Origin of the sequence: Crateriforma spongiae, from assembly GCF_012290005.1 — a bacterium.
GTDB classification, from domain to species: domain Bacteria; phylum Planctomycetota; class Planctomycetia; order Pirellulales; family Pirellulaceae; genus Crateriforma; species Crateriforma spongiae.
Window position 1 is genome coordinate 115,343 of the sequence record NZ_JAAXMS010000010.1, and the last position, 114,015, is coordinate 229,357.

85 protein-coding genes, 2 tRNA genes, 1 other RNA gene and 1 pseudogene (1 of these 89 running past the window's edge) are annotated in these 114,015 nt (G+C 58.6%); 38 read left to right on the forward strand and 51 right to left on the reverse strand.

What is annotated here, in order from left to right:
* From HFP54_RS22515 to HFP54_RS22530, 4 genes are all read right to left on the reverse strand, one after another.
* Positions 1-267, reverse strand: partial view of a hypothetical protein gene (locus tag HFP54_RS22515; protein WP_168566880.1) — the start only. 1,791 nt of this gene lie to the left of the window's left edge; the window shows 267 of its 2,058 coding nt (coding positions 1-267); the start codon lies at positions 265-267; the stop codon falls past the left edge of the window.
* Positions 264-1,394, reverse strand: coding sequence for an HlyD family secretion protein (locus HFP54_RS22520; RefSeq protein WP_168566881.1), 1,131 nt, complete (start codon positions 1,392-1,394; stop codon positions 264-266). Before HFP54_RS22520 ends, HFP54_RS22515 begins: the two co-directional genes overlap by 4 nt.
* Positions 1,391-3,574: an efflux RND transporter periplasmic adaptor subunit gene (locus HFP54_RS26260; protein ID WP_168566882.1), complete on the reverse strand. Its 2,184-nt coding sequence runs from the start codon at positions 3,572-3,574 to the stop codon at positions 1,391-1,393. The genes HFP54_RS22520 and HFP54_RS26260 overlap by 4 nt, the downstream gene beginning before the upstream one ends.
* A 180-nt stretch (positions 3,575-3,754) precedes the next feature.
* Entirely contained in the window at positions 3,755-5,071 is a 1,317-nt protein-coding gene (locus tag HFP54_RS22530; RefSeq protein WP_168566883.1) for a hypothetical protein, read from the reverse strand.
* A 207-nt stretch (positions 5,072-5,278) separates the two neighbouring features.
* On the opposite strand from HFP54_RS22530, the gene HFP54_RS22535 reads away from it, so the two are divergent.
* From HFP54_RS22535 to HFP54_RS26265, 3 genes are all read left to right on the forward strand, one after another.
* A complete protein-coding gene (locus HFP54_RS22535) occupies positions 5,279-6,559 on the forward strand; it encodes a putative sugar nucleotidyl transferase (RefSeq protein ID WP_146412942.1) in 1,281 nt (426 codons plus the stop codon).
* 45 nt (positions 6,560-6,604) lie between these two features.
* On the forward strand, positions 6,605-7,615 hold the full coding sequence (gene argC / locus HFP54_RS22540; RefSeq protein WP_146412941.1) for an N-acetyl-gamma-glutamyl-phosphate reductase: 1,011 nt from the start codon (positions 6,605-6,607) through the stop codon (positions 7,613-7,615).
* A 292-nt stretch (positions 7,616-7,907) separates the two neighbouring features.
* A complete protein-coding gene (locus tag HFP54_RS26265) occupies positions 7,908-8,855 on the forward strand; it encodes a CPBP family glutamic-type intramembrane protease (RefSeq protein ID WP_168566884.1) in 948 nt (315 codons plus the stop codon).
* A 663-nt stretch (positions 8,856-9,518) separates the two neighbouring features.
* On the opposite strand, the gene HFP54_RS22550 is transcribed toward HFP54_RS26265, so the two are convergent.
* Positions 9,519-10,250 carry a PEP-CTERM sorting domain-containing protein gene (locus HFP54_RS22550; protein WP_168566885.1) on the reverse strand — a complete coding sequence of 244 codons (732 nt, stop codon included), beginning with the start codon at positions 10,248-10,250 and terminating at the stop codon, positions 9,519-9,521.
* A gap of 699 nt (positions 10,251-10,949) precedes the next feature.
* On the opposite strand from HFP54_RS22550, the gene HFP54_RS22555 reads away from it, so the two are divergent.
* Both HFP54_RS22555 and HFP54_RS22560 read left to right on the forward strand, forming a co-directional pair.
* Positions 10,950-14,075 carry a VWA domain-containing protein gene (locus HFP54_RS22555; protein ID WP_390658131.1) on the forward strand — a complete coding sequence of 1,042 codons (3,126 nt, stop codon included), beginning with the start codon at positions 10,950-10,952 and terminating at the stop codon, positions 14,073-14,075.
* Between the two features lie 120 nt (positions 14,076-14,195).
* Complete coding sequence (locus HFP54_RS22560; protein WP_145300038.1) at positions 14,196-14,792, forward strand: dual specificity protein phosphatase family protein; 597 nt, start codon at positions 14,196-14,198, stop codon at positions 14,790-14,792.
* Here the strand turns inward: HFP54_RS22560 and HFP54_RS22565 are convergent.
* Entirely contained in the window at positions 14,770-17,706 is a 2,937-nt protein-coding gene (locus HFP54_RS22565) for a TolC family protein (RefSeq protein ID WP_235952211.1), read from the reverse strand. The two genes, HFP54_RS22560 and HFP54_RS22565, sit on opposite strands and share 23 nt — an antisense overlap.
* A 529-nt stretch (positions 17,707-18,235) precedes the next feature.
* On the opposite strand from HFP54_RS22565, the gene HFP54_RS22570 reads away from it, so the two are divergent.
* Complete coding sequence (locus HFP54_RS22570) at positions 18,236-19,663, forward strand: hypothetical protein (protein WP_168566886.1); 1,428 nt, start codon at positions 18,236-18,238, stop codon at positions 19,661-19,663.
* A gap of 151 nt (positions 19,664-19,814) precedes the next feature.
* On the opposite strand, the gene HFP54_RS22575 is transcribed toward HFP54_RS22570, so the two are convergent.
* On the reverse strand, positions 19,815-20,288 hold the full coding sequence (locus tag HFP54_RS22575) for a CBS domain-containing protein (RefSeq protein ID WP_197136579.1): 474 nt from the start codon (positions 20,286-20,288) through the stop codon (positions 19,815-19,817).
* 451 nt (positions 20,289-20,739) lie between these two features.
* Between HFP54_RS22575 and HFP54_RS22580 the strand changes: the two genes are divergently transcribed.
* Complete coding sequence (locus tag HFP54_RS22580; protein WP_146412937.1) at positions 20,740-21,219, forward strand: hypothetical protein; 480 nt, start codon at positions 20,740-20,742, stop codon at positions 21,217-21,219.
* 36 nt (positions 21,220-21,255) lie between these two features.
* Here the strand turns inward: HFP54_RS22580 and HFP54_RS22585 are convergent, their stop codons facing one another.
* The gene (locus HFP54_RS22585) at positions 21,256-23,553 is read right to left on the reverse strand and encodes a serine/threonine-protein kinase (RefSeq protein WP_168566887.1); all 2,298 of its coding nucleotides are present in this window, start codon (positions 23,551-23,553) and stop codon (positions 21,256-21,258) included.
* A 171-nt stretch (positions 23,554-23,724) separates the two neighbouring features.
* On the opposite strand from HFP54_RS22585, the gene HFP54_RS22590 reads away from it, so the two are divergent.
* Complete coding sequence (locus HFP54_RS22590) at positions 23,725-24,363, forward strand: RNA polymerase sigma factor (protein ID WP_146412935.1); 639 nt, start codon at positions 23,725-23,727, stop codon at positions 24,361-24,363.
* Positions 24,364-24,578: 215 nt separating this feature from the next.
* Positions 24,579-25,148 carry a hypothetical protein gene (locus HFP54_RS22595; RefSeq protein ID WP_168566888.1) on the forward strand — a complete coding sequence of 190 codons (570 nt, stop codon included), beginning with the start codon at positions 24,579-24,581 and terminating at the stop codon, positions 25,146-25,148.
* Positions 25,149-25,318: 170 nt separating this feature from the next.
* Here HFP54_RS22595 and HFP54_RS22600 read toward each other — a convergent pair whose 3' ends face one another.
* Positions 25,319-25,735 (reverse strand): cytidine deaminase, encoded by a 417-nt coding sequence (locus tag HFP54_RS22600; protein WP_168566889.1) that lies wholly within the window; start codon positions 25,733-25,735, stop codon positions 25,319-25,321.
* Between the two features lie 30 nt (positions 25,736-25,765).
* Complete coding sequence (locus HFP54_RS22605) at positions 25,766-27,049, reverse strand: thymidine phosphorylase (RefSeq protein WP_168566890.1); 1,284 nt, start codon at positions 27,047-27,049, stop codon at positions 25,766-25,768.
* Positions 27,050-27,288: 239 nt separating this feature from the next.
* Between HFP54_RS22605 and HFP54_RS22610 the strand changes: the two genes are divergently transcribed.
* Complete coding sequence (locus tag HFP54_RS22610) at positions 27,289-28,743, forward strand: Gfo/Idh/MocA family protein (RefSeq protein ID WP_168566891.1); 1,455 nt, start codon at positions 27,289-27,291, stop codon at positions 28,741-28,743.
* A gap of 159 nt (positions 28,744-28,902) precedes the next feature.
* On the opposite strand, the gene HFP54_RS22615 is transcribed toward HFP54_RS22610, so the two are convergent.
* From HFP54_RS22615 to HFP54_RS22625, 3 genes are all read right to left on the reverse strand, one after another.
* Positions 28,903-29,235 carry a four-helix bundle copper-binding protein gene (locus HFP54_RS22615; RefSeq protein ID WP_168566892.1) on the reverse strand — a complete coding sequence of 111 codons (333 nt, stop codon included), beginning with the start codon at positions 29,233-29,235 and terminating at the stop codon, positions 28,903-28,905.
* A gap of 130 nt (positions 29,236-29,365) precedes the next feature.
* Positions 29,366-29,761: a VOC family protein gene (locus HFP54_RS22620; RefSeq protein ID WP_168566893.1), complete on the reverse strand. Its 396-nt coding sequence runs from the start codon at positions 29,759-29,761 to the stop codon at positions 29,366-29,368.
* 12 nt (positions 29,762-29,773) lie between these two features.
* On the reverse strand, positions 29,774-30,274 hold the full coding sequence (locus HFP54_RS22625; RefSeq protein WP_168566894.1) for a DUF1569 domain-containing protein: 501 nt from the start codon (positions 30,272-30,274) through the stop codon (positions 29,774-29,776).
* 217 nt (positions 30,275-30,491) lie between these two features.
* Here HFP54_RS22625 and HFP54_RS22630 point away from each other — a divergent pair, with 217 nt between their 5' ends.
* Positions 30,492-30,962 carry a DUF1569 domain-containing protein gene (locus tag HFP54_RS22630; RefSeq protein WP_146412927.1) on the forward strand — a complete coding sequence of 157 codons (471 nt, stop codon included), beginning with the start codon at positions 30,492-30,494 and terminating at the stop codon, positions 30,960-30,962.
* 7 nt (positions 30,963-30,969) lie between these two features.
* On the forward strand, positions 30,970-31,629 hold the full coding sequence (locus HFP54_RS22635) for an HD domain-containing protein (protein ID WP_168566895.1): 660 nt from the start codon (positions 30,970-30,972) through the stop codon (positions 31,627-31,629).
* Here HFP54_RS22635 and HFP54_RS22640 read toward each other — a convergent pair.
* Positions 31,626-33,197, reverse strand: a complete 1,572-nt coding sequence (locus HFP54_RS22640; RefSeq protein ID WP_168566896.1) for a vitamin K epoxide reductase family protein — start codon at positions 33,195-33,197, stop codon at positions 31,626-31,628. The genes HFP54_RS22635 and HFP54_RS22640 overlap by 4 nt on opposite strands.
* Before the next feature lie 175 nt (positions 33,198-33,372).
* Positions 33,373-35,067, reverse strand: coding sequence for a sigma-70 family RNA polymerase sigma factor (locus tag HFP54_RS22645; protein WP_146412925.1), 1,695 nt, complete (start codon positions 35,065-35,067; stop codon positions 33,373-33,375).
* Positions 35,068-35,769: 702 nt separating this feature from the next.
* Here HFP54_RS22645 and HFP54_RS22650 point away from each other — a divergent pair.
* The 8 genes from HFP54_RS22650 to HFP54_RS22685 all read left to right on the forward strand — a co-directional run bounded on the left by HFP54_RS22650 (position 35,770) and on the right by HFP54_RS22685 (position 46,190).
* Complete coding sequence (locus HFP54_RS22650; protein ID WP_168566897.1) at positions 35,770-37,386, forward strand: hypothetical protein; 1,617 nt, start codon at positions 35,770-35,772, stop codon at positions 37,384-37,386.
* A 187-nt stretch (positions 37,387-37,573) separates the two neighbouring features.
* A complete protein-coding gene (locus HFP54_RS22655) occupies positions 37,574-38,650 on the forward strand; it encodes a hypothetical protein (RefSeq protein ID WP_168566898.1) in 1,077 nt (358 codons plus the stop codon).
* Positions 38,651-38,934: 284 nt separating this feature from the next.
* Positions 38,935-39,186, forward strand: a complete 252-nt coding sequence (rpmA, locus tag HFP54_RS22660; protein WP_145300089.1) for a 50S ribosomal protein L27 — start codon at positions 38,935-38,937, stop codon at positions 39,184-39,186.
* Positions 39,187-39,366: 180 nt separating this feature from the next.
* Entirely contained in the window at positions 39,367-40,569 is a 1,203-nt protein-coding gene (gene obgE, locus HFP54_RS22665) for a GTPase ObgE (protein ID WP_146412922.1), read from the forward strand.
* Positions 40,566-41,465 carry a type III pantothenate kinase gene (locus HFP54_RS22670; protein ID WP_168566899.1) on the forward strand — a complete coding sequence of 300 codons (900 nt, stop codon included), beginning with the start codon at positions 40,566-40,568 and terminating at the stop codon, positions 41,463-41,465. Before obgE ends, HFP54_RS22670 begins: the two co-directional genes overlap by 4 nt.
* Before the next feature lie 46 nt (positions 41,466-41,511).
* Entirely contained in the window at positions 41,512-42,492 is a 981-nt protein-coding gene (gene ygfZ / locus HFP54_RS22675) for a CAF17-like 4Fe-4S cluster assembly/insertion protein YgfZ (protein WP_235952212.1), read from the forward strand.
* Positions 42,485-43,135 (forward strand): ECF-type sigma factor, encoded by a 651-nt coding sequence (locus HFP54_RS22680; protein ID WP_146412919.1) that lies wholly within the window; start codon positions 42,485-42,487, stop codon positions 43,133-43,135. Before ygfZ ends, HFP54_RS22680 begins: the two co-directional genes overlap by 8 nt.
* A gap of 79 nt (positions 43,136-43,214) precedes the next feature.
* Positions 43,215-46,190 (forward strand): serine/threonine-protein kinase, encoded by a 2,976-nt coding sequence (locus HFP54_RS22685; RefSeq protein ID WP_168566900.1) that lies wholly within the window; start codon positions 43,215-43,217, stop codon positions 46,188-46,190.
* Positions 46,191-46,195: 5 nt separating this feature from the next.
* On the opposite strand, the gene lepA is transcribed toward HFP54_RS22685, so the two are convergent.
* Complete coding sequence (gene lepA / locus HFP54_RS22690; RefSeq protein WP_168566901.1) at positions 46,196-47,995, reverse strand: translation elongation factor 4; 1,800 nt, start codon at positions 47,993-47,995, stop codon at positions 46,196-46,198.
* Positions 47,996-48,061: 66 nt separating this feature from the next.
* Complete coding sequence (locus HFP54_RS22695; RefSeq protein ID WP_168566902.1) at positions 48,062-49,099, reverse strand: ROK family protein; 1,038 nt, start codon at positions 49,097-49,099, stop codon at positions 48,062-48,064.
* Between the two features lie 264 nt (positions 49,100-49,363).
* Here HFP54_RS22695 and HFP54_RS22700 point away from each other — a divergent pair, with 264 nt between their 5' ends.
* Positions 49,364-50,734 (forward strand): glycosyltransferase family 4 protein, encoded by a 1,371-nt coding sequence (locus tag HFP54_RS22700; protein WP_168566903.1) that lies wholly within the window; start codon positions 49,364-49,366, stop codon positions 50,732-50,734.
* 28 nt (positions 50,735-50,762) lie between these two features.
* On the opposite strand, the gene HFP54_RS22705 is transcribed toward HFP54_RS22700, so the two are convergent.
* Positions 50,763-52,529 carry a B12-binding domain-containing radical SAM protein gene (locus HFP54_RS22705; protein WP_206036349.1) on the reverse strand — a complete coding sequence of 589 codons (1,767 nt, stop codon included), beginning with the start codon at positions 52,527-52,529 and terminating at the stop codon, positions 50,763-50,765.
* A 352-nt stretch (positions 52,530-52,881) separates the two neighbouring features.
* On the opposite strand from HFP54_RS22705, the gene HFP54_RS22710 reads away from it, so the two are divergent.
* From HFP54_RS22710 to HFP54_RS22730, 5 genes are all read left to right on the forward strand, one after another.
* A complete protein-coding gene (locus HFP54_RS22710; protein WP_168566904.1) occupies positions 52,882-61,896 on the forward strand; it encodes a type I polyketide synthase in 9,015 nt (3,004 codons plus the stop codon).
* A 17-nt stretch (positions 61,897-61,913) separates the two neighbouring features.
* Positions 61,914-63,104, forward strand: a complete 1,191-nt coding sequence (locus HFP54_RS22715; RefSeq protein WP_235952213.1) for an aromatic ring-hydroxylating oxygenase subunit alpha — start codon at positions 61,914-61,916, stop codon at positions 63,102-63,104.
* A 78-nt stretch (positions 63,105-63,182) separates the two neighbouring features.
* Positions 63,183-63,947 carry an SDR family oxidoreductase gene (locus tag HFP54_RS22720; RefSeq protein ID WP_168566905.1) on the forward strand — a complete coding sequence of 255 codons (765 nt, stop codon included), beginning with the start codon at positions 63,183-63,185 and terminating at the stop codon, positions 63,945-63,947.
* 208 nt (positions 63,948-64,155) lie between these two features.
* A complete protein-coding gene (locus HFP54_RS22725; protein ID WP_168566906.1) occupies positions 64,156-65,292 on the forward strand; it encodes a hypothetical protein in 1,137 nt (378 codons plus the stop codon).
* A 52-nt stretch (positions 65,293-65,344) separates the two neighbouring features.
* On the forward strand, positions 65,345-66,493 hold the full coding sequence (locus HFP54_RS22730) for a hypothetical protein (RefSeq protein ID WP_168566907.1): 1,149 nt from the start codon (positions 65,345-65,347) through the stop codon (positions 66,491-66,493).
* A gap of 60 nt (positions 66,494-66,553) precedes the next feature.
* Here the strand turns inward: HFP54_RS22730 and HFP54_RS22735 are convergent, their stop codons facing one another.
* Positions 66,554-67,894, reverse strand: coding sequence for a MerR family transcriptional regulator (locus HFP54_RS22735; protein ID WP_168566908.1), 1,341 nt, complete (start codon positions 67,892-67,894; stop codon positions 66,554-66,556).
* A gap of 247 nt (positions 67,895-68,141) precedes the next feature.
* On the opposite strand from HFP54_RS22735, the gene rnpB reads away from it, so the two are divergent.
* Positions 68,142-68,552, forward strand: an RNA gene (rnpB, locus tag HFP54_RS22740) — RNase P RNA component class A.
* Between the two features lie 84 nt (positions 68,553-68,636).
* On the opposite strand, the gene HFP54_RS26270 is transcribed toward rnpB, so the two are convergent.
* From HFP54_RS26270 to HFP54_RS22760, 4 genes are read right to left on the reverse strand one after another with little or no spacing between them, the layout of a single operon-like run.
* Entirely contained in the window at positions 68,637-69,725 is a 1,089-nt protein-coding gene (locus HFP54_RS26270) for a type III polyketide synthase (protein ID WP_168566909.1), read from the reverse strand.
* Positions 69,726-69,784: 59 nt separating this feature from the next.
* Positions 69,785-70,513, reverse strand: a complete 729-nt coding sequence (locus tag HFP54_RS22750; RefSeq protein WP_168566910.1) for a class I SAM-dependent methyltransferase — start codon at positions 70,511-70,513, stop codon at positions 69,785-69,787.
* A 10-nt stretch (positions 70,514-70,523) separates the two neighbouring features.
* Positions 70,524-71,537 (reverse strand): 2-hydroxyacid dehydrogenase, encoded by a 1,014-nt coding sequence (locus HFP54_RS22755; protein ID WP_146412893.1) that lies wholly within the window; start codon positions 71,535-71,537, stop codon positions 70,524-70,526.
* The gene (locus tag HFP54_RS22760; RefSeq protein WP_168566911.1) at positions 71,534-72,844 is read right to left on the reverse strand and encodes a prolipoprotein diacylglyceryl transferase; all 1,311 of its coding nucleotides are present in this window, start codon (positions 72,842-72,844) and stop codon (positions 71,534-71,536) included. Before HFP54_RS22760 ends, HFP54_RS22755 begins: the two co-directional genes overlap by 4 nt.
* 190 nt (positions 72,845-73,034) lie before the next feature.
* Here HFP54_RS22760 and HFP54_RS22765 point away from each other — a divergent pair, with 190 nt between their 5' ends.
* Positions 73,035-73,934 carry a hypothetical protein gene (locus HFP54_RS22765; protein ID WP_168566912.1) on the forward strand — a complete coding sequence of 300 codons (900 nt, stop codon included), beginning with the start codon at positions 73,035-73,037 and terminating at the stop codon, positions 73,932-73,934.
* A 93-nt stretch (positions 73,935-74,027) separates the two neighbouring features.
* Positions 74,028-75,500: a porin gene (locus HFP54_RS22770; RefSeq protein WP_168566913.1), complete on the forward strand. Its 1,473-nt coding sequence runs from the start codon at positions 74,028-74,030 to the stop codon at positions 75,498-75,500.
* A gap of 42 nt (positions 75,501-75,542) precedes the next feature.
* On the opposite strand, the gene HFP54_RS22775 is transcribed toward HFP54_RS22770, so the two are convergent.
* Positions 75,543-76,904, reverse strand: a complete 1,362-nt coding sequence (locus tag HFP54_RS22775) for a TrpB-like pyridoxal phosphate-dependent enzyme (RefSeq protein WP_146412883.1) — start codon at positions 76,902-76,904, stop codon at positions 75,543-75,545.
* 138 nt (positions 76,905-77,042) lie between these two features.
* Positions 77,043-78,896 (reverse strand): chloride channel protein, encoded by a 1,854-nt coding sequence (locus HFP54_RS22780; protein ID WP_146412880.1) that lies wholly within the window; start codon positions 78,894-78,896, stop codon positions 77,043-77,045.
* A 497-nt stretch (positions 78,897-79,393) separates the two neighbouring features.
* Here HFP54_RS22780 and HFP54_RS22785 point away from each other — a divergent pair, with 497 nt between their 5' ends.
* Complete coding sequence (locus tag HFP54_RS22785; protein ID WP_206036350.1) at positions 79,394-79,672, forward strand: hypothetical protein; 279 nt, start codon at positions 79,394-79,396, stop codon at positions 79,670-79,672.
* Between the two features lie 49 nt (positions 79,673-79,721).
* Here the strand turns inward: HFP54_RS22785 and HFP54_RS22790 are convergent, their stop codons facing one another.
* From HFP54_RS22790 to HFP54_RS22850, 13 genes are all read right to left on the reverse strand, one after another.
* On the reverse strand, positions 79,722-80,201 hold the full coding sequence (locus HFP54_RS22790; protein ID WP_168566915.1) for a hypothetical protein: 480 nt from the start codon (positions 80,199-80,201) through the stop codon (positions 79,722-79,724).
* 150 nt (positions 80,202-80,351) lie between these two features.
* Entirely contained in the window at positions 80,352-80,672 is a 321-nt protein-coding gene (locus HFP54_RS22795) for a hypothetical protein (RefSeq protein WP_168566916.1), read from the reverse strand.
* Positions 80,673-80,684: 12 nt separating this feature from the next.
* Positions 80,685-81,392 (reverse strand): hypothetical protein, encoded by a 708-nt coding sequence (locus HFP54_RS22800; protein WP_168566917.1) that lies wholly within the window; start codon positions 81,390-81,392, stop codon positions 80,685-80,687.
* A gap of 244 nt (positions 81,393-81,636) precedes the next feature.
* A complete protein-coding gene (locus HFP54_RS22805; protein WP_168566918.1) occupies positions 81,637-81,897 on the reverse strand; it encodes a hypothetical protein in 261 nt (86 codons plus the stop codon).
* 446 nt (positions 81,898-82,343) lie between these two features.
* A complete protein-coding gene (locus tag HFP54_RS22810; RefSeq protein WP_168566919.1) occupies positions 82,344-82,676 on the reverse strand; it encodes a helix-turn-helix domain-containing protein in 333 nt (110 codons plus the stop codon).
* A complete protein-coding gene (locus HFP54_RS22815; protein ID WP_168566920.1) occupies positions 82,673-83,590 on the reverse strand; it encodes a DnaB-like helicase C-terminal domain-containing protein in 918 nt (305 codons plus the stop codon). The genes HFP54_RS22810 and HFP54_RS22815 overlap by 4 nt, the downstream gene beginning before the upstream one ends.
* On the reverse strand, positions 83,587-84,555 hold the full coding sequence (locus tag HFP54_RS22820) for a DNA primase (protein ID WP_168566921.1): 969 nt from the start codon (positions 84,553-84,555) through the stop codon (positions 83,587-83,589). Before HFP54_RS22820 ends, HFP54_RS22815 begins: the two co-directional genes overlap by 4 nt.
* A complete protein-coding gene (locus HFP54_RS22825; protein WP_235952215.1) occupies positions 84,555-85,046 on the reverse strand; it encodes a DUF669 domain-containing protein in 492 nt (163 codons plus the stop codon). The genes HFP54_RS22820 and HFP54_RS22825 overlap by 1 nt, the downstream gene beginning before the upstream one ends.
* Positions 85,047-85,158: 112 nt before the next feature.
* Positions 85,159-85,410 (reverse strand): helix-turn-helix domain-containing protein, encoded by a 252-nt coding sequence (locus tag HFP54_RS22830; RefSeq protein ID WP_168566922.1) that lies wholly within the window; start codon positions 85,408-85,410, stop codon positions 85,159-85,161.
* A gap of 98 nt (positions 85,411-85,508) precedes the next feature.
* On the reverse strand, positions 85,509-86,117 hold the full coding sequence (locus tag HFP54_RS22835; protein ID WP_168566923.1) for a hypothetical protein: 609 nt from the start codon (positions 86,115-86,117) through the stop codon (positions 85,509-85,511).
* The gene (locus tag HFP54_RS22840; protein ID WP_168566924.1) at positions 86,117-87,304 is read right to left on the reverse strand and encodes a tyrosine-type recombinase/integrase; all 1,188 of its coding nucleotides are present in this window, start codon (positions 87,302-87,304) and stop codon (positions 86,117-86,119) included. Before HFP54_RS22840 ends, HFP54_RS22835 begins: the two co-directional genes overlap by 1 nt.
* Positions 87,305-87,474: 170 nt before the next feature.
* Positions 87,475-87,547: transfer RNA gene (locus HFP54_RS22845), tRNA-Lys, on the reverse strand.
* Positions 87,548-87,891: 344 nt separating this feature from the next.
* Positions 87,892-91,155, reverse strand: a complete 3,264-nt coding sequence (locus HFP54_RS22850; RefSeq protein WP_168566925.1) for a BamB-related PQQ repeat family beta-propellar protein — start codon at positions 91,153-91,155, stop codon at positions 87,892-87,894.
* Between the two features lie 1,212 nt (positions 91,156-92,367).
* On the opposite strand from HFP54_RS22850, the gene HFP54_RS22855 reads away from it, so the two are divergent.
* From HFP54_RS22855 to HFP54_RS22870, 4 genes are all read left to right on the forward strand, one after another.
* Positions 92,368-92,850, forward strand: a complete 483-nt coding sequence (locus HFP54_RS22855) for a hypothetical protein (protein WP_235952217.1) — start codon at positions 92,368-92,370, stop codon at positions 92,848-92,850.
* A gap of 42 nt (positions 92,851-92,892) precedes the next feature.
* Complete coding sequence (locus HFP54_RS22860; RefSeq protein ID WP_168566926.1) at positions 92,893-94,005, forward strand: DUF1559 domain-containing protein; 1,113 nt, start codon at positions 92,893-92,895, stop codon at positions 94,003-94,005.
* A gap of 184 nt (positions 94,006-94,189) precedes the next feature.
* A complete protein-coding gene (locus HFP54_RS22865) occupies positions 94,190-96,055 on the forward strand; it encodes a hypothetical protein (RefSeq protein WP_168566927.1) in 1,866 nt (621 codons plus the stop codon).
* A 45-nt stretch (positions 96,056-96,100) separates the two neighbouring features.
* Entirely contained in the window at positions 96,101-96,709 is a 609-nt protein-coding gene (locus HFP54_RS22870; RefSeq protein WP_168566928.1) for a PEP-CTERM sorting domain-containing protein, read from the forward strand.
* Positions 96,710-96,919: 210 nt separating this feature from the next.
* Here the strand turns inward: HFP54_RS22870 and phnW are convergent, their stop codons facing one another.
* The 4 genes from phnW to HFP54_RS22890 are packed head-to-tail and all read right to left on the reverse strand — an operon-like array spanning position 96,920 to position 101,693.
* Positions 96,920-98,038: a 2-aminoethylphosphonate--pyruvate transaminase gene (phnW, locus tag HFP54_RS22875; protein WP_168566929.1), complete on the reverse strand. Its 1,119-nt coding sequence runs from the start codon at positions 98,036-98,038 to the stop codon at positions 96,920-96,922.
* 16 nt (positions 98,039-98,054) lie between these two features.
* Positions 98,055-98,900 (reverse strand): phosphonoacetaldehyde hydrolase, encoded by an 846-nt coding sequence (gene phnX, locus HFP54_RS22880; RefSeq protein WP_168566930.1) that lies wholly within the window; start codon positions 98,898-98,900, stop codon positions 98,055-98,057.
* Positions 98,900-100,288: a DUF5690 family protein gene (locus tag HFP54_RS22885; RefSeq protein WP_146412867.1), complete on the reverse strand. Its 1,389-nt coding sequence runs from the start codon at positions 100,286-100,288 to the stop codon at positions 98,900-98,902. The genes phnX and HFP54_RS22885 overlap by 1 nt, the downstream gene beginning before the upstream one ends.
* A 58-nt stretch (positions 100,289-100,346) precedes the next feature.
* On the reverse strand, positions 100,347-101,693 hold the full coding sequence (locus HFP54_RS22890; RefSeq protein WP_168566931.1) for an aspartate aminotransferase family protein: 1,347 nt from the start codon (positions 101,691-101,693) through the stop codon (positions 100,347-100,349).
* Positions 101,694-102,068: 375 nt separating this feature from the next.
* Here HFP54_RS22890 and pbfA point away from each other — a divergent pair, with 375 nt between their 5' ends.
* The 3 genes from pbfA to HFP54_RS22905 all read left to right on the forward strand — a co-directional run bounded on the left by pbfA (position 102,069) and on the right by HFP54_RS22905 (position 105,595).
* Complete coding sequence (gene pbfA / locus HFP54_RS22895) at positions 102,069-103,481, forward strand: (R)-1-hydroxy-2-aminoethylphosphonate ammonia-lyase (RefSeq protein ID WP_206036351.1); 1,413 nt, start codon at positions 102,069-102,071, stop codon at positions 103,479-103,481.
* A 147-nt stretch (positions 103,482-103,628) separates the two neighbouring features.
* Complete coding sequence (locus HFP54_RS22900) at positions 103,629-104,345, forward strand: HAD family hydrolase (RefSeq protein ID WP_168566933.1); 717 nt, start codon at positions 103,629-103,631, stop codon at positions 104,343-104,345.
* Between the two features lie 50 nt (positions 104,346-104,395).
* Positions 104,396-105,595, forward strand: a complete 1,200-nt coding sequence (locus tag HFP54_RS22905; protein ID WP_168566934.1) for a phosphonoacetaldehyde reductase — start codon at positions 104,396-104,398, stop codon at positions 105,593-105,595.
* A gap of 31 nt (positions 105,596-105,626) precedes the next feature.
* Here HFP54_RS22905 and HFP54_RS22910 read toward each other — a convergent pair whose 3' ends face one another.
* From HFP54_RS22910 to HFP54_RS22930, 5 genes are all read right to left on the reverse strand, one after another.
* Complete coding sequence (locus HFP54_RS22910; protein ID WP_146412856.1) at positions 105,627-106,229, reverse strand: helix-turn-helix domain-containing protein; 603 nt, start codon at positions 106,227-106,229, stop codon at positions 105,627-105,629.
* Positions 106,230-106,532: 303 nt separating this feature from the next.
* Positions 106,533-106,615, reverse strand: a tRNA-Ser gene (locus tag HFP54_RS22915).
* Between the two features lie 83 nt (positions 106,616-106,698).
* Positions 106,699-107,106, reverse strand: a complete 408-nt coding sequence (locus HFP54_RS22920) for a hypothetical protein (RefSeq protein ID WP_146412854.1) — start codon at positions 107,104-107,106, stop codon at positions 106,699-106,701.
* 8 nt (positions 107,107-107,114) lie between these two features.
* Complete coding sequence (locus tag HFP54_RS22925) at positions 107,115-107,426, reverse strand: amidohydrolase (RefSeq protein ID WP_168566935.1); 312 nt, start codon at positions 107,424-107,426, stop codon at positions 107,115-107,117.
* Between the two features lie 101 nt (positions 107,427-107,527).
* Positions 107,528-108,400, reverse strand: a complete 873-nt coding sequence (locus HFP54_RS22930) for a SprT family zinc-dependent metalloprotease (RefSeq protein ID WP_235952220.1) — start codon at positions 108,398-108,400, stop codon at positions 107,528-107,530.
* Positions 108,401-108,579: 179 nt separating this feature from the next.
* On the opposite strand from HFP54_RS22930, the gene HFP54_RS22935 reads away from it, so the two are divergent.
* Entirely contained in the window at positions 108,580-110,619 is a 2,040-nt protein-coding gene (locus HFP54_RS22935; protein ID WP_168566936.1) for a heparinase II/III domain-containing protein, read from the forward strand.
* A gap of 54 nt (positions 110,620-110,673) precedes the next feature.
* Here the strand turns inward: HFP54_RS22935 and HFP54_RS22940 are convergent, their stop codons facing one another.
* From HFP54_RS22940 to HFP54_RS26475, 4 genes and pseudogenes are all read right to left on the reverse strand, one after another.
* Positions 110,674-112,110 carry a phytoene desaturase family protein gene (locus HFP54_RS22940; RefSeq protein WP_168566937.1) on the reverse strand — a complete coding sequence of 479 codons (1,437 nt, stop codon included), beginning with the start codon at positions 112,108-112,110 and terminating at the stop codon, positions 110,674-110,676.
* A gap of 255 nt (positions 112,111-112,365) precedes the next feature.
* On the reverse strand, positions 112,366-112,866 hold the full coding sequence (locus HFP54_RS22945) for an AAA family ATPase (RefSeq protein WP_168566938.1): 501 nt from the start codon (positions 112,864-112,866) through the stop codon (positions 112,366-112,368).
* Between the two features lie 82 nt (positions 112,867-112,948).
* Positions 112,949-113,731: a calcium-binding protein gene (locus HFP54_RS26275; RefSeq protein ID WP_206036352.1), complete on the reverse strand. Its 783-nt coding sequence runs from the start codon at positions 113,729-113,731 to the stop codon at positions 112,949-112,951.
* 78 nt (positions 113,732-113,809) lie between these two features.
* Positions 113,810-113,947, reverse strand: a pseudogene (locus tag HFP54_RS26475) (hypothetical protein); the annotation flags it as partial.
* Positions 113,948-114,015 lie beyond the last annotated feature (68 nt).

Consider the following 114,015-nt stretch of genomic DNA (forward strand, 5'->3'; position numbering starts at 1 on the left):
GACCGCCAAGGGCGAAGGCAGACGGCGAGCAGTCCCGAGACGTTGCCGCGTCCACCCAACTCGCGCTGCTTGTTCCCAATGTTCCGGATCAGCGTTTCCCGATTGAAGCCGATCCCACAATCGTCGGGTCGTCTGGGCAAACGTCTTGCTAATGTCGCAATAGACGGTTCGGAACCGAGACTCGGTGCCCTTATGCAACACATGCAAGTCGGTTCGCAACCGCGGTGACGCCACCGAATCGCCGACCGAGCACGGAGACGAACTCATCGCAAAATCTCCGAGCGTCGCCGATTTCGGCTCAGGCGAATCTCCGCCTGCAAGCTGGCTCGCGAAGGCATCGTGCCGGGGCGAATCGCCGGTTGTCCCGTGAAGGGGATCGGTGCATTTGACATCGTTCGGTAGGGATCCCCCTTGGAACGATGGATCGTCGGTGACATGACCGCCACCGTCATGCGAATGTCTTGTCCCGGGTACAGTATCCAATCAGCGATGCCATCGTGCTCGTTGCCGACCAATTGATTGGCGACGTCGACGTGAATGCGGCGGTACCCACCGGGCAACCACTGGGGATCCACCGATTTAACGATGCCATCCAATCGCCGTGTCTGTGGATTCCCCTCGTCATTCGGTACGTCCCACCGAATCGATACAGGGCATCCCTGGCAATGTGCACGTCCGGCGACCTGCTGGGCAATCAGTGCATCGATGGTCAGATGTTCCGGACTGACAATCTTGGCAATCGCTTGGCCGCGTTCGACCCATTCGCCGCTGTCCCGATAGACATCGACCAAGATCCCGTCGATGGGCGATCTTAACTGCAAGGCCTGACAGTCCGTTTCGATCGCCGCCAATTCACTTTCGCGAACGCGACACCGTTGCTCCGCCTCGGCGTGTTCGGCCAAGGCCTGGTCGTACTGGCGCTGGGCCTGGGACACGGCTAGCGTCAACGCTCGGAAGGTGGGATTGCCAAGCGAATCCGGTTCGCCGAACCGACTTCGATAACGTCGCAGTTCCTCGTTCGCATCCGCCAACGCGGCTTCCGCATGATCGAGCGTCGTCGTGTCTTCGGCTTGCGTCCTAGCCAAACGTAATCGCTCGATCGCAGTCTGCCGCCGGCGGTTCAGTCGGTCATTGGTGAGATTAACGATGACTTGGTTCTTGACCACCACCTGATTGCGTCCGACTGCCCATTGAGTCACCACGCCGTCGGACAAAGCGGGTAGATCAACTTCGGCGCCGTAGCGGACAACACACTGGCTGGCTTGGACTTCGATACGATTGACGCGACCACCTTTCCCTTGGTCGGCGACAACGACTGAAGCAAACAGCATCCAGAAGCAAGCCGAAGTGATCGGAAGCGAAGCGGGACGAACATTCACTGCGAGGCGAATCATGTCGATGCCTCCGTCTTCGTGGGTTTGCCAAAGTGAAGCCCCCAGAACGATCGCACCGAATCAATGGCGTCACGGAACAACACGTATGCCAGCGGTGAAGTCCCACAGTGGAAACGAACTCGCACCGGCATCCCCTCGTGAGGAATCGTAGCGACGGGATTCTCGCTTGCCATCGCATTGCCAACCGCGTCCGTACGTGCCGGCGACGCAACCGAAGCCAAGGCCCCCTGCGAAGCCGCCGCGGTGGCGTCCTCCGTTATCGATAGGTGGTCGGGCAAAGCCAATTGCACCAAGGTCGCCGAACCGGATTCTGATTCGACGGCCGGTCCGATCGATTTCACGGTGGCATCCCAGCGGACATCGGGTTGAGCGACGGGGGAAACGGCCACGGACAACTCACCCGCGTCACCCGAGCACATCAGATCGCCCATGCGACGCTGATCGACTTCCGCTTCGGCATTCCAAGCAGTGTCCAACCGCACCACTTTCAACAACGGTTCGCCGAATCGCACTGGTCGATCAATTAAACGTTGCCGCAACCGCCAAGCATCAACGATTCCGGACTGTTTTGCGGTCACGTGAAGTGAAGCTTCAACGCTTCGCAGGTGCTCCAACTGGGCGTCGATCCCATCGATTCGCAACTCGGTGACACGACGACGCGAATTGGCTTGTGAACGCGCCGCAGACCGGTCGGCGGACGGGTGAATCAGATTCTCCGTCTCCACGGCCAATTCGGCCTCCAGCCGCAAACGTTCCGAACGCAGCTGTTTGATCTGCTGTTCCAACGTTTCATCTTTCAGCGTCAGCAATGGATCACCGACTTCGACGCGATCGTTGTGCCGCACATAGATTGCGTCCACCACCGCGTTTCGGGGCGAACAGACGCTTTGCCACTGCTGTGGTCGCAACACCGCCGGTGACGTCACGATATTTGGGACAGGCATCGCTGCCACAACGATTGCGGTCAATATCCCCATCCCGGTCATCCACTGGCGTCGGTAACGCTGATACCAGGAACCGTTCATTGCACCGGAGGGCGCAAGCCAACGCCCCAGCAACGAACGTTTTGTCGCCTTTGTTTTGATGTCGATGGCGATGCCCGCCATTCGGCAAAGCCGGATCAGATGGTCACGATGTTCTTCGGCACAACCGGAGTGGTTGTCTTTTCTCAGCCCGATCAGAGCCAGATCACTGGCCGTCCCCACACGAACCAGACAATCCAACACCAAGCTTTCATCTTCGCCGTCACCATCACCGACGTCGCGATCAAGATCGAAATAGCATCCGTTGTCGTCGACCGGTGTCTGAAGCGATTGCTGCAAAATCCAACGGACCGCTTCGCTGTGTCGATCGACTTGGTCGACGTGACTGACGGCGATCACTTCGCGTGGCCTTTCACGTCGCACCACGGCGACACGATCAAGATCGAAACCTTCGGCGACCGAATCGGCCAACGATTCGATGACGCTGCGTGGGTCCGACAATCGGCTCCATCGATCGAATTGTTGGTCGATCCAATCGGACAACTTAGCATCGTCGCGAAGTCGCCGGATCAGTTGGCGACGCATGAATTCACCGGCCAAGTCGGCCATCTGGGCTACGAACCGCAGATAGCCTCGTTGCGTGACGGTGCCCCCGCCGGATTCCAAATGGACTTCGATCAGGTAGGTGGGATCGGAGCCTGAAGATTCGCCCATGTCGGTGTCGATCGCGACCACGGCGACAGAGTGGGGCGACGGATTGGCGGGCTGTTCGGGGTCAGTCGCACCGGGCGTGGACGGCACCACCGCGGGACCGGCACCGGCAGCAATTTCGTGCAACATGCACTGATGCGATTGCCGGGACGCATTGGACCAGTCTTGAAAATCAACATTGCCCAACCGGTGACAAACATCAAACTCCGTCGCCGATGCTTTTCGCCAAACGGTGACTCCCTCGGCCGCCATCGCCCTCAGGATGCGGTCGGCCAGAAAAGCCCAATACCTTGATTCAGGCATCTGGGCGGTCGCCGCCGCAGCCACCTCGCGGACGATATCCGAGATCTCGCGTTGGGCATCGCGGACCAAGCCTTCCCCGGATTCAACCGACCGCCCTGATCGACGCGCAGCATCCGGCGAGGCCGTCGCTGTTGCGCCGGCGGCACGATAGACAAATGGCTGCTGGGGTGCGGCGTGTTTCACGCGATCGCGTCGATGTCCAGGGATGCGGCCGTACCGATGACATTTTGAGATGCCAAGCATCGGGGACTAGCAAAACCCGGCCTTCATCAGCAACGGCAATCCACCCGGCGCCCCAGCACCAGCATGCCTGCCACGCAGCCGAATGCCTCTTTCAGAAAACGCTTTCCCGCAGGCCGCTGGTCAACGACTCGGCTTCAACCGCCTTTCCGATCGCTGTCTCGCATGATGGCGATCAACCGGTGACGAAAACCCCAATGACTGGAGGTCCAATCCCCAAGTCGGATCCGCACGACAAAACTGAAAGCCGTGGTCACGTGGATCTTCGCCCTGGCGTCTGATCTCGAACGCCCAAGCCACATCACTGACTAGCGTCTGGCAAGGCTTCGATACGTCGGCAAATTGGTAGCCCTGGTGAACGGGACGATGATCGGAAGCCGCAATACCTTTGACCCAATCCCAAGACGATTGATCCTGATCCGAAGCCCTCGCAAGGATCGCAACCGCCGCCGCACGAGTGATCGGCGATGAAATCGGATCTTTCAGCCGGCAATGTGCGATCTGTCGAGTCCACGATGGATCACAGTAGGCCGCCATGGCGCGCAAATGCCGATCGTCGACTTCCGATGTCGGCAAGCTGCGCAACCAATGGTCGGCCACGGTGACAAAGATCGTATCCGAATCCTCGGCGACTTCGACACCATGATGCCAAGGCGATGTGGCACAGCGTGAAAGACGATCAATCATCGCCGATGTCGCGATGCGTCTTGCCGCGATGGGCTGAACCGCCGTTATTGATCCCGGCGTCTGGCTTTGGGCCACGCGGTTGTGGTTTTGCACATACAAATCGAGAACCAATACACTGAGTGTTCGGCATCGCTGGTGAACTGGATCCACATTCCCATCATTCGTCGTGAACGAGAGTTCGCGGAGCACGCTTGACCAAGGATCATCCATCTGCACCGGAGCACAAACGCCGCGATCGTCGAATGCGCGAAACAGCGAACGACAATGGCGGACCATTTTGGCGAATCGATCGCGTGTCTGGCACGTGTCACCCACCAGCCGGACATAGACCGGCCATCCAGGAAGACGAATCGGCACGGCTGAAGCGTGTGGCGACCGATCCAAAGCACCGATACGTTGTTGCCATTGTCGATCTTGGTACCGCATCAAAACTCGAGCGGCAGAAAATCGCAATTGCAGATCGCGACTGGTGGTGGCACGGCGGACCTGACGCAGTAGTTGCATCTGATGCGACGATCCATCCGGCAATTGCCGCAAAACGTCCAACAGATCCGTCGACGCCCGATTTCGACTCAGGTACGAATCCGATGCCAGCGCGATCAATCTTGGATCACTGGGAATCGATTCGGCGCGATTCAACTCCATCCGCTGATGCGAACCGGCATCGGCGAACAACGGCATCGAATTGGCCGACGCCAGAATTGCAAAGAACGAAAGAACTCGCCAATCCAAACGCACGCGGTCGCCCCACACGGTGTGTCAGCCAAAAAACCGACCCTTTCGTCTCGCCCGCACGGCGACAAAACGGCCAAAACCATCGGTCGCAGACTAATTACGGCCGTGGCCCCCCGTACCGGCAAACCGACCAACGCGACCGATCGACGAAAATGGTCCATGGTTTAAACTGCGCAGCCCCGATAATCCCACTATCAGCGACCTTTTCTTCCGCACGACTGATTCATGCAAATCATCTGTTTCGAAGACCGACACGTGGACCGCTTGGCCCCGATCACTCACGCTCGGCCCGCCTACGCGGTCACGTGTGCCAGCCACCGGTTGATCGATTGGCTGAAACGTTTGGTCGACGAGGGGCATGCCCAAAGTGTTCAGGCGATGGTGCGTGATTACTTGTTGACGTTGCAGCAATTGGATCACCAAATCGAAGCACCATCCCAAGTGGGCCAGGGCGGTCAAAGTGTGATGCTGGTCAACGCACGATTGGCTCCCACCGTTGCGGCGCTGGACGCACTGCGGAAATTGGCCAAACGGCAATCCGACGGCGTGATCGTGGACGAACGTGATCAAGCGGTGTTGGCGGCGGTGATCGGACCGAAGGAATTACAGGCGATCGAAAAGCGGGCTCCGACGACGCCATTGGTCGACGCGCTTCTGCAGACGGCTGGACAGTTACCCGCAATCACCGAGACCACGGTGACCGACGCCATCGCCGCGTTCTACTGGCCGCACGATGTGATCGAAACCCACATGGCGGAAATGCCGTCGGCGATGCAATTTCGCATCGACACGGGCGACTATGAACAACGTCAAGACGGTGTCTTCGTACGTCCCGGCGTAAAGATCGGCGATTATGAATCGATCCACGTCGACGACGGTCCCATTGTGTTGGAAGAGGGAGTCCAGATTGGCCCGTTCTGTTTTTTGGAAGGCCCAGTGTATGTGGGTGCCAACACTCGAATGCTGGAACACTCCGCCATCAAGGACGGTGTGTCTCTGGGGCACACGGTTAAAATCGGCGGCGAGGTCGAAGCATCGATCATCGAACCTTACACCAACAAACAGCATCATGGTTTCCTGGGACACAGTTACCTGGGCAGCTGGATCAACCTTGGCGCCGGCACTTGCAACAGCGACCTGAAAAATACTTACGGAAAGATCAACATCGAGTATGGCGATACCAAAGTCGCCACCGGAATGCAGTTCCTGGGATGCGTCATGGGTGACTATTCCAAAACGGCGATCAACACCGGCATCTTTACCGGCAAAGTTATCGGTGTGTGCAGCATGATGTACGGCTTCATCACCGCGAACGTCCCCAGCTATGTGAACTACGCTCGACTGTTCGGGCAGACGTCGCTCTTGCCGGCGGACGTGATGATCAGCACCCAACAACGAATGTTCGCCCGACGAAAAGTCCAGCAACGTGACTGTGACAAACAGTTGATCATTGATATGTATGAACGCACCGAGAGCGAACGAGAGTCCGAACAGATCGGGTTTTGATCTCCTCGGCTTTGCCGCAGCAACAATTTGACCGAAAGCAAATTCATGAACGTACGTGTCGGAATCGTCGGCGTGACCGGATACACCGCGGCGGAATTGGTCCGCTTGCTGGACCGTCATCCCAGCGCGAATTTGACCGCCGCAACCAGCCGTGGGGATGCGGGCAAGCCGATCCACGCGGTGCACCCATCGACCGCTGGTCGCAGCGACGTGATGATCGAAACGTTCGACCCGGACAAAATGAAGGCGTCCTGTGATGTCGTGATGTGCTGTCTGCCGCACGGTGCAAGTGCCGAAACGGTTCGCCAGTTGATCGATGTGGGATTGCGAGTCGTCGACTTCAGCGCCGACTTTCGGCTCTCCAGCGTCGAGGTCTATCAAAAATGGTACGACGTGCAGCACCCGTGGCCCGAGCGGATCGGCGTGACGGCATATGGCATGCCTGAGTTCTTTGCCGATGACATTCGGTCAGCCGATGTGGTCGCAAACCCTGGTTGCTATCCGACGTCGGCTATTTTGCCTTTGGTGCCGTTGATCAAGGCCGGCCTTGTGGATCCGTCAGATGTCATCGTCGATAGCAAGTCAGGGGTCAGCGGCGCCGGTCGGTCGCCCAAACTTGCGACGCTGTATTGCGAAACCAACGAATCGATTGCGGCATACGCGGTAGGTTCCCACCGGCATCAGCCTGAAATCAAGGATTTGGTTCATCGAATCAGCGGGAAAGACATCGAAGTCACATTCACGCCACACCTGACACCGATGGACCGTGGCATTTTGTCGACGATCTACTTGCGTCCCACCGGCGGATCCATCGACGACGGTATGCAGGCCTGGAAACAGCAATACGATTCGTCACCGTTCGTTCACGTGGTCGACCATTTGCCGGCCACCAAGCACGTCAGCGGAACAAATCATGTCCAAATGACGTTGCGACAAGCCGGCGACCGCTGGATTGCCGTTTGCGCCATCGACAACTTGACCAAAGGTGCCAGTGGTGCGGCGATCCAAAACATGAACGTGATGTTTGGGCTGAACGAAACCGACGGTCTGCTGTAGCAATCTGATTCGGCACCCGATTCCAACAGGCATCATGCCGGCTTTTTTTCGGTCGCTGGGCGTCACGAGGAATTGTGACGCCGGTTCGCCGGATGCCTACACTAAGCTGCAACCACGGGCGTTAAGCTGCAACCGCCGGATCACCATGATGGGTTCGCAATCTCGTGGTCGTTCAGATTTCTTGTCTACCTGACGGCATTTCTGCATGGACAGTCACCAGTCGCCATCTTCACCGACACCCTTCGCCCCGCCATCGCCGTCTCCATCGGACAACGTTTCCGGTACCGACGTGGTGAATCCTACGGCAAGTGAATCATCGTCGATCGCCCCACGTCCCCGACGAATCTGGCCCGTATTTTTGGTGATCGCCGCTTCGCTTGGCACTTACATGGTTGCCAGCGCGGCGGCGTTTCTGCTGGCGATTTTTTTGGTGACCGGCCAATTGTCGCTGGATCAATTACGAGATCCTGACACCGCCATCAGCGTTACGGAATCTCGGCTGGGATTTCCCATCGTCGTTGTGCTTCCACAATTTGCGCTGATCGCTCCCTGCATCATCGCGGCATGGTTATCGCCGGTCGGCTTTGCAAACAGACTGGGGCTGCGGCGTGGCAATTGGCCCTATTGGGCTTGGGTGTCGGCGATGCTGGCGACTCCGTTGGTGGGCATGACATCTGGATTGGTCGGCGGGCTATTTTTCGAAGAAAGCGATCATCTGAAAGAACTGACGCGCATCTTTCGCCAGCACGGTACCGATGGTTTCCTGATTCCGCTGGCGTTGATGATCGGTGCGACGCCGGCCATTTGCGAAGAACTTTTGTTTCGTGGCTACGTGCAAACGCGTTTGACAGATTCACTGGGACGCTGGTTTGGCCGACGCATTACCTTTCCCGTCGGCCGGGCGATCGGCGCTCTGCTGGGCCTGATCATTGCGTCGTTGGTGTTTGCCGCCTTTCACATGGATCCGGTGCACGTCGTCACGGTGTTTCCCATCGGCCTGTTTTTGGGTTGGGTGGCCTACCAAAGCGGGTCGATCTATCCGGCGATGCTGGGGCATTTCGCTAACAACACACTAAGCGTCGTGATCACCGTGCTGGCACCGGAAGAAATGCCCGACACGCTGGCGCTGCCATCGGTGATGTTCGCCTTTGCGATCTTTTCGGCGGGGATGCTGGGATTGGCCGGGTCCGTTTTGGCGTCGCTGTTGTTCAGCCAGCGACCGGATCACGAATTAATTTAGTTTGCAATTCGGCGCAGCCCATCAAGACGTCGTCAAAGGATCGCCGGAACGGGCACGATCGTTCGGGCTGAACCATACCGATGAAACGAGCGGTTGCGTCGGCAGCGTTTCCGATTGGCGCGATTGTGTGGCGTCTGCAGCTGGTAGCAGTGAACGCAGCCCATGCAGCGGCAAATTGCAATTCAAACGTCGCCCCCGGCCGGCAGCAACGAGCAACCTTGCGTCTATGAGATAGCGTTCGGGTGAGTGGACCAGCGTCGACGTGGGGCAAACCTGTCGACGACTCGGCGATCACTCATCGGCTTCCGGTCGATCAATCGTCTGCAGGGGCAAGCAGCCGAATCACGTTGTGGGGATGTGATTCCATTGGTCGACCGGAAGCCTGTTTTCTCTCCCAGTTCTGCGGCCCGAATTTCAGTACGTCGTCGGACACGGCTCACACGAGCCCCAATCCGCCGGATTCTCTTCCGGCCCGCACGATTCTTTATCGGATGCCACTGCAGGACTCAGTCTTACCTTCGTTCAGACGCAAACGGCCTGCCTGCGCCCCAGCGACACCACGAACAGCCCGATCGCCGGAATCCGTTCGTCGATCGGGAGATACCATCCCCTTTCGCTACGGGGTGCGGGCGATGGCCATATGAAATGGTGCAGTGCTTCGACCTAGGAAACTCGTCGCCTGCGACGAACCATGCCAGCTAAGCCACATAAGGTCAGAGCGGTCAAGCTGGCGGGTTCAGGAACCGCGACGACTCCGGTTATCTGTGGATCGGTGAATGTTCCAGAGTCGAAGTGGCTGATGATTCTCCATGTACTATCCTCGTCCATGTCTTCTTCTCCTGGTATCGATGGACTAGCCGGTGTGACTCCTCCAACGTTAAGGAATCGCAGACGAAAGTCTCCGGTGACGGTACCGATGGATGCCAGGCTGATGATGCTGTTGCTAAAGTTGCTGTCCTCATCGATTGTCGCAATGGCCGTTGTAAATCCGTCAGTTGACGCGAAAACCCCAATCTGGCTTGGACCGCTTGTCGACGACCTGGTTCCAATAATCAATTCATCTAGGGTCGCAGAATATCCCGGATCGAGCGCAAAGCCGATCTCAACGTAACCGTTGGGATTTAGCACCGTCGGGTCACCATCCAAATTGGTGGCCCAATTGTCAGAATTGAAAGCGTTATTCGTTGGTGTGTACTGAAGCCCCCCGCCACGAGTCATGTCGATGCCTGTGACTCCGGTAAGAGTGGTAGCACCAGCGACACTATCGCGGACACCGCTGTCAGCATCGCTGTAGGGAAATACCCCGTATGAAACAATGATGTCGGCGTAAACAGGAAGGCTGGTTGCAACCGAAAGCAGAGCAATGCCAAGGCTGAAGATGCTAAGTGATCTCATGTTGTTTTTTTGAGGTTTGCATTTGCGTTAGTTAGTTGCCCCGGGGCCTCAAAATAACGAAAAAGCCCCTGGTTTACCAAAGGGCACGACCCAGTTTCCCCAAATTAACGATAGAACCGTCGCCATCATCATCACCAAAATAAGATCGTTGGATGGAAATCCCTTGATTGCAAATGGCACCTCTTAGCCTGAAACCAAATCTATTGAGCAAGGACACAGTTAACTGGGATGCGGTCCATTTGAAATCGTTGAAGCACTCTGGGGAACCCTCGAACGCACTGTTTGACTACAAGGCAAGAATCAACGCCTCCAAATTGGCCATCGACGTGAGGCAGCCCCCCCCCCCTGCCTAGAGGCCACACACCACCATAATGGAGCGACCGATCGCCAATATGTTTCCTCTGCCCACATGGTTAGCAAGTTCTTTTTGACTGCTGGAAAATCTGGTGCCTTTGGAAATTTTGCTTTCTACCCTCGCACAAAACCACTCTTCCGGCCACCAAAACGACATCCACGTAAGGGGCCCTGGTGTAATGCAAGTGGTTGCGATCAGGCGTACCATAGGGTTGCCCGAAGTGGCTGGATCTAGATCCGAAGCACGAAGTGACGCCTCATTGATGCGGCCAACGCCGTCTGGGGCGAAATCGCGACCACCGGAGAAGAACGATAGAAACGCCGTTTGCCGTTCCGTTGCTGGCTTTGTTGCCAAGTCTGCGTTTGGGTTTTGACCACCCGGGCTACCTTTGGCTGTTGGCGGCTTTGCCCGTGCTGTGGTGGATCGGTTCGGGCCCATTACAAGTCTTGGGGCCTTGGCGACGTCGTTTCGCGTTGCTGTTTCGCACCATCGTTTGGGTCGGCGTGGTCCTGGCCATTGCGGGTGTCCAGTTGGTTTGGGTCAGCGACCGCGTCACCGTGATGTATGTGCTGGATCAATCCGAGAGCATCCCGCTGGCCAAACGCCAGGTGATGCTGGATTACGTGACCCGCAGCGTCGCGACCCACCGGAATCATACGCGTGAAGACCGAGTCGGCATCATCGTCTTCGGCCGTGACGCGATCATCGAAATGCCTCCGTTCGATGAAGACATCGCGGTCCGGCGTCTGGAATCCAATCTGGATCGAACCGACGCGACGGACATTGAATCGGCATTGAACCTTGCGCAAGCATCAATGCCCGAAGACACCGCTCGCCGCATCGTGATCGTCACCGATGGGAACGAAAACCTGGGCCGCGCGACGCAAATGGCATCACGACTGGGCGACGCCGGCATCGGTATCGATGTGGTGCCCGTCGAACTTGATTTTGCAAACGAAGTCTTGGTGGAAAAGGTCGACCTGCCGACCGAGATTCGTACCGGGCAACCGTTCGAAGCACGCATTGTCGTGACCAACTACAGCGATGACGGCGGTTCGGCAACCCAAAACGCGGGCGGCGATGCTTCCGACGGCGATGATTCCGACGGCGATGCGTCTGGTCCGGTCAAAGGTTTGTTGCGAGTCAAACAATCGGTGTCCGGTGAAGAATCACTGTTGCTGGAGCAGGAGATCGAACTGGATCCGGGCAAGAACGTCTTTCCACTGCAACACACGATTGATCAACCGGCGCCGTACACCTACGAAGCGGAATTCATCCCCCAGAACGATGACCAAGACGGGCTTCGCAAAAACAATCGCGCGACCGGGTTTACTTACGTCCGTGGCAAAGGACGCGTGCTGCTAATCGAAGACCGATCACGTCAGGGTGATTTCGATCTGTACGTTCAAACGCTGCGTGACGCGGACATCGAAGTCACCAAACAAAACACCGATCAGCTGTTCGGATCACTGGCAGAATTGCAAACGTTTGACGCCGTGATTCTGGCGGGTGTTCCCCGTGTCGGCGGCGGCGAAGGCAGTGGGCTGGTGTCGTTCACCGACGAACAAATCCAGATGTTGGTGCGGAACACACAACAATTGGGGGCCGGCCTGCTGATGATCGGCGGGCCCGAATCGTTGGGTGCCGGTGGCTGGACGGGGACCGAGCTTGAAAAGGCAATGCCGGTCGACTTTAAAATTCGCAATACCAAGATCCAAGCGGTCGGTGCGTTGGCGTTGATCATGCACGCCAGCGAAATGGCCGAAGGCAACCACTGGCAAAAGGTCATCGCGCGTGCGGCGGTCAAACAGTTGGGACCGGCCGACTATGCGGGGCTGTTGCACTGGACCATGGGCGGTGACGCTTGGCTGTGGGGCGGTCGTCAGGGACTGTTACCGGTCGGTCCAAACCGTCAAGCCATGATGGCCGCGATCGGACGCATGACCCCCGGGGACATGCCCCAGTTCGACCCCGCGATGCGGATGGCGGCTGCTGCGTTGACTCGCACTCCGGCGTCGATGAAACACTGTGTCATCATCAGTGATGGCGACCCGAGCGATCCGACGCCTGGAACAATCGCCGCATTCAAGAACAACAACATCACGATCAGCACGGTTGCGGTTGCCTCACACGGGCTGACCGAAAGTCAACGGCTGCGGCGGATCGCCCAGGCCACCGGCGGAAAATATCACCAAGTCAAAGACGGCCGGGCATTGCCGGAAATCTTTCAGCGGGAAGCCCGACGTGTTGCACGGCCGTTGGTCTTCGAACCGTCCGGCGGCACCGTCCCGGAAGTCATCTTTCCGCACCCGATGCTGGACGGTGTGGATCGTGTCATGCCACGGATCGGCGGATTCGTACTGACGCAAACCAAGAACAGCCCGCTGGCCCAGGTGCTGATCCAGTCCCCCAAACCCGATTCGCCGGAAAACGCGACCATCCTGGCGGCATGGACCTATGGGCTGGGCCGAACCGCCGTACTGACCACCGACGCGGGTGCACGCTGGGCGTCGTCGTGGACGCCGTGGAACGATTACGAAAAATTCCACAGCCAATTGGTCCGCTGGCTGATGCGACCGACCGGCGATACCGGAAAGTTCACACTGGCGACGCAAGTCCGCGACGGCGAAGTCGAAGTCATCGTCAATGCGTTGGACAAGGACGACGAATTTTTAAACTTCCTGGAAATGAACGCGACGGCGTTGGATCCCGAATTGAAACCGATCGCTTTAAGCATGCGGCAAGTCGCACCGGGGCGATATGTCGGTCGCTTTCCGGTGGATCAAGCCGGCAGTTACTTCGTCAACGTGATTCCCGACGAAGGCACCGCTCCGTTGACAACAGGCGTCAGCGTTCCGTTCAGCGAAGAATACCGAGTCCGCCGAACCAACCTAGCTTTGATCAATGCTTTGGCGGAAACCAAGGTCAACGGCGGCGAAGCGGGAATCGTGATGCCGGCGATCGATCAACGGGCCGCCGACGAATTGGTCCAAGTCGACACGTTCCGTGGGGGATTGCCGCCGGCGCGCAGCATCAAGGACGCTTGGCCGTGGTTTCTGTTGGCCGCATGTGTGCTGTTCTTGTTCGACGTGGCCGTCCGCCGCATCGCGATCAGTTTCGCATGGCTGGGGCGATGGGTCCGCAAACGTTTCGGCAAAGCCAAAGCGACCGACACGCCCACGACACGCCGCTTGGACGAATTGCGTCAAAGCAAAGACGCGGTTTCGCAATCCATTGATGCTCGACGACGCAGCGTTCGGTTTGATCCTCAGTCCGTGCCGACCGAATCGACGGGTCAAACAAGTGCACCGGAGTCATCGTTTGATTCGCCCGCGAGCTCCGGAAAGCCGCCGAAAGAATCGGCCAAAGACGGTAGCCGCCAAAGCGACGGGTCGACCTCGGACGCCCCGGTCAGCTATACCGAACGTCTGCTGGAAGCCAAACGGCGTGCTCGCAAGAATCGCGATTGAACCGATCTGCAGACCGCACCCGCATTGACGTTTCCGCGAGCAAGCCCCAAGCATCCACTGGCTTTTTTGCCGCCCGCTTTGTTTCAAACCGCCTTTCTCTGACGACGCAAAACGATCGCCATGTCTTCCGTCCCGTGGTGGCGTCGCTTTTATGCGACCGCCGTCTTTTACCCCACGCTTGCCTGGAACTACTTACTGGGCCGTGTGCTGAAGACGCGTCGATGGTGGGACTTCGTCGACACCAATGTCATCGTCGGTGCCCGGCCGTTTCCTCGCGATGTCAGCAATCTGAACGAGGCGGGGGTCCGAGCGGTGGTCAACACGTGCGAGGAATACGCCGGCCCGATCGTCGAATACGATCAATTCGGCATCGATCAACTGCACATCCCGACGACCGACTTTACCCACCCACGACTGGAAGACGTACGCATCGCGGTGGACTTCATTCAGTCCTATGTCAGCGAGAACAAGACGGTCTATGTGCATTGCAAAGCGGGACGTGCACGCAGTGCGACCGTGGTGATGTGCTGGCTGATTCAGTACCGCGGCATGACCGCCGAACAGGCCCAGCAAGCTCTGCTAAAGGCACGGCCCCACGTCAATCCCCATCTGTATCGCCGGCCGGTCGTCACCCAGTTCGTTCAATCGCTGGGTGACGACGCTTCGGACCATTCACCGGCGGCGTCGACCGCCGTTACAGGGGAGCCTCACCGCTGACCGAAATCGGTTGCGGCATCCGTTGGATCGGTTGATCCATGGGAACGCCACCGGTGTAATCGTTCTGCACCGGCACCGGTTCGCCGACCGGGACGTCGCTGATGATCACCTCGTTGGGAACCACACCCGATTCCAACATCGCACCGTAGGCATAGCCGTAATTCGGTCCCAACGGTTGACGTCGGATCGGAATACAGCATTCGTCTTCACAGCAACCGCACAGGTTGGGATTCTTGGTTCCCGGCAGGGTCAACAAGTATTCCGCATCCAATTCGCCCGGATCCATCCACAATCCGTCCGGCGTCAGGTCCATCACACCCAAGTCGAAGTACAGGCCGCGACGGACGACTTCGTAGTTGACATAGATGTTCAGCAGCTGGTTTTGCGATGCCAGCAGAGCATCCAACGCACGAATCGTATCCTGGGCGGCGGTGGGTCCGCTGTTCAATCCTCGGGCGTCACGCAACAGTCGAATGTCTTCATTCAATTCGATCTGTGCCGCGGCGATTCGCACGGCTTGTCGACCGAGTTCGAAATTCAATCGGTTCTGTTGCAACTGGCGAACGGTGCTTCGCATCAGACTCCAGATGCCGTCTTCGTATTGATAGTAGCTTCGTTTGGCTCGATCAAACTCGATCAACGACTGACGATACGTGTTGCGTTCTTGCAGTCGAGTGATGGGTGCATCCCACTGCAAACCGACTCGCAATCGTCCGGTGTCGCCACGCAGTGCGAACGGATTGTTGCCGACGTTTTGGACATCACCGCTGAAGACCACGTCCAGGCTGCTTTCCAAGTCATCCGCGTTGAATTCGATCAGACGCCACGAATCGACCAGCGATGCACGAGCATTGGCCCAGTCGCGACGGTTGACGCGGGCGATCTGGAACGCTTCGGCCGGATCGATTTCGATCTCGGGCAACAGCACGCTTTCGACGCGGGCACGAGCCTGGATCAGCTGGACCGCCAAAACGTCGTCGCCCAGTTCGGCCAACAGGTCTTGTGATTCCAAAATGATCTCATCACGCAATCGGACGGCCAGATCGGATTCGTCGCCGGCCCCTTGATTGGCCAGCAAGTCCTCGATGCTTTCGTCCAGGGCCTGGATCCTTTCGCCGTACGATTCCAAGCGTTCTTGCAACGCCGTGAAACGATCGGCCAGTTCGTCGGACAGTTCATCCAGTTCTTCGATTTCAAAGATCGACTCGTCGATTTCCTTGATGTTCAGCAGCGTACAAATCTGTGCCTTTTCCTGTTCGTAAAGGTCGTACAGCGATTCGTTTTGGCTGCGGCGATCGGGCAACGTCTCGATAAACTGTGCCAAGTCCTCTTTGACTCGTGGCAAGTCGTCTTCCAGCAAGGTTTCTCGGAAATCGGCCAGCGGGTCGATTTGTTGCTTCAAATCACGCAGGAAGTCCGCAACCTCGGGCGTCCATTCGATCGTCGATTCGGGCAGCCCGGTTTCCTCGTTGATCACCGGCTTGGCGGTTTCCAATAATGACACGTTCAATGCACCGACGTTGGTCCGCACGTCGACCAATTGTTCGCGTCGTCCACGCAGTTCGCGATCGATCAGTTCGAATCGCTTCAAGATCGGATCGTCGATTCGCACACAGATGTACGGCGGCAAACCAAGTTGGACCAGGAACCGATCCAGCGACGTTTGGTATCCGACCTTTTGTTGAACGAGCTGGCTTTGCGAGCTGAGCAGGGCCGAACGGGCCTGTGCGACTTGCAACCGTTGACGCACGATCGCTTCGGCGTCGTCTGGAATCGTGGTCAACAGTTCGACCAAGGTGTTTTCCAGCACCAGCAGGTTTTCGCTAAGCCGGGCAATGTTTTCTTCCAAGTTTTGGATCTGCAATTGATCCTGCAACAAGCCCAGCAGACCGCCGGCTTGGGGCACGCCACCGAAACCGGCGCCACCGCCACCGCCACCAGTCAGACCGGCGAATCCGCCCCCCAATCCGGTGAAGCCGCTGAGTCCGACGCCGAAGACCCCACCACTACGTTGCACGGTGCTTTCGGTCGATCGCCCCACGGTGATGTTCAGATAGAAGCTGCGACGATAACGCTCGAACGCACGCACATTGGATAGCAGACGACGTTCCGACAACGTCAGTCGTTCCAGCACGCGGTCGCGGCCGGCGTTTCGCAGCAACGGTTGAATCAGTGAAAAATCCAATACCGTCGATGCACTTTGTGCGTTCGGGCCGCTCAGTTCCCAGACAATGCTGTTGGCCACGCCGGCAACCAATTCACCACCGGTCGCGAAGGACCGTTGTAGCGCCAGGTTTCGTCGTCCAGTGCTGTACGGACCAACCTCCAGACGGGTGCTGCTGTCGCTGCCACCATTACGACGCCGGCCGTCGGCGGTCAGGAATGTCCGAGCCCCGCCGAAAAACTGGGTATCAAAGCGGAATCGTTCACTGCTGACGTCCAGTGCGGACAGGTACAGTTGTTCCAGCTGCTGTTGATAGTCGGGCGAATGCAGCAAAGCCAACTGGACCGCCGTGTCGGCATTCAGCACCAGCACGCCGTTTTCGTCCAGGGGCAGGAATTGCCACCAGTCGGGACTTTCGGTGATGTTCGTTTGGCCCGCTGCATCCCACATCGGATATCCGCGTCGGCCGTCCACGCACTGCATGTACTTGTTGGACGCCGGGTCATCCAAAGGTGCCGGCTGAAAATCCGGATCAAACGGATTGAACATCCGGCTGCGGCGATCCGGCAGAATGCCCAAACGGGTTTCCGGGGGGCGGGCGACCGTGCAAGCCTTCTCGCGAATCAGTTCGCTGACTTCTTGGTCTGCTTGCTTGCGGTAGAACTGGCGGTGGCAGCCGGCCGTTGGAACGATCGTTTGGATCAGGGCCAACCCCAATATCAGACCGGAACGCAGTTTTGGTTTTTTCACGGCAATCGGCGGGGGCAGAAGGAGTGATAGAACGTCGTCGACCGACACAGACGGCACGACCGCCTCGTTCGCTTCTTCTGTTCGGTCCGGTCGTGCGGGCCGCTTGATCGCTGAATGTGGTCTGACCGGCCGAACCCCACCCAAGTGGTTCCGGTGGTTCGGGCTGTACCGGTTGTGCGACACTCCGCCGGGAGAATGCTGCACATTCGCACCCTGGCGTTTTAGCGCCATCGGGGACTCTTTGGGCGACCGATTGGCCCGTCCCGGCGGGCAATCGAATGCGGCCTGCTGTCGGTTCGGCGCAGAACCCCGTACAGTTGGCACAACCGGTCCAACGAATGGCGGGCATGAAAGATGGCGGCGAAACGCCCGCAGAGGCGGAGAAAAGCTTGACGCTACAAATACCCCAATTTACTATCCGGACTGGCCTTTTCTCCGCGTTTTGGCGGCCTTCCTGATCCTCTGGTGCCCGACGCGGTGCATCGCTTGTCCAACCCGCTCGGCGGGCCCCCCACGCCACGGTCGTTTCATGCAGTACGTCATCCTCGCCGTCCTGGTCATTCTGGTCATCGCATTCTTTGTGATGGTCTGGAAGGCTTCCCCGTACTGGCGGTGGTACGCCCTGACGACCGCGTCGTTGACGATGATTTTGGCGGTCGTTTTCATCTTTCCGACGGCCATCGTGCTGAAAAGCCGATCCGCCTGGCACAAGATCAAGGAAGATCTGGAAACACGGTACGACGGGGCGGTGGCCCAGCAAAAGGTGCTGAATTTCGGCGATCCCACCGACCCGACCGCCGGCCCCGGCGCGGTCGATCTGAACCAGCAACTGGCCCAACTGGGCACCGAAGCCGGTCGACACTGGCGGGGACTTCGCGTTAGCAACATTCAGGACCGCGCGATCACCCTGGTGCAGCCGCCGCGTCCCGAGGATGATCCGGCCGCCGGTGGTGACGATAACGCACCAGCCCCCGCCGACGGTGCCCAGCAGACACTGGTCCCCGGCGAACTGGTCGTCCATGCCTTCGCCGACCAACCGCGTCCGGGTTTCGAATTTCCGGTTCCCAATTTTTACTTGGGCGAATTTCGCGTCACCGCCAGCGATGCGAACACCGTGACGATCGAACCCACCACACCGCTTCAACCGCAACAAGAACAGGTCATCGGCAATCGCCAAGCGGTCGGCTGGTCACTGTACGAATTGCTGCCGCTGGACGGTCACCAGGTCTTCATCGCTGCCGGCAGCGAACCAGACGACGAAAACCTGTTCGGCCGCCCAGACGAAGAATTGATCCGCAGTTTGCTGGGCGACAGCGTCAGCGAAGAAATCTTGCAGTCCTATATGCGAGACGGTTCGCGTGCGACGCCTGAAGATCCGATCGAAACGGTTTGGAACAAGATTGAGTTCTTGAAGCCATACACGTTGGATGTCGACAGCCCTACGCAATCCGGTGTCCTGCAAGGCGGGTTCTTTGACGGCAGCGGACGTGCCCTGGACAGCCGCCTTCAGCATGGCGGTGAAAAAGGCGTTCAGTTCAAACAGGGTGACCAGTTGGTCGTCAAGCAGGAAGCCGCGGAGAAACTGTTCGACGAAGACGTCGCCAAATTGATCGACAAGTACTACGTCCGGCCGCTGAATGATTACCGATTCGGGATCCGCAATATCCGGTTGCGATTAAAAGAATTGGCGATGCGAAAGGCGGAATTGGAATTCGAAAACAATGTGTTGCAAGAAGCCACACGGTCCAGCCAAAACCTGTTGGTCGAATACCAGGACGAAGCGTTGAAGTTGGAACAAGACCTGGCTCAAACGCGAATCGAAACCGAGGCGATCACTGAATACATCCAGACACTGGAAAGTCGTGTCAAAGAAACACGCGAAACCCTGGTCCGGTTGTATCGCAGCAACCAAGAAATCGAAAACGAGATTCAACGGGTCTACGCATCGCTGAATTGAGGCGGTTTGATCGGCAAGATTTGTCGAAGCCTCTGGACTGGACCCGCAACCAAACGAAAACGCGGGACGCGCCCAACTGGCGCGTCCCGCGTTTTTTGTTTCGTAATGGTCACTGTTTCGCGGGGCGCATTTTCCCGCGACTCGCGCTGAATCAGACCGGTCGCTCGGTCGATTCCATCAAGGCGCTCAGGTACAAGCCCGTGACGGCGGGTTCACGCTGGACCTGTTTCATGTGTTCGTAAAACGCTCCCATGATGTCACGACGGGATATCTGTCCCAACAGACGTCCGTAGTCATCCAGAACGGGCAGACGTCGGCATGCGGCATCTAAGAACGTTTGGGCAATCGTCAGCAGATCCGTCTCCGCACCGATGACCGGTGGGCTGGCATCCACGAACGACATCAAATTTGACGATGGCAGTCCGTCATAGGTCGCGTCGACGACAAATCGCATGCACGATTTTTCGGAAAAGATCCCTAGGAATTGACGATCCTCGTCCACAACCGGCGCGCCGGAAATTCTGCGTTTCAACAACACGTTCAACGCGTCGATAACTTCCATGTCTGGCGAAAGAGTGACCAGATTGGAAACCATCAAGTCACGGGCGGTGATCGTATGCATCATGGGCTCGGGGCTCCGGTGAAAAGGCTTGTAACGGAAGACCGAATCTCGCGTCGCAGGACGCAATTCTTGGGTCAACGAACATTTCCAAAGATCAACGTCAGTGCATCGCAGCGATTGATGGGTCGCCGCATCGCACTAAACGCAATGTTGCGGCGAATGCCGAATCGCGGTCAAGAAAATTTTGGCGTTCATTCTTCCACCCCGCTCGCCGCGGCATCGATGCGAATCCCGTCGCGGTGGCAATGAATTGGACGGTGATCAAACGCCGGCGGGCCGCCGACACGCACACGGATCCGCTTCCGCAAACCATGACGGCATAAATACTTACGTCACTGTCGGCGCAACGCGACCGGCAGCGGGGCGGACAACCAAGCGGTGGATCGGCTATGCTGCCCCCGGGGGTGAAACGCCCAGTTGTGAAAGTTATCACAAAGCGAAGGAATTGACCGTTATGTTTGGCCGTTGGGTGCAAATCGAGTTCGAATGTCTGCCCCTGCGCAGCGTGTCACGGTTCGACGTTCCGGTGGACGCATCGCCGAAGTACGAGGCCTTTGTCCAACGGGTTAAAAACGCGATCGACAAACACGGTTCGCACAACACTTACTACCTGCATCAGGGTCTGTGTGTTTATCACCTGACCAACGATCCGGCCCACGGCGAAGTCAGTTTCGACTTCGAAGGCGTGGCGATGACGGACAAGACCGATCGAAAGACTCGGTCGGTTGACTTGATCACTCAATTGCGTGGTGAAACCTGCACGTGGCTGAACGAACCGATCGTCGAATTCTTGGCCGAAAGCGTCAAACACAGCGTGCTGGTGGAATTTGATCGCTATATCGAAGCCGGTGATTTGGAAAAGACGCGTCAAAGGATCGCGGAGATCGAAAAACAGGCCGAAGAAAGTGGCGGATTCGTTGGGATGTACCTTTAAGACGCTGGCGCTGTATCGAACACCTTCGATGCGTCATCAAATCAAAGTGTCACCGGTTTCACCGACCACCCCGCGTCTGTTGCCAAGCACCCGTGCCATTTTGCGCCAATCACTGATGATTCGGCCGTAGGCAAACAACGCGGCGCACAGTCCCGCAATACTGGCCAAAACCGCGACCAGCATCACCCCGCGGGCGATGACGTCGCGGGACAGCAACAACATCAATCCGATCAACGGAATCACAGCTGCGGCCAACAAGAAAACGACGCCTTGGGTGGCCACGCGTTTGCCGCGAGCTTCGAATTTCGGATCGGTCAAGCGATCGCGTTGGAACCGCGGGTAATAGACCTTGGTGACCAGCCACAGCATCCCGAAATACGGATACACCGCCGCGACGCCGCCGCAGATCAGCAGCGACATGAAAAAGTGCATCGCTTCGGTGCGGTCGAACGACGGGAACCACCATCGCAGCATCGTCGGATAAATGGCCCCGGCAATGATCCAAAGCGAACCACCAATGATGGCCGCCTGACGTCCCAAACGAAGCGACGCATCGACCTCGTTTTCGGGAACCGGCTGTCGCTTGGCCACCCGCCGGGCCGCCATCACCACGGGCTTGGTGAAGTAAACCAACAAAGCCGCACCGGTCGGAAATGCGATCGTGTTGACACTGAACGCCAGCATTTCAAAGGCTCCCTGAAACGAAGGTTCAAGGGACGAATAACGCTGAATGATCTGTTGCTGGTTGTAGAAGTAGTTAAAGACACCGGCGGCGATGTTGGGCGTCAAAATCACCGCCGCGGCCAACCACCGTGGCGACCAAGGCATCAAACGGCGGCGGTAGCTGGACGGTGGCGGATCAAAGATTCCCGCGACTTCCGGATGCAGTGCCAATTTCAAGTGGGCTTCCAAGCGGGCACCGGCCGCGATGCGAATTTCCGAATCACGATGCAATGCGTCGCGTAATGCCGATTCCAGCACTCGTTCGCTGGGATCATCGCATCGCACGGGCTCGGCAAGCGGTTGGTCTCGCGATTCGCATTGCTGTTGCAGCATTTCGGTCCAGGACGACGCTTGCCGTGGCACCTGGAACGGTCGCTGCCCCTGCCATAATTCCCAAAGCATCACCGCCAGGGAATAAAAATCAGCTTCGGTTCCCACACGCTTTTGATCATCGGGGTCACAGGTTCGCACCGCGTGTAGGTGTTCCGGTGCCATGTAGGCGATGGATCCACCAAAGTTCGCGGCTGCTCCCGCACGTCCCGCGGCACCGGCAAAGCTGACGTTGAAATCCGCCAGCTTTGGAACCCCTTCCGCGGTCAACAACACGTTGGCGGGTTTGACGTCGCGGTGCAGCACGCCTCTTTGGTGGGCGGCCCGCAGTGCCGCCGACAATTGGATCCCGATCCAAGCAACGACGGCCGCCCAACGCGTTTCGGACAACCACTGACGCAGGCTGGAACGTTCGGGTACTTGTTGCGTCGCCTGCAATAATTGCTGGTCGATGCACCGGAGCAACCATTGGCCCGTCGGTGTTTCCCCTGGTGCTGCCGCGGATCCGTCCCGGACGACTTTGACCACATCCGCAAGCGTCCCCCCGGGCACGTACTGCATGTACAACAAATGGACTTCGCCGTCGTCGTTGCATTCCGGACAGACCGTCATGCGTTGATCATAGACACGGACGATGTTGGGATGATCCAACTGAGCCAGCGTCTGGGATTCAGCGCCGGTCCCGCGTGACACCTTCAACGCCACCAATCGCTGCATCGAATTTTGCCGGGCCAAGTAGACTTGGGCAAACGCGCCCTTACCCAGTTCGCGAATGATCGAAAAATCGTCCACCGTCGTACCGACCGGCATCGACTGTGGTGCTCGTGTTTTCACCGCCGCTGATGTCGCCTCCACCTCGCTGCCCAGCGGCAAATCCAGATTCGCAAGGTGCGGAAACCGCTGTTCCAAAGGCTGCGGCGGGCGTTTACCGAGCGATTGCAATAACTGGCGTTCCTCCATCACCAGATCCAGCGACACCGATTCGCGTGACAGCGGTGGTGACAAACCATCGATGTAATCTTCGATGCTGCGAATCGAACCGGATTCGGCATCAATGGCCATGTCCATCTTGATCATTTCCGTCAGCAACAGCGGATGATGCTGGACGGGGACCTGCGACGGAATGAGTTTCAGCATTTCCGCAGGCCGTTGCACCGGAGCCCGCTGGGCGACCGATTCCAAACAGCCTTCCAGGTACTGATCCAAAACCTGCAGGGAGTGTTCCGCAGGCGGCGCCGAGGGCGTGGTGGTTTCCGATCCTTGGCCCGATCCCAGCGACATGACGGCGAACGTTCCTGAATTGGTCGGAAGACGAAAAATAGGGCAGACTTGCTATCTCGGTCGGTTTCGCCGCACACCCGTGGTGGACGACCGACCTCCGATACAGGTTAGACTGTAGGCGGAAATGATTTTTTGTCCGATGGGCCTGGGGATCAAGCAAGGAACGTCCGAATGAGCGAATCGGAAGCGTTCGAACCGATCGACGGTGATGATACAGATCTGACCGAGCGAATTTGCCGCCATGACAGCGAGGCGTTGGCCGAACTGATGCGGCGGCGGGAAAATTTGCTGAAAGGTTTTGTTCGATCCCTGTGCAGCGACCGGTTGTTGTCGGTTGTCGAAGTCGACGATCTGTATCAGGAAATCAGCGCCGCGGCGATCAGCAGTTTGGCGACTGCACCGTTGGATCAGTACACGCCGATGCAGTGGTTACAGCAAATCGCACGGCGTCGCGTGGTCGATGCCCACCGGTTCCATTTCGAAGCCCAGCGACGCGACGCCGGTCGCCAAAGTTCGTTGCAGGCCGGTGCCGACGACGAAAAAGGCGGCCTGGAGGCATTGTTGGCTGCCAGTTTTACGACGGCCAGCGCGGCGTTTTCCCGGGATATCCGCATGATCCGTCTGCAGGAGGCGATTGACGAATTGGGCGACGAGGCCCGCCAAGCGGTGATGATGCGATACAGTCGCGGGTTGCCTTCCAAGGACATCGCCGAACAGCTGGGAAAGACCGATGCGGCGGTCCGTGTCTTGCTGTCACGCAGCCTTCGTCAGCTGGAAAAAAAGCTGTCCGATGTCCGACCGACCCGCTAGCGGCCCCTCCGATTCGGCTGCTGCCGGAACTTGCCGACAGCCGCGGGAATAGGGCGGGACGCCCCGATATTCAATTCCGTTATTCTCCGCGAAACCGGACCGGCGTCGCAGGGGTTATTATTCTGGACGTGATCGGCACATCCGCCGTGACGTTCTTCTGCATCTTTGCCTTCCCCATCCCTCCCTGTCATTTCTGACAAAAGGTAACTCGAAAGATGAATAAAGCTTTCATCGCCGTCTTGGCCTGCGCTCTTGGTTGTTGTCTGTCCCTGACATCGGCAACGGCTGACGACTCGGCTGCCGCCAAAGGCAACAAGAAAAAGGCTGGCCAGCGTGGCGCCGTTCAAATGGTCATGAACAAGATCAAGGCCGCGGAACTGACCGCCGAACAACAAGCCAAGTACGACCAACTGGCCGAAGGTTTGAAGAAGGAACTGGCCACGATCCGCGCAGCCGGTTTGACCAATGAAATCAACAAGCAACGCAACCAGCTGACCGCCAAACTGCGGAAAGAAAACGCAAGCCGCAAGGAAATCCTTGCCGCGGTATCGGAGACCTTCAGCGAAGACGTCGTGGCATTGATCAATAAAGCCACCAAGGCCAATGCCGATTTCCGCAAGGCTGCCTATGGTTTGTTGACCGATGAACAATTGGCCAAGCTTCCCGAAGAGACTCAGAAGCAAATCAGTACCGCGCTGAAGCCGAAGAATCAGGGCAAAGGCAAGAACAAGGGCAACGGCCAAAAGAAACGTAAAGGCAACAAGAAAGCAGAAGCAGCGAACTGATCGCTTCCGCATCGATCACTCGGTCCGGCTTGTCCGCACCGAAAGCAAACAACGCATGCCGGCACATCGTCGGCATGCGTTTTTGTTTGCAACGAAATTCAACCAAGTTGCAACTTCATTGACATCGCGGGGTTAAGTAGGCGAAATCGGCAACGCCAAGACCGGCCCGTTCAACTGTGCGAATGGATGTCCGATGAATCAAACGCATCGGGCAACAATTGCGACAGCTTGCGCACCTGCCGCTGGTTGTCGATCACATCGATCGTGATGACGGTGATATCCATGCCGAATTCGGCCAGAAACTGGCGACAAGCCCCACAGGGCATTGCACCACCAATACTGGCAATCGCGACGGCACGCCAAGTCCGGTACCCCTGGGACACCGCCGCCGATGCGGCGACGCGTTCGGCACAGATGGTCAACGAATAGCTGGCGTTTTCGACGTTGCATCCGCCGACAATTTTACCGTCGCCCATCAGTAACGCTGCGCCGACATAAAAATGACTGTGCGGCGCGTACGCTTGATCGCGTGCTTCAATCGCAGCCAAGACGAGGCGATCGATTTCGGCCTGCTTCAATTCATTCATCTGGGGCACACTGCCGGGGTCAAGCGATGCTTATTCGAAAGGATATCGGCGAATCAACAGAGGGCGTTTCTCCACTTGCTGCTGACGGATCACGATGGCGTCGTGGACCCTTTGAATATACCGCACGTCTGGTTCGCCGTCTTGATACAGCGTAGCGATCGGCTGGCCCGTTTCGACACGATTTCCGACCCGCTCATGCACATCCAATCCAACCCTTGCATCGATCACGTCGTCGACCTTTTGTCGCCCCCCACCCATCACTGCGACAACTCGTGCGAGTTCGATCGCATCGATCTGGGCGATCGTCCCTGATTCCGGGGCCGTGATCACGTGCGCGTCGGCAAGCGTCAGACGTTCGGGCAAACGCCCGCCTTGGGCCTGGACCATTTGTTGAAATTTTTCCATCGCCGAACCGTCATCCAGCAAACGCGTCAAAATGTTGCGCGCTTGATCGACGTCAGTGGCAAGTCCACCTTGGACCAACAAAATTTCGGCGGAGGCAAGCGTAAGTTCACGAACTTCATCGGGACCGCCGCCGTCCAGAACGTCCAATGATTCATTGACTTCGTTCGCGTTGCCAATCGAACGCCCCAGCGGCTGGCTCATGTCGGAAAGAATGGCCGCGGTGGGCAAGCCCGAATCTGTCCCAACGCGGATCAATGATCCGGCCAGCGATTCGGCCTGTTCCACCGATGTCATGAAAGCGCCCCGCCCCACCTTCACGTCAATCAGCAAGGCATCCAGTGTCGCAGCCAACTTTTTCGACAGGATACTGGCCGTAATCAATGGAATTGAATCGATCGTCGCGGTGACGTCACGCAAGGCATACAGACGGCGATCGGCAGGTGCGATTGATGCGTCGGCGCCGACAATACAGGCCCCAACTTGCTTCAGAACCTCATTGCGACGTGCCGCCGACAGGTCGATTTGGAATCCGGGGATCGCTTCCAGCTTGTCCAGCGTGCCACCAGTGTGCCCCAGTCCGCGGCCGCTGATCATCGGGACTTCCGCCCCGGCGGCGGCCAGCAACGGTGCCAAAATCAGCGAAATCTTGTCGCCCACGCCGCCGGTGCTGTGCTTGTCCAGCCGGGGGCGATCGGTCAGCCGATCAAAACGATCACCGCTGTCGACCATCGCTGCGGTCAGTGCGGATGTTTCCGCATCGCTCATTCCGTTGATGCGAACGGCCATGGAAAAGGCCGACATCTGATAATCGGCAACCTCATCGCGAACGAATCCTTCGATCAGCGATCGAATTTGTTCGCCCGACAGTTCGGCGGCATCCCGTTTAGTGGCCAGCAGATCAGTTATCATAGGACGCGAGCGTTACCGGCCAGGCGGCTTGTCGGACGCATCGGACCATCCGTCCGGAGGCGACCGATGGCCGCCGTTGCAAATGTTCGCATCAACCGTTTTTTCATCAAATGAGTTTTGTGCCGGTGTCGAGGTGATTGCGGACCAGCGGCATCGACTGGTCGCCGGATCCCTTTGGGTCACCCAGAATAAAACACAGCTGACCGAATTTCCTACCTTTGAAACGGAATTTCCCCGCCATGAAGAATTTCAATCACTCCATTTCGCGTCGTTCGTTTCTAGCCGCCGCATCGTCTGCCACCGTCACCCTTGCCACTTCCAGTGCGGCGATGGCGGCGGGCAGCGAAGTCCGACTGGCGATTCTCGGGGCCGGATGGCGTGGCGGACAGCTGGCCGGTTCCTTTTCCAAAGCCAATGGTTGCCGAATCGTTGCCGTGGCCGATCCCGATATCCGACTGGCCAAAGAATTGGCGGAGAAGCACGGTGCAACGGCGCACCAGGATCTACGCCATGTGATGGACGACGAAAACGTCGACGCGGTCGTCGTAGCGACGTGCAATCATTGGCACTGCCTGGCGTCGATCTGGGCGATCAACGCCGGCAAGGACGTCTATGTCGAAAAACCGCTGTCGCACAGCCAGTGGGAAGGCTCAAAGGTTGTCGAAGCCGCCAAACGGTCCGGCCAGATCGTGCAGATCGGAACGCAGCAACGCAGTGATCCCATGCAGGCGGAAGCCAAAGCATTCCTGCATCAAGAAAAAGCCCTTGGCGACGTCCAATACGTGATCGCCGCACGCATGGGCCAACGTGCACCGATCGGAATCCGCGACACACCGCTGACGATTGACAAGGAAGTGGATTACGACCTGTGGTGCGGACCGGCTTCGAAAGAAAAGATCTATCGCGACAAGCTGCACTACGACTGGCACTGGGACTGGAACACCGGCAGCGGCGAAATGGGCAACTGGGGCGTCCACATCTTGGACGACGTCCGTAACGTCGCCTATCAAGACCAGGTCAGCACCCCGACGGCCGTCACCGCCGCGGGCGGTCGCGTCGCCTGGGACGACGCCGGTAACACACCCAACTTGCACGTGGCGGTTTTGGAAACGGAGATGTTCCCGACGTATATCGCACTCAGCAATCTTGCGGCGACCCCGGGCGGTAAAGGCGGTTGGAAACTGCGTGCCGGCTTGCCCGCCAATTTGCCGGGCAGCGGATACGCGGTCGTTTGTGACGGCGGCACCTATTTTGGCCAACGCGGCCGCGGTCGAGCGATGGACGGAAGCGGCAAAGTGATCAAAGAATTTGGCGTCAAGGGCGACAATGTTCTGCGTCACGTCCAAGCTTTCATCGACGCCGTGCAATCGCGTGACGAATCAAAGCTGAACGCACCGATCGAAAACGGTCACTACAGCACCGGGTGGTGCAACTTGGCCAATGTCGCCATTCGCGCCGCGGGTTCCTTCGACGAAGCACGTTTGCATCAAGCCACCGATCAAGCCGCTTGGGAACGGATCTTGAATGAAATGCGAGATCAACTGATGCCGTTCGACGTTTCGCCCAGCGACTTGGTCCTTAGCGCCCGAATGGAACACGATCCCAAGACCGAGCGGTTCGTCGGTGAAAACGCGGATGCCGGAAACCCGTTCCTGAAACGACAATACCGCCAAGGCTATGAAATCGACGGCTAGTCAACTCTGACGCCGGGTCCGATTTCAGGTCATTCGCGTCGTGGCGCGGCATTGCCGGATAACTTGACTAAAAAAAGGCCGACACAGCGCAATCTGTGTCGGCCTTTTGCTTTTTCGGTTGGGTCTTCGTTCGAAGATCCGAATCAGAGTGTTATCGAATCACGCGGCCATTGCCGAGCAACTTTCTTGACATGCTCGACAGGCATCGACGCACTGTTCCATGCCGCCGATCTGTTCGCAACTGTCGGCACAAACGCGACAAATGTCTGCACACGCAGCGCAGTACCGGTCATGAAACTCGCTGTGGCGGCTCATGAAATCGACGCACGCCTGACACGCGGCGACACAGTCCAGCATGGCTTTGACGTGGTCCTGCTGGACATGCCGCCCACCTTCGGCCAGACAAGTTTCGGTCAACATTTGGCTGCACGTTGTTTGACAATGTTGGCAGTTTTCAATGCACTGTTGCATCGATGCGGTTGCTTGGCTCATATGGTTTCTCCCTTCAGAAACGCGATGGTTGGCTAAAACGTTCGATTGAATTGCCAGTCCAACGGTAGCAAAGGCCATGCCATCCAACACCAAGCAGATCCCAAGAATCCCGTGCGGGCGTTCGATCCGTTCAACCACCGACCGGTGAACAGATCTCGATCAAAAAGCCGTTGGCATCTTTGACGTAGCTGATCGTTTGGCCCCAGGGTTTGTCCGCCGGCGGTCGGACCGCCACAGCACCGCCTTGGATGGCCCTTTCATACGCCGCTTCGACGTCGTTAGTTACCAACGCGATTTCGATCGCCGGTGGCGAACGATCCGGTCGAACTTTGGCATAGTCGAACTCGTGCGAATCGGCCAACGTCTCCGATGCAAAAGCCAGTACGGTTTGACCGGTTTCCATTTCCGCATAGTCGTTGCCTTCGGCGCTGTGTCGAAATCGACATTCCATACCGAATGCGGTTTCATAAAAGCCAATGGTCGATTCGACGTCCCGGACGTACAGAATCACGTAACCCAGTTTCATTGCGTTTACCATTCAAGTATTTGCACCGGAGTCATCCGCATCAGACGGCATTAAAAAGCTTAGGTGGTGGGCCGCATGGATCCACATGAAGTCTTTCCACCGGTCGACCGGCGGATCTTCCAACAGCGGATAGTCTTTCATGGGGCCCGCAAAGCCCTGGGCCCGCCGCACTGCTGCGATACAGGCGTTGATGACCGCTTCGTCTTCATCCGCGTCTCCCGCGGCATCCACGTCGGCCGGACGCAACATCTTCAGTGTGGGCGTGCCGGCCGGTAGGCTACGTTTCTTCAGCGCGCGATCAAAAGCCCACTGGATCACCGTCTTGCGCAGAATCCATGGAAACCGGAATCCGAATCCGTCCATCCCCCCGGTCATCGTCTTTTCCAAGTGCTCGCAAATCTGGGTCAGATTCCAGTTGCCCGCACGCCGGTAACCGTGATGGTGCAAATGCTGGATGTCATCGATGACCGCATCCCCATCGCTGAAGTCTAGCTTTCGACGTTCGACTTTCATGAAGCACCTAGTTTTCGGGACGACTTTGGTCGCAACAACTGCATCGGCATTGCAAAGAATCCGACCGGCCAGCGAATAGTAAGGCGTTGATCCAACACCAATTGATTTCGACCGGATTCGACGCAGCACGCTCGATCTTGGTCGACCGATGCTGGCAACGGACCATCTTTGTAACCTTCTGGGTGGTGATAAACCGACAATGAACAAGGCAGCCGAGATGAATGAGCTAAGAAAATTACAGTTCGATGACCTGGAGGACGCCACCAACGAAGCAACGCGACTGCTGCAAACCGGTTATCGGGCGAAAGGTCGATGGACACTGGGCCAGATTTGTCGCCACCTGCGACTGGTCCAAGATCCCAGCATTGACGGCTATCCACGGTGGATGTCGGCGTTCGCTTTTCTGCGTCCGGTGATGCGACGTACCCTGTTGCCGAAGATTTTGACCACCGATTCACCACGCGGGATTCCGACGTCGCCGCCATTTCAACCCGGCGCTGACCTGGACGATGCATCGGAGGTGGAACGATTTGCCGCCAGCGTTGTTCGTTTGAAAAACCACAACGGACCTTTCGCACCCCACCCCGCTTTCGGCAAACTGGAACGCGAGCGTCTGTTACAAGTCCACACCGCTCACGCGGCTCACCATTTGCGATTCCTGGATCCCGATGAACCCAACGCCCACTGATGGATCAATGCCCGTGGATCGGCCATCGGTGGTCCGGCAAGTACGCGACATCGTCATTGACCGCATGTCAGGCCAGGGTGCCGGACACGATGCCGACCACGTGCTGCGGGTCTGGCGAACGGCACGTTGGATCCAACGTCAAACCGGCGGAGAAGCCTTTGTGGTGGAATTGGCCGCGTTGTTGCACGACATCGGCGACGCAAAATTTCACCAGGGAATCGAACGCAGCGGCGTGCTGTCAAAGCACATTTTGGCGACCTTTTCAGTGCCCGAGGACGTCGTCGAGCAGGTGGTTCACATTGTCGACAATATTTCGTTTCGCAAAGCCGCCGATCCGAACACCCTGTCGATCGAAGCGAAAATCGTGCAAGACGCCGATCGATTGGACGCGCTGGGTGCGATCGGAATCGTGCGGACGATCGAATATGGCGCGGTCAAAGGCCAACCGTTTCATCGCCCGGGATGCGACGATCATTCCAAATCGGGTATCGGCCATTTTCACGAAAAGCTGTTCAAGCTGCGTGGCCTGTTGAATACCGAAGCCGCCAAACAGATCGCCGAAGAACGCGAAACGTTCATGCGAGACTTCTTGGCGCAGTTCCTTGCCGAATGCGACACCGCCGGCGATGATGGTGAAACCGGCGTCACCGATCCGACGGACGCCTAACGCAGGTTTTGCTTGACCAAGTTGGTGATCGTCGAACCGCTGCTAATTTCGCCGACCACGGTCGTCCGCGGAAAGACAAGCTTTGGCAAGGTTCCGGCGCCCGATTCTTTGTACAAAAACACCGTCTTGGCGATGTAATCCGACGGGGTCTTGCTGGCCATACGTTGATTGAATTGTTCGGCGCCGATCAATTCAATCGCTTTCGCGCGGGCCTCGCCGGCGGACCGCTGTTGCGACATCAGAAAGTCGTGGAACTGTTGAAACTTTTCGCGATCGGCCAACCAGACCGCGACAGCCATCTTGGCGACGTCACAGCGGTGGGCTCCGGCGGGATCGTTGCTGGTCGCCGCATCGTTGCACGACCGGTGCAACGGGGTGGGCAGGGCCACGACCGCTAGATCCAAGCCATCTTTCTCCACGGCTTCGCGGATTGCTTTGCAGGTCGACCGACAATGGGTGCATGTGTAGTCGAACATGGCGACGACAACGTACTTCGCATCCAGATCACCGTACAACGGCCACTGGGCGATGTTCAACTGGCGGCGGCCGGACGAAACCGGAACCAGTCGGGGTTCTTCCTTTTCCTCTTCATCACCATCCGCGGCGACCACACCCATCAGCGAAAACCAGGGTGATGCGGCGGCCCAAGCGAATCGCCCGCTGTCGGCGGGATGATCAGCAGGCGTTGATGCGGAATCTTGAACCGGAGCGTTGAAGACCGGCGGACCGTTCGCGGGCGCTTCGAAGACGGGCAGTTCGTCGGCGGGCGACTGGGCGGGTTCTGCGTCGTCGACCGCCGGGGCATCAAATACACCGGGTGCCGATTCGGCCGGAGCATCAAAGACGCCGGGTGCCGAAAAGACATCGTCACCCCCTGCAGATCCAGGCGCGTCAAAGGTCGCCGGTGCACCGAAGACATCGTCGGACGTCTGTCCCGGTTCGGTCAGCAAGGGCGGCAATTCGTCATGGGTTTCAATGCGGAACGTCTGCGGCGGCTCCGATTGCCACTGGATCAGTGTCAACGTTCCAACCGCGGCGACCCCCATGGCGGTCACCATCAACAGCCGTTTCCAGGGCAGCCGCAATCCCGGAACCACCACCAAAGTGGTCAGCGCGCTGCACGCATGAGTGGTGCAGCAGTAGAAGCAAAATTTTTGCATGTAGAACTGCAAAGCCACGAACCAGATGGCCGATACCGTTGCCGTCATCAGCAAGAAGGCCAGGGCACTGCGCTGCAGCAGCGACGCCCGCGGCGACAACGTGCCGGCGGCCAACAGTCCCAAGACGGCGATGTAGACCCCCGCGGCGAACAGGCCGACGGGCAACCCGAAGACTTTCGACCAACGGCTGGTCAGCACGTGATTGCAATCAAACGTGCTGCCGTCACAGCCGGCGACGGTCGAACCGGTCAATCCCGACCAAGCCAAATACAAACTGAGAACCAGACCGCTGAATGCCAATAAACAGGCGACTGCGACCACGGCGATGTGAAACCGCTTGGCCCACATCGGTGCTGACAGGGCGGACGGGGAAAATTCCGGGGCAGGGCTTGGCCTTCCTGGCATCATGGTGTCTTTCTCTTGGGAAAGGGAGCCAAGGTTGCGGTGGGACGACATGGTGTAACTCGCGCAGTGAAACGGGAGTCTCGCAGACCGCTATCGGCGAGATCAAGTGGAACACAACAGAAAATCGGCGGCCGGCCCCGATGTCGGCCCACCGATGTTTCCTTTGCGTCATCGGCCGTTAGGCGCTTCCCAGTTCAACGTCGATCCGTTCTTCGTCGGCGGCTTCACGCAGTTTCACCAACGCTCGGGCTTCCAGTTGGCGAATTCTTTCCTTCGTCACACCCATCTTTTCGCCGACTTCTTTCAGGGTCAGCGGTTCGCTGCCGCGTCCCAGGCCGAAGCGGGCGGAAATGATCTGCTGTTCCCTTTCGTCCAAGCGATTCAGGATCTTCGACAGTTCGCGTTTGCGTCGCAGGTGCGCCGATTCTTCCACGTACGGGTCCATGCGGTCGTCCTGACGCAGCAAGAACAGTTCTTCGGTGGTCGTTCGAAAACGGTCCCGATGCTTGAACTCGCTGGGAATCGTGCGGGCGAAGTTTTTCATGATCGCCCACGACGCATAGGTGCTGAACTTGTTTCCACGCGAGTAGTCAAACTTTTCCACCGCGCGGATCAGTGACATGTTGCCGTCGCTGATCAACGTGAACAGGTCATCGACCTTGGCCACGTGTCGTTTGGCGATCGAAACCACCAAACGAAGGTTGCTTTGCACAATCAGGTTTTTCACCTTCACGGCTTCTTCATACAGTTTATTGATGCGATCGATTCGCTCGGTCTTGGACATCGAATCGTCGCTGCTCCAGCGGTTGTCGGACAATTGTTCCCGCAACCGGCTGGCCTTGTGCTTCAGATAATTCATCTTGCGGAACAGGTGGTATTCCTGTTCGCGGGTCAGCAGTGGCACGTCGTAAAGAGCGGCCAGATAGCTGGGCAGATCGGCGGGCGGACGCACTTTGCGCGCGGCCTTGGCCGGTTCAGGCGTTTCGCCCAAGAATTCCGCTTCGCGGCCGGGTTGGTCAAAGTCTTCGTTGTAAATGTAGTCCAGCGGCAGTTCGAAAACGCACTGCACGCGAACATCCAACAGCAACCGGTTGATGCTGGCGCGGGACCGGTTGAACCGCTTGCAAAGCTGGCTGACGGTCATGCCTTGGCTGTGCAATCGGAACAGCGTCCGCTTGTCGTCGTCGGTCAGCGTGTCGCGGTGGCTGGGGAAAATCGCCAGCGACTTGTGATCGGCGTCGAAGTTCTTCAGCGTGTAGCGGATCGTTTCCGGACTGCGTCCCATCTGTTCGGCGATTTGCCGGGTCACTTCGGCCGGCGTTGCACCGCCTTCGACCAATTGACGTGCCCGTTCGACGATCTCGCTTTTCTCTTCATCACTCAGCTGGCTGAAACGTTCACCGCGGCGAACCTTTTCTCGGTTCTGTTGGCTGAAGTGTTCGATGCTGGTGTGCAGGAAACCGACGCGTTTGCGTCCGTCGACGACATATTTCCGGCTGACCAGGCCGGCGTTTCGCCAGCGGCTAATTGTCTTGGTGGATACACGGAACATCCGTGCCAGGTCCTTCAGCGTGTGGACCGGCTGGGCGACTTGTTCGACCGGGATCTCGGCTGCTTCGGTCAAGTCTTCGATCATTTGCCGCAAGTCATGTCGCAGGTCGACGCCGGCGATGTTGTGACGGCTGGGATTTTCCGGCCGAAACTTGGTCAAACGAAAGTAGACAAAGTCGTACGCGTACTGACGGTCTTCGGTGACGTCATTGTGCAGCGACTCCGCGGCATCCGCCAATTCCGACTTATTCGCCTTGGGCGAAAAGCGGATCAGTTGGTCACGAAGTTCCTTGACTTTTGCGTCGCGATAAGTCGTATGCATCGCGGTATCCTCCCAGTGCTGCGATCGGTAACGAAAGCGAATTTCCATGCGACCCCGGCGGGCCGCTCGTTCCAACCACAAATGTTTCCCGGGGACCATCCGAATCCGGTGGACGGTACGGGGGTGGGCGACTCCTTGTCGCCCGCCTCATTAAAACCTACGCGTCAAGCGTCGGGTGTGGCCTGTTTTCCAGTATCTGACACGGCTGTGACACGTCTGGTCACACTCTTTGCACCACTAATGGGGGTGTAAGCCCGACATGGCTGCCAATCGGACTGAAAAACTGTCCGGTGAGATGAGTAGAAAATTTGGGGCCAAAACCAAAAAATATTTTCCCTTTGCCCTCACCATCCGACGCGTCGCTCGCGTTTTCATGCCGCTTTGGACAGAAAACTCGACCGACGGGTTCATCGGTGGGGCCCGGTTTACCGCCCAGATGTCTTGAAACTTTTCCAAGTCGTTGCAACTTTTTCCAGTCTCATTCCGAGACATCCTGTTCAAATTTCGCACAGTGTGAAGCAGGCGATTGAGCGACCACAGCGGTCTCCCCACGATCAGGGGAAGCAAGACCAAGCAGGCAAAATCGATTCAACCCGATCAACCGGTCTGGACGATTGAACTGGGGTAACCGCAGGACCGCCGCGCCCCATCACGCGGGCGGCGCGTCCAGACCTGTCGCCCTGAAAACGTGGATTGCCGAACATGTCGTCACGTCCGTCACTGCCCCCAACGTCCACGCCCCGCGCTTCCACCGATGGTCGAGCCGTCACTGATCAGGCCGTCACTGGTGGGGCCGCGGATCGTCCGGTCGCCGCATCGATCGACCGCCGACGATTCGCCATTGCGACCGCTGCGATGGCGGCGGCTTGCATCGGTCGGACGTCCGATGCGGCACCGGCGTCCAAAACGGGGCGGGTTTCGCTGGTCGAAAACCCCGACTTGGATTTGTTCCGCGTCCGCTTGGCGATCAACGTTCAGGGGAACGTGAATTTGCCGTCCGACCCGCTGGTGTCCAAACGCAGCATGACGAAGCTGCCGATCCAAAGCGACGCGGTCTTTGATTACGAAGAGCGTTACCGGTGGCCGACCGATGCGAAACCAGGTTCGCCGGTGATGGGGCTGGAACGGTATTACCACGAAGCGGTCAGTTCCGGCACGCTGAGCAAGAATGATATCTCCTTCGGCTTGCGACCGACGGTCCGCCAAACCCTGGTCCGACGCGACATGCTGCCGGAAACCATTTACTGCGGCGACGATTACTTGACCCACGAGGAACTGGGACTGATCCGGACGCCTGTTTCAGCGGTCCAGTTGGGCGACCTGTTGCCGCTGACCGCGGTGGCCAAAGGCGATCAGTACGAAGTCAATCGCGGCACGATCGGCAACCTGTTGAACCTTTCGTCGGTGGATGACGGGAAGGTCGAAAACAAGATCGAAGACATCGACGACGCGATCGCCAAGATCACGATGAGCGGGAAGATCGATGGATCCATCGACGGCGTCCCGACATTGGTGCGGCTGGTCGGCAAGATGACGTTTGACCGAAAACAGAACGTCTGCAACTGGTTGGCGTTGGCACTGCACGAGACGCGGGACATCGGCAAAGCCGAGCCTGGATTCGACGTGCAGGCGAAGATCCGAATGATCCGCCAACCGATGCCGCGGCCGGCCGGGCTGCCCGCCAAACCCGTGGCGATGGACCTGACACGCCCCGTGCCCGGAAACCAAACCCTGGTGTTGTTGCACAGCGACGCCTTGTCGGTGACGGCGTTGATGGACCGCCGCTGGCGGATGATCAGCGACCGCCCCGGCGCGGCAATGATGCGGATGATCGACCAGGAATCCAGCATGGGTCAGTGCAACTTGAAGCCGCTGGTCCGATTGCCCGAAGGCAAGACGTGGACCTTGGCCCAGTTGCAACAAGACGTGCGACGATCTCTGGGCGACCGGATGACACGTTTCTTGCGAGACGACCGGATGACCAGCCCCGGTGGCATCGAAACCATGCAGCTGATCGCCGCGGGAACCGTCGAAGGGGTCGAAGTCCGCTGGATCGTCCAACACCATGCCGCGCCCAGCGGACGTCGCCTGCTGGCCACGTTCACGACCGATGCGGACAGTTTCGACGCCATGGCGGGCAGCGAAGTCCAGCTGGCCAGTACGTTGGAATTCGTCGCTCCGGTTCCCACCGGGGATGCCGAAGACGACGCAAAAGCCGACCAATCCGGCGATGTCACCCTGGCGGCACCGGAACCTGCGACGAAAGTGGCCGATGCGGGGGCCGCAGATTCGTTATCGTCGGCAAGCGATTTGCGATGATCCCAGGGGGCCGCTCGGGCCGAGGTGTGGAAACCGAATCGGGGTCGATTAGACTGCGGAGTGAAATCTGGATCCGAAAGTCCCGTCGATCGGGGCCGACGGGTCAACTGTCGCCCGCTGTGGGGTCGAATCGATCGCCCCGTTCGTCGTGCCCGCTGCGTCGCGTCCACTTCTCGCTGCCCCTTCTATGGCCCATTTCATTGGGACGTCCCGCATGATTGCATTGCCGTCGACCGCTGCCGCCCGGCCTGGACACCGCGGGCATGTCACGAATCGGTCCGCCGGTTGGTGGTTGTCCGGTCTGTTGGTCCTTTGCGGTCCGGCCGCATCGGTGATCGCCCAGAACGGTGCCGACGTCAAAGACCCGTCGCAGCAGGTCCAGACGCCGTTTGCCGCGGGAGTGTTGATCGAAATTCCGCCGGCGCCGAAGCCCGAAGAAACCAATTCGGGCCCGTTCCCGATGAGCGAACTGGAACAAATGCACCCGGAAATCGCCTGGCAGGGCGAAGCCTATCCCGAAGGCAAACCGCATTTCCAAGCGGCCAGCCGGACGTTGGCCCGGCGAGCACAAAGCGTCACGCTGCGTCGCGAGATCTATTGTTTGGAGTTTTCCTTCAAGCCGCTGCGTCAGATCTTTGCCGACGTCCCCGCACCCGGCGGCCAGACCCAGCGAAAGTTGGTCACGTATATGGTTTTCCGTCTGCGTTACCGGGGCAACGATCTGCGTCCGGCCACCGAACGCGTCGGCGATGCGGATCTGTACGAACGGATCGAAGCGGTCAGTTATCCGTCGAAGCGTGGTTTTCCGATCCTGGAATTGGTCAATCGCGAAACCGGCCGGCGGGTGATCGACCGTTTGCTGCCGTCGGTCAAAGAACAAATCACCCGGCGGGAACAAATCGTGGTTCCGCTGTACAACACCGTGGAAATCAGCCGGCAAAAGATTCCGTTGTCTCGTGACCCCGAAGCCCCCGGCGTTTGGGGGCTGGCCACGTGGACCGACGTCGACCCGGACATCGATTTCTTGTCGGTCGACGTCTTCGGGCTGACCAACGCCTTCGAAATCGATGATTTGGGCAGCGACAGCCAGTATCGCCGCAAGGCACTGTCGCTGAACTTCTTCCGCCCCGGCGACGCGGTCAATCCGACCGAAGACAAGATCCGCTTCGGCGTTCCGCCGTACAGCAACCCGATCGACCAACAGGTGATTCTGGACAAGTATGGCTTGGAAGAACGCCTTGATTATCGGTGGATCTTTCGCTAGCTTTCTCGATTCGAAATTCGCCGTCCGTCCGGCCTGAAATTTGCCTCGCCGCATATTCGCACCGTGGTGCCAGATTTCCGCGGCTTGGTGCCGACGAACGGATATGAACCAGTCGATCCCGATTTTCCCGATCCAGCTTCTTCCGATCCGGCAGCCCTTCACCGGCCGATTCGTGAAGGGTTTCCCCGGTCTGGTGGCACAGGCCATCGAAGATTGGGTCGCCCCCTGGTTCGAAACAGTTTTGCAATACGCACTTTGGCAATCCGAATAAAGAAGACCCATCGATGGCACACAAAAAGGGACAAGGTAGTAGCCGAAACGGCCGTGACAGCAACGCGCAACGTCGTGGCGTCAAGCGTTTCGGTGGCCAAGCGGTGACCGCCGGCAGCATCCTGGTTCGTCAGGTCGGCACCAAATTCAAGCCCGGTCGCAATGTCGGCATCGGCAACGATTACACGCTGTTTTCGTTGGTCGACGGCACCGTCCGTTTCGACCAGGAAGGCCGCCGGGTCAACGTCGACTTGGCCGAAGCCTAAGCGCATCGATTTGACCGACGCCCGGGAATCGCCCGCGATCCGTCTCGGCTGTTGACATTCATCGCCAGGCCAACCGTCAGTCCCATGGGCACGCGACGGTTGTTGGGTTTGCCGTGGTGAATTTCCGCCAGTCGATGCCGATGTGCGTCATCCCGGGCCATTGATAGACCAGCCGCAGCCATGTTCGTTGACCGTGTCCAAATTGAATTGCAGGCCGGTCGCGGTGGCGATGGTTGCATGAGCTTTCGTCGTGAAAAGTACGTCCCCCGCGGTGGTCCGGACGGCGGCGACGGTGGCAACGGCGGCAGTCTGATCTTGGAGGCCAAGCTGGGCGTTAACAGCTTGGCCGCCTTTGCCAATCGGCATTTCTATCGCGCCCCCAAGGGCCAACCCGGCCAAGGTTCGATGCGGCACGGGCGCAACGGCAAGGATGAAACGCTGTACGTCCCGCCGGGCACCACCGTGATCGATGCCCAGCACGGCTTTGTGATCAAAGACCTAACCCAGCCCGGCGAACGATTCGTGATCGCCCACGGCGGCAAGGGCGGTCACGGCAACGCACGTTTTAAGTCCAGCACCAATCAGGCACCGCGGCATCGCACGTTGGGCGAGGAACCGGAAAGCCGGGCGGTGATTCTGGAGCTTCGATCGATCGCCGACGTTGGCTTGGTCGGAAAGCCGAATGCCGGTAAAAGCACGCTGCTATCGCGAATCAGCAGTGCAAGGCCCGAGATCGCCGATTATCCGTTCACGACGAAACATCCCAACTTGGGAATCGTCGACGTGGACATGGAACGGTCATTCGTTCTGGCGGACATCCCCGGTCTGATCGAAGGGGCCAGCGAAGGCGTCGGTTTGGGACACGAATTTCTGAAGCACGTCGAACGCGCCGGCTTGCTGGTCCACTTGGTCGAACCGGCGCCGATCGACGGCACCGAACCGCTGCAGAACTACCAAGCCATTCGCGAAGAAATCTGTGAATACGATGCTTCGCTGGGCGAACGCGACGAATTGCTGGTCGTCACCAAAGCCGAATTGGACGGCGCCGACGACGTGGCCCGGGAACTGTCCGAACAAACGGGCCGACAGGTTCATCTGATCAGCGCGATGACCGGCGAAGGGCTGGACACGCTGACCGACGCGATCATGCAACGGGTCCAGCAACGTCGCCAAGCACTGATCGACGCGGGCGAAGACGTCGTGATGCTGCGGCCCGAAGACGCGAAGCCCACCAAAGGCGAAAAAGTCGCCAAGCGTCGGCGTCGGGTTCCGCCTCATTTGGCCGGACCCACCGCGCAGCTGAGCAACGATTTGCAGGCCAAGGATTTCCAGGACGGGGACGAATCGACTTCGGACGGCTCGGATCCAAAGGAGTCGTCTTGAGCGTCCAGGCATATCATCCGTCGGCCGCATCGTGGCAGCCGCCCGGAGGGATTGTGGCGGTCGACTTGGGCAACACGGCCGCCAAGGTATTGATCTCCGACGCATTGGCGGGCATTCGCCCTTTTGGTTCCGATCACGTTTCACCACTGTCCCGGTCATTTGCCATCGACGCCGGACCGTGGACCGACCAGGCAATCGATTGGGTGCGGCAGCACGCGCCGGCGGTGCATCAGTGGCGTCTTGCCAGCGTCAACCGCGGGGCCGCGTCACGACTGCAGTCGGATATTTTGAAACGATTCCCCGGCGCCGATGTGGTGCGGGTGGTTCACGACCGTGTGCCGGTCACCAGCGACCTGGCGGCCCCCCAGCGGATCGGAATTGATCGTCTGTTGTGCGCCTTTGCGGCCGGTCTGGCCGACCCCGGCCCCCCGCAACGTGCCACGACCTTGGTCGATGCAGGTTCAGCGGTCACGGTCGATTTTCTGGACGACCAGGGAATCTTTCGGGGCGGAGCCATTTTGCCGGGGTTGAATCTGCAGGCACGTTCTTTGGCGACCGGGACGGATCTGTTGCCCCAAATCGACTGGATCAGCGAAACGTCATTGCAGTCGCCCGGCAAGGACACCGTCGCGGCGATCCGGCTGGGCATCTTGTCGGGCGTTGCCGGAGCGATCGACCGGCTGGCGACCCGATACGGCACCGATCGGGTGCTGATCACCGGCGGCGATGCCACCGCGATCGCGCCGCACCTGAGTGTCCGCCATCGTGTCTGTCACGACATGGTGGGCGTGGGCATCCTGGCGTGCCGCTGTTGGTCGCCATCGGAATCAGCGTCCGGCCCCACCGATCCACCGCCCGATCCGGCCGACGCCACGCCGAGCCAGCGACACTGTTGACCGTTCCACTGCACTGGTATCCTGCCTTGCTGCAGCGATCACAGCCATGATTTACGTTCTGAACCAACCCACCATCGTTGACCTTTGTGGCGCCGACGCGGACCAGATTTTGCACAATCTGACCACGGCGGACGTGCGTGCGCTTGCCGTCGGCCAGGGCTGTGAATCGTTCATCACCGACGTCCGCGGAAAGACGCTGCATCATGTCATGGTGTATCGAACGGACCAGGGATTTCGTTTGGTCGGCCCCGGTGGCGAATCGGCCAAGGATCCCCAAACATCGTTTTGCCAACGCTTGGTGGACCACTGCGACCGTTACATCATCCGCGAAGACGCCACCCCGACGATCGTCGAGGGCGATTGGCGACTGTGGGTCGCCGACCCGGAATCTGCCGCCGGTTTGAACGATTCCTGGCATGATTGTTCGTGGCTGGGACCGGGCAGTCGGATGTGCTGGTCCACTGACGACGCGTCCGTTTCACTGGATGGGCCTGTCGGTGACCAAGCCGCGTTTCATTGGCACCGCGTCATCGCCGGATTTCCCTGGTACGGCATCGACTTGGACGATTCGAATCTGCCTCAGGAGGCCGACCGCGATTCCCAGACGATCAGCTTCACCAAGGGCTGTTATCTGGGGCAAGAAACCGTGGCCCGCCTGGACGCGTTGGGCCAAGTCCAACGAAAACTGGTGCACTGGGCGATCGGGCCGGCGGATGATTCACAGACGATGACCTCCGGCGATCCAGAACCAGTGGCGGTCACCGTGCCGACCGGCACCACGCTGCTGGCCGGTGCAAAGAAGGTCGCACGGTTGACCAGCTTGGCAACGCTGCGGCCGCCGAACGGCGTCGCCGAATCGGCGGTCGAAAAATTTCGATCCATGACGCAATCCATCTCGTTTCCCGTCGCCGCCGTGGCGATGGGTTTCGCCCGGCGAAGCCACTTCGACCCCGGCGCACGTGCCGAAGGATCCGATGCCGCCGGTCAACCGATCCAGGGTGAAGTATTGGCCGTGCCCCATGAATGATCCGCAAACGGAATCGTCCGAAGAATTTTTGGCTCAACTGGAACGGGTCCGCCAAGGCGATGATGAAGCGACGGCACAACTGTGGCATCGCTATTTTGCTCCTCTGGTGCGTTTGGCCGCCGGCCGGCTGCCGACCAGCTTGCGTCGAACCGGCGACGAAGAAGACATCGCTTTGTCGGCCTTCAACAGTTTCATCGCCGGAATCCGCCGCGATCAATTCCCCGATCTCAGCGGCCCGGACAACTTGTGGGGCCTGCTGATCACCCTGACCAGCCGCAAGGTGCACGCCCATTTGCGGCACCACACACGGCAAAAGCGGGGCGGCGGCAGCGTCCGGGGGGAATCGGTTTTCATCGATCCGGCCGGCGAAAAACGTAATAATGGAATCGGCGGAGTGTCCGATGACTTGGGCCCCCCCGATTTACAGGTCGAATTGGCCGAAGCCTGCGACACGCTGCTGGAACAGCTGGATGATGACCAGCTGCGCCAAATCGCGGTGATGCGGATGGACGGGTTTCTGGTTGACGAGATTGCCCAACGTTTGCAACTAAGCAAGCGGGCCGTTGAACGAAGATTGCAGTTGATTCGTCGTATCTGGAGCGAACAAGCTGAATCAGCGACGACGGACGACGCTCAGGATTAACGATTGTCCAGTGGGTGCGGCGACGTCACGGTACCAATCTAGGTAGGAATGCGACCTTCACGGACAACGGATCCACGGGATGACCAAACAACTGAGCGACCTGACGGCAAGCGAATTGGCCCGCCTGGACGCGATCTGCCTGGAATTCGAAGACATGCTTCGCAAGGGCGTCAACAACGTTGACGACCTGATCGCATCCTTCCTGGACCGTTTCGACGGATCCTCCAGCGAAATGTCCCCCGACCCGATCCTGCTGAAACAGGAATTGGAGTTGGTCGCCCGTGAATATGCCGGCGACGATTCTCCCCGACCGGTGATGGATGCGTCTCGAGGCGCATTCGGTCTGCCTCCGGTTGACGATACCCCCGGCGCTTCGACAGGATCCGCCGGCACCGCGACCTCACCCCCTGCCAACGGGCCGCCGCAAAGCGGGTCGGCCGGCATTTCCCCCACCGGCCACAAGCACCAGGCGGTCGTTGACGACGGATTGCCCCACATCGGTGACACGATCGGCCCGTACATCATCGACGGCGAACTGGGACGCGGCGGGATGGGGATCGTGTTCCGCGCGACCGACACACGATTGGATCGCGTCGTGGCGATCAAAATGCTGTCGGTCGGCGGAAAACATCACGCGGAATTGGTCGAACGTTTCCAACGCGAAGCCAAGGCGGTCGCCAAGATCGTGCACCCCAACATCGTCGAATTGTTCGATGTGGGCCAACACAACGGTCTGCCCTATGCCGTGATGGAGTTCCTGCACGGTGAAACGCTGGTCGATCGATTCAAACAGGCACGATTGTCGACCGACCAAGTCCGCCAAATCGGCGTTCAAATCGCCAGCGCGCTGGCCACATGCCACGCTTCCGGTGTGATCCACCGCGACTTGAAGCCCCACAACGTCATGCTGATGCACCGCAGCGGTGGCGTCGATTCGCGCATGAAATCGATCAGCGCCTCTAGCGTCGCCGATGAAGCCACGCTGGTCATCCAACCCGATGACTCACCGACGTCCGGTTCGGGCGTATCGGTTTCCTCTCGCAGCAATCTGACCGTCAAACTGTTCGACTTTGGCCTGTCGCGGGTTCCCCGTGGCGGGCTGGAGGTCAACGATGCATTGCCCGCCGACGCGGATTCACCGGTTGCCCACGATGCCAGCACCCAGGGCGGATTGGATGACCAAACTCGGGCAGGTCTGATCCTGGGAACACCGGGTTACATGTCGCCCGAACAAGCCCGCGGCGAAGCGGTCACACCGGCGGCCGACTTGTTCGGCCTGGGTTGCGTCTTGTACGAAGCGTTCTATGGGCGTCGTGCGTTCGAAGGCGAAACCTCCGCGGATCGATTCGCGGCATCGCTGCACAAGGAACCGCTGTACGACCCGATGCGACGCCGTGATGATCCGGAATTGGCCGAAATCATCGAACGCTGTTTGGCCAAGTCCGTTGATGACCGTCCCAGCTCGGCCGCCGAGGTCGCCGAAGCGTTGCGAATCGAACCGGTTGCCGACCCGTCGGGTTCGTCGATCAGCGGATTCGGTCCACCACCGGTCTCCGATGCGACCTTCGGCCGTCGACGATTTGTTGAATCGTTGATGGGAGGTGCGGCCGGCCTGATCATCGGCGGGCTTTGGCACCAACAGCTGACCGCAGCGATGTACGACATCCGATCACTCGGGGTGTTGACGTTCGTCGAACGTGGCAAGACGCAAGAGACGCAATCACTGCGCCGCGAAGATCTGGGCGAACGAATCGCCAGCGAAGGCGAACAGTTGTCACAAGCGTTGGTCAACGAACTGAGCAAAGTGAAAGACCTGACCGTCGCGAAGTTCTTTCCGCTTTACGCCCAAAACCCAAAACAGTATCAAGCCGCCGCACGAGAGCTGGACGTTGACGCGTTGGTTGACGGCCAGTTTCGACGCATCAGCGATGACACGGGTCAGTCCAAAGCACTGGAGATCAATCTACAGATCATTTCCGGCGACGACGGCAAACAACTGTGGGGCGATACCGTCTTGGTCGCCGGCGGCGACAATTTATTGGAACGCAAGACGATGGCGTCGGCTTTGGTCAAAGCGATCGGCCGCGGCTTGTCATCCACACGTCAATCCATCGACGGTCTCCGGCGTCCGAAAGATCCCGAGGTGCTTTGTTGCCTGAACAAGGGCGAAGTCAGCAACGATCCGGACAACGTCGGCGCGATGCGAAAATCGCTGGCTTGTTTCCAGCACGCATTGGAAGGCGATCCGGAATACGCCGAAAGCCACGCCGGGGTGGCGTTGATGTCGGTTTCGTTGGCGGGTCGTGTTGACGGAGACGAATGCGTTTCGTTGGTCAACAAAGCTCGCGATCACATCCGCCTGGCTTTGACGTTTGACCCCGACAACATGAAAGCAAAACTGGCCCGGGCGATGATCGATTGGCAAATCGATTTCAACTATGAACCGGCCTACAAAGCCCTGGAAGAATTGGCCCCCCAGTATCCCAACGCTTGGCAGGTGTATCACCAATGGGGGCTGTTGTCGCTGACGATGTCACAAAACGCGATCGCGTTGCAACAGCTGCGAATGGCCGTTCGTTTGGCACCGCGCCTGCAATCCGCCAAAGCCGATGTGGCTCGTGCCCAGTGGTTGCGTGGTCAACGCAGCCGAGCCAGCAAGGACGCACAACTGGAATTGGAAGAACGGCCCACTGACGTCTATGCCCGAGGCCTGTTGATCGATCTGCATGAACAAATCGAAGACTTCGCCGCCGCGGCTGCCGTCGACCCGGAGTTTGGTTCCCCCACCGGCGCCGTATGGAATCGATCGTCCTACCAAAAGCGACGCGCACAACGGCTGTCGGCCATTCCGTACGGACCGTTCGGCAAAGTCAGCAACCAGATATTGTTCTGGCAACGATTCGGCAACACGGAACTTTCCAGTTACGAACAGTTCCACTTGTGGTCCAAAGCACAGTCGCCGTCGTTGCCGTTCCTGTTGGCCCGGCACCCGGCGTTGCTGTCGATGCGGACAGCCGATTACGGACGCGAGGTATTGCCGCGTGGCTTTTTCTAGAACGACTAAGCCTGCTCGGAATCGCTAAGCACGGCCATGAAGGCTTTCTGGCTGATCTCGACGTTGCCGATGGCCTTCATGCGTTTCTTGCCTTCCTTTTGCTTTTGCAGCAGTTTCCGCTTCCGCGTGATATCGCCACCGTAACACTTGGCCGTCACGTTCTTTCGCATCGCCGGCACGGTTTCTCGCGCGATCACACGGCTGCCGATTGCCGCTTGGACCGCAACCTCGAACATGTGACGTTCGATTTCCTTCTTCAAACGCTTCGCCACCGCACGGCCACGGCGGTCGGCATCGGCGCGGTTGCATACGACGCTGAGCGCGTCGACGCGTTTGCCGTTGACCAAGATATCCATCCGCACCAGATCCGCCGGTTCATAGCCGACCATTTCATAGTCCAGCGTGCCGTAACCGCGGGTGCAGCTTTTGATTTTGTCGTGCAAGTCGTAAACGACCTCGGCCAGCGGGATGTCATAAGTCAACATCGTGCGTCCGGCGGCCAAGTATTCCTGGCTTTTCTGGATGCCACGTCGTTCCTGACACAGCTTCATCACCGGACCAATGAAATCATCCGGAACGATGACATTGCATCGCACGATCGGCTGGCGAAATTCTTCGATGTCGCCGGGATCGGGCACGTCTTGCGGCTTGTGGATCTCTTGGACCTCGCCACGTTTGTCGGTGATCTCGTAAGTGACGTTGGGCGCCGTTTGCACCAAGTCGATGTCGGCTTCGTTTTCCAACCGTTGCTGGATGATTTCCATGTGCAACAGCCCCAGAAAACCGCACCGAAATCCGAAGCCCAAGGCGTCACTGGTTTCCGGTTCAAATTCAAAGCTGGGGTCGTTGATCGACAATCGCTCCAACGCGTCACGTAGTTCGCTGAAGTCTTGGCCGTCGCTGGGGAACAAGCCGCAATAGACCATTCGCTTGGGCCGGTCATACCCCGGCAAAGGCTCGGCCGGTTTGTCGCCGGGAATGCTGACGGTATCGCCGATGTGAACATCGGACAGACTTTTGATGTTGCAAATCAAATAGCCGACTTGGCCGGCCGACAGCGAATCACGAGACTGGCGTTGGGGCGTGAATTGGCCCAATTCGACCACTTCGTGCTCGGTTCCGGCACGCAGAAAACGAATTTTCTGGCCTTTGCGCACCGTGCCCTGCCGTATCCGCACGTAGGTGATCGCGCCACGAAAATCATCGTAGTTTGAATCGAACACCATCGCCTGCAGCGTGGCTTTCGGATCACCGCCGGGATCGGGAACGTGTTCGATGATCGTGTCGATCAGCCCATCGACGCCTTGCCCGGTCTTGGCACTGACGCGAACGCATTCGTCCGGGTCGGTTCCCAGACTGTTCATCATTTCTTCGGCAACTTCATCGGGCCGCGCGTGGGTCAGATCGATCTTATTGATCACCGGGATGATGGTCAGATCGTGTTCCATGGCGGCGAACGCGTTGGCCACCGTTTGAGCCTCGACACCTTGAAACGCATCGACCAGCAATAGCGCGCCTTCGCAACACGCCAACGACCGTGACACTTCGTATTGAAAGTCGACGTGCCCGGGCGTGTCGATCAAGTTCAGTTCATAGTCTTGACCGTTTCGATTGAAACGCATCGTCACGCTGCGTGCTTTGATCGTGATCCCGCGTTGGCGTTCCAGTTCCAAGTCATCCAACAGCTGCGATTTCATTTCGCGTGTGCTGACGGTCCCGGTGACTTCCAACAGGCGATCGGCCAGCGTGCTTTTGCCGTGGTCGATGTGCGCGATGATGCAGAAGTTGCGTATTATTGTGGACATAAAGATCGCTATGCGAATCCGCCCTTGGGTCAAGGACGGTGTGAATGGTTCAACCGATCAATCGATTCAGTCGTGACGCGGATGTTCGTGTCGGGCGTATCCGGCGGCGCCCAGGTAACCAGCGTCGCCGCCAAGGGAAGCGAACTGGATCGACGTGCCTTCGAAAACATTGTCGAACGTGCGAGCCTGAAACTCATCGGCCACGCCCTTCAGGAATCGTCGGCCGACATCACAATCGGCACCGCCGAAGTTCATCGCGCCGCCCAGAACGACGCTGCCGGGATCGGTGATGTGGACAATCGTGGTGACGCCGATGCCCAACCATTTTGCCGTTTCGTCGACGATTTCCAATGCCAACTGGTCACCTTCGATCGCGGCTTCCCAAACCCGCTTGGCGGTCAGTTCGGTATCGCTGCCACCCATCGAACCGCTCAAACAGCTGTCCTGACCACGGGTCAATTGCTGCAAAGTTCGCTGGACCACGGCACTGGCCGACGCGTAAGCCTCCAGTTGCCCACGGCCGCCCCCCCAGACACACAGCCGTGCGGTGGGCGATGGATCGACGATCAGATGCCCACATTCGCTGCCAAAACTGTTCACCCCGTTGACCAATTCGCCGTCGACGATCAGCCCGCCGCCGACGCCGGTGCCCAGCGTCAGCAACACCATCGAACGGTCCGCACGCCCGCTGCCCAGCCAAAATTCGCCGTAGGCGGCCGCGTTGGCATCGTTCAAAAACGTGACCGGCCTTCCGAATCGCTGGGCGATCGCGTCGACCAGATGATAGCCCCACCAGCTTGGCAATTGTGGCGGCTGAACGAGCGTCCCGGCCTGCAGATCCATCGGCCCGGGAGCCCCGACGCCGACCGCGGCCACCCGTGTTTGAATGCCCAACTGACGGTCGATCTCTGCGGCCACCTCGGCGACGCGACCGACCGCCGCATCGGGACCTTCACTTTCACGCGTCGGGATCCGACGATACGCGACCGTCCCACCGCCGCTGTCGACCAGGCCGATTTTGATGCCCGTGCCGCCGATATCCACGCCCCAGTAAAATGGCGGTTTGGCGTCACCGATGTCGATCAATGCAGGGGTGCTGGTCATACGTTGGACAGGATCGTCGGTGGGCCGCGGCACGACGGTGGGGTGGTTCGCGTGCAATGCTGAAATGTCAAAGACGTGGAAGTATAGGAACGCCCCGACATCGTCACAACGCGGCCCCTTTTTCACATTCCACCGCTGTCAGTTCCTATCCGCCCGATTCCGTCGCCCGATCACCCCAAGTCGGCGCCCGGGTCGGATCCCCCGCATCGGCGTCCGGTCCAACCTGTTCGTCCCCACGTGCACCGAGAAGTATCCCCCCAGCCGATGAAGCTTGTCTATTTGACCGCCGGAGCCGCCGGGATGTTCTGCGGCAGTTGCATGCATGACAACGCTCTGGCCAGGGCCCTGGCAGGCAAAGGTGTCGATTGCGTCCTGCAACCGCTGTACACACCGATTCGCACTGACGAAATCAGCGTCGCGCGATCTCAGGTTTTCTTCGGCGGCATCGAAATTTATCTGCTACAGCGGATGCCCTGGCTGCGATTCGTCCCCGCCACACTACGTTGTTGGCTGAACCATCCGGCGATCCTGCGATGGGCGACCCGCCGCGCCGGATCGACCGATCCGGCCGTCCTTGGCGACCTGGCCCTTTCGATGCTGCGGGGCGAACACGGCCGCCAAGCCGATGAAGTCCGGCGTCTGGTCGATTGGTTGGAATCCGACATGCGCCCCGATGCCGTCGTGCTGACCAATTTGCTGATCGGTGGCATGCTGCCCACACTCAGGCGACGGCTGCCGGAAACCAAGATCATCGTCTTGCTACAGGGCGACGACATTTTTCTGGACCACTTGCCCGAGCAACAACGTGGCGAAGCGATCCGGCTGTGCAGCGACTTGGCCGAATCGGTGGATCATTTCATCGTCAACAGCTGCTTCTATGGCGAAAAGATGTCGGCTCTGTTAGGCATCCCCGATGATCGATGGTCGGTGCATCCGTTGTCGATCGACGTCGCCGAAATGCAGGCAACCCCAGACATCGACGGCCCCGTCTCATCCGACAACTCGAGCGGTTTTAGGCTGGGCTACCTGGCACGGATCGCACCCGAAAAGGGTCTGCACCATCTGGTCGATGCTTTTATCGAATTGTGTCGACGCAACGAAACGCCCGGCATCGAATTGCACGTCGCCGGCTGGCTGGGCGACCAAAACCGACCGTACTTTGATCAGCTGGTCCGTCGAATCGAAGAAGCGGGTCTGAGCAACCAGTTCTTCCATCACGGCAGCCCCGACCTGAACGGCAAGATCCGGTTCCTGCGGTCGCTGGACCTTCTTAGCGTGCCGACCGATTACGAAGACCCCAAGGGGCTGTTCGTTCTGGAAGCGTTGGCCAATGGCGTGCCGGTTGTCCAACCCGACCACGGCGCGTTCGGCGAATTGGTACAGTCCACCGGTGGCGGTTTGACATATCCCTGCGACCATCCTGACGGACTGGCGGACACGATCGCTCGGCTGCGCAGCGATGACGACTTGCGAATCGAATTGGGACGCAAAGGCCAAAGCATCGTCGGCGAAAGGCACACCATCGATGGTGCCGCCCAGAATTTGATCGACCTGATAAGGTCACTTCAAAAGCACGAGCACGACGATCTTCCTTTGTCGCCTGAATCTGGCAAGCCCGCGGCAGAGAACGTCTGATGGCCTGGACGTGCCAGGTCCGCTTGATTCAAGTCGAACCGGCATGGCTGGTCGCCGAAACCGGCGAGGCATCGGCTGGCGATTCGACCACCGGCAACGTGCCCAATCTCCGGTGCATTTCCTGGACACTGCGTGGATACGCCGCGTGGTTTTCGGCAAAGTCGATCGAAACGTCCAACGCGTCCAGCATCTTTTCGGTCTGGCCGTGAAAATGCAGATACGATCCCATCAAGGTGTGAGCGTATTCGAACTTGGTCGGCCCCATCAGCGCGGCACGGAAAAAGTTCCGCAGGTACAACCAGCGCGTTGATCGGTCGGACAACAACCGCCAAGCGATCGTGCGAAACCCGCGAAACATCCGCCGAAATTCCCAGCCATTGGGAACGTGTTTGTTGACAATCTTGATACGCCGGGTCGTGTCCAAAACACGATCCATGAACGCTTTGGGGCTGTAAACGGTCGCGATGATCGTCCGCAATTCTTGATAGATTTCCAGCCGATCACGCTGAGTCACAAAATTCAAACCGCTAATCGTTTGGTCCTTGGACTCGTTGCTGCGAAGTTCATAATCCGCTGATCCATCGGAAAGCCACTGATGATTGGAATCGATCAGCCGTCGTTCCCGCGCTAAACGACGCGTCAACTGTGTGTTTGGCAGAGCACTTAACAGCCCGACCATCGACAACGCGATGCCACTTTCCTGGATGAAGCGAATCATCGGACCATCAGTTCCCGGTTTATCCGTGTCGAACCCGATGATCAGCCCGGCAGCGATCGAAATGCCGTGATCATAAATCGTGCGCACCCGCTGAATGATGGGCTGGACGGTGTTGATCCGTTTTTGGGTATGGATCAACGTTTCTTCGTCAGGCGATTCGATGCCCAAGAAGACATACCGGAACTGAACCTCGCGCATCAGCTTCATCAGATCCGTATCGTCCGCCAGGTTGATGCTGGCTTCGGTGGAAAACACAAAGGGGTAATTGTGTTCTTCGTTCCAGGTCTTGATGGCTTCCAGCAATGGACGAATCAGTTTCCGATTTCCGATGAAGTTGTCATCAGTGAAATCCACCCATCCGCGATAGCCCAAGTCGTACAGCGTTTGCAGTTCCGCGACGAATTGCTGTGGCGTTTTCACACGCGGAACGCGACCAAACAATTCGATGATGTCACAAAATTCACAGTTGTACGGACAACCACGCGATGACTGGACGCCGACGTGCAAATAGTCGTCAAATGAAATCAGATCAAATCGTGGCGTCGGGGTCTTCGTTACGTCCGGTTTGCGTTCGGATTGGAACAATCCTCTCGGATTGCCGTCACGCCAACTGTCCAGCCAAATCGGAATGGTTGCCTCGCCTTCGCCGGTGACCACCGCGTCGGCATGTTCATAGATGTGGGGTTGGCTGGTCGGATCGGGACCGCCCACGGCAATGAACTTTCCGTCGGCCTTGGCCTTTTCGATCAGCTTCAAGACGCCGGGCTGTTGCGGCAGCATACCGCCGGTACAGATGACGTCGGCGTTCCGCCAAGCTTCTTCGTCTAGCGGCCGGACATTCAAATCGCACAGTTCGAACTGCCACGTTTCGGGCAAAAGGGCGGCGACGGTCATCAGCCCCAAGGGCGGCGCGGTGGCCTTGGCCCCGATCGCCCGAGCACTTTCGACGAAATTCCAGTAATTGGTCGATTCGAAGCACGGCTGAACCAACAGACAACGGATCGGACCGTCGGGGCTTTCCGGCAAATGCCCCAGGCCGGCCAATGCGGCATCGTGCAGTGCTTCGGAATCGGACATCGGCGGTCTCCGTCGTTTCGGTTGCTGTTGGCCGGCCCATTCACCGGATTTCGGTTTCGCTTCGACCCGGTGGCCGGACCTTCAAATGCCCCCCCGCCTGTGCCCCCCTTTCCGCTGTCGTCGGTCACCGCTCCGAAGAACGGTTTCTGGGCTCCAGCGTCTACCACGATCCTCCGAACGACGCGACCAATCAAGCTCGCAAGGATAATGCGGCTTATCACGCCATTTACCGCCTATAAGGCAGGTTAACGCCTGACCATCAAAGGAAAGCCTGGGAGTTTCCCCCGCTCATACTAGACTGCGTGCTTGTCGCACCCCTCGCGAGCCTGCACTTTTCTGCCGCCGATTTGTCATGCCAGCCCCGTCGTCGAAGCCGAATTCCGTCCTGCTGACCGGTGCCACCGGGATGGTCGGATGCCACTTGCTGGATCGGTTGATCGACCGCAGACGAAACGTCGTCTGTCTGGTACGCGGGCAAAACGATGATCAAGCCCGCCATCGTGTTGATGAAGTTCTGAAGCGATTCGGGCGACGATTGGATGATCACGCCGACCAGATCGAGGTCGTGGCCGGTGACCTTTCGGCCGAAGCGGTCGGATTGTCTCCGATCCATCGTGAACATCTGGCGGCCCGCGTCGACACCGTGCTGCACTGCGCCGCGTCGCTCAGTTTTCGCCCCGCCAGCGAATCGGTACAGGGCGAACCGTACCGCACTAACGTCGACGGGACCCGTCACTTGGTCCAACTGGCACGCCAAATCGGTGTGAAGGACTTTCACTACGTGTCGACGGCCTACGTCTGTGGCGCCCGCCGCGGACGCGTGTTGGAAGCCGATCTGGATCACGGCCAATCGTTCGCCAACGATTACGAACGCAGCAAGTTGTTGGCCGAACAGATGCTGCGGAACACGCCCGGCATCCGAGTCAGCTTTTATCGTCCGTCGATCGTGATCGATTCGACCGGGCGATCCCCCGTCACCGCAGACCGAACGGTCTACGGCGCCTTTCAAACGTATCGTGCTTTGGCAAGCCGTTTCGGTCTGCCCCGTGAAGGCGGATGGTTTTCGACTTTGGGCTTCACCGGTGACGAACGCAAAAACCTGGTCGAAGCCGACTGGGTCGCCGATTCAATCGTCGCTCTGATGCACAGTCCGCCGCACCATCAATCCACGTACCACTTGACGGCACCGTCGGGAACTCCGATTCAACAATTGGAAACGGCATTCCGCGAAGCATGTCGGCGCGAGGGCGTAGCCGAACAAAATGGGAATGAATCGGCCGAAGCGTCCGCGGTCTTTCAAACGATGGCTGCCCCGTACGTCCGAACCTTCCTGCCCTATTTCAACAACGACCCAGAATTTGACCGATCTGCAACCTCCGGTGCTTTGACCGGCTTGGGACGTCCGGTCGCCGGTGACGTCACCACCGGCGATTTGATCGCGTTGCTTTCGACCGACAAAACGGTTTCACCGGCCAAGATCAAGGCCGAACCGCCCGTCGCACCTCTTGTGCGCGAAGATTCGGACGACCAAAGCGATGACGGCGATCCGCTGGTGATTGCGGGCTTCGACGTTTGCCTGCCGGGCGGCGCGGTCGGCCGCCAAGCTTTCGCCGACTTGTTGTTTGCCAACCGATCAGCGATCGACGAAGTGCCCCACGACCGCTTTGACCGATCACTGTACTTTGATCCGCGCCGCGGCCAAATCGGAAAGTCCTACACCACGTTGGGCGGTTGCGTGGGTGAATCAGCGATCGGACCGGATGTGGTCGATCGAGCGGCAAGGATCGGGCAATTTGATCCCTGTCACCTGCAATTCGCGACCGTGGCGTTGTCAGCCTGGCAACATGCCGGCGCCGAAGCCAACGAAGACTTGGCGGCCCGTTGTGGCATCTACGTCGGACACAGTGGCGGAACCAAACTGGGTGGCCCGCTTGCCATGTCGACCTTGGCCGAAGTGGTGTCCGAACAGATTCGCGAAGTCGCAGATTTCCCGCGCAGCAATGATTCCTTGCGTGGCGAAGTCACCGCAACCTTGGCCCGGCGACTTCGCGAAACACGACCGCATCGAAAACTGGACGCTGAAACGCATTTCAATGCCTATTCCGCGGCCTCATTGTCGGCACAACTGTTGAACCTGGGCGGCCCTCGTGAAGTCGTCGATGCCGCGTGTGCATCGTCCCTGGTCGCATTGCAACATGCGGCCACTGCGATCCAAGCAGGCCGAATTGACACGGCGATCGTCGGCGGCGCCACGTACAACAGCGTCGACAATTTGATCCTGTTTTCGCAGTCACAAGCCTGCAGCGACGAACACAGTTGTCCCTTCGACGAAAACGCCAGTGGGCTGATCAGCAGCGAAGGATACGTCGCGGTCGTCCTAACGCGTCGCAGCACGGCACGGCATCATGGCTTGAACGAACTGGCTGAACTGGTCGGCGTCGGTTTGGCATCGGACGGTCGCGGAAAAAGTCTGTGGGCCCCGCGGACCGAAGGCCAGCAATTGGCGATTCGCCGTGCCTATGATCGTTCGCCCGCGTTGTCCATCGACTACATGGAATGTCACGCGACCAGCACCCAAGTCGGCGACGCCACGGAATTGACCTCGCTTTCGACCTTGCTGGAAACCGATAGCAACCGCGGCCCCGGTCGCCCCTTGGCGATCGGCAGTGCCAAAAGCAATTTCGGACACACCTTAGAAGCCGCCGGGCTGGTTGGTCTGACGAAGGTCCTCGTTGCAATGCAGCACGAAACGCTGCCAGCATCCCTGAACTTCAAATCACCGACGCCACACTTTGATTGGACGCAAGGCCGCTTAAGCGTGGTGGACCATAACCAAGCTTGGCCGGTCAATACAAACCGCCAAGGCAAATCCGCCGCGGTCAACGCATTCGGCATCGGCGGATTGAACGCTCACGCGGTGATCCGCCAAGCGGGGCCGACCAAGCCCAAAGTACCGAATCACGGTTCAAACCAGTCCGCCGTCCGCGTTCGTCCGGCCGATCGGTCGTCGCGACCGACGCCGGGCCAACCGATCGCAATCGTCGGACGCGGCGTGGTTCTGCCGGGTGCGAACAACGTGGCGGCCATGTCCGCGATGTTGGCAAACGGCCGGTCGATGATCGCGTCGCCTCCCCAAGACCGATGGACGGGCGAAAACGTGTTCGCCGTCGACCGTCAGCCTTTCCGAACACCGCATTGTCTGGGCGGTTATATCCGCGACTATCAGTTCAACGGTCAACCGTATCGAATCCCGCCCAAGCAAGTCACCTATGCCAACCCGATCCAGATGATGCTGATCGATGCGGTACGGCAGACACTGGATGAATTGGGCGAGCCCGCGGATTTCCATGTGCCCGCCGACCGCGCGGTGATCGATCGCCGCCGAACCTCCGTGGTGGTGGGAACGATTTTCGGTGGCGAGTTTTCCAATCAGCTACAGGTCGGCATGCGAGTGCCGGAAATCTGCCGACACGTCCGCCAATGCCTTTCTGGTCAAGTCGACGTCGGAACATCCATCGACCGTTGGATGGATCAGTTCGCCCAGCACCTGATCCATCGCCATCCCGCGATTTTGGACGAAACCGGCAGCTTCACCGCCAGCACTTTGGCTTCGCGTATTGCCAAGACATTCGATTTGATGGGCGGTGCGTGTGCCGTCGACGCCGACGACGCATCCGGAATGTTGGCCCTGATGACGGCGGTCGACCAACTGCGGTTTGGTCAAGCGGACACGGTGATTTGCGGCGTCGCACAGCGCTCACTGGACTTGGTTGCTTTCGAACAATTGAGCCTGAGAGATCAACTGGTCCGCAGCGGCCGGCCCATCGATGTTCCGGACGATTGCCGCCAGATTTTGCCAGGCGAAGGCGTCGCGGTTCTTTTGCTACAGCGTCGCGAAGACGCCTTGAGATCCGGACACAAGATCCACGGGCTGATCGACCACGTCGGGTGTGAACGCATTGCCGCCCAGCATCGCGAAGACATTCGCTGTGATGCCATGGCCGGTGACAAACTGAATGCGGGATTGGTTCGTCAGTTCGGCTATCTTTCGGGCGCGCACCCGATTGTCCGAACGGTCGCCCAGTCGATCCGTTGGGCTCAGCCGACCGCCGCCGACGAACCGTGTGAATTGTTCGCCGTTGCGGAAGACGGATTCGGTGTCCGCGCATCACTCACCTCAGGTCGATCGGAAAACGACGCCGCTGTCTCCAGTGCAACGGCCCGTCATACCGAATCGGCGTCACCGATATCCACGACTTCCGCCGTCCGAGTTTCCGATGAACTGGGTACATCCGCCATGTCGCCACAAGCCACACTAGACGAATCGATTCGCCCAGTGGTCTGCCGCACCGATTCGGCCTGTGCCAGTTCGCCACGATGGCTGGTTGCCACCGAAAACGACCAAGAAGCGATCCGCCGGCATCTAACAAGCTGGGCGGAAGACCCCGATGGCGCGTTTGCATCGTCCACCGCTACATTCTCCGGTTCAACGAGTCGGTTCACAGCAGGCTTGGTCGTCACCGATCACCAGCGACTTGCCGAACAAGCTTCACGCTTGCTGAAATTGTGGAACCAGGGCACGCGTGTCACGGTGGATGAACGTGCTTGTGGGCTTCTGTGGAAGAACCAACCACAGCAGGACCGAGTCGCTTGGCTGTTTCCCGGCCAGGGATCGCAATACCCTCGCCGTCCCGAAATCATAGACCATCAAGCGGAATCCCAACGTTCGTTGGACGATTTCGACAGGGAACTTCAGACGCTGGGCATTGCGCCCATTGCGAACCGATTGCATGATCCCACACGAACCTTGGGTAAAGATGTCTGGTGGACGCAACTGTGGGTCCTGGGCGTCAGCCATGTGATGGCTGATTGCCTGGCCCAGGCGGGAATCCCGATGCACGTCGCAACCGGACACAGTTTTGGCGAATGCGGCGCGGCGTTGCACAGCGGGGCAATGAATCTGGCCCAATCAATTCGCTTTGCCAAACAACGCAGCGAAGCCGTTCTGACCAACGTCCGGCAATCAGGTTGTTTGCTTTCGGTCCGTGGCGACGCCAGCCGAATCGCATCGGCCCTGAGTCAAGGCGACTGCGACGTCGTCATCACGCACCACAATGCCCCGCAACAAGTCGTCGTCGCGGGAACGCCGGACGCCGTTGCCCAAGCGAAGGCCGTGCTTTCCGACGCTGGTTTGGCCGCGGTGGTGATTCCGGTACCGGCGGCCTTCCACACGCCGATGATGGAATCGGCGGAAAAGATGCTGCGTCAGACCTTTGCATCGCATCGCTTGCGTCCGCCGGTCTGTCCACTGCTGTCGTCCGTGTCGCTGCGTTACCTGGCCGATCCCGACGAGATCCTGGAAAACCTGATCAGCCAGCTGACGCGACCGGTTCAGTTCGCGGCAACCATGGATCGGCTGTGCGATGACGGCGTCGGATTGATGGTGGAAGTCGGCCCATCGGACGTCCTCACACGCTTGTCCCGATCACGAAACGATGACCGCGCGATCGCGTTGTCCTTGGATGCCGGCGACGATACCGAGCGGCAGCTATCGCTGATCCGTTTGGCAACGACCGTCGTCACTGGTAAGCCATCGGACGTGAATCGTGGGTTGCAGCCACCAATCTCTGCCGCCACCAACGATGTTCGCCACCCCGAAGTGGATCAACGGATTGTTTCCGGGGCAACCGAGGCGGCGATCACGATTGTCGACGTGACGGACAAGCGGCGCAAAGCAAGCCAGAATTCAGTACCGCGATCGTCTGGCGAAAGCACAGCGTCACTTTCCGCAGGTGATTCAAACGGTCATCACGTCAATGGCGTTCCCAATGGACGAATCGCCAACGGTCACATCAGCAACGGCATCGCTGATTCACACACCCAAGTGAATCATTCGATCCGTGACGTCAGCTCCAACCGCATGCTTCCACCGACCGACGCGGTTTCGGCCGTTCATCCAACCACCGGCAATGCTTCCACCGACACGACCGCGAAACAGGCATCTGATTTGTTGGTCAACCTGGTCGTTGAACTGACGGGATACTCGCCCGACATTGTTGAATTCGATGCCGACCTGGAAGCGGAACTGGGTGTCGACAGCATCAAAAAGGCTCAGATCATCGGCGAACTGGCCGACTGGTCTGGCATGAAGCTGGATCTGGCCCAGATGAAGTTAAGTGACTACACGACGCTGGGCGACATCCTAAATCTTTATTCCCAGCACTTCGGCCAACCTGATTGTGGCCAACCCGCTGTGACAGCAGCGGTGGCCCCGGCCGCGTCTCCGCCATCGGTAACCGATGCCGTGGCAATCCCGTCGGCATCCGCGGCAATCGTATCCGGCCGTGGATCGCTATCACAATCCGTTTCATCGCTGATGGTGGATTTCGTCGTCGATCAAACCGGTTACTCGCCGGACATTGTCGACATGCAAGCCGACTTGGAAGCCGAGCTGGGCTTGGACAGCATCAAGAAGGCACAACTGCTGGGCGAATTGCAGGAACAATACGATCTGTCGGGTCTGGATCTGGGACAGTTGAAGCTGTCCGATTTCCCAACGCTGGGCAGTATTCGTGATTTCGTTTTGGAACAGCTGGGCGAAGACGTCACGACCGCCACTGAAAAAAAAAAGCCAACCGACCAAAGTAGCGTCACGCTGACGCCCCAGTCGCTCGACCAGTCAGCGTTTTCGAATCATCGATCGCACCCACATGGATCCGATACCAGTGCCGTGGCCGAAACGCCACGGGGTCCGATTGGTGGCGTGTCCGTCGAGCCGGCCCAAGGACACGGCAATGGCGTCGCGGTGGGCGTTTCCGATGTCACGCGTCCGGTCGGAACGACGTTCCCATCAGACAACGGTATTCCAACGACGCCAGAGGTCGAAGCACCGGCCCGCGGGACCTGTCGATTCGCATTGCGGACCGTTCCCGCAGCACGTTTAACCGGCATGCCGAGGCAACCCAATTTCTCGGGTGATGCAATTGTCGTCGGTCACAACCCGATCGCCGATGAAATCGAACGACGCTTTGGACAAACAACGTTTCGGTGCCATCGTTTTCCCGACCATTTGTCCAGCCGTGATGTGGACCACTGGCTGGACCATCTGTGGGACCAACACGCCACGCCGCATCTTTTCGTCACGACACCTCGCGACGACGCTGCGCTGGACACGCTGGATGCCAAAGCATGGGGGAAACGCCGTGACGCCGCGCTGATGACACCGTTTCGTGTCTGTCAGCGATGGATGCAGCGGATGATTGACGATGACCAAATGGATCGCGCCAGTCTGTTGTCGGTCGTCGATGCGGGCGGCAATTTCGGCTTCGATGGTCAATGCATGCCCTCGGCCGAATCGGGTGGTATTGCGGGGCTGACCAAAGCCATGCGAATCGAATCCTGGATGCGTGGCCATCGCGAAACGCCGATGCTGATCGTCGACGGTGCTCCCGGTGCCACCGCATCGGATGTCGTCGACGGCGCATGGCGTGAACTCGCCCAACCGTCACACGACGAAGAAGTGGTGGTGGATGAAGATGAACGCTGGACCATTGATGCCTGCTATCAACCGCTGAACGAATCAGGCGGGCCGGTGGGGCCACCCAGCCGCGGCGGCGTCTGGGTCGTCAGCGGAGGTGGCCGCGGGATCACCGCGATGACCGCGATGTCGCTTGCCCAGCGTTACGATTTGTCACTGCACTTGCTGGGCACCGCCCCGAATCCGTCGATCGACGATGCGACGCGAAACGCCGCATCCGCCGATCGAACTCAGTTGCGCCGCGATGTGATTCAACGCGCCCAACGCGAAGGCCAAAATCCGATCGAAACGTGGCGGGACTTGGAAAAGGCCATCGAAATCGACCAAACGCTATCGCAGTGTCGTCAGCGCGGAATCCGGGCGGTGTATCACAGTGTCGACGTATCCGATGGGCCGGCAATCAACCAAGTCTTGCAACAAATTCGTACCAGTGACGGACCGATTCGTGGGGTGCTGCACGGTGCGGGTGCCGGTCAAGACGCACGGTTCGATCGAAAACGTCCCGACAAAGTCGCCAAATGCATCGGGGCCAAAGTCGACGGATGTCTGCAACTGGCAACCGCCACCAACGATGATCCTTTGGAATGGTTCATCGGTTTTGGGTCGATCAGCGGTCGCTTTGGTGCCAACGGCCACACTGATTATTCCCTGGCCAACGACATGCTGGCCAAGTGCATCGACCGTCTGCGTCAACAGCGCCCGGACGTCCGCTGCGTTACGTTCCACTGGCATGCCTGGGGCGACATCGGCATGGCGGCCAAACCGGAAGCCAAGCTGGCGCTGGAAATGATCGGGATGCAATTCATGCCGGCCGATGAAGGGCTGCGGCACTTCATGAATGAACTCGAATACGGTGGTGATCTTCCCGAGGTTTTGATCACCGACCGACGTTACATTCGCAAGTTCTTTCCAGGCCCCGCCATGCGGGAAACCGGAAAGCCAGAATATCCGATGCTGGATCCATCGTCGCGTGGGATCGCATCGTCCCAGGCTCACACCATCACGTTGGACCCGACGGTTGACCACTTTCTGAATCAGCACACCGTCGGCGGAAAACCAACGTTGCCGATGGTCATGGCCATCGAAATGATGGCCGAAGCGGCTGCACTGCAGGCCGGCCAGCGACGTATCACGGCATGCCGGAACGTCCGCGCGATCGCGGCCTTGAAATTCCACCATGACGACGCGATGGCATGTGAAGTCATCCGTGAAACGTCGTCATCGGAATCCGATGGGGATGGTACCAACGGCCGTTCCCAGCGGTGGCGTCTGTGCGCCGATCTGCGGCGTGGCGACGGCCGAATGGTTGAAGAGTGCCGCACCCATTTTTCCGGTGAATTCCTGGTTGAAAACGGTTTGCCCCATCCAGATCCGCCACCGGCTCCGGTGCAACACGGCGTTTGGGACGACATTGAATACCTGGGCACTGACGCGCCCGTGTACCACGGTGAATCGCTCCAGTGCTTGCGTAAGGTCATGGTTGATACGGAACAATCCAAATTGTGGGGCCGCATCGCATCGCCATCCCCCGCACACTTGGGCGGGGAAGATCGACCGCTGGCGGGTTGGCAGATTCCCTGTGCCGCGATGGACGCTTGCTTGTACGCCGCGGCGGTGCTGGCATATCGACTGCACGATCGTCCGTCGCTGCCGGTCGGTTTTGATCAAATCGCTTTGGGACGTCTGCCATTGGCCGGCGAACCGCTGCTGATTCACTGGTCCGTCGAACAAAGCCTGCAGCATGGCCTGCGTTTGCAAGGCAATCTTTCAGGTCAAAACGGCGACACGATCGCTCGATTCGACGGTTACGACATTGGTTGGCTTCGCTAGGTGCATGAGCTGAACGGATGCCCTATCACAGCAAAGGGACGATGCACCCGCTGATCCCGCCGGACGACTATGTCGGCGGTGCGGCGCATCAACGCGACCTGGCCGAACTTCGTCGCTCGACATGGCAATTGGTGGGCACACGCCGTGATTTGGCCAAGCCCGGCGACACGCTTGCCGCCACAGTGCTGGGCTTGCCGGTCGTCCTAAGAAATTTCGGTGACCGCGTGTCCGCGTTTCGAAACGTATGCGCCCACCGGCAATGCACGATCGCCACCAACGGGACCAGCCACAGCGCCGTCTTGAAATGTCCCTATCACGGATGGCACTACGGGGCCGATGGCCGGACACGAAAGATCCCGGGTGCAAAGAACTTTCCGAACTTTGACCGCGAAGCCCACCGCTTGCAGACGTATGCCGTCCAGTTCTGTGGTGAATTGGTATTCACACGCCTCTGTGCCCCCGATGATGTGGGCCAAGACAGCTTGCAAGCGTGGATGGGCGACACGTTTGATCAGCTGCAACAGGCAACCCGACCGGAACATTGGATCCAAAACCTGGGAACTCACCTCGATTTTCCTGTGAACTGGAAGATCCCAATCGAAGGTTCCTTGGAAAGTTACCACTTGGATGAAGTCCACGCGGCCACCTTTGGGCATGACCCTGGGGAAGAACATTCCGAACACGTGATGAATGCCCAGGGAACGACTTTTCAAACCCACTATCGCACCGATTCGCTTGTGGAACGAATCGAAGAACGCTGCATTCGCTGGATGACCGGCGGGTTCGACGGCAGCTATCGACATCTGCACACGTTTCCAAACTTGATGGCATCCCTGAACGATTCGTTGTCGTTGGTTTACCAAATCGTTCCCACCGGACCGACGACCAGCCGAATGAACTTGTGGGGTTTCGGACGTGCCGCCTCACAAGGCGGTTGGTTCGCTAAGATGGGATCGGTGGCGATGCGCCGTGCCAGCGCAAAGATGGCTTTGAAGGTACTGAATGAAGACGCAGCCATCTTTCCCTTGGTACAGCGTGGCATGACCGCATTGTGCGACGACACGTTGCCCGAAGATCCACCTGCAACCGCCCGAACACATCGCCCGTCGGCGAAACGCCCGGGTGTTTTTGGCCGCTGCGAAGAACGTTTGGATGCATTTCACCGTGATTGGCAATCGCGGTTTACAAGTGTCGGCCGGACATCATGACCCAGTGAATCAGCGTCCACGCGGCACCCATGATTCGAGCTTCTATTTTTTACATCGCTAGAACAAGACGAACGACAGTTGATCGATCTATCGGGAAAGACGGCATTGGTGACCGGCGGAAGCCGTGGAATTGGACGCGCATGCGCGCTGCGTCTGGCCGATTGCGGCGCGAACGTTGCGGTGAACTTCTTGTCGTCACGCGACGCGGCGACCGAAGTCGCCAAACAGATCAATCAGCGTGGCGCCGGGTCGATCGCCGTCCGCGCCGACGTCAGTCGTCAAGACGATTGCCATGCGTTGGTGTCCGCCGTCGCTGAGCATTTTGGCGGACTGGACATCGTGATCAGCAATGCCGCCGCGGGCGGTTTCCGCGGCGTCGCTCAGCTGACCGCACCCAATTTGGAAGCAGCGATCCGCACCAATGCCGCACCGGTCGCATGGCTTTGCCAAGCGGCAGCGGAGCACTTGGCCGACGAAAATGATTTCGGCAAAGTGATCGCGATCAGCAGCCACGGTTCGATCCGAGCGGTCGATCACTACGCCGCCATCGGTGCATCCAAGGCGGCTTTGGAAAGCTTGGTCCGTCACATGGCACTGGAATATGGACGCCAAGGCATCAATTTCAATTGTGTCATGCCGGGAATCGTTCGTACCGAAGCAGTGTCAACGATGCCGGGCGTTGAAGACGTGTTGGCTGCCGCCAAGGAACGGTTGCTGGTCAGCAAACGCGACTTGTCGCCCAACGACGTTTCCGGTGTGGTCGCGTTTTTGGCCAGCCGGCAAGCCGACATGATTCAAGGACAAACCATCATTGTCGATGGCGGGATCACCGTCCGTGTTTGACTGGCGCGCGACCACCGCATTCGAAAGATTCTTATACCGCTGTGATCCCGGCGGGCCATCGATGACGTTCCGCATCGAAATCGGCTTCGACCACCCGGTGTGCCCGGAACGGATGCAAAATGCCATTGCACAAACCTCGACGTGGCACCCCATCCTGTTTTGCCGGCTGACCCAAAACCAGCATCATTGGATCTGGGAACCGTGCCCGATGAACCCCGGCGAATGGCTCGGTGTTTCTTACAGCCCGGATGCCTTGCCGGCGATTGATCCCACAACATCGGCCGGTTTTCGATTCAGCCAAGGCCGAGGTGCCGACGACGTCCAACGGCTCGCGTTCGACTTTCATCACGCATCGGTCGATGGCATCGCGGCGGCCAAATGGACCGCCGGCGTCCTGCGTTGCTATCACGACGAAAATCCTATCGACGGCGGCAGGGAACATCGTGCCAAGGACGACATCGTCCAAGGTCAGCTACGGCAACGACACAAGATGCCGGTTCCCGACCATGGACCACCGATCGGATTCCTGGAAGGTCTCCGCAATCTTTGGTCCACGATCCGCGGCAAATCGATTCGGTATGCACCTTTGACGACGCGGCAAAGTGATTTTGTGGGACAATCGGGTGATCCGTCGGAACCCCAAGCCGACAATGATCATGTGATGTCGCTGAACTTGCCCCCTCATTTGTCACAACGCAGCCGCGAATTTGTCGCTCAATCCAAGATCCCTTTGAACGATGTCGCCGTCGCTGCCACCTTTCGAATGTTGGCAGACGATCCAGCACTTCGGCATCAACACGGACGTTTGATGATCAACAACCCGGTCAATTTGCGAACGATACGGCAGCGTCGTTTTTCGGCGTGCAACTACACCGGGTTGGCATTCCTGCGGCGGCATGGCCAAGAAGTTCGACGGCACGATCTGCTGTCGGGCTTGCACCGCGAAATGAACTACATCCGCCAGCGTTGCGTGGCCGCAGAATTTTTGCGAGGCCTGGAAGCGGTGGATCCCCATCCGTCGGCACTGCGATACATCCAGCGGCGTCGCTGGTTCGATGCGACGGCGTCGATGACGTGTCTGTCCAGCGTTCGAATCGGCCGTCGACACGGGGCCCAGCCCTGTGAACAGGGTTGGCAGTTCGGTGACAACACGCTGCGGTCGATACGCATCGTCCCCCCTCGACCGGCCGGATCATCGTTAGCACTGTCACTGAACGACTCTCTGGGCCGTCTTTGTTTGACCGCACGATCAGATCCGACAGCATTGTCGTTTACCGAAACGCAAGATGGATTGCAGCGTTGGGTGAATCATTTCAGCGAACTCATGTTGCCATCCGGCCGCTAATCCCCGAATCCATCCATCAGGCACAGACCCAGCGAACGTCGAAAGCAGACCGATGTCCAACACGTTATTGAAAGTCGCCAGTGGAATCTTGTTGATTGCGGTCGCCGCAATGATCGCCTTTGGCGTCTATCGCGAAAAGCAGATCCGCACCGATTTGCAACAGCGTGAAGCCGCCTTAACCGACAGCCAAACCATCGACGAAAACACGACGGCCGACGAACTATCCAAACTGGGCGACGGTGCGGCGGCGAACATACCCGCGCTGGCCGCCGGCATCATCGGCGATGTCCCGACACTGGAAACGATCCCCAAGGTGGACGCGTTTCCCTGGCGTGATGCCTTGGCCAACCGGTTGTATTCCAACGCACGTTCACGTCGTTGCGGTATGTTGATCCCGGGATTGCCGGTGCGTTCGGGGCTGCAGCATCGCGAGGGCAGGCTGACCACGATCGGTCGCATCCCCGCCATTTCCATTTCGTTGGAATTGGATGAATCGGCGAAAGACAAAATGCCACGAATCACTCAGGTCCAGACGGAAAATTACCTGGCGAAACACCGACTGGTCATCGAGCCGATTTTGTATCACGACCGACGCGGAACGGTTTATTTCGGCACCGATTGCCGCGCCGCATTCTTTGAAAAAGACCGGCCGTTGGTGACCGTCAAGTCGGAAGCCATGATCGACCAATCGGTCGGCAACTTTCTGGCCCTGGGTTTGTTCCAGGACCAAGGTGAATGCGACGGACGCACGTTGATCATGTCGTTTCGATACGCCCAAAGCGACCCGACGTTGACCGGGCTGGATGCCGCCAAAAAGACAACCGAGTGTTTAATTCTGCATCTGCGGCCCGATGCAACCCCCGACAATCCCATCTTTGACGTGTTTGCCACGACCGAAGGCCGACAACAGATTCATCAGCTGGTGCGGTCCAGCAACCTGCTGACCGACCCGACCACGTCGATTCGTGCCGGAGTGCGTTTCGACCGTTTCGTGATGATGGGACTGTACCCGGCATCACCGGTGGTGACCGACGTTCGATTGAATACCGATCGGACGATGCCGTCCGCCAAAGCCCAACTGTTGATGCGTCAAGGCCCGGCGGACGATCGCCCCGGCTTGCAAGACATCTTGGATGACTTCGCGGGCTACGTCGCGGACGATTCGATCGACGCGCGGCTGTTGGAAACGTTTTCCAACTGACGTGCCGGTCTTCGCCGCCGTGTCGTGACCTTCGCCAAACCGACGTTTAGCCAGTTCGACCTAGGGATCGTCAGGACGAACGATGCTGATCGCGGCTTCGTCTTGTTCGGCGCCAGGTTCAATTTCGACGTCGAAATCCGGTTGTGATTCTTTCAAGCGACGACGCGCCTCGCCCGCCCAAGGGCTTTCCGGCGACAAATGCAGAAAACGTTTCCAATGCTGTTCCGCTTCGATGTCGCGTCCCGAATCGGCCAACAAGTTTGCAACGTGATAGTGCGCATCGGGATAGTCCGGGTGCAATGACAAGACGCCGCGAAATGCCGCGATCGCCAATTCGTCTTGCCCCAATTCCGCCAGCACCATTCCCAAACAAGCTCGGGCTTCGACCAATTCCGGGTCCAGTTCGATCGCCATGTAAAAGCGTTCTCGGGCGGCCACCGGCTCATTCATCCGGTAAAGCCATTCGCCCAGCTGGAAACAAATGTCGGCGCGGGGGCCGTCGCGAGCCAAGATGGCGTGGCAACAATCGATGGCGGTTTCCAAATCATCGCGATCATCGGCTTCGAACGCCGCGACCAACAATTCATCATCACTGGCCAGTGCATCAGCGTGTGCCAGCGGCGCTTCCCACGATTCGATCGGAAAGACGACGTCATCATCAACCGTTTCGGGCTCACTGGGCTCACACGCATCAAAATCGAAACGCATTTGACCGCCCGTTTCGATCAAGCCTTCGCCGCCACGCAATAAGACGTGCTTGCCTTCGACCAGAATCGACAACTGATCCAAGGGACGCTGGATGTCGGGCAGAACTTCGATCAAATCGACCAAACGCTGTTCGATCGCTTTCGGGCTGGCTCCCGCATCGATCCACTGGGCCAATCGCTTGGCAGTCGCGACTTCTTGAAAATCAAAGTAGGGCAACCGATGCATGGTGCGAACCGGGCGAATCAGCCCGCGGCGCTGCCACCGCCGGATGACGTGTAGCGGGATATCCAAAAGGTCCGCCAACATCATCGGCGTGTAATACTGTCGACCGACCGTGTCGGTTTCCACCAATCCCAAACGTTGCCACAAATCGGCTTCGGCAATCAGTTCGGTGTCACCCTTGCCGACCGCATCACGCAGCGACGCGGGCAACAATTCATGCTGAGTCAAAGGAGATTCATCGGCGCCGATCACGACCCAATGAATCGCGTCCTGGTGGGCATCGACGATGGTCGCACCAAACGACCGAAGTAAATTGGTCGCTTCGCGGCGGTTCATGCTGCCCAATCGCCCGGCCAAGGCGATCCGAATGCCGTCGATCATCCCCGGTGCTTGGGTCACCACGGGCGCAGTATCTTGGTCCTGATCCATCGGATCGATCGGTTCGTCGTCGCTTTGATCGATGTCATCCATGCTCGAATTATCGCCCTGGTCCGGTGATATGCCAAGCTGCATCGGGCGATCGTGCACCCCGGAATTGCAAACCACACCCGCCGGCGTGGGCGAGAGAAACGATTACACCGCCCCGGTCGTTTGACGCCAATGCTTTCATCGCTTGGTGCCGTGCTGCGGCCGATCAGCCGCCTGAGGGGCTACACCGGCGATCGCCGCACTTGTCGATGACGGACGCGCCAGTCATCTTGGACCCCGATCGCTTGGTGGAGCGGATGGGACGGTCGCTGGTGGTTGTGCCTTAGGTACGGCTGCTGGAGGAAAGTCCGGGCACCACAGGGCAGGATGGTCGATAACGTCGACCGGTCGCGAGACCAGGGCAAGTGCAACAGAAAGCAAACCGCCGAACGGTGCCCCGCTGGGGCATGCGTGGTAAGGGTGAAACGGTGCGGTAAGAGCGCACCAGCGGCCGAGGCGACTCGGCCGGCTGGGTAAACCCCATCCGGTGCTAGACCAAACAGGGTGACGTCGGCTCGACCGATGCAAGGCGGCCCGCCTTGACCACACCCGGGTAGGTCGCGATGGAGGCGGCGAGCAATCGCCGTGCACAGATAAATGGCCGTCGCCGGCGGGTCAAACCCGTCGGACACAGAACCCGGCTTACAAGTCCGCTCCGCCGAGTGATCTTCGCCAAGGGTCTTGGCAACCAACGCCTCATTTCAGACGCCGTGCATCATCGGCCTTATCGATTCGCCGGTCGCCGCTATTCCAACAACGCGACTTCGATTTCCAAACCGGGCCCGAATCCCAACATCAACCAGGGCCGTGGCAAATCACGATCGGCGAATTGACGCAGCACCGCGGGCATGGTTGCCGACGACATGTTGCCGTGCTCCGACAACACGCTTCGGGATGTGGCCAATTGCTCGGGTTGCAATCCAAGGGAAGACTCAACCGCGGACAAGATTCGAGTCCCACCGGGATGCACCGCCCAGCCTTGGATCGATTCGATCGTATGGCCCCGCTTGGCAAGCCATGGGGTCAAGAAATCCACCAACCCGGCTTCGATCAACGACGGGACGGTGGCCGACAGTGTCATCTCAAATCCATGGTCGCCGACTTTCCATGTCATCGCATCGCGGCTGTCTGGCACCAAACACGAACCGGTTTCCACCAAAGTTGCAAGCGATGGCTTTTGGGAATCACGTCGCAACACCATCGCCGCCGCACCGTCGGCGAACAACGCACCGGAAACGATTCGGTTGGCATCATATCCGTATTGGTAATGCAAACTGCACAGTTCGACACAGCACAGCAACACGTTGGCGTTTTCGTTGGCAGCCAGCAGTCCTTGGGCGGCTCGCAATCCGTTGATCGCACCGTGACATCCCATGAATCCCACTTGGACGCGTTGCGTTTGCGCGGGCAATCCCAAACGCTGGATCAGTTCAATATCCACGCCGGGTGCGGCAAAACCTGTGCAAGTCACGACCACCAAGTGGGTGACCTGACTGGGATCAAGTCCCGATTCATCCAGCGCGATTCGCGACGCATCGGCGGCCAGTTGCGGTGCGTGATCGGCGAATTGTTGGCTGCGGACGGCGGTCGTCGGACCACGATCTTCGTGATCGACCGCGGGTGGAAAGAAATCTTGTTCGACCGTGCCACACGCGGCCTCGCTCAACAACACGCTGCCTCGCGACTGCACACCGCTGCGGCGGTACAGAGCCTCCAAACGACGGCGTTGCTGATCGCTGGAACAGGACAACTGTTTGGCGACTTCGCTAGATTTTTGTCGACAGATACTGACCGGGGGGACGGCAAAACCGATCCCATCAAGCGTCACATTCACTCAGGTCCCTTCGCATACTTTTCGCTTCGAATCCGCCCCATCCGACGCCACTGCGACGGTCAGGCGAATGCAGGAACGATCGCGGGAACCGCAATTTCGTCAATCCTAACCACCCAACAGCCGGGTACCAGCCTTTCCACATCAACGGGTCTAGCCAGCGCCCGGTGTACGATCCCGCGAAACTCCTCTCGCGTAAAGGCCGCGTAGACCGAATCGATTGCGTCTTTCCGCAATGCCGGTGATCGTGACACCAATCGCGACGCGGCCCAGGCGGCCGCCAGATTGGTCCGCGATCGTTCCCAATCACACAGCAGCAGACCGGATGCCGCCATCTGCATGGACTGAATCAACCGGATCGCTCGGGCATCGTCCACCCGATGCATCCACAGCGCACACAGGATGACATCAAACCCGTCGGGCAATCCTTGGCGGAACACGTCGCGACACACGACGTCCGCGTTCAGCTTCCAACGATCCATCATTTGCTGTTGTTGGTCCAGCGACCAAGGATCTGGAACCAACACCGTCATCTGCAGAGGCAAACCGCGGCGGTCGGCCGTGTCGACCAACTGCAGGGCCAAGTCATCATCGCCCGATGACAAATCCAACACCCGCAGCGGGCGGCCCGGTCGCCGACGAGCAAACCGCACCAGATGACCAAACAATGCACCGGAGATCCCGGCCAAGGCGCCGATACGGCAATGGCCCCGCATGACAGCGATTCGTTCCGCATCATCAGCGTCCGCTCGATCGTCCACAGCGGGAAAAGGTCGTCGCGGTAGGCTCATGCGGGCATCATCATTCACTGCGGTCGACGATTTCGTTTTCAACCGCCTGGCCAGATTCAAAACCATCCAAATTGGTCAACGTCGTCATCGCGATCGACCGCATCGCATCGCTTGTGAAAAACGCCTGATGTGCCGTGATCAGAACGTTCGGAAACGTCATCAAACGTGTCAGCACGTCGTCTTGGATGATTTGGCTGGACAGATCATTGAAGAACAATCCGGATTCTTCTTCGTACACATCCAGGGCAAGTCCGCCCAAGTGCCCCGATTTCAAACACTTGATCGCGGCGGCCGCATCCACCAAACCTCCTCGCGATGTGTTGACCACAATCGCGCCCGGTTTCATTGTCTGCAATGCATCCGCGTCGATCAAATGATACGTGTGGGGGTTCAACGGGCAATGCAGCGACACAATGTCTGATTCAGCCAGCAGACGTTCCATCGAAACGTATTCCCCCAGCGATTCCATCTCAGGATCGGTGTGCACGTCGTACATCAGACACCGACATCCAAACCCGCTGGCAATCCGCGTGAACACCTTGCCGATTTCACCGGTGCCGACGATTCCCACGGTGCGTCCGTGCAGGTCGAAACCGATCAGCCCTTCGAGCGAAAAATTGTTGTCGCGAACGCGATGATACGCGCGATGAATTCTTCGATTCAACGTTAACAGCAAACCCATCGCGTGTTCGGCCACCGCGTAGGGGCTGTACTTGGGCACGCGAGCGGCGCGGATTCCGAAATCTGCCGCCGCTTTCAAATCAATGTTGTTGAACCCCGCACACCGCATCACCACAAAGCGAATGCCGGCGACTTTCAACGCTTCCAAGACTTCGCGATCCAGCCGATCGTTGACGAACGCACAGATCGCATCCGATTCATCGGCCAGCACGACGGTATCGCGGTTCAATTCTGGCTTTAGGAATCGAAATTCGTGTTGAGGCAAATCCGCATCACGCGACTTCAAAGCTTCGTCAAGAAACTGACGGTCGTACGACTTGGTACTAAAGCAGGCAACTTTCATGATTGACGCGGTGTGGTTTGTGGCATCCCGGCGGTCGCGGGCGAAGTTTCGACCGCGGGCCCACGACGATACAACCAAACCATGCTGGCCAGCGAAATCAACAGAACCGCGATGCTGACCCACTGTGAAATGGACAACCCGGTTCCGAACTGTCCCGCTTCATCGACGCGAACCCATTCCAACCCAAATCGAATTATCGCATAACCGACAAATCCGATCAGCATCAACGCGCCGTCGCGATAGCCCGGACGTCGGGTCCACCACCATCCGAGCAACCACAAGACGACAACCATCACGGCCGCTGAAATGCTGCTGATGATCTGAGTGGCATGAACCGACAACGATCGACGCGGCAATTGCTGTGGGGAAAAGCGATAAATCTGGTCGTCAACAGACAAAGCGACGCCCACGGCCGCTTGGTCAGCGGGAACGTCTCGCGGCGCGTCTTCCAGAAACGACGGGTCCAACGAGATCTGATCGACGGTCTGTCCCGCTTCCAGCCCCGCGTCATCGGCCAGGCTTCCCGGCTGAACTGCGACGATCTGACGCGTGTCATCGTCGATCCGGATCCCGATCAATTCGCCATTGATCAATTGTTCGTGAAAGACGGGACTGGCTTGTGGAAACTGCACCGCCCAGGATCCCGGTTCGCACCGTCCGCCGTAACAGCAACCGTTCATCAAGCACCCGAGACGTCCGAACATCAATCCGATAAAGATGCACGGGACGATCGCGTCGCCCAATTTCAACAGCGGCATCCGGTGTCGCATCAGATAATAGGCCGACGCGGCAAATCCGCCGATGAAGCCACCGTAAACCACCAAACCACCGCCGGTGAATGCCAGCATGTTTCGCAGGGTTTCGGTCAACGAATCGGCCATGTATTCGTGGCGATACTGGATGACGTAAAACAATCGGGCCCCGACGATACCGCCGATGAACGTCCACGGTGCCAAGCCAAAAATCAGGTCCGGATTCAAGCCAAACTTGGACGCACGATAGGCCGCTGCCATGACAGCGGTTCCGACGCCCAGCAACAAAAAGAATCCGTAACCACGGACCGCAATGCCGATCGGATCGCCGTCGACATTGCGGACTTCGACTTGGGGCAAAATGAAGGTGACCAACACGCCGGCGGCGGCCCACAACCAGCCTTCCTGTTGCAGGGTCGCCGAAATGCTGCCTTTTCGTGACGCCAGGATCATCCGCAGCGCGAACGCGATCCCAAGCACGATCAGCGCCCATCCCCAACCGGCGATGGGCAATCCGCCCAGTTCGTGAGGGATCAGAAACAGCGTTCTTCGCATACGATTCTTGGGGACGTGACCGATGACGCGTCTTCACCGGTGCAGGCGACGGACCGCTGACGGATTGATCTGGACGGCGTGTCGTCCGATGACCTAACGTCCGGCGGGGAAACGATTCTGTTTCTACGCCGATAACGCGCCCAACGTCCAGTGGTTTCTTTTGTTCACGCCGCCTGACCCCGTGCCCGCGATGACGTTTCACAGCCCACCGCAACGCCCCGCCGAACGCGACGCCATCCGTTCCCACGTTTCGCAGCGGCGATCCCCGCCCCAAACCGCCATCCTGTTTCCGATTCGGTCGCTCTGGACCACCGTCGTCGTGACCGGGGCGGTGATGATGTTTGCCATGATCCAAACCGCATCCGCCCAATCCAATGTCCGTCCGGCCAGTTACAGCGGCGGCGGACGCATGGCCAGTTTTCGCGTCAACAACGTGGTCAGCGATCACCAGGGCCGCACCTTGGCCGATCACGACGTGCTGTTTCAGTCGGGAAAAATTTATGACTTTTCGAATCAGCAACCACGTTTCATCACGCTGATCGACATCGCCGGCAGCCGAGTCGTTCTGCTGGACACCCAATCCAAAGTCAAAGCGTCGATCGCGACCGAGACCCTGTTGCAGGTCGCCGCACAAGCACAGTCATTGGCCACCGAACAGGGCAAGGCCGCACGCTTGGGCGTCAACGTCCCGGTCAACGTCAGTGACGACCAATCTGTTTTCACCACCAATTATGGCGACGATGTCGTCGGTCAAGTCACCTACCAGGTGGAAACCGAGGCGGCCAAGGATCGCTTGATGCCGATCGCATACGGCCAATTCATCGATTGGTTCGGACGGCTGGACATCGCACGGAAAACGGGATCGCTTCCCTTCGCACGGATGTCGGTGCATCAGCAACTGCAAGGCAACAACCGCTTGCCGCTGCGTACCACCATGACCGTCCGGCGTGGGTCCGACAGCCAAACGCTGACGGCCACCCACACACGTCATGCCTTGGACAGCAACGACTTGAAACGAATCGACGAAGTCGCCGGCATGCTGACTCTGTTCAAAGAGGTCGACCTCAAAGACTTCCCCCAGATGCACTGAGGGACTTTCGACGTTGTTCCGCCTGAGATGCTCAGGTGAGCGCCCACAGACGATCTGGATGGCGTCTCCGTTGGATCCAAAGCTGATTCTGTGATGCGTCGTCTCGTTTTTCTCCTCGCAATCCTTTGTCACTGGGCCATCGGCCTTTGTGGTCAAGGTAACGGCGATGACGAGGCGACCGTACGACTGGCTCCGCCGCAACTGGCCGGGACTAACGATCCGATCGACTTTGTCCTGCCACCGCTTGTCGGTGCTCCCGCCGAAAGTCCCGGCGAAAGTCCCGGCGAAGTGGTGCAAACGCAAACCTGGACCGTCCAATCGACGCCGACCAGTGAAAACCAATCCGACGCCCGCTTGGATTGGCTGGACGATGTCCAGGTCGGCTACGACAACGGTTTTGTGATCGCCAGTGATCATCCGATCGAATTGGCCACCGAAGATTCCGATTACGTTTTACGAATCAACGGCTGGGGACAATTACGGCATACGGCAACGGATTTTCGCAGCGGATCCAGTGACCTGAACCAGTTTCAATTGAAACGTGGGCGGTTGGTATTCGCCGGCAATGCTTTCGAACCCGAACTGAATTATTTTGTCCAGCTGGACGGTCGCAGCAGCAGCGGTGACGACGTCCGTCTGTTGGATTACTACTTGGACTACGACGTCGGACATGCCCAGTGGAATCGCCCGCGCGGTGCACTGGTCCTGCGGGCTGGAAAATACAAGGTCCCGTTCTCGATGGCCCGTTGGATGTCGGGACGCGAGTTTCAGTTTGCCGACCGCAGCCTGGCCAGCACCTTCTTTGACGTCAACCGAAGCTTTGCCTGGGGCGTGCACGGGAAACTGCATCCGCTGGGACGTCCATTCCACTGGGACGTCGCGATCTTCAACGGCTTGGTGACCGGCGGCGCGGAAACCGGAAGTAGCGGCAACCTGGACGACAATTTTGCGTTCAGCCTGCGACTGCACACCTTCCCGACAGGCGACTGGGGACCGACAACCCTGGCCGACCTGGAACATCACGACGATCTGGCCACCCGAATCGGCTTTGGGGTTGCCACGACGCGGATCAACCGATCGGGCAGTACGGAATTCACGCGACTGCGGGTGATCGATTCCGGATTGCGTTTGTCCGATCTGCTGCCGGTCGATGTCAACGACTACGGCGTCGCCTTGTTCGCCACGGATGTGTCCACCAAGTTCCGCGGTTGGTCGACGACCTTGGAATACTATTTCCGTACCATCGGCAATTTCAGTGGCAGCCAATCGGAGGACCTGTTTGACCATGGATTGTGGCTGCAAATCGGCAAGTTCGTCATTCCACATCGGATGGAACTGGTGACACGGTGGTCGCACCTCACGGGCGACTCGGGAACCCTTGGCCGACAGAACCAAAGCGCCGAAGAAATCGCCGCCGCGATGGTTTGGTATCTACGACAACAACATTGCAAATGGGTCACTGACGTTACGTATGTCGACGGGGCGCCGATCGATTCGGCGGCCTTGGATCTGGCTCCCGGCAACGCCGGTTGGCTGTTCCGATCGCAAGTCCAATTCAGCTTTTGATCGGCGGCCAAGTATTCCGGCGTCACAACGGGTCGGTATTATTCAGCCGACCGAAGGCAAGCCAGACAACGCCATCGCGATCTCCTCGGCCGGGTATTCATAGTCTTTCAACTTGCCGGCAAAGTAGTCCGTGTAAGCCTGCATGTCGAAATGACCGTGCCCGCACAGGTTGAACAAAATCGTTTGGCCCACACCTTCTTCGCGGCAGCGGATCGCTTCACGTCGCGCCGCGGCGACGGCATGGTTGGCTTCGGGTGCGGGCAAAATCAGTTCAGCCTTGGCGAATTCGACACCGGATTCAAAGATCTCCAATTGGTGCACCGACGTGGCTTCGAAGGCTTGAAGATCCAGCAGCTGGCTGACCAACGGTCCCATGCCGTGATACCGCAGACCGCCGGAATGAAAACCGGGCGGAATGAATGAGCTGCCCAACGTGTGCATCTTGACCATTGGGGTCAGATGCGCCGTGTCGCCATAGTCGTACGCGAACGCACCTTTGGTCAGCGTCGGACAAGCGGCCGGTTCCACGGCGACCACGCGAGTGTTTGATTCGCCACGCAAATTCCGGCCCAGATAGGGAAACGCCATTCCGGCAAAATTCGATCCGCCGCCGGTGCACGCACAGATGACGTCCGGCGAATCACCCGCCATCTCGAATTGCTTCATGCATTCCAGCCCGATCACGGTTTGATGCAGACAAACATGATTCAGCACGCTGCCCAACGCATAGTTCGTATCCGCTGACGCGGCGGCCACCTCAACCGCCTCAGAAATGGCGATCCCCAGTGAACCGGTGCAATCAGGGTCTTTGGCCAGGATGTCACGCCCCGATTGTGTCCGCGCACTGGGACTGGGCACCACTTCCGCACCAAACGATTGCATCAACGCCTTGCGATACGGTTTCTGTTCGCTGCTGACCTTGACCATGAAGACCAGGCATTCCAGATCAAACGCCGAACAAGCGATCGCCAACGAAGATCCCCATTGCCCGGCCCCGGTTTCGGTCGCCAGCTTTTTGATTCCAGCCGTCTTGTTGTAATAAGCCTGGGGGATGGCCGTGTTGGGCTTATGAGACCCTGCGGGGCTGACGCCTTCGTACTTGTAATAGATCCGCGCCGGGGTATTCAGCGCCTTTTCCCAACGTCTGGCACGGAACAACGGCGATGGCCGCCATTGACGATACAGTTCGCGGACCGGGCCGGGAATTTCGATCTCACGCTGATCGGAAACTTCTTGTTCGATCAAAGCCGGCGGAAAAATCGTCGCCAAGTCATCGGGAGTGATCGGTTTTCCCGTGGCCGGATGCAACACACCGTGCGGCGGTTCGGGAAGATCGGCAATGACGTTGTACCAAGTCTCAGGAATGTCCTTTTCATCCAGAACGTATTTCACTTGATCGGTCATCACAGTTTCCGGTCGGTGGGGTGGGGCAGGGTGGGTGAATCATCCAATGACAACACGATGGATGATAGACAGCCTGTTGCATGGAACGGTCGGACCGCCAGATGATGCGACGATGCGACACGCAGCAATGACGCCATCCTAGGACGCGTCTTCGGCCGATGCATTTTTCAATTCCATCAAACGCCGGTTGTAGGCGGCGATGGATTCTTTACGACGCAGCATTCCCAAAAACGTGCCTGGCCGCTGGGGATCCAGCACGGGTAATTCATCAATGTTGTGCGACGTGAATCGACGGACGGCCGTGTTCAAATCATCATCCGGCGAAACACTGATGAATTGATCCACCATAACGTCGCGTGCCACCGCCAGTTTCCATAGCGTCTGGTCGTATAGGTATGCCCGAACGTCGTCGTCGCTGAAGATGCCGACCATTTTTCCCTGGTCATCGACGACGGGAAAATAGTGCTGGTGACAGTAGGCCAATCGGTGAACGATGTCGTCGACCGTCATGCCCTCGGGGATCAGCGTGATGTCGCGATTAGGTTGGTAGACATCCCCGACCTTTAGACCTTCCAACACGTCGACGATGAAGTCGCCGCGGTGGGCCATCGAATCCATCCGCGTGGCGGCCTGTTTTTGATACAGCCGGAAACGGTGACTGATGACAAAGGTCAACGTCGTCACCAACATCGTCGGCAACAACAATCCGTAGTCTCCCGTTAACGCACGAACCATGATGATCGTGGAAATCGGTGCTCGCGCGATTCCGGAAAAGAAGCCTGCCATGCCGACCACCGCAAAGGCTTCGGGTTCGGTCACCACATCGGGAAACCATCGATGCATCACCAAGCCGACGGCGCCACCGGTGCAACCGCCGATCACCATCGACGGCCCGAACACACCACCGCTGCCGCCCGAACCGATCGTCAACGCCGTTGTAACGATTTTGACCAGTGCCACGGTCACCAAGAATGCGACGCCCAAATCCTGCGCCGCAGTCAACGCAATTTGCAGCGTCCCGTAACCGGTACCCAAGACCCCCAGAATCCGAGTGTCGTTTCCGAACAACGGCAACAACGCGATCCCCAGAACGCCGGCCAACACCGCGCCGATCGCCGGCCGAAGGTGTGGGATGATCGGAACGCGTTTGAACAGGTCGTGGGTTCGGTAAAAGAACGTGACGTACAACGCGCCCACCAAGACCAGCACCAACGCCAATGCGGCGTATGCAATCAATTCCATCGGCGAACTGCTGACGTGATCCAATCCCCCACCGAATAAGGGCACAAAGCGGGTTTCGCGTGGCAACGATTGGACGTAAACGCTGTAAGCGATGATCGACGCCGACGCAGCGGGGACCACGGCGTCGGCTTCCATGTCCGCGTCGCTGTACAGAATTTCGCCGGCGAAAACCGCACCGGCCAACGGAGCGCGAAAAATAGCGCCGACTCCCGCCCCCATGCCGGCGGCCAGCATGATTCGACGTTCTCGATCGGACAGATGCAGTCGCGTCGCCAGCCATGAACCGAAGCCTGCGCCGATTTGAGCAATCGGGCCTTCACGCCCGCCGGATCCACCGGTCCCCAACGTGATTGCCGAAGCGATCGTTTTGACGAACGGAATCCGCGTGCGTATCCGGCCACGTTTGTTGTGGAAAGAATCAATCGCCGCGTCCGTCCCGTGGCCTTCCGCCTCCGGCGCGAACGTGTACACCAGCCAACCGGAAATCAATCCGCCGACGCCCATCACGACGACGATCATCCACGGCACAACCGCTTCAGTTTCATGATGGAAACGAGCGTGTTCGCCGGCCGCTTCCGGCGGCGAATAACCCGCGAACTGGGCCAGCGAAAAGCGCACGACCGCTTGGCCCAAGAAATCAAAGATGATTGCCCCCAAGCCGGCCACAATGCCGACCAACAGAGACAACAGAATCCACTTTCCCAGGGCGTGCAGTTCGAATCTTTTCAGCAGCTCACGAAATCCTCTCACGCCGCATAATGTCCTTAAATTCGTTGTCGGTGGGAACCGCCCGATCGGGCCAAAATCGCGTGGATCCCCCGTCGGTGCGACGACAAAACGCGCCGCCGCGACAACAAGGTTCGCGAACCTTAGCGGGGCGCAATAGAAAACGGCGTCTTCAGATCGGTCTGAAAACGCCGTTTCGCATGAAGTGAGAGTGCAGGGACTCGAACCCTGGACCAACGGATTAAAAGACGGTTCCGCCGGCTTGCGGTTGCTTGTGTTTCACCGTGTTTCCCGCAGTCAAACGCCAATCGCAGCAAGCCGAAAACTAGCGAAAACTGCCTTTGCGGGTGTACCGGGGTGTACCGCACACACGGCACCAATACCCCCTCTGTATGATTGCGGTTTTTTGATGGTCGGAGAATTGCCAGATGAAGACGCCACCGATGTTGCTTTCCTGTCTAATCGCGTCCCTGGTGGGATGTGGACAGGAATCCCCAACTCCACAATCCCCCCCGTCGACCGTGCCTAAGGCGGCATTCTCGAAAAACACTCTCGATGAAGCGACAAAGAATCGAATTTGGTGGGATGTAGAGCGGTCCACCGGCGAAGTCGACCAGTTGTTTGACGAGATGGCCCAGGACGCAAAAGATACGTCAGCAATGCTCAACGCTATGGAGCGTGCAGAGAAAAAGGTTCGCTCGCGCATCGCGTCGGAGTACGGGACTAGCTACGACGTGGTGAAAGAAATTTTCGATGAAGGAGAGTCGGCGGCGTGGCGGACCGAAACGCCACCAGACTGATCCGATCCGACTTTGCGACCACCCCCGGCTATGTCCGTCGCGGTCGCATTCACTCGGCGATTAGCTGCGCGATTTCATCAATCGGGGTGCCGTCGGCGTTGTGGCAATCGGGGTAGCGGTCCCGCACTGTCCGGACGTGTGCCTCGGCTTCGCCTTGCCGTTGTTCCATCGCGACCAATTCCCGCAGCTCGTTGTCGGCTCGCTCAAGAATCGCCTGTGCGTCCGCTCGTTCGGCGTGGATCTCATCGCGGCGTTGTGCCGGGTTTGGTAGCTGGCTTTGTAACTTCCGTAGCTGCCTGTGTGCCTCCACCGTGTTGCGGATTCGGCCGACCAGTTGACGGCAATACTTATCGGGGTGGCCCAGCTTGGACGCACGCATCGCCGCCACCAGACGTTCCGCGTCGGCTTCTGTGGCAGTGCCGGCGACTTCGGCGATACAAATTTCAAGGATCGTCTTGCGTGCCGCGATGGCTTCGTGGTCGCGTTCCGATTCGCGGTGTGACTCGAATGCTTGGTCGATAATGCTCATGGCTTATTCCGGTGAAGGTCAAACAAAAAAGGGGACGGCGGCCCAGTTCCAAAAGCCGCCGCCCCCCTGTGCATCGCCGCCAAAGAGGAAACGGCGACACACGACGCAACGCGACGAACCAGGATCCGGTAGGCCCGCCGCGATCAGGTGTCAGAATCCGTTCATCGTGCCGCGATAGGCGACGATGGATCTGTCCTCGACAGCCAACACGACGATGAACGTTGACGGACCGGCGGGATTCAGAATCGCGTGGTGCGGTTCCAAGTGGAACGTTATGTGGCCATCGCTGATTTCGCCGCCGATGGAAAACTCAAGACGCTGACACGTCATCCGTGCGGCCTTAACGTTTTCGCATCCCTCAGGGACCGGGAACACGATTTCGCATTCCTCGCCGTTGGGAACGTGAACCGTTGCCGAGTCCGTCCCTGGACGGGTTTTTGCTGTTGTGGTGTGAACGCTTTTCTTTGCCATGGGTGCGATTCCTCAAAATGCCTTGCGTAGTGCTTCGCCAATCAGACCAGGACCGAAGTCGACCCGATCGGATGCCGTGATGACCGACAGCGGGGAATTGGCCAGCGACTTCTCACCCGCGATCCTGACGCGTGATGACCGCTTCGCCTTGGACGAATCACCCATTGCCGCCAAGAACGCTGACGGACGGCTGGTGGCTCCGTGATCGGTCCCCATCATTTCGTTGTGGAACTCGCTTTTGAACTTCGCGAATGCCCTAGGACCGGCCAGATAGAATTTCATCGCGCCGGACTTCGTCGACATGGCCGACATTGGAAGACGGTCAACAAAGCGTCGTGCGAAACGGTGTGCTTCACCCGCCAAGTACAAAACGCCCAGGGGCCCGCGATGGTCCGATCGATTGAACGCCATCGGATCTTTCTTCATCGCTTGGAAGAACTCGACTTGGCTGATTGCCGGTCGCAGGTCGAACCATCCGCCATCAACACGCGGCGTATCGTTCAGACCAGGACAACCACGAGCGGTGTAGCGGGACACGTCGGCCAACGCGATCAGTGGCTCACCTTTGGCGTTCGTGTTCTCGGTGAACGTGCCAAGCCAATACTGACGCGCCACGTCGATTGGTTCGCACCCCAACACCGCCGCCGCTTCATCAGTGGTCAGCAAACCGGCTTCACGCCGTAGCTGGTCCCTTTGGTCGTTTGATAATTTCGTGTTCATAACTCTGCTCGATTCTCGGTTCGCCGCATTTCGCACAAGTGGTTCGGCGGATGACCAAGTGGGTGAAACCTGGCTCGTCGGTTTTGATGCGTCGGACATCGTGATACCGCGTCCGTGCCGCCGATCCGCAGACCAAGCACTTCACCGCCTTGGTGGTTGTGATTTGCATTTTCCGCCTCCCTGACTCCGATTCAACAATCTGTCACCCGCCGTGCGGGGAAACCTTTTGCCGCCGCGTGATTAACTAAGGAAGTCCTGCACATTGGCTGTTCCCATCGCTGTCGGGAGGTGCCGAATCAAAAGTAGTACCTACGGACTTTCCGGCGGTTTCCTCTATCGCTCGCTCGCTCAGGATGCGGACTTCCAGTCGGTTGCCGTCTTGCCTGACCTCGATAAGCGTCCCACGCTCGATTCTCCGGCGGGTGCGTCCGATGCGACTCGGTATGCCGTTGTTCAACTCCATCGGCAATAACGCGACGGTGTTTTTGTCGATCTTCAGGGTCATCGGTCGTCATCCTTATCGCTTCGGGTGGAGTGGTTCGCGTGTTCAAGTTCTGGGGTGATGCCAACGTCCCGGCGGTAGCCAATAAACCCGCCGCAAACCGAACACGTTGTGCGAATCCAGCCAGGACGTGATTGAAAGTCGTCGCGCCACGCGGACCGGTCGTGGTACGAGCAACGCGGCGGCGTCGTTGGTTCGGGTTCCGGCGTGTTCAGTGCCGGCGTCATCCAAAGCGACTGAAGTTCGGCGGCGGTCGGTGCGGTGTTCATTCTCGGTTGGTGGTCTTTAGAGTCAGTCTCAATGGGAACCATTAAGAGAGACTGACTCTCTTATGGTCCCTTTATGGGATAGCGGACACAGCTATGTCCGCAGGGATTGAGCCGTTTTGTCCGCCTTAACCGGACACAGCTATGTCCGCAGACAACCGGACACAGCTCTGTCCGCAAGCGTCACAGCTTGTCGAGTCGTTCGCGGCTCATTGGAAACACCCGGTAGGCCGTCGCTCCTTGCTGTAATCCGCCGCGATGAACCACCAGCAGCAAGCCGAGTTGTTCCAGCCGGCGGATGACTCGGCGGACGGTTCGGTCGGACATCCCGCAACGCTTCGCAATGTCGGCTTGCGATGTCTTCGCGATGCCGTCCGGTTTCGTGTCGCGGTACAGAACCAACCAAACCGCCGATTCCGTCCGGCTCAGTTCTCGCAGCGTGAAGTCGATGAACGCATTAAAAACCCGAAAGCGGTCGACCGTTTGCCGCTTCGGCTGGTTTTTCGTCCGGGTCATCCCTCACCCCACAATCCCGCAATCGCCTCGCGAAGTTGCCGGTGTTCCTCGGTCATCGGCGGTTCGGTCGGTTCAAACGATTGGACCGAGCGGTCGAACGTCAGGTCGCAATCGGTCGGCTGTCCGTAGCGGCTTTTCAGTTGCCGCAATGTCACGTCGATAACCGCGTCGTCGGCGTCCTGTTCGGCGTCCTTTGCGGGGACCAGTAGGTAGGCGTCATCGGCACCATATTCAAGCTCTGACGATTCCCGGAAGGATGCCAGCGACAAGCCGTCGCCGGCGTAGCTCGTGCGGCCTTTCGCATCCTTCGAACGTCCGACCGCCGACAACGCCAGGACGCAGCAACCTGCGTCGGCGAACCGCCGTATCGAATCCATCGTCGCATCAACCGAACCGCGTTTGTCGTCGTGCCGACCGACCGGCCGGATTCGTTGGATGTAGTCCAAGACCACCAACTCGGCGTCGATGTCGTCCGCCGCTGCCGCGACGTTCTCAAGCGTCATCGGTGCTCGCACAAACACCAGACGCTCGGCGATGTCGTCGATGACATCAAAAGCCGCGTCTAGCTTGTCGCGTTGCCGTTCGCCTAGCTGGCGGTTTTGAATGTAGTCCAGTCCCACCCCCGATAACCGGCTCAGTTGCCGCTCTAACAGCCGTTCCGGCGGCATCTCGACATTGCAGACGCACGCACGCAACGATGCGTCAGCGGTCATCGCAGAGACGATGCACTGCATGGCAAACGCCGTCTTGCCCATGCCGGGTGAACCGCCCAACAAAGAGACGGTCCCCGGACCGAGCCGGACGTGTTCCAATCCCGGCCCGATGTCGTATCGGCGCGGCGGTTCGCCATGCAAAACGTCGTCTTGCCAGTCATCGAACAGACGGTCGCACCGGATGAAGTTTGCGGCGGTCATTCCGTGTCCCCCTTCGACAATCCGTTGTTAATCGCTCGGCGGACATCGGCCGGCGGCAAACCCGAGTCCAAAGCCGATTCAGTCAGCAACGCATGAGCAAGTCGCGACGGACAGCCCAGCTCGGCCAAGTTTGCCGCCGCCGAGTACAAAAGCCGGTGCCGGTCGCCTTCGTCCGCACCGTCGCGGATAAACTCCAATGTCGAGCGGTTCAACTCGGTCCGGTCGTTGTCGCAACACCGGACCGCTTCGGCTTGTCGGTTCGTCTGTTCGCAAGCTGCTTGCCAGTCCGCGACCGCTCGTTCGTCGGCTGCCGGTGTTTCCGGCAGGTCGAACGCCAACGGTTCGGCCGAGCGATCCACAATCGCCGCCGGTCGAACCTGCCTCAGCTCATCGACCGTCAGGAATCGCTTGTGACGTCCCGTCTTGCCGTGGCGGCTGTTCGGTGCTCGCAATGGCTGGACGATGTTGTAAATCGCCGTGTCGAGACGGACAGCGGCTTTCGCGGCGATGTCCTCGGCAACCTGCCGAGCCACCCGGCCGAACACGTCCGACGGTTTGGCGACGAACAGTGATGTCGGTAGGCCAACGTGAAAACCTTTTGAACCACTGAAGAACACCAGAAGCTCGGATTCATCGACTTGGTATCGCTCCAACACCCAAGCGACCAACCGCCGAGCCGAAGCGGTCGCCCGGTCGATGTTGCCATCGTCGTCGATGTCGAACCACAAAAACCGCGACCAATGCGGACCGGCGTAACGGCGAACGTCCAACGTTCCATCCGGTCGGACCACCCGCGACCGAATCGCATCGTCGTATTGGAAAGGCGATAAGAAACCTTCCCTTTCAATTTGTGCCAGGTCATCGCAATCCGCATAAGCCGCGAACGCTCGGTCATAATCGACCAAACGGCGTTCGCGGCTGCACGGTCCAACAATGCGATACCCCAGCGGCATCGCATTGGTCATCAGAACGTCTCCCCGCTTTCGGATGCGTTCTCACTGCCGCCGTCCGGTGCGAACGCATCCGGTTCCGGGGTGATGACTTCAACAACCTCGAAACGACGCACACGGTTCCCTTCGTTGCCGTCATCGTCGCGGCGGATGGCCAGCTTTACCTTGCAACGGAACACAGCCGGCAATGGCTGTTCAAGTTGTTCCAGGTCGGTGACACCCAGCTTTGAAAGGTCGCGTTTTGTTCGCGACATTGCGGCCTCGGTGAACCAGCATTCATGCCAGAACCGGCCGCCGGCGTGCTCGCCTTCGGCCACTTCGAAGGTCAGCCGGTATCCCGGCGTCCCTTTGGTGCGACTTTCGATAGCCTCACCCGCCACAATGTCGGCGACGTATTCGCCCTTTGGCAAAATGTCATTGTCGGCCGCGGCGGCCGTGGTATCCCAAGCCGATTTTATGGTGTCCAAGCTGCCTTGCTGGCGTAAGATACTAGATAGCTTTCCCATTTTTGATTCCCTTTGATGGGGTGCTAAGAAACGGCGAAGACGTCCGACCGTCTTTGCCAAGAAAAAACCGAAACGGCTGGGGTCGGTTGGATGGCCGACCCCAGCCGTTTTTTCATACCCATTGACGTTTGGGTTTGACTGCCGGTGTGCGTTGTGGCTTGGGACCGGGTTGTGACTGCTCGGTCCGCCGGCGAATGAAGTCTTCTAATGCGGCTTCGCTCACGCGCCACTTGCGGCGTTGCTTACCGCGACCGATTGCCATGCCTTCGATTTCGCCTCTGGCAATCAGCGAACGCGCGGACTCCTTGTGAATCCGCAAGATGTCGGCGACTTCTTGAACGGTGTAGAAGTTCAGACGGTGCATGAAAAAACCTCGCTCTTGTGTGTGCCGCGTGCGGTTGCTTGCGGCTGACAAGAGCAAGGTTAGGGGTGAGAAACCGGGACGTTAGAGTACCGTCCCGCCTACTTTTTGGACTTTTTTTCTTCCCTCATTTGGTCCAGCCACCGCCTGGCCTTGCGTTCCTTAATCCGCAGATCGGCCGCCAGCCTTCTTCGGCCAATGCGCGGGTTCTCAGCGAACATGCGGCGTGCTTCGGCAGAGGGTTCGTCACCGCGTGGTGCGACATCGACTTTCCTTCCGATGTCAGCGTGTCTCTCGATTTCATCCAATCGGACCAGTATCCGTTCGGTTATGTTTCCCGCCTGAAACGCACGGCTCACGAGCATGAGGACAGCGTTAGCACTGTCAGGGTGAGTAGCAGCCAACGCATCGCGAAGCGACTTTGCATCCCTTGCGACTTCGGACAGCCAGAAGGCGTCACGGACAAGGCTATTCGCATCGTCAGAGCACTTCGCCGCAACACCGCCACGCATTATCGCCAAAGTGGACTCGTCGAACGTGACGGACTCGTCCCACACCTGCCGAATAACGTCGAACGCCAGCGTTGCGGCTTCCTCGAGCGCACGTCCACTGCTGTCCGAATCAATTGCCTTGATGGCTTCATCGCTTGTGCGGTCAATGTGACCGTGCGAGTAAACCGCACCTTCGCGGCTTGCGTCGTACTTGGCCATCACGCACCGCCTTTCGTCGACCGCTTCGGCTTGCCGGCTCGGAACCATTTGCGAACGTGCTGGCAGACCGCTTTCACCCGCTTGGGGTCGATGCCATGCCGATAGTTGCCACTCATCGACGCATCCATGTGACCCATGATGAAGTCGACGGCTTCGCGGTCCATCGCATCACCCGCGACGGTGCGGAACGTGTGGCGTAGTGCGTAGTGACCCACGCCAGTCTTTTCGATTCCGGCGGCGTCTTTCACCTTTGCGAATGCCTGTGCAATCGCCGCCGTCTTGTCATTGTCCGGCGAATACTGGCGACCGAACCGTGTCAGGAATGCCAACTCATCCAGCGATGGGTCGCCGGTCGGCTTGCGGTCGGCGATTGCTTTGCGGAGTGCTGACACGGTTTCCGGCCAAAGCCAACAGCCACGCGCCACGCCGGTCTTGCCACGCTCCACGCCAAGCCAGCTTTTGCCGAAGTCGATGTCCGCGACTTTCAGCCGTCCGATGTCTGCCGGACCATAGGCGGCATTCAGACCCAGCATGATGAACGCCGTCATCGACGCATCGGCGTGTGCCAGCATTCGATGGACTTCGGCCGCCGTGAATACCTTGTCCGGCTTTCGTGCCGCCGACTTGCGGACAATCGACGCTGGGACCGCTTTCAAGCCGATACGGAACAGAATCGGACGGTCGGTGGCTCCGATGTCGTTGGCGTACTTGAACAGCGTCCGCGACAATCGCAATTGATTGTTGACCGTCGTCGGCGACCAACTGGACGGAAGCGAATTTCGGTATCGCTCGAAGTCTTGCGGCGTCAGTGTTTCAAGTCGTCGGCCGCGTCCAAAGAAACTGGCGACGTGCTTGCACGCGGCGTGATAGTCGTCGCGGGTGCGTAACTTCAGTTCCCCACGGTCGGCTTGTCTCTGCTTGCTATCCATGAAGACATTGCAGAGCCATCCCACCGTGTCGCCGGTGTCGTCCCGGTTGGGGTCCCTGCCTTCAAGCAAAGCCAGCTTGTCGCGTTCCCACTTGGCCTCTGCCGCGACGGGATTGTCCCACTTACCGAAGTAGTGGAGACGTCCGCGAACCTTCTTTGCCCACTGACCACTTGCGTGTGCGAACAGCGGAAAGTCCTTGCGTGGCTTAGATGGCTTACTGGCCTTTCGCCCACGCGACGATACACTTTTGGCGGTCATCGTTGCTCCTCATCAGCACGTTGACTTGCCCCGGTGGTGTACCAGACCGCCGGGGTTTTTTTGTCTGTCCGCTGCTAATGATAGCATTTACCGCCGCCGGGTGTACCGCCGGGTGTAGTCCACAAAAAGACGGCGTCTCCAATCTCTTGAAAACGCCGTCTTTTCCGCAGTGAGAGTGCAGGGACTCGAACCCTGGACCAACGGATTAAAAGTCCGTTGCTCTACCGACTGAGCTACACTCTCGTCGCTTGGCTTCCGATCCGTGATGACCCGATCGCAGCGATAAGGCGGCTAGTTTAGGAACACGGTCGCGACCTGTCGATACGCCAATTTCGGCAATCGTTCGATGAATCTTCACGATTCCCCCCGCCCAGTCGTCGTTACACCGATTCATCGTTTTGATCCGCAAACTGACGCGACAGACAACCGGTCATGCCGCCTGACTGTACGCCAAAGGTCAACTCGCTCGATCACCGACCGCCACCCCGGGGACAGAAACCAATTCGCCCCCCTAACGGCCGCCGATCCCAGATGCTGTGACCGGATGTGCTGGCCACCTGGACCGCCCCCGCCGTCAACAGGTTCGGTCATTGCCCCGCCCCGGTGCCAGTCGACGCCGCCGGATCAGCGACGGCATCCTTTGGGCCCGCGTCGGGAAATTGAGACAATTGCGACTTGGGAATGAAGGCCAACGATGTCTCCAGCCAATTCCCGCAACTGCACCCACCACCACCCTCGGGCGACAGCAACAGCCCCGAAGCGGGAATCGTGCTGAGCCAACAGTCCGGTCGCAGTCGGCTCCAACGCGTGTACTCGTTCGTCTTGGGACTCCACATTGCAAACTGCTGGCCGGACCAAGCGCGAAAGAACATCGCATCACTGCTGCAGGCATACGTCCCGCATCCGCTGACGGGCATATCGTCGGGGGACCGCTGGCCGCTGGAAAGACTGAACACCGCCGGCCGAACGATGACTTGGTCGTTGACAATGGCCGGTCGTGACAAGTGCGTCCCGTGATCCGCCTTCCCTTTTCCCCACGCCGCTTCGTTGTCCCAAATGGGTTCGCCCGTCCGACTGTCATACGCGCGAACATCGAACTTCACATCCGCCGATGCGACCGTGATCAGCCGGCCCTGCGACACGGCCATCCAAAACGCGACGTCACCGCGTCGGCCCTGAATCGGACGCGTCCAAACTTGACGTCCGTCTTTCAAGTCCAACGCCACCAAACGGACGGCGTCCCAAAAGGGTTCGCCCTCCAGACGCCGCGCGTCACCACCACCGATCTGATCTCCGGCGACTTCGGCGAAGTACACCAAGCCGTCATCGATCGTGATCGTGGTGTTCAAAATCAGCCGATCGGTCGCCCATCGCTGCTTGCCGGTGTCCGCGTCGATCACGAACAAACGATCGCTAACGATCTTTCGCGTTTCTTCGCCCGTCGTCGCGTCGTACCAGCCCGGGCCGCCAAAGTAGTCGGTCCAGTTCGCGTCGGCTCGATTCACACTTCCTACCAACGCGTCATCGGACCTGCCGACGTATCCCCACGCATAACCCCCGTCGACCGCCGGCAAGCCTTCGTCGGGGATCCGCCAAGTCGTGCGGACATCGCCGGTGACCGCATCGATCTTCCAGCAGTGATCGCGTATCAACGCATAGACGAAACGTTCGTCCGCACACCAATTGCCGCAATCACGAGGCAGGTTGAATCGACTGAAGTACGGTGTTTCCAGCGACCACAACACCGATCCGTTGTAGGCATCAACGCAAACGATACGGTCCAGCCCCTGCAGGAATAGCCGGCCGGCAACCGACAACGGCGGCGTCTTTCGGCCGCTGCGGTCTGACTGATAGCGTGGGCCCGGGCGACCGATCCACTGCACCGCCAAATCATCGGCACTGGTACAGTGATCCAGTTCTTCGCCTGCATACGCCGCGTTGTCAGGCCGACCGTACACATGGCTCCAATCACCACTGCCTTGCAGTCGTTTTCCTTGACGAATTTGCCAAGTCAGATCCTGACCGTCCTGCTTTTCCGTTGATCGGTTGGAAATCGCCACCAGCCCGTTGGGGCTGACCAAGCGATCCATTTCGTTTCTGTCATAGGGACAGTCCCGTCCGCCAATCATCGCCCCCGACGTGACCACCGTGGCAATCCGATCGGTCACCGATTGAATCTGTTCGGAACTCATCGCCCGCACGCTGACCATGACGCCATAGACGCCGGCTTCGACCAGGCGCCGCCTTGCCGCTTCGACCCGCTGGGCGTCCGGATCCAACACGTGAATGCGCATTTCGGTTGCACGCGCCAACGCTTCGGCGAAACGTGCCCCATCGCTGGCCCCCAATACCAAGCACAGTCCTTTGGAATTTTCAAACAGCCCGGCCAATTCACCGGCAAGCGAATCGTAGCGGGTGTCCGTTCCGCCGCTCGCTCCGGCCCCCCCCACGATACTTGAACGATCCCGATGGTAGTTAAAGAACGTGTCGCATTCGTACCAAGCCGTGGAAACCGAGCGACCATCGACTTGCTCGACGATCTTGTAGTGATAGATGTGCCTGGGCTGCAGATCGCCGATGACCACGCGATGCTCCGTCGTTGCCTGGGCATCTTCAATCTCACGGGTATGTCCACCGCTGCGGAAGACCAATTTGGACGCACACGGCTGGCTGCTGATCCAGTTCACTTCGGCCGTTCCATCGGCTGCGAACCGTAACCATGGTCCGACGGCGACGCGGTGCCCCGAAACATCCGCCGCCGACTTTGCAAACTTCGTATTTGGCGAATCCGAAAACTCCTCGTTGACTTCGATCGGTTCGACATTCGCCGTGGTCGCCTGGCCATTGCCCGCACGCTGGTATGCGATGATCGTGCCATCGTCCAAGCTGGCGAACAAACGCCCCTGGTCGATGGCCAGTCCCTTGACGCGTCCGTTGACCGGTAACGACCAAAGCAAATCGCCGTTTTCAGGTTCTAGCGCCGCGATCTGGCCCACGCCGGCCGCCAACAAGACGCCATCGGCGGCGATCAAATCCAATGTTTCGCCCAGCGTCGTTGACCACAATTGCTCCTGCGACGTGTCGTAAGCGACGATATCTTTGGCGGTGCAGAAATACGTCACGTCATCCACGTGCACCACACGGCGTGCCGATTCATGCGTCGCGATCTTTTCACGTGATTCCGTGCTGCTGACCGTCATCCATCCGGCCTTGTTCCCCGGTCCATGGATCATGGTCGATTCGTCCACCAAGACACAGAACGATCCACCGCCACCGGAAAGCTGCCCCAGAAGCTGACCGTTATCGCGATCCAACAACAGCGGCGCGACACGTCCTTGCGGAGCGATCAAATGCTTGGGCGATGCCACCAAGGGGCCTTCGAAGGTCGCATCGGCTTGTTCCACGCAATAAATCTGCTGTCCCGTGGCTGCATCGACCGCATAGAAATACGACTGATTCCAAGGCAAAAGCGACGCCGCGAAATAGGCAATCCCATCCAGCACCGTGACGCCGGTACGGATCGGCCACTCGGGGATCAAGTTGCCGTTATTGACGATCTGCCGTCCGTCCGACCGCGCCGTGAATTTCCAAACCAGTTCGCCCGAACGCGCAGCCAGGCAATAAACACAACCGTCGTCCGCGGCAAAGTAAAGCCGATTGCCATCCAACGTCGGCGTAATGCGAACCGGAGCATCGACAAAGTAAGTCCACAGCACTTCACCGGTCGCCGCATCCAAACGACGAACACAGTGTTCCGCCGATGAGGCGTAAAACAAACTGGGGTCACCGCCATCATCGGACTCCGAAACGTCAGCCGCGATCACATAAAACGCTTGATCGTATCCGCGCATTGAATGCAATCCACTCAGGTTTGCATATGCGTCCCACTTGGCGGGACCATGCCAAGCGGTCTGTGGACCGAAAGCCGGTTGATGTCGCCAAACCAAGCGGGGGCGACGCTCGAAACCACTTTCTTCGCAGACGGCATTACGGGTCGGCGACCTTCGAAATGTCGGCCAAGCCCCGGGCGATTCACTGGCCAACAGGCAACCGACCGCCACCCAAAGCAGCCACGAACGACGGCCTACCTCCAGCCGCCAACACCTTTGTAGCAATCCCATCATGTTTTCCTCGACTTCATGCCTGTCATCAGTATCAAGATGCAAACTCTGCTGACCGATCCGCGTTTGTTTCAAGTTGAATGCGATACCAGGAACGAGACTTCACCAAAGATCGTCGTGAATTCACGGGCCGGAGATCATTGGGAGTTATAACGTCATTGCATCTTTCGATGCGCCACCTTGTATCGTTATTCATGGCCATTTCATGCCATCGATTCACCGATGGCGGTCCGTCACCTTTCTGAACCTAAATGCGACAGCGGCGCACGCCAGCATCGTGATCCTGCCGACGGGGCACGCCGCCTTCTTTTCCAGTCGCTCGTCTGCCCATAGCGCGTGGCGAATCGGGATGAATCCTAGCAGCGATTCTTCACCGGGCTTCACGCACCGCCATCAAAACGCCACCGAAAGTTCACACTAGCCCTCCACACCACTCCTTTGCCTGACGGAAGAGGACACAAACGGGTGCTTTCCCATGCGGAAACTTTGCACTTTGTGAATTTCCGGGGTACTCCTGCGCAGCGTTTAGCGAACACCCGATGCAACGCCTTCATTGACAGCGTTTTTGATTCACTTTTTGTGAAGCCTCGATGAGCGGATCAGCATTCGGTGAAAACATCCGCCCTACGTAGCGAAGCATCCAAGCCCCGTCTTAATTTCTCGTGAATCAACCCGTTTTCCGTTGGCGTGCACAACGCCGACGCTAAGATCGCGTCCGAACCAAAGCCTCTTTGGCGTGTGGCAGCTCGCCGCGGGCCACCGGCCAGAACCGCTGCTTAAGCGTTGCCAGATTTCGCTGTGCCACGGATGTTTCCATCGATTGCACCTGAGATTCAACTCACCTGAATTCTCCGGTGCCCTCCTTAGTAACCGACCACTGGCTCCAGCGGACGGTCTGCCAATTCAAACCACTCATTCACAACACCGCATGCCGATTGCCCGATGAAAACACCGTCCTTCCTCACGATTACGGCTCCCATTCGCAAGACGGCCGCCGTGTTTTTCGCTTGCCTGTTCTCATTGATTACCGGATGCAGTTTTGAACCGGAACTGTATCCCGTCACCGGGAAAGTCACGCTGGATGGCAAGGCCTACAACCGGTTGCTGGTTTACATGCGTCCGATGGATGAAACGCCTGACAAGTACTCGCTGGGCGTCGGCGAAACCGACGTCAGCGGAAAGCTGTCACTTCGCAGCACCGCGGGTAACGGGCTAAAGGCGGGCACCTACCGCGTCAGCTTCAGTTGCATGGTGGCCAAAGGAGGCGAAGTCCTTGACGGCAATGAAAAGCATGACGACGACCGCACGTTGGTAACCGAGGACATCGTTCCCGAACCGTTTTGCAGCGACACAGATTCCACTGCGACCTTCGAAGTCAAACCCGTCAGCACCAACGAATTCATCTTTGATATTCCCGGCAAATAGTCCGGACCATCTCATTCCATCTCACATGAAGGGTTCAAAACCATGGAAAAGAACCACATCACCGTGGATCACCCGGCAAAGCCGAAGGGATTCACCTTGGTCGAACTACTCGTCGTCATTGCCATCATTGGCATTCTTGTAGGCCTGTTGCTGCCAGCGGTGCAAAGCGCCCGTGGCGCCGCGCGACGCATGCAATGCACCAATCGCCTGAAGCAACTGGGGTTGGCGATTCATAACTTCGAGAGCGCCTACAAGGGCTTGCCCATGTTGGGCGAGGCTCAGGAAGGCGGCCATTGGTCGGCATTCATTCTGCCGTTCATGGAACAGCAAAGCTTGTACGAAAAGCTGTCGTTCGGCAGCGTGAACTGGGCATCTAGCGCGGCGATCAACGACGCTTCGCTGGATTCACCGAACGAAGTGTTTCGACAGATTGCCGCGTGCGAGCTGAGCGTTACCGGGTTTCAGTGCCCTTCATCAACTGCGTTGGAACCGATCTTCGACGCGTCTTGCTATTCGCCGCCATGGTTTGTGGCTGCCCGGCAACCGGCGAACTACTTGGCCGTCGTGACGGGTCGGCAACCCAATGACTGGAAGCCTTCGTTCGGTTGGGGCCGAACCAATCGGGGAACATGGGGCGACGGCCAAACCACGCTTCACCACAGCGAACTGGACGGCATGATCATCACCCGTGAACCCGACAAGGCACGCATCAGCCAAGGCGGCATGGTCGGCAATCGTTTTCGCGATGTCATCGATGGCTTGTCCAACACTTTGATGATCGGTGAAGCCGAACCGGATCTGTTCCCGCCCACCGATTACACCCGCCAAGAAAATCAGAACGCCGGACGCAAAGACCACTGGGCCATCGGCGGTGACGACTTTGACAACTGGGAAGGCACCGATTGGTCGGAGATGGGCGGATCCACCGCTGTCGCCATCAACTACGAAAAACCCGTTGACGATCGATTCTCCGATCGCTCGGAAACCTGGGCCGCCTACGAGGTCAGCTTCGGCAGCAATCACCCCGGCGGTGCGCAATTCTGCCTGGGCGATGGATCGGTGCGCTTCATCACCGAGTCGGTGGACCAAGTGGTTTACAGCGCGTTGGGCACTCGTGACGGCCGTGAGGTCGAAGCCAACGAGATCGAGCAATAGGAACTTCACATTCAGACGCGCATCCCGATCCCTTCGGGATGCAAAACGCCACCGACGCCGGTTTCTTAACAAGAAACACCGAACGAAAACCACGCCGGATTAACGGTAACTAAAGAGACCCTTGTTGCCCCTCGGTTAAAGTCACCGCGATCCACCTAGTCTCAAACCCTGAGGAGTTTCAGCCATGAGATTTTCGAGAGATCGACGATCGTTCGGTCGTGCCACGGTGGCACTTGCCGGCTTCGTCGCCTTCGCAGGTTTCTGCGTCGGCCCCCTGTCAGCCCAAAAGGTCGAAGTCGCTTTCGACGACTTCGAAAACCTGGACAACGCGACGGACATGGTTCCGTTCGACCTGGATTACAGCAGCCCCTACTTCTTGGACGGAACCGATTGGTCCAAGGCATTCCCCGCCGGCTTCACGTTGGACAACAGCGGGAACACCTACGACAACTCGACCATGCCGCCGGAATTTGACGGCTGGTCGATGATGGACGTCGGATCCTGGATCGGTCACGCGGGCGAACAAGCCGGTCGACAACGGTGCTTCTTCGGTGGCGATAACCGCAACACCTGCTTGGTGGCCGACCCCGATGAAGCCGACGACGGAGGCAACGCAGACTTGGGCAGCCCCGAAAGCCCCGCGTACAACTCGTACATCACTCGTGCGTACGACGTGACCGGCGTTGACCTTTCAACACTGATGCTTTCGTTCGATTACGACTTTGTCACCGAAGACACCCAAACCGGTGTTGTCGAAGTTTCGTTCGATGGTGGGGCTTGGGAAACCATCCTGGAAATCGATTCGACGATCGACAGTGGCGTCTTCAGCACGAACAAGTCGGAAGTGCCGGAAGAAAACGACCAGGGCACCTTTGTGGCCGGGATTGATTTCACCGCACCCGCGTCCGCCGCGTCGATGGAAGTTCGTTTCGGCTGCATTCGATCCAGCAACGACTGGTGGTTCGCCGTCGACAACATTGAATTGATGAACGCGGGCGGCCAAATCGCGTTTGATGACTTCGAAGGCCCGACCCCCGAAATGCCGTTGGCCGATCAACCGTTCAGCGACGCCAACGATGGCCCCGATGAACCGTTCGATCCGTCTGACGGAACCGACTACACCAACAACATTCCGAACTGGGAAATCATCAACGATGGCCCGGCGGACATGCCGACCAAACGTATGTACCGCACCAGCTTGGACGGAGCTTTCCAGGGCTTCACGGTAATGGACTCCATCTCGTGGACTGACCAACAGGACGGCCAGCAACGGGAAGATTTCTTCGGTGCTTTCCGCAGCATGATTCTGTGTGCTGATGGCGATGCCCACCAAGACAACATGGTGATCGAGGAAGAAGAAACCCTTCCGGCGATCCCGGTTGATGGTGAAGGCAACCCGACCGAGAAACAATTCAACTCGTTCGTCCAACGCACCTACAACATGTCAGGATACGACAACACGACGGTCGAAATCACGTTGGACTGGGACACCCGATTGTACGCAGCCCAACGTGGACTGATCCAAGTTTCGTTCGACGATGGTGCGAACTGGACCACGCTGGTCGACGTTGACTCGGCACGCCTGGGTTTGGTCGGCGAAGAGGGCTCCGAAACGCCCGCCGATCCCGCATACGAAGCTCTGCTGAACCCCTACCTGTTCAACGACAACAACAGCAACGGCTTCGTCGATGAAGACGGCGAAGACACGGTCACCGGAATCGAAGACAGCTACGCCTTTGGTGGCTTCGGCAGCGACTTGCCCGCCTCCAAGAGCAACCGAATGACGCTACGCATCGGTTGCATCAACACCGGAAACGACTGGTGGTTCGCCGTGGACAACATCGAAGTCCTGGCGGCAACCCAGTCATACGTGATGGGCGACATCACGGGTGACGGTGTGTGCAGCCTGGCCGATTTCAACGGATTCGTTACCGCAGCATTCGGCGGCCCTGATCCACAAGGCATCTTCGATTTCAACGCCGATGGCATGACCAACCTGGCTGATTTCAACGGCTTCGTCGCGGAAGCATTCGCTCCGCCGCTTCCGTAGTTCTTCCCAAGAGTTATTTGCACCACTGTTCTGAAAGAGTTCATCATGAAAAAGATCTTGCTTTCCCTCATTGCGACCATCGCGATGACAACCGGCGTTCAAGCCGACATGTTCATCAGCGGCAGCGAAACGCTGGCCACTGACAATGTCATTAACCTGACGTTGGGTGACATCCAGTCCATCTACGTTTGGGCCGACACTGATTCGGGTCAGTCGTTCAGTTCGATTTCGTTCAACGTCACAACCGACACGCCGGACCTGATCACCGCAGTCGACTACTCCGTCACTGCACCAGCCCCTTGGGCCAGCTTCGGCCAAGAGTCGTTGAATACTGGGAACCTGCTGGTCAACAACGGCGGCGCTTTCAATTTCTTGGGCGGATTTGAATCGTCCCCAGGCAACGAGTTCTTTCAATTGGCACGAATCGATATCCAAGCCCTTGCCGGTGGCAGCGGAAATCTGGGTGTCGAGATCGGTGGTGCCGGAATCGGCATCACCCCCCCAGGCAGCGACGCCGGATGGGCATTCAACGGTGCCACGGTCAATGTCAGCGCCGTCCCCGAACCCGGTACGTTCGCCGTCCTGGGTGTCGTCGGCAGTGCCTACAGCGGATACCGCATTCGCCGCCGTAAGCAAAAGCAAAACAAAGCCTGATCGGGCGTTGTTCTGTAGACTGCTGAATTGATGTCATCGGTCGATCGTCTCTCGGGACGGTCGACCTTTTTTCATGCGCCGGCACCTTCGGCCAAGCTTCAGCCTTGGAAACGGAAACGAATCTCACCGTTGGACCGCCGTGGGTCACACGCATCCAAACGATCAATGACGGCTGCAACCATCCATCGCGAACCATCCGACAATGATGGACTATCGCGATGAAGCAACCGTCAGTTCACCGATCACTTCGGCGATTGCGGCAACCAACTGATCGATGTCTTCGGGAAAGACATGACCGATGTTGCCGATTCGAAACGTCTGTGCGTCGCTGACTTTGCCCGGATAGATGACAAAGCGACGTTGCTTCAATGCCTGATAGAAACCATCAAATGCAAAGCCGTCCACATCTGGGTACAAGAACGAAGTGATGATGGGTGATTGAATCGCCGCCGGCAGCAGCGCCGTGATGCCAAGTGCCGCAACGCCATCAACAAGTCGACGGTGGTTTTCACAGTACCGTTGGTGACGCGCGGCGACACCACCTTCGGCGTCCAGTTCATCCATCGCCTGAACGAATGCGCGGACCACGTGCGTGGGTGACGTGTAGCGCCATTTGCCGCCCTTGGATTCCATTTCCGACCACTGGTCGTACAGGTCCAAACTAAGCGACCGTGCCCGACCCTTTGTTTCAGACAATCGATCACGATCGGCAATCACAAACCCGAATCCGGGCACGCCCTGAATGCACTTGTTGGCCGATGAAATCATAAAGTCGGCACCGACAGATTCCATCGACATCGGAATACCGCCGAACGATGACATGGCGTCGACAATGTAGACTTTGCCCATCTGACGGCATACCGCGCCGATCGATTCGATCGGGTTCAACATGCCGGTGCTGGTTTCACAGTGAACGATGGCGACATGAGTGATTGCCGGATCGTCTTGCAGAGCCTGCCGAACGTCCGCCGGATCGGCGACCTGGGTTTCCCCCAACCAGCATTCACTGTGGTCGATCGAAAGACGCCGGGCGATTTGCGTCATACGCCGACCATACGCACCATTGCTGATCACCAGCAGTTTCCCGTCTGGGGGAATCACCGATCCGATCGTTGCTTCGACCGAAAAGGTCCCGCTGCCCTGCATCAAGACCGCGGTGTGACGATCACCCCCGCCGGCCAACGTCACCAATCGATTGCGTAAGTCGGCAACCAGTTGGTTGTAGTCCGCGTCCCAGGTGCAATAGTCACGCAGCATTGATTGACGCACGCCGCGCGATGTCGTCAGCGGCCCGGGAGTCAACAACAGATAAGGAATGTCATCGTCCACAATCAGTTTGCCTTGCCTAGAAAGACTCCACTTCCAAAGCCGAAGTGGGACTCGGCCGTTCCAATTCAAACTCGCCGGCTTCGATTCGCTCGATCAGCTCTGGCAAGCCCGCGATCGACGGAATCACCGCGTGTGCCCCCGCGTCGGTCAACGCCGTCGCGCACGAGTCACGGCGACTTTCTTTTTCGGCATCCGAAAGTGCCTCGAATTCCGCCTGGCTCAACCCCATGGAACTGCTGGTGTCGGTGACACCGATGGACCAGGCTCCCGCATTGAGACCCGCCAACACATCGGGAACCGTATCACCGATCTTCAGCACCGAGGCGGGCGGACACACGTCCAGCGTTTCCATCGCACGAAAGATCATCCAAGGCGAGGGGCGACCCGCCGGAACATCGGTCCCACAGATGCTGAAGTCTGGTTGGTAACCCTGCTGGGCCGCGCGGGCGAAAACGATTTCGGCGGCATCGCGAAAGTATCCCGTCGTGCTGGCGATTTTGATGTTTCGTTGTCGCAACCGCTGAACGCATTGCAACAAACCGGGAACGAGATCGCTGTGGCCCTTGGCACACTGCAATTGCTGTGGCACGAAGCCATCTTCATACACACGCCGGACGTCGTCTTCGGTCCATTCCCGTTGGAACTTTTCGCACCATTGCCGTCGCACAGCGGGCATTTCGAAAATGGCACGCAAGTGATCCAGCTTTGACAAGCCCATCGGCAACCGGGCCTCATCGATGGACACCTCAATGCCCTCGGCGGCCAAAGCACGGCGAAACGGCTGTACCGGTGAAAAGCAACCAAAATCGACGGTCGTTCCCGCCCAATCAAAAACGACCAACTTGATAACGTGATTCGACATCAAACCGTTTTACCTTGCGGTGCCGCCCCGTCGGACGACGCAATCGCGGACACCATGGTTTCGTCGTTCAGTGACGAATCTTGTGTGACCGATGTTTGCGCCGGTGATGGTGCGGACTTGATCCAAAAATAGACCCCGGCGACCGACGACAGAATGACGCCGATTGCCGAAGTGCAGTAACTAAGATTGACGAAATATTCCAGACGATTCGAATCGGTCGCAAAGACGTCGCCGAAAATCTGAATGGCCACCGAACCGCTGTAGCCCAGCGAATCCGCGACGTAGATACAAAAGACCGCTGTGCCCACGAATCCGGTCGCGGCAATCAAACGATCGAACAAAACTGAGTTGAAAGGGACATAAGTCAAATATGAGCCCAGGCCGACCAGAGTCATCCACCAAAATCCGTTGATGGTCCCCTGCTGCATCAACAGTGTGCTGACGCCCGTCAAAGCGGCACCGGCGATCATGATCCCCAGTGCGCCGGCCAGCCCCCTGCGATTGTCTCGCACCAGCGTCAGCGTCCCCATGCAAATCATGACACCAAAGGCCACGGGAATTTCCATCCGCGACAACAGCGCGGTGTCATCATCGCCATACCCAAGTCGCTGGAGGATGTCGACTTGATAATTGTCGCGATAATCACGATAGGCTGTTTGAAAAAAGTAGACGGCCAATAACAGCCCCAACCCCACGGCGAACGATCGAACGAAATTCATCCGCTGCGCGCCGGACATCGGTTCGCGGCGGACCCGCTGGGCAATGTCTTCGGCTGATGGCTCAGGTAAATGATCCAGCAGCCACACACAAATGATTAATAAAGGGAAGAAGCACATGCCGGTGGCAAACGGCATGAACCATTCCGAAACGCCGGAATCCATCAACGACAATCCGACGTCTTTGACCACACCACTGGAAACGATGAACGAACAACTGAGCCCGGCCAGCAGGATTTCGGAGGTCCGACGTCCTTCCAAGTACCAGACGATGAGCCCCCAAATCATTCCCAACGGCAAACCGTTAAAAAACATCGCCACGGGCTTCAGCCCCAACGGCAACACCGCAAATAACAACAACGCCAACTCGGCCAATCCGATCAGGCTAAGAATCATCGCCGCGCGGTATCGCCGAATTGCTTCGGAGCAATACTTGATGCCCAAGTATTTGGACAGGGTGTAGCCCAAGATCTGACTGATCACCAAAGCGGTTTTCAGTTCCAATCCCCACAACCGCAATCCGTCATAGGTTCCGGCCGCAAAAGGCTTTCGAAACGCGTACATGCAGAAATAGGTCGCGAACGCCATTGCCATCGCATAGGGAACAACCCGTTGGGTGGATGACCTTCGCAAGAAGGCTTCCAAAGCGGTGCTTTTGGGAAGCTGAAACATACCGACCTAGTGTTCGAATCCTAACCAGAATCTGGTTCCTACCAAAATTAAATGAATGCTATATCGCCGATCGTCCCGCCGAAACGCATGCCGATTCGTTGAATGCGTAGCGTGTCTTTGCCGCGCGGCCGAAACTGGTTTCACGAAGCGTCGCAGTAAACTTCTCCAGGAACTCATCACAAACGGCTTCGTCGTGAGCCAGCGAAAGATACAGCTTGGTGCCCATTGGATTCAAAAACACGCCCTTTTCGAATAGGCCCAACATGACCGCACGACCACGATCTCGATTGGCGGTCAGCATCGATCGATAATTGCGAATCGGTTCGGTGGTAAAGACCACTTGTGCCAGCGGACCGTCACCGATCACTTGTCCCGGTGCTCCGGTATTCATCAGAGCCCGCCGCATGCCGTCACGCAAATAACGCCCCAGCGCGTGCAAGCGATCATAAGTCGATTCTTGACGATACACGGCCAGTGCTGCGCGGCTGGCGGCGGTTGAAATAGGATTGCCTCCCAATGTCGATGCCGACCAGACATAACTGGGCTTATCCGATCGGTCTTCCCGGGTGCAACTCATCACATCCGCACGTCCACCGTAAACGCCGATCGGATATCCGCCGCCCAGCGCCTTTCCGTACGCGACCAAGTCCGGCGTCACGCCGTAATATTCTTGCGCACCGCCATAAGCCAAACGAAACCCCGTCACGACTTCGTCAAAGATCAGCAAGACACCGTGTTGACGCGTAACCTGACGCAGCTTTTCCAAGAACCCTTCTTCCGGTGGCGTGCATCGCTGCAACGGTTCGACGATGACCGCCGCCAGGTCTTCGGCATGTTCGGCGATCAATGTCGCGGTGGTGGCCGCGTCGTTGAACGGAGCCGAAAGCAACAACGGATCCGATCCCGGAATGGTTCCCGTACCGCTCCAGTCGACCTTGGGATGTGGTGGTGGCTGCTGGGGAAAAACACTGGCCACGCCAAAGTCGTGGGCACCGTGATAGGCACCTTCGAACTTCATCACCTTGGGTCGTCCGGTGAAGCCACGCGCCATTCGCACGCAGTAATGCGTCGCTTCGCTTCCGGATGCGGCAAATCGAACCGTATCGCAGGCGGGGCTGATGCGAACAATCTCCTCGGCGACTTCGATCGATTCCTCAGTCACGTAGGCAAAGTTGGACCCTTGGGTGATTCGCCGTGACACCGCGGAAACAACATCGGGATGCGAATGCCCGACCAGAACTGACCCCCATCCCATGGAAAAGTCGATGAAGCGACGACCGGCGCAATCTTCCAACTCGCAGCCTTTCCCACTCACGATGACCGTCGCCAATTCCTCCGGCAAATTGAATTCGCCGTTGGATCCGGCTGGAAACACCTTCAGCGATCGTTCAATGCAATCTTCCATCGGGACGATTTCCGTCAGTGGGGTAAAAATGGTTGACCGCAATCCCCCCCGATATCAATCGGAGGCCGGCGGACGGTACGGAACCAGGATAGGCGAACAAGCAATCCAGATTCAACTATCAGTCAACAAAGTTTCTCTATTGAGTCAGAAGAACTTGATACCACAACTCGGAAGCGTGTATTTCAACGAGCATTTTCGGTGAATTTTCGATAAAACAGTGCCCCGCCGCCCAGAGACAACGCCGCCGGGCCGACCCAGATGTTTACTTTGGATCGACACGCTTCGGCGATTCCCCTGATCCATCTAGCCCCCCGCTTCGCCATGTCCACCCGCTCGCAAACCCGTGCAGTGAAGGAAACAACACCCCCTCACCCGGTGGATCGCTCCGAAGGCGATGTGAATCTTTCGCAAAGAAGAGATCAATGGCAAGCAAGCGCGATTAGCGCGGACACCCGGCGAATCCTTGACCAGGACAGCGACGCGTTTCTGCACCAGTGTTTGTCCAGTCCTTGTTTGAACGCGCTTTCGGCCTGCGAGGGGATCTATTTGGAAGACGTCGACGGTCGACGAATCATGGATTTCCACGGCAACTATGTGCATCAAGTCGGCTTTCGGAATCCCCGCGTGGTCGCGGCGGTAAAAGACCAATTGGACGTGTTGCCGTTTTGCACGCGGCGGTACACCAACGAGCCGGCGATTCGCTTGGCCAGCCGACTGGGTGAACTGGCGCCGGGCAATTTGGGCAAGTGTCTGTTCGCCCCCAGCGGCGCGGTCGCCGTCGGCATGGCGTTGAAGCTTGCGCGATTGGCGACCGGACGTCACAAGACCATTTCAATGTGGGAATCGTTCCACGGTGCGACCTTGGAAGCGTCATCAGTTGGTGGCGAAGCTTTGTTTCGCAGCGACATCGGACCGCTGTTGCCCGGCACCATTCAAGTCCCGCCGCCCGGGCACCGGCAGTGCGCCTTCGGCTGCGGTGGCGATTGCGACGCCCGGTGTGCCGACTACATCGAATACGTGTTGCAGCAAGAGGGTGACATTGCGGCTTTGATCGCCGAACCGATTCGCGCGTCGAATGTCACGGCGGGATCGCCGGTGTTCTGGAAACGAGTCGCCGATGCCTGCCGGCGGCATGGCACGCTATTGATCTTCGACGAAATCCCCACAGGCTTGGGCCGCACCGGACACATGTTCGCAAGTGCTTGCACCGGAGTGACCCCAGATATGATCGTGCTGGGCAAGGGATTGGGTGGCGGCGTCATGCCGATGGCGGCGCTGATCGCTCGACGTGACTTGGACGTCGCGGGCAACAAGGCAATCGGACACTACACGCACGAGAAATCACCACTGGGCGCCGCCGCAGCGCTGGCCACCTTGGATTGTTTGCTGGGGCCACCAGACGACCCAGCCCCACGCGACGATCGATCCGGCGACCTTCCCGCGGACGCGTCGCAGAATTTGATGGATCGGGCGGGCGTGCTGGGCCACCGTTTGCGACAACAGTTGATCGACTTTCGCCGATCTTGCCCGGTCATCGGCGACGTTCGAGGCGAAGGCTTGCTGGTCGGCTTTGACGTTGTCGAACCAGAGTCGCCGCACCGGGCTTGTCCACAGCGTGCCGAAGCGGTGCTGTACGCCGCGCTTGACGAAGGCGTCAGCTTCAAAACGGGTGGCGGCAACACCGTCGTCTTGGCACCACCGCTGACCATCACCGATGCCGAACTGGACGAAGCGGTTCGGCGGATCTGTCGTGCGGTGCAATGCGTCCACGACGGCCACGGTTCATGAACAATTCACACCGCCGACAAGTTGATCGCTGGTCAACTCACCGATAGTTTTCATGGTCGGCCGTGTCGATCACAGGTGCCATCATCGGCCGGCAACCGTTTTGTATTTGGCAACGATATTGACTCTTTCATGTCAGGCTGACCGTCGATGAGCGGACCAAAGATCAGCATGATCGTTTTCGACGTCGCCGGGACCACGGTTTCCGATAGGGAAAATGCCGTCGCCCGTTGTGTCAGCGAAGCGGTGACTGCCGCGGGAGTCCCGACCGATGCCCAGGCCGTCAATCCGCTGATGGGGACGCCCAAACCCGATGCGATCCGAACACTGCTGTCGCAAGATGCATCGCTGACGATTACCGACGACTTGGTGGACGACACTCACCGGGACTTTCAAAACCGCATGATTGCGTACTATCGATATTCGCCCAGCGTCGTTCCGACCGATGGTGCGGTGGATGTCTTTCAAACGCTACGGGATCGCGGCATCAAGGTTGCACTGGACACCGGTTTTGACCGGCCAACCCTGGATACCATTTTGGACCGATTGTCCTGGCACGAGCATATCGATGCGACGGTCAGCAGTGACCAGGCCGCCGGCCGCCCCGATCCCGGCATGATCCATCATTTGATGAGACAATTGGGTGAAAGTGATCCCCGGCGTGTTGCCAAAGTCGGCGACAGCGTCAGTGATGTCCAACAAGGCTTGGCGGCTGGCTGTGCATGGGTGGCTGCGGTGCTGAGCGAGCGGACCCGTCCGCTGTTCGAAGAACCGGTGGACCCGGCTTATCGAAACGTTCACGCCATCGAATCTTTGCAAGAGATCCTTCCACACATTGATCCATCATCGCCTGGGGCAAACGCGTGATATCCAAGACGCCAAACAAACACACCAATGCACCGGAGACCATCGTGTCCATGCCGACACCAACCTACGACACCTTGGCTGATCGTCTGCCCGCCGACGTCGTTCGGTGCCTGGAGGACACTGAACAAAGCTACCTGAATTCGATTGATCGCATGGGCAGCGTGTTGAAGCAAACGCACTGCAGTCGCCCATTGGTGGTTATCGATCGTCGTGCGGTCACCGCGTCGAACTTGTCGGCGAACGTGCAAGCGGCGCTGGCCGACTTTGATTGCCAATGGTTTGACGAATTCACCCCCAACCCGACCAGCGACGAAGCGTTGCGGGCGGCCAATGCCGCGGCGGAGCACCGAGCCGACTCGGTCATCGCGATCGGCGGTGGGACCTGTTTGGACGTCGCCAAGATGGCCGCGCTGGCCGGATCGGAAAACGCCGATCGACAACGGGACGTCTGCCGCGGCGGATCAACGGAATCACTTTCACCTTTGCCGTTGATGGCGGCCCCCAGCACTTCAGGAACCGGCAGCGAAGCGACGCAGTTCGCCGCGATCTACGTCGACGGGCGAAAGCAATCGATCTCTGACGAACGCATGCGTCCCGCGGTAGTGATCATGGACCCACGACTGCATGCGGCCATGCCGGCATCGATCGCCGCGTGCACCGGGATGGATGCGTTGTCCCAGGCGATCGAATCGCTATGGGCGGTGGGCCGCACCGAAATATCGGCACGCTATGCCCATGCCGGCGGACGCCTGATCGCTGAATGCCTGGTCCCCAGCGTTTGCGAAGCGGATGAAGGCAGCCGTTTCCAAATGATGTGGGGCGCCCACTTGGCCGGCCAAGCGATCAACATCAGCAAAACGACCGCTTCCCATGCACTGTCGTACCAATTGACCCAACGGTTTGGGATCGCGCATGGCCACGCCGTCGCCTTAACCCTGGGACCACTGGCTGCGGCCAATGCGACCACCGATGCAACGAACTGTAACGACCCGCGGGGTGCGGAAGCCGTTTGCGAACATGTCGATCAAGCTGCATCGGTGCTGAACACCACACCGGCACAGATGCCGGGTGTAATGTCGGACCTGTTGCGTCAAATTGGTTTGCCGAATTCCCTGTCGGAGGCCGGAATCGGTGAAAACCGCTTGGCCGAAATCGCCGCCTCGGTGGACCCGGTTCGGCTTGGGAACAACCCGCGGCGTTTGGACACCACGGAGCTTCACGAGCTACTACGTCGTGGATACACGGCTTAAGTCGCCGGATGCAATCTTTTCTGGTGACGAATCAAGCGTCCTCGGCCACTTCGTCGGCGACAATGTGATCGGACGCTTCGCCACCAACGTCATGAAAGACGACCAAGACTTCGCACTCTTCACCGTCGCGGCAAACGACGCGATGGGGGACTTCGCCGTCGAAGTAAACGCTGTCGCCCGGATTCAGTTCGTGCGAATCGTCGCCGTAATCCAAACGAGCTTGCCCCGACAAGACGTACAGAAATTCCTCGCCCTTGTGCGGCAGCTTTTCACGATCATCTTCGACGGGCACTTTCAACAGGAACGGATCCATGCTGCGTTTGGGCCGAGCGTGAGCCAGGCTGGCGTATCGAATTTTGCTGACCGGTTCGTCGCGGCGATACTCCACTCGCTGGTCGCTTCGCACCACCACCAGGCCGGGTTCCGCTTCCAAGCCTTCGAAAAGTTCCGACAAGGAAACGTCCAGAACGGATGCGATCTCTGATAGCGCTGGCAACGAAGGTGTCAGACGAAAGTTTTCGACTTTGGACAACCAACCTCGAGACAAGCCGGCTTGGGTGGCCACCTGTTCCAGGGTCAGCCCGCGTTGCAGTCGGACGCGTTTGAGCCGCTGTGCCAATTCAGTCAAATTCATCCGAACGTGTCTCCTCTGTTGCGTTCAATAGTAACTGTGCCCCCCCGATAGGTGAAGGGTGGCCGAACGCTTTGAGGCACGGACAGCGGAGCAAGAAAGCGGCGATCAGGGCATGGCAATCGTCGGCTTGCATCCCACCGCGGGCGACCAGCCGACCTGTCATGGCGCCGAGCAATTGACGGGCAAAACACACAAGCAAACTCGGTGGCCGAAATGATCGCAGCCCCCGATCAGCGATGCCCCGACGCAACGAAAAAACGCCCCGCGTGCACGAAGACACGACAGGGCGTTGGGCAGGCAAGGCGGAGGACACGGGACTCGAACCCGCAACCCCATAAGGGGCAACTGATTTCGAATCAGTCTGCTAGCCAATTCGCATATCCTCCGGGGGTGCACCCAATGTCCACGGACCCGACAGAATCGTCAAGCCGCAATTGGCCTCCGATCCCAATCACGGCACGGTTTTCGCTCACTCAGCCGGACCGATCGTTAAGGTCAACGCCGTCGAGGGGACAGAGGCCTGGGCCGCGGCGGATCGGACCCGGACATCGTCACGGATCAACGCCTCGATCGCCGGTGATCTGGGGTCATCGGGATCGGTTTCCAGACGGCCGTCGGTCGCGACGCGAAGGGAAACAGGTGGATCGACCGAAATGCCGGCACCGACCAATCGCTCGGTGAGCAAAGATTTCAGTTGTTCCGCCGCACTGACATCCCCGGAATCCGCAGCTCCGGCGGGGACGGCCGTCGCGTCGGACGAATCTCCGTTCAACACAGAGTCAAAGGTATCCAGACCGGCCCGGGAGACCTGCGAAATCACATCGCCGGCGGCCTGGACCGCGGACCGAGCCGCACCGACCGCGGAAAGAGGATTCATCACGTCGATCAATGCTTGTGTTCGGTTTGGAAACCGTATTCCTTCAGCCACTTTTCCCACTTGTGGGCTTCGTCGTGCGTCTTCAGGTTCAACGCCTGCCATTTGGGGCATCGGTATTGGACGTCTTCGTGATCACCGTGGGCGTGTCGCTTGACTTCGCACTTCAGCTTTTTCAGCGTCTCGGCGATCGTGTCGGCCTTCTTTTTCTCGTGGATGTGCTTCGCCTTCCATTCGACACAGCGATAACGAACGATTTCCGCGGCGGTCGCCGTCAGCGGGCTCAGAGCGAGTACAGAGGCCAAAAGAACCAATCGAAACATGGCGAAAACACTCCGCAAGCGAAGAATTCGGGGGTGGGGATAAATCAGCCAAGTGGATTACCGCACGACGGCACAAACCGTCAAGCCGAATCGCCCGTCGATCAAGCCCGCTGCAGATGTTCCAGCGGCACGTAATACCGCAGATATCGCCCACCGTCGGAGAACGTTTCGCCCTTGGGGTCTTCCACCAAAACCGTCGCCCGTCGTGTGATTCGATTGATCCGCCCGACCAACCAGCGGTCCTGAAAACGAAACCGGACCGCATCCCCCACCCGCAAATTGAACTTCCGTGCCGCACGTTCCTGTTGGGTGATCAAATCGTGCTGGTAATCGGTGTGGGCGAAATAGCGACGCGCGATCGATTGAAAACGGGCTTGGTCACAATTGCCGTCGTTCCAAATCAGCATCTCGGTCAAATGCACCAACTCATGTTCGGCGATTCGCTGCATCGCTTCCAATCGGTCGCGACACCGGCGGCCGGTGACTTCGACGGGCCGGTCGACGTCCCGGAACGTTTGAAACAGCAGGGTCGATGAAAGCACCAATTCGAACTTGCGAGGCCCACGAATGCGATCGGTGGAGTAGTGCGTCACCATCTTTCCGGCGATCCGCGTCATCCGCTTGGACAGCCCAAACGTCAAGCCTTCCGCTTCGGCGTGCGGCAGCAATCGCCCGCCGAAAAAACGCTCGTCGTACATCCGGATCATTCGCCGCAGGTCATCCACGTCGACCCGGCGAAAATTCGGACGATCGATGGTCCGGCTAAGCGACAACGTCAAGCGATGGATTTCGGCTTGGTTGAATAGGATGTCTTTGGTTTCAAACCGTTGCCGGCTGACCAGTTCGGCCAGCCTGGCCAACCGATCCGGGTCACGTGGGCGAATGGCGTCTGCAGATGCCTTGGCAACGCCGGCGCTGGGGCGAGCCGGGCCGTCGGCGTCTTTGGTGCGACGATTCGGTCGGAACGTGGTCATCGACTTGGGGGCACTCCATCCCTGAAATACGACTACGATGATTTGGTCTGCACGAAATTTGGCCCGCGCGATCATGGTCTTGAACAACCGCGATCGTTTGCTTGATCAGCACGAGCGTTTCGTCAAGGCGTCACTTCGGCAATGCCCCACCATCCTACCCGCCATCCCACACCATCGCGATGTCACTGTTTCCCACCTCGCACCGTCCGACCGGAATCTTTGATACCTCCATCGCCCCCCCGATCTTTCGGCGATGCCGTCCGCTTGCGGTCGCCATGATCGCCTGGCTGTTGCTGCTTCCCGGTTCACCTCTTTTGTGGGCGGCCGGTCCCGGCGATGTCGACACAGCGTACCCGCCGAATGCATCGATCGATCAAGTTCGCCAGCTGGTCGATTCCATCGATCCGGTTCATCCGCGTTTGTTCGCGGATGCGGAAACGTTTTCGTCACTGAAGCGTTCGATCGCCGATGATCCGCTTCGCAAAACACTGGCCGACGCCGTGATCCGGCAAGCCGACTGGCTGGCCGACACACCGCCGGTTCGGCGTCAATTGGAAGGCCGGCGTTTGCTGGACGTCTCACGAACGGCGCTCAAACGAGTGTTGGTCTTGGCCACCGCCTATCAGATCACCGACAACGCCGCGTATGCCGACCGATGCGTCGACGAGATGTTGGCCGCCGCCCGATTCAGCGACTGGAATCCGTCCCACTTTCTGGACGTCGGTGAAATGACCCTGGCATTGGCGATCGGCTACGACTGGTGTTTCGCCGCGATGACGGACGATCAACGCCAACAAATCCGAAACGCCATTGTTGAAAAAGGCGTCAGCTTGCCGTTTGAGACCAAACACAAAGGCTGGGTCCGCGCCACCAACAACTGGGGACAAGTCTGTCACGCCGGACTGACCGCGGGTGCGTTGGCGGTCGCCGAAGATCATCCGGAACTGGCGGCCAAAACGGTCAAGAATGCGATCGACAACGTCACCCGGTCGATGCATGTCTTTGCACCGGAGGGTTGCTACCCCGAGGGCCCCGGATACTGGGCCTACGGCACGGGGTTCAACGTCGTCTTGATCGATGCGTTGGAAACCACACTGGGCACCGACTTTGGCCTTAGCCACTGCCCCGGCTTTGACAAAACGGGCGGCTACCTGACCATGGTCACCGGCCCCAGCGGCGAAACATTCAACTATGCCGATGGCGGTTCGGGTCGGTCGCCACAGTCGTGTCTGTTTTGGTTCGCAACCCGGTTTGACCAGCCCGCTTGGCTGATGGGCGAAACGCAGCGCATCCAAAGTTACGCCGAATCCGTCACCCCACGCTCGGCCGCAAGAAGTTCCAACCGCTTGCTGCCGCTGGCACTGATTTGGCAGGACGATACCAGCCCCGGTGATACGGCGAATTCGCTGCCGTTGAATTGGAATCCGGGCGGTGACGTGCCGATCACCGTTCACCGCAGTTCTTGGGATCCACAGCAACAAACCTTTCTGGGTGTCAAAGCCGGTTCACCATCGGCCAACCACGGCAACATGGACGTCGGTTCGTTCGTGCTGGATGCCGATACCGTCCGCTGGGCGATTGATTTGGGCGCCGAAGGCTATCACGGCATCGAATCGCGAGGCATGAACCTGTGGGACCGCAGCCAAGACAGTGACCGCTGGACGATCTTTCGCCAGTCCAACGCGGGGCACAACACACTGGTGATCAACGGGCAACTGCAACGGGCGAAAGGGTTCGGAACGATCGCCAAATTCGATGACAAGTCGGCGACGACAATCGTCGACATGAGCGACGTGTATGCCGGGCAGGCTGAATCGGTCCGCCGCGGCTTTCGCATGCTAGACGACGGCAGCGTGATCATTCGCGATGAACTGTCGGGCTTGAAACCCGGCGACACCGTCCGGTGGGGCATGATCACAAAAGCCGAAAAGGCCGATGCCGATTCAACCGGCGGTGGAATGCTGCTTCGACAAGACGGCCAATCGCTGCGTCTGACGATCGACGGGCCCGACGATGCAAAGTGGCAGGTCATCGACACCGCAACGCCACGAAGCGAATTCGATTCGCCCAACCGTGGCACGTCGATGGTCGCGTTTGAATCGGCCGCCGGGGATGACGGAAGCCTGGCTTGGACGGTACACCTGGTCCCCGGCTCGACCGGGCACGACCAGACCGGGCAGGGCCAGCGTGGTCCAACGAGTCCCCTGGATCGTTGGTGAACGGGATCGCTGGTGAACGGGAAAGCCCCCAAAGGATGCGCCGCTGGCACCGTGTCAGACGGTCGCCGGTGAGGGCTGGACCAGCAACTGATCGACTTCATTGCTGACGATGACGCCGTAGTTGATCGCGCCCAACCAGCCGCTCATGATGATTCCAACGCTGCCGGCGTGGAACATTCCGTGGACTTGTTGCGGCAGCCCACGGCTGACCCCCAAACCTTCGAACTTGGTCCCGAAACTGGCACCGGTCTCGTGGCGAGTGTAATGGTGGAACGTCCGCGGCGTGGCGGCTTCGGCGTGGTCGATCTTTTCACGGATGCCGGGCAAGTAGCGATCCAGCGCGTCGATGGTGGTTTCCACCAAGTCCTTTTTGCTAGCCTCGTATTCGGCTTCATCCAGGTTCGCCCAGTCCGACCAATTGGCGTTGGTGCTGCTGACGACCGCGAAACGTTTCTTTTCTTTTTGCGGCCGAGTCTTCGGGTAATAAAAGCTAAACGTTCGGCTGGTGATGTCACGCGACAGCAACAGATCGGTTCGGAATTCCTCGGCCGTGCTGGTGAAGAACAGATCGCCGGAGGATTCGTCGATCGTTTCGCCCTCCTTCAGCGCCATGTAGACTTGCGTGCTGCTGTTGTTCAGCCGCACATCGCGAGCGTCCTGGACGAACTGAGGATCCAGATGATCTTCGCCCACCATCTTCAGCACGGTGGTCTTCAGATTGGCGTTGCTGACCACCGCACGGCAACCGATCCGGCGTCCGTTGACTTCCACGCCGGTGACGCGTCCGCCATCGACCACCACCCGATCGACGCCACAGTTAATTGCAATGTCGACGCCGTTTTTGATCAGCTCCTTCTTCATGCGGCCGACCAAATCGTCGGTGCCGCCTTCGTAAATGAAGACGCCCTTGGACATGAAATTGCTGAACACGATGCCGTAGGTGATCGCGGGATCCTCCAGCGTCGAACCGTTGGCATAGGTGATCGGTTCCATCAGCAAGCGGACCACATCACTGCGTCCGGGAAAGAAACGATCGAACAGTTGCTTGGTCGTGGTCGTCTGGTCGTCGTAGAAGTTCATTCCACGGGCGGTATCGAAAAAGTCGACCACGGTTTGGTGTTCGATGCCGAACCGGGTCGTCAATAACCGCGTGAAGTCTTCGCGATTGAAGGTCGTCGTCAGTGAAAACTGGGGATTGTCGAATCGAATGTTCTTCAGCTGGACGATGCGATCGGCGATGTCGCGGTTCCAATACCGGCGACACGACTTGATCATCCCGTGCGGGAACCCGTGCAGCGAGATGTCAAACACGTGGCCACCGGGACGCAGAAACCACGTCGCCAGCCCGCCCAGTTTGTAGTGCTGTTCCAGCAGCAAGACGCGATGACCGGCCCGGCCCAAGATGTTGGCGCTAGTCATTCCGGCCAATCCACTGCCGATCACGATGACGTCATACTGGTCCGCGGCGTTTTTTAGGAAGTCTTTTGGCAAGGCTGCTGGAAGTGGCTTGTGGTTGGAAGTGCTCGTCTCTAGATCCGTCTGGCAAGGTAGCATAAATCGACGACCACCCCAATTGTCTCGGGGTTGCACAGCGAAGTGACCGGCGACGATCATTGGGAATTGGTCGGCACACACCAACGTGATCGCCCAACCCACCCGCCCGCCAGCACGCCGATCGCACTTGACAGGAACGATCTGAAGCCTGGTGGCAACGCGTCACTTGCCGCGGTCACGCTCAAGAAGACCCTACTCAAATTGTAAGATCTCTTCGATCGTCAACTCGGCTCGCCACGCCCGCATCCATCGCCGGATCGTTGATGCCGGTACCCGATGCGTCCTGCGCGTCGCCTCGGAGAGCTTTTCAGCCCATTGGTCGAACAGCGTTTCATCGACGTATTGCTTGTACTTCAGGAGCACACGCAATTCCTGCCACCACGGCGAATCAGGCTCGGCCAAGTTGATCTGGTAACCACTTTCAGCGGCCAGGACGGCGTACCGCTGAGTTTCCGCATTCAGTCCGTTACCGCGATCCACCACGATGGGTGAAGCCTGCTGGCGGATCGCTAAACGAAAACGTTCAAAATTCCAGTCTCGAGCCGTTTGCAGAAGCTCCGCGTCATAGTCGTAGTGTCCAGGATCGTCACCAACTTGGGTGTAAAAGAACTGATCTGTTTCCAGGACAACACCAGCATCCCCCGCCAAACGCCACGCCCGGTGACTCTTCCCACAACCTGGTAACCCGCGCATCAGATACACAATGCGCGAGCGATCACCTGGATCGTCCGAAGAGTCACTCGCTGGCGTTGGGGAATGGCTCAATCCATCACTCTCATTGCTTCAATTTGTCCTTCCCAAAACCAATCAAGAGGTCGACTCCCTTCTCCCCTTTCATGTCATCCTTGTCGCCGTCGTCCGATAGAAGGCCCAGCGAGGAGGGTGCGGTGCTCTGGTCCGCGACCCAATCCGTCAGCGCCGCGTCCAGTGCGGCGATGTCCTCGGAGTTGCTCGCCAAGCCGCCGATCAGCAAGTCATTATCGCGGCCTCCCTTGAGCTTATCTTTGTCGTCTCCTCCGATCAGGATATCCGACCCGTCGCGGCCGTAGAGGCTATCGCGTCCCGTGCCCCCGGAAAGCACGTCGTTGCCGTCGCGTCCGTCCAGCTTGTCCTTCCCTGAACCGCCGAGAATGACATCCCGACCGGCTCCTCCGGTGAGTTTGTCGTTGCCTCCGTTCCCTTCGATAAGGGACGACTCATACCAGGCATCTCCACCACCGTCTGAGCCACCATCGGACCCGCCATTCAACGATGCGTGGTCGTTTCCTTCGCAAAGAACGATGTGAACGGTTTGGATGTCGGCCGGGTCAAAGTAGAAGATATCGGCCCCGCCGTCGCTACCTCCATCGGATCCGCCATCCGAACCACCGTCGCTACCTTGAACATTCAGGTTGGCAATGACCTTGACGCGACGCTCGTTGCCCCGTCGATCACGGCCACCGTCTGAACCTCCGTCACTGCCGCCATCGGAGCCACCGTCACTGCCGCCGCCGACTAGCTTGGCACTGACGATGTCTTTGCCGTCCGTACCAATGACGTACAGCGTACCGTCGACCACCCCAACGCCTTGGACGACCGCGGTGGCGGTCTCAACGTCGATACCGCCATTACCATCATCAATTGTCACCGTGATAGTGAAGATTCCCCCAGTCAAATATCCGTGACTGCCGCTGACCGTGTCGGCAACTTGATCTACGGCAAGCGATTCAACAGTGCCATCGCCCCAATCGACCGTCGCCGTGTGAAGATCCGACAAATCATCATCGGAAAACACACCACTGATGCTAACCTGACCGTCGGCGGAACTGTCGCAGACATAAGCGTGATCGGACGTCAATCCGC

Excerpts from the sequence above, each read along its gene's own strand:
- HFP54_RS22520 (WP_168566881.1), bottom strand. The coding sequence starts at position 1,394 with ATGATTCGCCTCGCAGTGAATGTTCGTCCCGCTTCGCTTCCGATCACT.
- HFP54_RS22535 (WP_146412942.1), top strand. The coding sequence starts at position 5,279 with ATGCAAATCATCTGTTTCGAAGACCGACACGTGGACCGCTTGGCCCCG.
- argC (WP_146412941.1), top strand. The coding sequence starts at position 6,605 with ATGAACGTACGTGTCGGAATCGTCGGCGTGACCGGATACACCGCGGCG.
- HFP54_RS22550 (WP_168566885.1), bottom strand. The coding sequence starts at position 10,250 with ATGAGATCACTTAGCATCTTCAGCCTTGGCATTGCTCTGCTTTCGGTT.
- HFP54_RS22560 (WP_145300038.1), top strand. The coding sequence starts at position 14,196 with ATGTCTTCCGTCCCGTGGTGGCGTCGCTTTTATGCGACCGCCGTCTTT.
- HFP54_RS22570 (WP_168566886.1), top strand. The coding sequence starts at position 18,236 with ATGCAGTACGTCATCCTCGCCGTCCTGGTCATTCTGGTCATCGCATTC.
- HFP54_RS22575 (WP_197136579.1), bottom strand. The coding sequence starts at position 20,288 with ATGATGCATACGATCACCGCCCGTGACTTGATGGTTTCCAATCTGGTC.
- HFP54_RS22580 (WP_146412937.1), top strand. The coding sequence starts at position 20,740 with ATGTTTGGCCGTTGGGTGCAAATCGAGTTCGAATGTCTGCCCCTGCGC.
- HFP54_RS22585 (WP_168566887.1), bottom strand. The coding sequence starts at position 23,553 with ATGTCGCTGGGATCGGGCCAAGGATCGGAAACCACCACGCCCTCGGCG.
- HFP54_RS22590 (WP_146412935.1), top strand. The coding sequence starts at position 23,725 with ATGAGCGAATCGGAAGCGTTCGAACCGATCGACGGTGATGATACAGAT.
- HFP54_RS22595 (WP_168566888.1), top strand. The coding sequence starts at position 24,579 with ATGAATAAAGCTTTCATCGCCGTCTTGGCCTGCGCTCTTGGTTGTTGT.
- HFP54_RS22600 (WP_168566889.1), bottom strand. The coding sequence starts at position 25,735 with ATGAATGAATTGAAGCAGGCCGAAATCGATCGCCTCGTCTTGGCTGCG.
- HFP54_RS22605 (WP_168566890.1), bottom strand. The coding sequence starts at position 27,049 with ATGATAACTGATCTGCTGGCCACTAAACGGGATGCCGCCGAACTGTCG.
- HFP54_RS22610 (WP_168566891.1), top strand. The coding sequence starts at position 27,289 with ATGAAGAATTTCAATCACTCCATTTCGCGTCGTTCGTTTCTAGCCGCC.
- HFP54_RS22615 (WP_168566892.1), bottom strand. The coding sequence starts at position 29,235 with ATGAGCCAAGCAACCGCATCGATGCAACAGTGCATTGAAAACTGCCAA.
- HFP54_RS22620 (WP_168566893.1), bottom strand. The coding sequence starts at position 29,761 with ATGAAACTGGGTTACGTGATTCTGTACGTCCGGGACGTCGAATCGACC.
- HFP54_RS22625 (WP_168566894.1), bottom strand. The coding sequence starts at position 30,274 with ATGAAAGTCGAACGTCGAAAGCTAGACTTCAGCGATGGGGATGCGGTC.
- HFP54_RS22630 (WP_146412927.1), top strand. The coding sequence starts at position 30,492 with ATGAATGAGCTAAGAAAATTACAGTTCGATGACCTGGAGGACGCCACC.
- HFP54_RS22635 (WP_168566895.1), top strand. The coding sequence starts at position 30,970 with ATGCCCGTGGATCGGCCATCGGTGGTCCGGCAAGTACGCGACATCGTC.
- HFP54_RS22640 (WP_168566896.1), bottom strand. The coding sequence starts at position 33,197 with ATGATGCCAGGAAGGCCAAGCCCTGCCCCGGAATTTTCCCCGTCCGCC.
- HFP54_RS22645 (WP_146412925.1), bottom strand. The coding sequence starts at position 35,067 with ATGCATACGACTTATCGCGACGCAAAAGTCAAGGAACTTCGTGACCAA.
- HFP54_RS22650 (WP_168566897.1), top strand. The coding sequence starts at position 35,770 with ATGTCGTCACGTCCGTCACTGCCCCCAACGTCCACGCCCCGCGCTTCC.
- HFP54_RS22655 (WP_168566898.1), top strand. The coding sequence starts at position 37,574 with ATGGCCCATTTCATTGGGACGTCCCGCATGATTGCATTGCCGTCGACC.
- rpmA (WP_145300089.1), top strand. The coding sequence starts at position 38,935 with ATGGCACACAAAAAGGGACAAGGTAGTAGCCGAAACGGCCGTGACAGC.
- obgE (WP_146412922.1), top strand. The coding sequence starts at position 39,367 with ATGTTCGTTGACCGTGTCCAAATTGAATTGCAGGCCGGTCGCGGTGGC.
- ygfZ (WP_235952212.1), top strand. The coding sequence starts at position 41,512 with ATGATTTACGTTCTGAACCAACCCACCATCGTTGACCTTTGTGGCGCC.
- HFP54_RS22680 (WP_146412919.1), top strand. The coding sequence starts at position 42,485 with ATGAATGATCCGCAAACGGAATCGTCCGAAGAATTTTTGGCTCAACTG.
- HFP54_RS22685 (WP_168566900.1), top strand. The coding sequence starts at position 43,215 with ATGACCAAACAACTGAGCGACCTGACGGCAAGCGAATTGGCCCGCCTG.
- lepA (WP_168566901.1), bottom strand. The coding sequence starts at position 47,995 with ATGTCCACAATAATACGCAACTTCTGCATCATCGCGCACATCGACCAC.
- HFP54_RS22695 (WP_168566902.1), bottom strand. The coding sequence starts at position 49,099 with ATGACCAGCACCCCTGCATTGATCGACATCGGTGACGCCAAACCGCCA.
- HFP54_RS22700 (WP_168566903.1), top strand. The coding sequence starts at position 49,364 with ATGAAGCTTGTCTATTTGACCGCCGGAGCCGCCGGGATGTTCTGCGGC.
- HFP54_RS22705 (WP_206036349.1), bottom strand. The coding sequence starts at position 52,529 with ATGTCCGATTCCGAAGCACTGCACGATGCCGCATTGGCCGGCCTGGGG.
- HFP54_RS22710 (WP_168566904.1), top strand. The coding sequence starts at position 52,882 with ATGCCAGCCCCGTCGTCGAAGCCGAATTCCGTCCTGCTGACCGGTGCC.
- HFP54_RS22715 (WP_235952213.1), top strand. The coding sequence starts at position 61,914 with ATGCCCTATCACAGCAAAGGGACGATGCACCCGCTGATCCCGCCGGAC.
- HFP54_RS22725 (WP_168566906.1), top strand. The coding sequence starts at position 64,156 with ATGAACCCCGGCGAATGGCTCGGTGTTTCTTACAGCCCGGATGCCTTG.
- HFP54_RS22730 (WP_168566907.1), top strand. The coding sequence starts at position 65,345 with ATGTCCAACACGTTATTGAAAGTCGCCAGTGGAATCTTGTTGATTGCG.
- HFP54_RS22735 (WP_168566908.1), bottom strand. The coding sequence starts at position 67,894 with ATGGATGACATCGATCAAAGCGACGACGAACCGATCGATCCGATGGAT.
- HFP54_RS22750 (WP_168566910.1), bottom strand. The coding sequence starts at position 70,513 with ATGAGCCTACCGCGACGACCTTTTCCCGCTGTGGACGATCGAGCGGAC.
- HFP54_RS22755 (WP_146412893.1), bottom strand. The coding sequence starts at position 71,537 with ATGAAAGTTGCCTGCTTTAGTACCAAGTCGTACGACCGTCAGTTTCTT.
- HFP54_RS22760 (WP_168566911.1), bottom strand. The coding sequence starts at position 72,844 with ATGCGAAGAACGCTGTTTCTGATCCCTCACGAACTGGGCGGATTGCCC.
- HFP54_RS22765 (WP_168566912.1), top strand. The coding sequence starts at position 73,035 with ATGACGTTTCACAGCCCACCGCAACGCCCCGCCGAACGCGACGCCATC.
- HFP54_RS22770 (WP_168566913.1), top strand. The coding sequence starts at position 74,028 with ATGCGTCGTCTCGTTTTTCTCCTCGCAATCCTTTGTCACTGGGCCATC.
- HFP54_RS22775 (WP_146412883.1), bottom strand. The coding sequence starts at position 76,904 with ATGACCGATCAAGTGAAATACGTTCTGGATGAAAAGGACATTCCTGAG.
- HFP54_RS22790 (WP_168566915.1), bottom strand. The coding sequence starts at position 80,201 with ATGAGCATTATCGACCAAGCATTCGAGTCACACCGCGAATCGGAACGC.
- HFP54_RS22795 (WP_168566916.1), bottom strand. The coding sequence starts at position 80,672 with ATGGCAAAGAAAAGCGTTCACACCACAACAGCAAAAACCCGTCCAGGG.
- HFP54_RS22800 (WP_168566917.1), bottom strand. The coding sequence starts at position 81,392 with ATGAACACGAAATTATCAAACGACCAAAGGGACCAGCTACGGCGTGAA.
- HFP54_RS22805 (WP_168566918.1), bottom strand. The coding sequence starts at position 81,897 with ATGACCCTGAAGATCGACAAAAACACCGTCGCGTTATTGCCGATGGAG.
- HFP54_RS22810 (WP_168566919.1), bottom strand. The coding sequence starts at position 82,676 with ATGACCCGGACGAAAAACCAGCCGAAGCGGCAAACGGTCGACCGCTTT.
- HFP54_RS22815 (WP_168566920.1), bottom strand. The coding sequence starts at position 83,590 with ATGACCGCCGCAAACTTCATCCGGTGCGACCGTCTGTTCGATGACTGG.
- HFP54_RS22820 (WP_168566921.1), bottom strand. The coding sequence starts at position 84,555 with ATGACCAATGCGATGCCGCTGGGGTATCGCATTGTTGGACCGTGCAGC.
- HFP54_RS22825 (WP_235952215.1), bottom strand. The coding sequence starts at position 85,046 with ATGGGAAAGCTATCTAGTATCTTACGCCAGCAAGGCAGCTTGGACACC.
- HFP54_RS22830 (WP_168566922.1), bottom strand. The coding sequence starts at position 85,410 with ATGCACCGTCTGAACTTCTACACCGTTCAAGAAGTCGCCGACATCTTG.
- HFP54_RS22835 (WP_168566923.1), bottom strand. The coding sequence starts at position 86,117 with ATGGCCAAGTACGACGCAAGCCGCGAAGGTGCGGTTTACTCGCACGGT.
- HFP54_RS22840 (WP_168566924.1), bottom strand. The coding sequence starts at position 87,304 with ATGACCGCCAAAAGTGTATCGTCGCGTGGGCGAAAGGCCAGTAAGCCA.
- HFP54_RS22850 (WP_168566925.1), bottom strand. The coding sequence starts at position 91,155 with ATGCGCGGATACGATCAAGCGTTTTATGTGATCGCGGCTGACGTTTCG.
- HFP54_RS22855 (WP_235952217.1), top strand. The coding sequence starts at position 92,368 with ATGAAAACACCGTCCTTCCTCACGATTACGGCTCCCATTCGCAAGACG.
- HFP54_RS22860 (WP_168566926.1), top strand. The coding sequence starts at position 92,893 with ATGGAAAAGAACCACATCACCGTGGATCACCCGGCAAAGCCGAAGGGA.
- HFP54_RS22865 (WP_168566927.1), top strand. The coding sequence starts at position 94,190 with ATGAGATTTTCGAGAGATCGACGATCGTTCGGTCGTGCCACGGTGGCA.
- HFP54_RS22870 (WP_168566928.1), top strand. The coding sequence starts at position 96,101 with ATGAAAAAGATCTTGCTTTCCCTCATTGCGACCATCGCGATGACAACC.
- phnX (WP_168566930.1), bottom strand. The coding sequence starts at position 98,900 with ATGTCGAATCACGTTATCAAGTTGGTCGTTTTTGATTGGGCGGGAACG.
- HFP54_RS22885 (WP_146412867.1), bottom strand. The coding sequence starts at position 100,288 with ATGTTTCAGCTTCCCAAAAGCACCGCTTTGGAAGCCTTCTTGCGAAGG.
- HFP54_RS22890 (WP_168566931.1), bottom strand. The coding sequence starts at position 101,693 with ATGGAAGATTGCATTGAACGATCGCTGAAGGTGTTTCCAGCCGGATCC.
- HFP54_RS22900 (WP_168566933.1), top strand. The coding sequence starts at position 103,629 with ATGAGCGGACCAAAGATCAGCATGATCGTTTTCGACGTCGCCGGGACC.
- HFP54_RS22905 (WP_168566934.1), top strand. The coding sequence starts at position 104,396 with ATGCCGACACCAACCTACGACACCTTGGCTGATCGTCTGCCCGCCGAC.
- HFP54_RS22910 (WP_146412856.1), bottom strand. The coding sequence starts at position 106,229 with ATGAATTTGACTGAATTGGCACAGCGGCTCAAACGCGTCCGACTGCAA.
- HFP54_RS22920 (WP_146412854.1), bottom strand. The coding sequence starts at position 107,106 with ATGAATCCTCTTTCCGCGGTCGGTGCGGCTCGGTCCGCGGTCCAGGCC.
- HFP54_RS22925 (WP_168566935.1), bottom strand. The coding sequence starts at position 107,426 with ATGTTTCGATTGGTTCTTTTGGCCTCTGTACTCGCTCTGAGCCCGCTG.
- HFP54_RS22930 (WP_235952220.1), bottom strand. The coding sequence starts at position 108,400 with ATGACCACGTTCCGACCGAATCGTCGCACCAAAGACGCCGACGGCCCG.
- HFP54_RS22935 (WP_168566936.1), top strand. The coding sequence starts at position 108,580 with ATGTCACTGTTTCCCACCTCGCACCGTCCGACCGGAATCTTTGATACC.
- HFP54_RS22945 (WP_168566938.1), bottom strand. The coding sequence starts at position 112,866 with ATGCGCGGGTTACCAGGTTGTGGGAAGAGTCACCGGGCGTGGCGTTTG.